The organism is Pseudomonas sp. B19(2017), assembly GCF_002113165.1.
Lineage (GTDB): Bacteria > Pseudomonadota > Gammaproteobacteria > Pseudomonadales > Pseudomonadaceae > Aquipseudomonas.
The window spans coordinates 225,579-334,144 of sequence record NZ_NEJR01000004.1 but is presented as its reverse complement, the minus strand read 5'-3'; the positions used below and the strand labels follow the sequence as shown (position 1 = coordinate 334,144).

At 63.3% G+C, this 108,566-nt stretch carries 99 protein-coding genes and 1 pseudogene (1 of these 100 only partly in view); 43 read left to right on the top strand and 57 right to left on the bottom strand.

Features of this window, described 5'->3' with window-relative positions; all coding sequences use genetic code 11:
- The first annotated feature begins 668 nt into the window (after nucleotides 1-668).
- The 4 genes from CAF70_RS09220 (at nucleotide 669) to CAF70_RS09205 (ending at nucleotide 3,254) form a co-directional block, all read left to right on the top strand.
- The gene (locus CAF70_RS09220; RefSeq protein WP_085624212.1) at nucleotides 669-932 is read left to right on the top strand and encodes a DUF3077 domain-containing protein; all 264 of its coding nucleotides are present in this window, start codon (nucleotides 669-671) and stop codon (nucleotides 930-932) included.
- Between the two features lie 281 nt (nucleotides 933-1,213).
- A complete protein-coding gene (locus CAF70_RS09215) occupies nucleotides 1,214-1,807 on the top strand; it encodes a 2OG-Fe(II) oxygenase (RefSeq protein ID WP_085624210.1) in 594 nt (197 codons plus the stop codon).
- Nucleotides 1,804-2,667, top strand: a complete 864-nt coding sequence (locus CAF70_RS09210) for a hypothetical protein (protein WP_085624208.1) — start codon at nucleotides 1,804-1,806, stop codon at nucleotides 2,665-2,667. Before CAF70_RS09215 ends, CAF70_RS09210 begins: the two co-directional genes overlap by 4 nt.
- Before the next feature lie 29 nt (nucleotides 2,668-2,696).
- Nucleotides 2,697-3,254, top strand: coding sequence for a hypothetical protein (locus CAF70_RS09205; RefSeq protein WP_085624206.1), 558 nt, complete (start codon nucleotides 2,697-2,699; stop codon nucleotides 3,252-3,254).
- Between the two features lie 326 nt (nucleotides 3,255-3,580).
- On the opposite strand, the gene recJ is transcribed toward CAF70_RS09205, so the two are convergent.
- Both recJ and CAF70_RS09195 read right to left on the bottom strand, forming a co-directional pair.
- Nucleotides 3,581-5,290 (bottom strand): single-stranded-DNA-specific exonuclease RecJ, encoded by a 1,710-nt coding sequence (recJ, locus tag CAF70_RS09200; protein ID WP_085624204.1) that lies wholly within the window; start codon nucleotides 5,288-5,290, stop codon nucleotides 3,581-3,583.
- Between the two features lie 8 nt (nucleotides 5,291-5,298).
- Entirely contained in the window at nucleotides 5,299-5,841 is a 543-nt protein-coding gene (locus CAF70_RS09195; RefSeq protein ID WP_013971198.1) for a YaeQ family protein, read from the bottom strand.
- A 132-nt stretch (nucleotides 5,842-5,973) separates the two neighbouring features.
- Between CAF70_RS09195 and CAF70_RS09190 the strand changes: the two genes are divergently transcribed.
- Both CAF70_RS09190 and CAF70_RS09185 read left to right on the top strand, forming a co-directional pair.
- A complete protein-coding gene (locus tag CAF70_RS09190; protein WP_085624201.1) occupies nucleotides 5,974-7,173 on the top strand; it encodes a CaiB/BaiF CoA-transferase family protein in 1,200 nt (399 codons plus the stop codon).
- Between the two features lie 20 nt (nucleotides 7,174-7,193).
- Complete coding sequence (locus CAF70_RS09185) at nucleotides 7,194-8,069, top strand: TIGR02285 family protein (RefSeq protein WP_085624199.1); 876 nt, start codon at nucleotides 7,194-7,196, stop codon at nucleotides 8,067-8,069.
- Between the two features lie 280 nt (nucleotides 8,070-8,349).
- Here the strand turns inward: CAF70_RS09185 and CAF70_RS09180 are convergent, their stop codons facing one another.
- The 12 genes from CAF70_RS09180 to ffh form a co-directional block, all read right to left on the bottom strand.
- The gene (locus CAF70_RS09180; RefSeq protein WP_085624197.1) at nucleotides 8,350-8,631 is read right to left on the bottom strand and encodes a DUF3509 domain-containing protein; all 282 of its coding nucleotides are present in this window, start codon (nucleotides 8,629-8,631) and stop codon (nucleotides 8,350-8,352) included.
- 79 nt (nucleotides 8,632-8,710) lie between these two features.
- Entirely contained in the window at nucleotides 8,711-9,127 is a 417-nt protein-coding gene (locus tag CAF70_RS09175; protein ID WP_085624195.1) for a response regulator, read from the bottom strand.
- A 157-nt stretch (nucleotides 9,128-9,284) separates the two neighbouring features.
- A complete protein-coding gene (gene thrC / locus CAF70_RS09170) occupies nucleotides 9,285-10,694 on the bottom strand; it encodes a threonine synthase (protein ID WP_010952565.1) in 1,410 nt (469 codons plus the stop codon).
- Between the two features lie 58 nt (nucleotides 10,695-10,752).
- Entirely contained in the window at nucleotides 10,753-12,057 is a 1,305-nt protein-coding gene (locus CAF70_RS09165; RefSeq protein ID WP_085624193.1) for a homoserine dehydrogenase, read from the bottom strand.
- A gap of 83 nt (nucleotides 12,058-12,140) precedes the next feature.
- The gene (locus CAF70_RS09160) at nucleotides 12,141-12,884 is read right to left on the bottom strand and encodes a thioredoxin fold domain-containing protein (RefSeq protein WP_085624191.1); all 744 of its coding nucleotides are present in this window, start codon (nucleotides 12,882-12,884) and stop codon (nucleotides 12,141-12,143) included.
- A gap of 153 nt (nucleotides 12,885-13,037) precedes the next feature.
- Nucleotides 13,038-13,934 (bottom strand): site-specific tyrosine recombinase XerD, encoded by an 897-nt coding sequence (gene xerD / locus CAF70_RS09155; RefSeq protein WP_085624189.1) that lies wholly within the window; start codon nucleotides 13,932-13,934, stop codon nucleotides 13,038-13,040.
- 171 nt (nucleotides 13,935-14,105) lie between these two features.
- Nucleotides 14,106-14,513: an acyl-CoA thioesterase gene (locus CAF70_RS09150; RefSeq protein ID WP_085624187.1), complete on the bottom strand. Its 408-nt coding sequence runs from the start codon at nucleotides 14,511-14,513 to the stop codon at nucleotides 14,106-14,108.
- Between the two features lie 93 nt (nucleotides 14,514-14,606).
- A complete protein-coding gene (rplS, locus tag CAF70_RS09145) occupies nucleotides 14,607-14,957 on the bottom strand; it encodes a 50S ribosomal protein L19 (RefSeq protein ID WP_003252148.1) in 351 nt (116 codons plus the stop codon).
- A 42-nt stretch (nucleotides 14,958-14,999) separates the two neighbouring features.
- Nucleotides 15,000-15,752 carry a tRNA (guanosine(37)-N1)-methyltransferase TrmD gene (gene trmD, locus CAF70_RS09140; RefSeq protein WP_003252146.1) on the bottom strand — a complete coding sequence of 251 codons (753 nt, stop codon included), beginning with the start codon at nucleotides 15,750-15,752 and terminating at the stop codon, nucleotides 15,000-15,002.
- Nucleotides 15,753-15,755: 3 nt separating this feature from the next.
- Complete coding sequence (gene rimM / locus CAF70_RS09135; RefSeq protein ID WP_085624185.1) at nucleotides 15,756-16,292, bottom strand: ribosome maturation factor RimM; 537 nt, start codon at nucleotides 16,290-16,292, stop codon at nucleotides 15,756-15,758.
- A 5-nt stretch (nucleotides 16,293-16,297) separates the two neighbouring features.
- Complete coding sequence (gene rpsP, locus CAF70_RS09130) at nucleotides 16,298-16,549, bottom strand: 30S ribosomal protein S16 (protein WP_003259424.1); 252 nt, start codon at nucleotides 16,547-16,549, stop codon at nucleotides 16,298-16,300.
- Nucleotides 16,550-16,808: 259 nt separating this feature from the next.
- Nucleotides 16,809-18,185, bottom strand: coding sequence for a signal recognition particle protein (gene ffh / locus CAF70_RS09125; RefSeq protein ID WP_085624183.1), 1,377 nt, complete (start codon nucleotides 18,183-18,185; stop codon nucleotides 16,809-16,811).
- A 287-nt stretch (nucleotides 18,186-18,472) separates the two neighbouring features.
- On the opposite strand from ffh, the gene CAF70_RS09120 reads away from it, so the two are divergent.
- From CAF70_RS09120 to CAF70_RS09110, 3 genes are all read left to right on the top strand, one after another.
- Nucleotides 18,473-19,282, top strand: coding sequence for an inner membrane protein YpjD (locus CAF70_RS09120; RefSeq protein WP_085624181.1), 810 nt, complete (start codon nucleotides 18,473-18,475; stop codon nucleotides 19,280-19,282).
- A gap of 9 nt (nucleotides 19,283-19,291) precedes the next feature.
- Nucleotides 19,292-20,497: a transporter associated domain-containing protein gene (locus tag CAF70_RS09115; protein ID WP_085624179.1), complete on the top strand. Its 1,206-nt coding sequence runs from the start codon at nucleotides 19,292-19,294 to the stop codon at nucleotides 20,495-20,497.
- 260 nt (nucleotides 20,498-20,757) lie between these two features.
- Nucleotides 20,758-22,059, top strand: coding sequence for an MFS transporter (locus CAF70_RS09110; RefSeq protein WP_085624177.1), 1,302 nt, complete (start codon nucleotides 20,758-20,760; stop codon nucleotides 22,057-22,059).
- A 115-nt stretch (nucleotides 22,060-22,174) separates the two neighbouring features.
- On the opposite strand, the gene purT is transcribed toward CAF70_RS09110, so the two are convergent.
- The 5 genes from purT to CAF70_RS09085 all read right to left on the bottom strand — a co-directional run bounded on the left by purT (nucleotide 22,175) and on the right by CAF70_RS09085 (nucleotide 25,437).
- Nucleotides 22,175-23,356 carry a formate-dependent phosphoribosylglycinamide formyltransferase gene (gene purT / locus CAF70_RS09105; RefSeq protein WP_085624175.1) on the bottom strand — a complete coding sequence of 394 codons (1,182 nt, stop codon included), beginning with the start codon at nucleotides 23,354-23,356 and terminating at the stop codon, nucleotides 22,175-22,177.
- 76 nt (nucleotides 23,357-23,432) lie between these two features.
- Nucleotides 23,433-23,900, bottom strand: coding sequence for a VUT family protein (locus CAF70_RS09100; protein WP_085624172.1), 468 nt, complete (start codon nucleotides 23,898-23,900; stop codon nucleotides 23,433-23,435).
- Nucleotides 23,901-24,082: 182 nt separating this feature from the next.
- Nucleotides 24,083-24,277 (bottom strand): DUF1289 domain-containing protein, encoded by a 195-nt coding sequence (locus tag CAF70_RS09095; RefSeq protein WP_085624170.1) that lies wholly within the window; start codon nucleotides 24,275-24,277, stop codon nucleotides 24,083-24,085.
- Entirely contained in the window at nucleotides 24,270-24,794 is a 525-nt protein-coding gene (locus tag CAF70_RS09090; protein ID WP_085624168.1) for a gamma carbonic anhydrase family protein, read from the bottom strand. Before CAF70_RS09090 ends, CAF70_RS09095 begins: the two co-directional genes overlap by 8 nt.
- 43 nt (nucleotides 24,795-24,837) lie before the next feature.
- Nucleotides 24,838-25,437, bottom strand: coding sequence for a CoA pyrophosphatase (locus tag CAF70_RS09085; protein ID WP_085624166.1), 600 nt, complete (start codon nucleotides 25,435-25,437; stop codon nucleotides 24,838-24,840).
- Nucleotides 25,438-25,561: 124 nt separating this feature from the next.
- Here CAF70_RS09085 and CAF70_RS09080 point away from each other — a divergent pair, with 124 nt between their 5' ends.
- Both CAF70_RS09080 and CAF70_RS09075 read left to right on the top strand, forming a co-directional pair.
- Nucleotides 25,562-26,113, top strand: coding sequence for an NUDIX hydrolase (locus CAF70_RS09080; protein ID WP_085624164.1), 552 nt, complete (start codon nucleotides 25,562-25,564; stop codon nucleotides 26,111-26,113).
- A gap of 22 nt (nucleotides 26,114-26,135) precedes the next feature.
- Nucleotides 26,136-26,690 carry a murein L,D-transpeptidase family protein gene (locus CAF70_RS09075; RefSeq protein WP_085624162.1) on the top strand — a complete coding sequence of 185 codons (555 nt, stop codon included), beginning with the start codon at nucleotides 26,136-26,138 and terminating at the stop codon, nucleotides 26,688-26,690.
- Between the two features lie 53 nt (nucleotides 26,691-26,743).
- On the opposite strand, the gene CAF70_RS27680 is transcribed toward CAF70_RS09075, so the two are convergent.
- Nucleotides 26,744-26,944, bottom strand: a complete 201-nt coding sequence (locus tag CAF70_RS27680) for a hypothetical protein (protein WP_085624160.1) — start codon at nucleotides 26,942-26,944, stop codon at nucleotides 26,744-26,746.
- On the opposite strand from CAF70_RS27680, the gene CAF70_RS28105 reads away from it, so the two are divergent.
- Entirely contained in the window at nucleotides 26,864-27,085 is a 222-nt protein-coding gene (locus tag CAF70_RS28105; protein ID WP_158090311.1) for a hypothetical protein, read from the top strand. The genes CAF70_RS27680 and CAF70_RS28105 overlap by 81 nt on opposite strands.
- A gap of 389 nt (nucleotides 27,086-27,474) precedes the next feature.
- On the opposite strand, the gene CAF70_RS09065 is transcribed toward CAF70_RS28105, so the two are convergent.
- The 12 genes from CAF70_RS09065 to CAF70_RS09000 all read right to left on the bottom strand — a co-directional run bounded on the left by CAF70_RS09065 (nucleotide 27,475) and on the right by CAF70_RS09000 (nucleotide 38,639).
- The gene (locus CAF70_RS09065) at nucleotides 27,475-28,134 is read right to left on the bottom strand and encodes a general secretion pathway protein GspN (protein WP_085624158.1); all 660 of its coding nucleotides are present in this window, start codon (nucleotides 28,132-28,134) and stop codon (nucleotides 27,475-27,477) included.
- Nucleotides 28,131-28,517 (bottom strand): type II secretion system protein GspM, encoded by a 387-nt coding sequence (gspM, locus tag CAF70_RS09060; protein ID WP_085624156.1) that lies wholly within the window; start codon nucleotides 28,515-28,517, stop codon nucleotides 28,131-28,133. Before gspM ends, CAF70_RS09065 begins: the two co-directional genes overlap by 4 nt.
- Nucleotides 28,514-29,590, bottom strand: a complete 1,077-nt coding sequence (locus tag CAF70_RS09055; protein ID WP_085624234.1) for a GspL/Epsl periplasmic domain-containing protein — start codon at nucleotides 29,588-29,590, stop codon at nucleotides 28,514-28,516. Before CAF70_RS09055 ends, gspM begins: the two co-directional genes overlap by 4 nt.
- Complete coding sequence (locus tag CAF70_RS09050) at nucleotides 29,587-30,258, bottom strand: type II secretion system protein (RefSeq protein WP_085624154.1); 672 nt, start codon at nucleotides 30,256-30,258, stop codon at nucleotides 29,587-29,589. Before CAF70_RS09050 ends, CAF70_RS09055 begins: the two co-directional genes overlap by 4 nt.
- Before the next feature lie 645 nt (nucleotides 30,259-30,903).
- Nucleotides 30,904-31,272 (bottom strand): type II secretion system protein GspI, encoded by a 369-nt coding sequence (locus tag CAF70_RS09035; RefSeq protein ID WP_085624150.1) that lies wholly within the window; start codon nucleotides 31,270-31,272, stop codon nucleotides 30,904-30,906.
- Nucleotides 31,269-31,700, bottom strand: coding sequence for a type II secretion system minor pseudopilin GspH (gene gspH / locus CAF70_RS09030; protein WP_085624148.1), 432 nt, complete (start codon nucleotides 31,698-31,700; stop codon nucleotides 31,269-31,271). Before gspH ends, CAF70_RS09035 begins: the two co-directional genes overlap by 4 nt.
- Before the next feature lie 3 nt (nucleotides 31,701-31,703).
- Nucleotides 31,704-32,138, bottom strand: a complete 435-nt coding sequence (gspG, locus tag CAF70_RS09025) for a type II secretion system major pseudopilin GspG (protein ID WP_063911442.1) — start codon at nucleotides 32,136-32,138, stop codon at nucleotides 31,704-31,706.
- 17 nt (nucleotides 32,139-32,155) lie between these two features.
- Nucleotides 32,156-33,358, bottom strand: coding sequence for a type II secretion system inner membrane protein GspF (gene gspF / locus CAF70_RS09020; protein ID WP_085624146.1), 1,203 nt, complete (start codon nucleotides 33,356-33,358; stop codon nucleotides 32,156-32,158).
- Between the two features lie 3 nt (nucleotides 33,359-33,361).
- Entirely contained in the window at nucleotides 33,362-34,810 is a 1,449-nt protein-coding gene (locus tag CAF70_RS09015; protein WP_085624144.1) for a GspE/PulE family protein, read from the bottom strand.
- On the bottom strand, nucleotides 34,810-36,573 hold the full coding sequence (gene gspD / locus CAF70_RS09010) for a type II secretion system secretin GspD (RefSeq protein WP_085624142.1): 1,764 nt from the start codon (nucleotides 36,571-36,573) through the stop codon (nucleotides 34,810-34,812). The genes CAF70_RS09015 and gspD overlap by 1 nt, the downstream gene beginning before the upstream one ends.
- A gap of 3 nt (nucleotides 36,574-36,576) precedes the next feature.
- The gene (locus CAF70_RS09005) at nucleotides 36,577-37,002 is read right to left on the bottom strand and encodes a pilus assembly protein PilZ (protein WP_178076367.1); all 426 of its coding nucleotides are present in this window, start codon (nucleotides 37,000-37,002) and stop codon (nucleotides 36,577-36,579) included.
- Complete coding sequence (locus CAF70_RS09000; protein ID WP_085624138.1) at nucleotides 36,999-38,639, bottom strand: lipoprotein UxpA; 1,641 nt, start codon at nucleotides 38,637-38,639, stop codon at nucleotides 36,999-37,001. The genes CAF70_RS09005 and CAF70_RS09000 overlap by 4 nt, the downstream gene beginning before the upstream one ends.
- 224 nt (nucleotides 38,640-38,863) lie before the next feature.
- Here CAF70_RS09000 and CAF70_RS08995 point away from each other — a divergent pair, with 224 nt between their 5' ends.
- Nucleotides 38,864-40,939, top strand: coding sequence for a PhoX family phosphatase (locus tag CAF70_RS08995; RefSeq protein ID WP_085624136.1), 2,076 nt, complete (start codon nucleotides 38,864-38,866; stop codon nucleotides 40,937-40,939).
- 139 nt (nucleotides 40,940-41,078) lie between these two features.
- Here CAF70_RS08995 and gspK read toward each other — a convergent pair whose 3' ends face one another.
- On the bottom strand, nucleotides 41,079-42,044 hold the full coding sequence (gspK, locus tag CAF70_RS08990) for a type II secretion system minor pseudopilin GspK (RefSeq protein ID WP_085624134.1): 966 nt from the start codon (nucleotides 42,042-42,044) through the stop codon (nucleotides 41,079-41,081).
- Between the two features lie 144 nt (nucleotides 42,045-42,188).
- Here gspK and tatA point away from each other — a divergent pair, with 144 nt between their 5' ends.
- From tatA to tatC, 3 genes are read left to right on the top strand one after another with little or no spacing between them, the layout of a single operon-like run.
- The gene (tatA, locus tag CAF70_RS08985) at nucleotides 42,189-42,422 is read left to right on the top strand and encodes a twin-arginine translocase TatA/TatE family subunit (protein ID WP_085624132.1); all 234 of its coding nucleotides are present in this window, start codon (nucleotides 42,189-42,191) and stop codon (nucleotides 42,420-42,422) included.
- The gene (gene tatB, locus CAF70_RS08980) at nucleotides 42,422-42,712 is read left to right on the top strand and encodes a Sec-independent protein translocase protein TatB (RefSeq protein ID WP_085624130.1); all 291 of its coding nucleotides are present in this window, start codon (nucleotides 42,422-42,424) and stop codon (nucleotides 42,710-42,712) included. Before tatA ends, tatB begins: the two co-directional genes overlap by 1 nt.
- Complete coding sequence (tatC, locus tag CAF70_RS08975; protein ID WP_085624128.1) at nucleotides 42,709-43,467, top strand: twin-arginine translocase subunit TatC; 759 nt, start codon at nucleotides 42,709-42,711, stop codon at nucleotides 43,465-43,467. The genes tatB and tatC overlap by 4 nt, the downstream gene beginning before the upstream one ends.
- A 106-nt stretch (nucleotides 43,468-43,573) precedes the next feature.
- Here tatC and CAF70_RS08970 read toward each other — a convergent pair whose 3' ends face one another.
- Both CAF70_RS08970 and purL read right to left on the bottom strand, forming a co-directional pair.
- Nucleotides 43,574-43,885 (bottom strand): NGG1p interacting factor NIF3, encoded by a 312-nt coding sequence (locus tag CAF70_RS08970; protein WP_085624126.1) that lies wholly within the window; start codon nucleotides 43,883-43,885, stop codon nucleotides 43,574-43,576.
- A gap of 3 nt (nucleotides 43,886-43,888) precedes the next feature.
- On the bottom strand, nucleotides 43,889-47,788 hold the full coding sequence (gene purL, locus CAF70_RS08965; RefSeq protein WP_085624124.1) for a phosphoribosylformylglycinamidine synthase: 3,900 nt from the start codon (nucleotides 47,786-47,788) through the stop codon (nucleotides 43,889-43,891).
- Nucleotides 47,789-48,032: 244 nt separating this feature from the next.
- Here purL and mltF point away from each other — a divergent pair, with 244 nt between their 5' ends.
- Nucleotides 48,033-49,490: a membrane-bound lytic murein transglycosylase MltF gene (gene mltF, locus CAF70_RS08960; protein ID WP_085624121.1), complete on the top strand. Its 1,458-nt coding sequence runs from the start codon at nucleotides 48,033-48,035 to the stop codon at nucleotides 49,488-49,490.
- A 110-nt stretch (nucleotides 49,491-49,600) separates the two neighbouring features.
- On the opposite strand, the gene tadA is transcribed toward mltF, so the two are convergent.
- Nucleotides 49,601-50,080, bottom strand: a complete 480-nt coding sequence (gene tadA / locus CAF70_RS08955) for a tRNA adenosine(34) deaminase TadA (protein ID WP_085624119.1) — start codon at nucleotides 50,078-50,080, stop codon at nucleotides 49,601-49,603.
- Nucleotides 50,080-51,462, bottom strand: coding sequence for a multicopper oxidase family protein (locus tag CAF70_RS08950; RefSeq protein WP_085624117.1), 1,383 nt, complete (start codon nucleotides 51,460-51,462; stop codon nucleotides 50,080-50,082). The genes tadA and CAF70_RS08950 overlap by 1 nt, the downstream gene beginning before the upstream one ends.
- Nucleotides 51,463-51,504: 42 nt before the next feature.
- Here CAF70_RS08950 and CAF70_RS08945 point away from each other — a divergent pair, with 42 nt between their 5' ends.
- Entirely contained in the window at nucleotides 51,505-54,600 is a 3,096-nt protein-coding gene (locus CAF70_RS08945; RefSeq protein WP_256573278.1) for a membrane-targeted effector domain-containing toxin, read from the top strand.
- 47 nt (nucleotides 54,601-54,647) lie between these two features.
- Here the strand turns inward: CAF70_RS08945 and guaA are convergent, their stop codons facing one another.
- The 4 genes from guaA to CAF70_RS08925 form a co-directional block, all read right to left on the bottom strand.
- Nucleotides 54,648-56,225: a glutamine-hydrolyzing GMP synthase gene (gene guaA / locus CAF70_RS08940; protein ID WP_013971139.1), complete on the bottom strand. Its 1,578-nt coding sequence runs from the start codon at nucleotides 56,223-56,225 to the stop codon at nucleotides 54,648-54,650.
- A gap of 78 nt (nucleotides 56,226-56,303) precedes the next feature.
- Nucleotides 56,304-57,773 (bottom strand): IMP dehydrogenase, encoded by a 1,470-nt coding sequence (guaB, locus tag CAF70_RS08935; protein ID WP_085624113.1) that lies wholly within the window; start codon nucleotides 57,771-57,773, stop codon nucleotides 56,304-56,306.
- A gap of 86 nt (nucleotides 57,774-57,859) precedes the next feature.
- The gene (locus CAF70_RS08930) at nucleotides 57,860-58,417 is read right to left on the bottom strand and encodes a sugar ABC transporter ATPase (protein WP_085624111.1); all 558 of its coding nucleotides are present in this window, start codon (nucleotides 58,415-58,417) and stop codon (nucleotides 57,860-57,862) included.
- A 51-nt stretch (nucleotides 58,418-58,468) separates the two neighbouring features.
- Nucleotides 58,469-59,224, bottom strand: coding sequence for a sulfite exporter TauE/SafE family protein (locus CAF70_RS08925; RefSeq protein ID WP_085624109.1), 756 nt, complete (start codon nucleotides 59,222-59,224; stop codon nucleotides 58,469-58,471).
- Nucleotides 59,225-59,321: 97 nt separating this feature from the next.
- On the opposite strand from CAF70_RS08925, the gene CAF70_RS08920 reads away from it, so the two are divergent.
- The 4 genes from CAF70_RS08920 (at nucleotide 59,322) to leuA (ending at nucleotide 64,719) form a co-directional block, all read left to right on the top strand.
- The gene (locus CAF70_RS08920; RefSeq protein ID WP_085624107.1) at nucleotides 59,322-60,200 is read left to right on the top strand and encodes a LysR family transcriptional regulator; all 879 of its coding nucleotides are present in this window, start codon (nucleotides 59,322-59,324) and stop codon (nucleotides 60,198-60,200) included.
- Nucleotides 60,201-60,402: 202 nt separating this feature from the next.
- Nucleotides 60,403-61,782, top strand: a complete 1,380-nt coding sequence (xseA, locus tag CAF70_RS08915) for an exodeoxyribonuclease VII large subunit (RefSeq protein WP_085624232.1) — start codon at nucleotides 60,403-60,405, stop codon at nucleotides 61,780-61,782.
- A gap of 3 nt (nucleotides 61,783-61,785) precedes the next feature.
- Entirely contained in the window at nucleotides 61,786-62,613 is an 828-nt protein-coding gene (locus CAF70_RS08910) for a M23 family metallopeptidase (RefSeq protein ID WP_085624106.1), read from the top strand.
- Between the two features lie 432 nt (nucleotides 62,614-63,045).
- Complete coding sequence (gene leuA, locus CAF70_RS08905; protein ID WP_085624105.1) at nucleotides 63,046-64,719, top strand: 2-isopropylmalate synthase; 1,674 nt, start codon at nucleotides 63,046-63,048, stop codon at nucleotides 64,717-64,719.
- 237 nt (nucleotides 64,720-64,956) lie between these two features.
- On the opposite strand, the gene CAF70_RS08895 is transcribed toward leuA, so the two are convergent.
- The 3 genes from CAF70_RS08895 to zwf are packed head-to-tail and all read right to left on the bottom strand — an operon-like array spanning nucleotide 64,957 to nucleotide 67,824.
- Nucleotides 64,957-65,637 (bottom strand): bifunctional 4-hydroxy-2-oxoglutarate aldolase/2-dehydro-3-deoxy-phosphogluconate aldolase, encoded by a 681-nt coding sequence (locus tag CAF70_RS08895; protein ID WP_085624101.1) that lies wholly within the window; start codon nucleotides 65,635-65,637, stop codon nucleotides 64,957-64,959.
- A gap of 17 nt (nucleotides 65,638-65,654) precedes the next feature.
- Nucleotides 65,655-66,368, bottom strand: a complete 714-nt coding sequence (gene pgl / locus CAF70_RS08890; RefSeq protein WP_085624099.1) for a 6-phosphogluconolactonase — start codon at nucleotides 66,366-66,368, stop codon at nucleotides 65,655-65,657.
- Complete coding sequence (gene zwf / locus CAF70_RS08885) at nucleotides 66,355-67,824, bottom strand: glucose-6-phosphate dehydrogenase (RefSeq protein WP_085624098.1); 1,470 nt, start codon at nucleotides 67,822-67,824, stop codon at nucleotides 66,355-66,357. The genes pgl and zwf overlap by 14 nt, the downstream gene beginning before the upstream one ends.
- Nucleotides 67,825-68,035: 211 nt before the next feature.
- On the opposite strand from zwf, the gene hexR reads away from it, so the two are divergent.
- Nucleotides 68,036-68,899, top strand: coding sequence for a DNA-binding transcriptional regulator HexR (gene hexR / locus CAF70_RS08880; RefSeq protein ID WP_169725179.1), 864 nt, complete (start codon nucleotides 68,036-68,038; stop codon nucleotides 68,897-68,899).
- Here hexR and CAF70_RS08875 read toward each other — a convergent pair.
- The 11 genes from CAF70_RS08875 to edd all read right to left on the bottom strand — a co-directional run bounded on the left by CAF70_RS08875 (nucleotide 68,892) and on the right by edd (nucleotide 82,194).
- Nucleotides 68,892-69,746: a D-hexose-6-phosphate mutarotase gene (locus CAF70_RS08875; protein WP_085624096.1), complete on the bottom strand. Its 855-nt coding sequence runs from the start codon at nucleotides 69,744-69,746 to the stop codon at nucleotides 68,892-68,894. The two genes, hexR and CAF70_RS08875, sit on opposite strands and share 8 nt — an antisense overlap.
- A 127-nt stretch (nucleotides 69,747-69,873) precedes the next feature.
- Nucleotides 69,874-71,166 (bottom strand): carbohydrate porin, encoded by a 1,293-nt coding sequence (locus tag CAF70_RS08870; protein WP_256573279.1) that lies wholly within the window; start codon nucleotides 71,164-71,166, stop codon nucleotides 69,874-69,876.
- A gap of 101 nt (nucleotides 71,167-71,267) precedes the next feature.
- Nucleotides 71,268-72,422 carry an ABC transporter ATP-binding protein gene (locus tag CAF70_RS08865; protein ID WP_085624092.1) on the bottom strand — a complete coding sequence of 385 codons (1,155 nt, stop codon included), beginning with the start codon at nucleotides 72,420-72,422 and terminating at the stop codon, nucleotides 71,268-71,270.
- A gap of 3 nt (nucleotides 72,423-72,425) precedes the next feature.
- The gene (locus CAF70_RS08860; RefSeq protein ID WP_085624090.1) at nucleotides 72,426-73,271 is read right to left on the bottom strand and encodes a carbohydrate ABC transporter permease; all 846 of its coding nucleotides are present in this window, start codon (nucleotides 73,269-73,271) and stop codon (nucleotides 72,426-72,428) included.
- Entirely contained in the window at nucleotides 73,264-74,172 is a 909-nt protein-coding gene (locus CAF70_RS08855; RefSeq protein ID WP_085624088.1) for a carbohydrate ABC transporter permease, read from the bottom strand. Before CAF70_RS08855 ends, CAF70_RS08860 begins: the two co-directional genes overlap by 8 nt.
- 131 nt (nucleotides 74,173-74,303) lie before the next feature.
- Complete coding sequence (locus CAF70_RS08850) at nucleotides 74,304-75,590, bottom strand: ABC transporter substrate-binding protein (RefSeq protein ID WP_085624086.1); 1,287 nt, start codon at nucleotides 75,588-75,590, stop codon at nucleotides 74,304-74,306.
- Between the two features lie 104 nt (nucleotides 75,591-75,694).
- Nucleotides 75,695-76,945 (bottom strand): AGE family epimerase/isomerase, encoded by a 1,251-nt coding sequence (locus CAF70_RS08845; RefSeq protein ID WP_085624084.1) that lies wholly within the window; start codon nucleotides 76,943-76,945, stop codon nucleotides 75,695-75,697.
- A gap of 229 nt (nucleotides 76,946-77,174) precedes the next feature.
- Nucleotides 77,175-78,629: an ATP-binding protein gene (locus tag CAF70_RS08840; RefSeq protein WP_085624082.1), complete on the bottom strand. Its 1,455-nt coding sequence runs from the start codon at nucleotides 78,627-78,629 to the stop codon at nucleotides 77,175-77,177.
- Nucleotides 78,610-79,335: a two-component system response regulator GltR gene (gltR, locus tag CAF70_RS08835; RefSeq protein ID WP_085624080.1), complete on the bottom strand. Its 726-nt coding sequence runs from the start codon at nucleotides 79,333-79,335 to the stop codon at nucleotides 78,610-78,612. The genes CAF70_RS08840 and gltR overlap by 20 nt, the downstream gene beginning before the upstream one ends.
- Nucleotides 79,336-79,408: 73 nt before the next feature.
- A complete protein-coding gene (locus CAF70_RS08830; RefSeq protein WP_085624078.1) occupies nucleotides 79,409-80,371 on the bottom strand; it encodes a glucokinase in 963 nt (320 codons plus the stop codon).
- Nucleotides 80,368-82,194: a phosphogluconate dehydratase gene (edd, locus tag CAF70_RS08825; RefSeq protein ID WP_085624076.1), complete on the bottom strand. Its 1,827-nt coding sequence runs from the start codon at nucleotides 82,192-82,194 to the stop codon at nucleotides 80,368-80,370. Before edd ends, CAF70_RS08830 begins: the two co-directional genes overlap by 4 nt.
- 265 nt (nucleotides 82,195-82,459) lie before the next feature.
- On the opposite strand from edd, the gene gap reads away from it, so the two are divergent.
- The 6 genes from gap to CAF70_RS08795 all read left to right on the top strand — a co-directional run bounded on the left by gap (nucleotide 82,460) and on the right by CAF70_RS08795 (nucleotide 89,390).
- Nucleotides 82,460-83,461: a type I glyceraldehyde-3-phosphate dehydrogenase gene (gene gap, locus CAF70_RS08820; protein ID WP_085624074.1), complete on the top strand. Its 1,002-nt coding sequence runs from the start codon at nucleotides 82,460-82,462 to the stop codon at nucleotides 83,459-83,461.
- Nucleotides 83,462-83,707: 246 nt separating this feature from the next.
- Nucleotides 83,708-84,220 carry an RNA polymerase sigma factor gene (locus tag CAF70_RS08815; RefSeq protein WP_085624072.1) on the top strand — a complete coding sequence of 171 codons (513 nt, stop codon included), beginning with the start codon at nucleotides 83,708-83,710 and terminating at the stop codon, nucleotides 84,218-84,220.
- A 70-nt stretch (nucleotides 84,221-84,290) separates the two neighbouring features.
- Nucleotides 84,291-85,253: a FecR domain-containing protein gene (locus CAF70_RS08810; protein ID WP_085624070.1), complete on the top strand. Its 963-nt coding sequence runs from the start codon at nucleotides 84,291-84,293 to the stop codon at nucleotides 85,251-85,253.
- Between the two features lie 268 nt (nucleotides 85,254-85,521).
- Complete coding sequence (locus tag CAF70_RS08805) at nucleotides 85,522-88,125, top strand: TonB-dependent receptor (protein WP_085624068.1); 2,604 nt, start codon at nucleotides 85,522-85,524, stop codon at nucleotides 88,123-88,125.
- A gap of 200 nt (nucleotides 88,126-88,325) precedes the next feature.
- On the top strand, nucleotides 88,326-88,919 hold the full coding sequence (locus CAF70_RS08800) for a biliverdin-producing heme oxygenase (protein ID WP_085624066.1): 594 nt from the start codon (nucleotides 88,326-88,328) through the stop codon (nucleotides 88,917-88,919).
- Between the two features lie 54 nt (nucleotides 88,920-88,973).
- Entirely contained in the window at nucleotides 88,974-89,390 is a 417-nt protein-coding gene (locus CAF70_RS08795) for a YbaN family protein (RefSeq protein ID WP_085624064.1), read from the top strand.
- On the opposite strand, the gene arcD (CAF70_RS08790) is transcribed toward CAF70_RS08795, so the two are convergent.
- Nucleotides 89,370-90,797, bottom strand: coding sequence for an arginine-ornithine antiporter (arcD, locus tag CAF70_RS08790; RefSeq protein WP_085624062.1), 1,428 nt, complete (start codon nucleotides 90,795-90,797; stop codon nucleotides 89,370-89,372). The two genes, CAF70_RS08795 and arcD (CAF70_RS08790), sit on opposite strands and share 21 nt — an antisense overlap.
- 437 nt (nucleotides 90,798-91,234) lie before the next feature.
- Between arcD (CAF70_RS08790) and arcD (CAF70_RS08785) the strand changes: the two genes are divergently transcribed.
- The 7 genes from arcD (CAF70_RS08785) (at nucleotide 91,235) to gltS (ending at nucleotide 99,926) form a co-directional block, all read left to right on the top strand.
- Nucleotides 91,235-92,662, top strand: coding sequence for an arginine-ornithine antiporter (gene arcD / locus CAF70_RS08785; RefSeq protein ID WP_085624060.1), 1,428 nt, complete (start codon nucleotides 91,235-91,237; stop codon nucleotides 92,660-92,662).
- Nucleotides 92,663-92,694: 32 nt separating this feature from the next.
- Nucleotides 92,695-93,948 carry an arginine deiminase gene (gene arcA / locus CAF70_RS08780; protein ID WP_085624058.1) on the top strand — a complete coding sequence of 418 codons (1,254 nt, stop codon included), beginning with the start codon at nucleotides 92,695-92,697 and terminating at the stop codon, nucleotides 93,946-93,948.
- A gap of 69 nt (nucleotides 93,949-94,017) precedes the next feature.
- Nucleotides 94,018-95,028 (top strand): ornithine carbamoyltransferase, encoded by a 1,011-nt coding sequence (locus CAF70_RS08775; protein ID WP_085624056.1) that lies wholly within the window; start codon nucleotides 94,018-94,020, stop codon nucleotides 95,026-95,028.
- Between the two features lie 175 nt (nucleotides 95,029-95,203).
- Nucleotides 95,204-96,133, top strand: coding sequence for a carbamate kinase (gene arcC / locus CAF70_RS08770; protein ID WP_085624055.1), 930 nt, complete (start codon nucleotides 95,204-95,206; stop codon nucleotides 96,131-96,133).
- A 54-nt stretch (nucleotides 96,134-96,187) separates the two neighbouring features.
- A complete protein-coding gene (locus tag CAF70_RS08765) occupies nucleotides 96,188-96,556 on the top strand; it encodes a DUF5064 family protein (RefSeq protein ID WP_063911394.1) in 369 nt (122 codons plus the stop codon).
- 356 nt (nucleotides 96,557-96,912) lie between these two features.
- On the top strand, nucleotides 96,913-98,421 hold the full coding sequence (locus tag CAF70_RS08760) for a sigma-54-dependent transcriptional regulator (protein WP_085624230.1): 1,509 nt from the start codon (nucleotides 96,913-96,915) through the stop codon (nucleotides 98,419-98,421).
- Between the two features lie 308 nt (nucleotides 98,422-98,729).
- Complete coding sequence (gene gltS / locus CAF70_RS08755) at nucleotides 98,730-99,926, top strand: sodium/glutamate symporter (protein ID WP_085624053.1); 1,197 nt, start codon at nucleotides 98,730-98,732, stop codon at nucleotides 99,924-99,926.
- A 16-nt stretch (nucleotides 99,927-99,942) separates the two neighbouring features.
- Here gltS and CAF70_RS08750 read toward each other — a convergent pair whose 3' ends face one another.
- Complete coding sequence (locus CAF70_RS08750) at nucleotides 99,943-100,845, bottom strand: LysR family transcriptional regulator (RefSeq protein ID WP_085624051.1); 903 nt, start codon at nucleotides 100,843-100,845, stop codon at nucleotides 99,943-99,945.
- A 118-nt stretch (nucleotides 100,846-100,963) separates the two neighbouring features.
- On the opposite strand from CAF70_RS08750, the gene CAF70_RS08745 reads away from it, so the two are divergent.
- From CAF70_RS08745 to CAF70_RS08715, 7 genes and pseudogenes are all read left to right on the top strand, one after another.
- Nucleotides 100,964-101,386 (top strand): ester cyclase, encoded by a 423-nt coding sequence (locus tag CAF70_RS08745; RefSeq protein ID WP_085624049.1) that lies wholly within the window; start codon nucleotides 100,964-100,966, stop codon nucleotides 101,384-101,386.
- 3 nt (nucleotides 101,387-101,389) lie between these two features.
- Nucleotides 101,390-102,436: an SDR family oxidoreductase gene (locus CAF70_RS08740; protein WP_085624047.1), complete on the top strand. Its 1,047-nt coding sequence runs from the start codon at nucleotides 101,390-101,392 to the stop codon at nucleotides 102,434-102,436.
- 4 nt (nucleotides 102,437-102,440) lie between these two features.
- On the top strand, nucleotides 102,441-103,013 hold the full coding sequence (locus tag CAF70_RS08735; protein ID WP_085624045.1) for a histidine phosphatase family protein: 573 nt from the start codon (nucleotides 102,441-102,443) through the stop codon (nucleotides 103,011-103,013).
- 153 nt (nucleotides 103,014-103,166) lie between these two features.
- Nucleotides 103,167-104,232, top strand: a pseudogene (locus tag CAF70_RS08730) (TrkH family potassium uptake protein).
- Nucleotides 104,233-104,572: 340 nt separating this feature from the next.
- Nucleotides 104,573-104,956, top strand: coding sequence for a glycine cleavage system protein GcvH (gene gcvH / locus CAF70_RS08725; protein ID WP_085624043.1), 384 nt, complete (start codon nucleotides 104,573-104,575; stop codon nucleotides 104,954-104,956).
- An 11-nt stretch (nucleotides 104,957-104,967) separates the two neighbouring features.
- The gene (gene gcvP / locus CAF70_RS08720) at nucleotides 104,968-107,823 is read left to right on the top strand and encodes an aminomethyl-transferring glycine dehydrogenase (RefSeq protein WP_085624041.1); all 2,856 of its coding nucleotides are present in this window, start codon (nucleotides 104,968-104,970) and stop codon (nucleotides 107,821-107,823) included.
- Between the two features lie 153 nt (nucleotides 107,824-107,976).
- Nucleotides 107,977-108,566: the beginning of an L-serine ammonia-lyase gene (locus CAF70_RS08715; protein WP_085624038.1), read on the top strand. The gene runs 787 nt beyond the window's last position; only the first 590 of its 1,377 coding nucleotides appear in the window; its start codon is at nucleotides 107,977-107,979; its stop codon lies off the right edge, out of view.

Genomic DNA, 108,566 nt, shown 5'->3' with positions numbered 1-108,566 from the left:
GTTGCTTGGGGGGTGCGGGGGGGGCGTGGGTGCGAGGTGTTTGGCGACATCACACTAAAGTCAGGCACCTGGCAGCCCTGACCGCCGCTAAAGGCAAGCACTCTGGCAGGTATTTCAGACATCCCCTACGACCCAGATGTGGTGATTCCCAGCCTAAGGAAATACCCTACAACTCCTGTCGACTCGCGTCTGATTGTGAGTGGAATCCTGACTCTCTAGCCTTTGCTGGTCGCTGGCACTCAGCGGCCGGGGGTGGAATCCCGATCAATTAACGAGTAGCTGTCGTCATGGCAGTTGTGCGCGGAAGGCCGCAAAGCCTACCGGGTTTACTCGTAGCCTGGATTCCACACCGCGTACAACTGCCACCCTTCGTGTGGAATCGGAGAGGGCGGTCAATCAGTAGCCATACGAGTGATTGATATGAAAAAGACAGTCCCTGATCCACCCCCTCATTTCGATTTTTCTTCCGACAAGAACCTAAATCCGTTGTCCCTGGCTTTGGAGATCAAGATCAGCCGGCACTGAGGTTGGATTTACCGGCCTCTTCGCGGGTAAACCCGCTCCCACACGTAAAGCGCAAGCCTTGATGCCTGTGATGACCTTGTGGGAGCGGGTTCACCCGCGAAGAAGCCAGGACAGGCACTCGAAAGACTTCAGGAGAGGGATCAATGAGCACAGACGACACACAGTTCACCGTCGGCAAAACCACTTTCTTCCAAGGTGAAAACCAAACCCACCCCCTGTTTCGCATCGAAGCGGGCATTCCGTGCCGAGACGCCCGTGATCAGGCTTCGGAATTGATGGGGTATGTACAGGAGCTGACTATAGTCGGCCTGATGGATGAGAAACCCATGATGATCTGGGCTGCCCATTACCTTAGCGCGATGGCCAAGGCGTTGATGGATGATGCCGAGTTAGGTATGTCGCGTTGAGGTTGGTGTCACTGTTACTCGGCTAAGGACCAGTAATTACTCCATACATGAATGGGTCACCTCCCCCATGTACACCTTCTTGCCCCGGCACACCGGGGCAACGGAATGTTTCCCACAGCCAATTGCCTCACGAGCCACATCAGCTTCGGAAAATCTTCTCAATCAGTAACTCTCATATCCTATCGAATCCAGAACACCAATTGACTAATGTCTCCTTGCACCAGCCACCATTACCCGGCTAACAGCCTTTAAGGCACTGTACAAGACTTGAGAGATAGCCAATGCAAAGACAATTCGCTTCAAGTGACATAAGCATTCTAGATAATGCCATTACACTTGATGAACAAGCCAAACTTAACAACGCGTTCTCACACACCCTTTGGCGATATGACTGGCCAGTAAATTCTACGCCCTTCGCTCGCCCCTGCTGGCATTTCTTCATTGCAGGGAGCAAGCGTGAATCACTGGAATGTTGTGAGCAAGAACTGGCTGCAAACGAGCGTTGGGGATTTCTCATCAACATCTGGCAACGTCTATGCGCTGGACACATGAAAAACTCCAAACTCATCGGCGTGTATGCAAACGGTCAGACCGTTGGGCAGGACAGCCCGATTCACCGAGACAACCTGCCAAGCGAGCCTGGGCATACCGCAGTCCTTTTCTGTAACGACTACTGGGCAACGACATGGGGAGGTGAGCTTTTATTCTGCAATGATGCCAAGACGGACGTTATCGCTGCGGCGCTACCCAAACCAAGGCGCATCGCAATCTTCGACGGTGAAATACCGCACCGAGCTAACTCACCAACCACAGACTGCGACCGTCTGCGCACCACCATTGCATTCAAGACAATAAACAAGGATTTCAAAATATGACTAAACGGGTCGAGATATTTGTGGCCATGGTTGACAAAGTTGGAAACCCTGGATTCCAAGCAGGCGCAGCTGCTGCGGTGCATGACCAGTTCACCACCGACAATCAAGGCTTTTCGCTAGTTGTGCAGACCGCGCAGACCGCTAGTGCCATTGCCTCCGTGCTGTCCGTAACGCAAATGACTGCAGGAGCAGTACCATTTCTGAATATCGTTACTAATACTCTCGCGGGTACAGTGACTTTTTTGAAGATCGTTGCTGAGTCCAAGGAAGGAAAAGAGCCAAAAGATGGCGACTACGTCAATTTGGTAGGCAACGTAGCTGGTGTGGTAGCGGGATTCGCATTACTGGCGACGGCCCCTTATACCGCTGGTGTATTCACCGCTGTCGCGTTGGGCGCCAGCTTACTAGGCACATATAATTCAGAGCTAGCTAAAAACATCGCAACGACCATAGTGCCGATCATGAATAACTTAAAAACACACGACATATCCAGCGAATCACCAAAACCTATATTAGCCCCAAACTTAGCCATTACTGACCCAGAGACCATAAAAAATCATTTCGGCGGATTAATCCAAGTAGTCACATGGCACCCCGATACGCTGGAAATCCAGCTAGGCACAAGAAGATTAGAGCTTTTTCAAGTCAACAATTGGGGACACCCCGTTATTTATGGCGGTGTGAACCCACCCATTCAGCCGCCGCCATCTACTAGTGGCGGCGCTACGATCACTGTGGGAATTGACAGCATTAATGGACAACCGCCTGCAGGTCCTCGCCCATCAATCACCACCATCATAGGTGGAGGCCAAGACAAGTACGCTTGTTGCTCTGCCCCGCAGCAAGACAAGTATCGTTAGAAGGCTTCACCCTTAGGAGAAATTTACTGATGTTGACTTGGCGTGCGTGGATCGAGATCATGCAGGCTTTGGAACCCCATAAGCGAATGACATGCATGTTACTCATCGGCTTTATTTTCTTATGCTTTATCCCAATATTCCTAACGAGTTGGAAAAGCAGTACACAGCCGGTAACAGCCCCTTGGGTACGCGTCCCAGCCACTCTTACATCAAAACCACAACTTTGGGAGCATGACAAGTCGTTCTACGGTTTTGGTATTTCTTACACTGAACCAGGCGGTAAGCTGATCAAAACATGGGTTTACGCAGAAAAAGCCCGCCTCGATGCCGTCAACCTGACTAAGACAACGCCCCTATTTGTAGATGTCGAAGATGCTTTATCCGGTTCAATCGTTAGACGATTATCGACCAGCGATGAGATTTTGTACGATCAGGTAATCAAGCAGTATGTGATAGAGACTTACAACCGGGAAGCAGTCGAGGGAATTGTGTTCTTCTCACTGCTAAGCCTGGCTTCGTTCGTCGCAGCAGGCGTTATGCACTGGCAAAACCGGAAGCGCAAAAGGCAATCCGAATTCAGCCAGTAACAGTTGTATCTGTGGGTTTACCCGCGGAGCAGGCGACTCGGTGGATGGCACCGGCTTCGCCGGTGTTCGCGGGCTTGCCCGCTCCCACAGGGATAGCGCTAAGCCTTGAGGGCAATGTGGTCGAGGTGGGAGTTCCCACAGGTACAGCGCAAGCCGCAAGCCCGGTGCAGGCCCTGTGGGAGCGGGCATGCCCGCGAAGCAGCGACTCGGTGGATGGCACCGGCTTTGCCGGTGTTCGCGGGCATGCCCGCTCCCACAGGGATCTTCACCTGGCATCAAGGCCTTGTGCCATACCTACAGAGTTGCGGGAGCCGCAGTACTTGCCCTCAGCGCGGCTCCATGTGCGCAATCATCAACTGCACACTTTCATTGCCACGAAACTCGTTCACATCCAGCTTGTACGCCAACTCCACCCAGCGCACCGTCGGGTTCGGCCACACTTCGCGGTCGATACCGAAGGCAATGCCATCCAGCCGCACCGAGCCACATTCGCTCTTGAGCACCACCTTCAAGTGCCGCTCACCGACCACACGCTGCTCCACCAGCTGGAACACGCCATGGAACAGCGGCTCGGGGAAGTGCTGCCCCCAGGGCCCGGCATGGCGCAGGGCCTTGGCCAGGTCGAGGTGGAACTCCTCCACCGCCAGGCTGCCATCGGACAACAAGCGGCCGGTCAGGTCCTCTTCACGCAACTGGCGCCGTACTTCTTCGTCGAACGCCTCGGCAAATGCCGGGAAATTGGCCTCGGGCAATGACAACCCTGCCGCCATCGCATGGCCACCGAACTTGCTGATCAGTTGCGGATGACGCGCTGCCACGGCATCCAGCGCATCACGAATATGGAACCCCGGCACCGAACGCGCCGACCCTTTGAGCATACCCTCGCCAGCGTCGGCGAAAGCAATGGTAGGCCGGTGGTAACGCTCCTTCAGGCGCGATGCCAGAATTCCGATAACACCTTGGTGCCAGTCGGCATCGAACAGACACAGGCCATAGGGCATGGACTCGACCGGCAGGTCCTTGAGCTGCGCCAGGGCCTCGCGCTGCATGCCTTGTTCGATGGACTTGCGGTCCTGGTTCAGGTCGTCCAGCTGCTGGGCCATGTCCTGGGCCTGGGCCGCGTCTTCACAGAGCAGGCATTCGATACCCAGGCTCATGTCGTCCAGGCGCCCGGCAGCGTTCAGCCGTGGGCCGAGGATGAAGCCGAGGTCGGTCGAGGTGATGCGCCGGTGATCGCGACGGGCCACCTCCAGAATGGCCTTGAGCCCTGGCCGGGCGCGGCCGGCGCGAATGCGTTCGAGGCCCTGGTGCACCAGGATGCGGTTGTTGGCATCCAATGGCACCACATCGGCGACGCTGCCCAGGGCAACCAGGTCAAGCAGTTCGCCGATGTTCGGCTGTGGCTGCGTTTCGTAGCGCCCCAGGCTGCGCAGGCGCGCACGCAGCGCCATTAGCACGTAGAAGATCACCCCTACCCCGGCCAGCGCCTTGCTCGGAAAGCTACAGCCCGGCTGGTTGGGGTTGATGATCGCGTCGGCATCGGGCAACTCTGCGCCCGGCAGGTGGTGGTCGGTGACCAGCACCTTGAGCCCGGCGGCCTTGGCGGCCGCCACACCGTCCACGCTGGAAATACCGTTGTCCACGGTGATCAACAACTGCGGCTGACGTTGCAGTGCCACCTCGACGATTTCCGGGGTCAGGCCGTAACCGTATTCGAAGCGGTTGGGCACAAGGTAATCGACATGGGCCGCCCCCAGCAGGCGCAGGCCCAGCACGCCGACAGTGCTGGCAGTGGCACCGTCGGCATCGAAGTCACCAACGATGAGGATGCGCTGGCGCTGGTCGATAGCCTCGACCAGCAGGTCCACGCCGGCCTCGATGCCCTTGAGCTGCTGGTACGGCAGCAGGCGCGCGAGGCTTTTGTCCAGCTCGGCCTCGCTCTGCACGCCGCGCGCGGCGTACAGGCGGGTCAGCAAGGGTGGCAGGTTACCCAGGAATGGCAGGGTCGGCGGCAGCGGGCGAGGTTCGATACGCATGGGGTAGTTCAGCCGCGCTCACCCAGGAGCCACTCCAGCTGCACTTCGTGCTGGCCACGGTCGTCGGTGACGAACAAGGTGCCTTCGCTGATCATCACGTCCCACTTGATGGTACGGGGCATGTCGGTGGCGAGGGTTTCCAGCACCTCCTGCGGCACGGCAGCGATGCTCAGGTTCTTCAGGCCCTTGACGGCATCTACCACCTTGTTCTGCCATACCCGCAGGCTGCCGTAGGCCAGCAGGCTTGTGCGCTCGGTACGGCGCGAGCACCAGGTCAGGCGGTCGGCGTCCGGCTGGCCCACTTCGATCCAGTGCAGGATGCGATCGTCCAGGCTCTTTTCCCACAGCGCCGCTTCGTCCACATCGGACAAACCACGGCCGAACGACAGGTTTTCGTTGTACCAAAGGGCGTAGGCCAGCAGGCGCACGGCCATGCGTTCTTCGGTTTCCGAAGGGTGGCGGGCGATAGTCTGCCGGACGTTTTCGTACACGCCGCGGTCGAGGTCGGTCAGGTTCAGTTCGAATTTGTAGGTAGTGGACGGCTGGGCCATGGTCGACGGGCTTCTTGCGCAAAGAAAAGTGGCACAGTCTAACCGATACTGTCCTTCGTTGCCCCGCAGCAGTATCTGCCGCTTCGGACCTATGATAAAACCACGCCTCTGCCCAGCTGCCACGGATGCCCCATGACTACGCCCAGCAAACCCCTCGCCGGCCTCAAAGTTGTCGAACTCGGCACCCTCATTGCTGGCCCGTTCGCCTCGCGCATCTGTGCCGAATTCGGCGCCGAGGTGGTCAAGGTCGAATCGCCCGACGGCGGCGACCCGTTGCGCAAATGGCGCAAGCTGTACGAGGGCACCTCGCTGTGGTGGTTCGTGCAGGCCCGCAACAAGCAGTCGCTTACCCTAAACCTCAAGCACCCCGAAGGTCGCGAGATTCTCAAGCGCCTGCTGGCCGATGCCGACATCCTGATCGAGAACTTCCGCCCGGGCGTGCTGGAAAAACTCGGCCTGGGTTGGGACGTGCTGCATGCACTCAATCCGCGCCTGGTAATGGTGCGCCTGTCGGGCTTCGGCCAGACCGGGCCGATGAAGGACCAGCCGGGCTTCGGCGCCGTGGGCGAGTCGATGGGTGGCCTGCGCTACATCACCGGTTTCGACGACCGCCCACCCGTGCGCACCGGCATTTCGATCGGTGACTCGATTGCCGCCCTGTGGGGGGTGATCGGCGCACTGATGGCACTGCGGCACCGGGAAGTCAACGGCGGCCAGGGCCAGGTGGTGGATGTGGCCCTGTACGAGGCGATCTTTGCCATGATGGAAAGCATGGTCCCGGAGTTCGATGTGTTCGGCTTTATCCGCGAACGCACCGGCAACATCATGCCGGGCATCACGCCCTCCTCCATCCACACCAGCGCCGACGGCAAGCATGTGCAGATTGGCGCCAACGGCGATGCGATCTTCAAGCGCTTCATGCAGGCCATTGGCCGCACCGACCTGGCCGACGACCCGAGCCTGGCCACCAACGATGGCCGCGACCTGCGCCGTGACGAGCTGTACGGGGTGATCGACCGCTGGGCCAACAGCCTGCCGCTGGAGCAACTGATGCAGGTGCTGAACACCGCCGAAGTACCGGCCAGCCGCATCTATTCGGCCGAGGACATGTTCAGTGACCCGCAGTACCTGGCACGCGAAATGTTCCTGCAGGGCAAACTGCCGGACGGCAAGCCGTTCCGCATGCCGGGCATCGTGCCCAAGCTCTCGGACACCCCCGGTTCCACCGAGTGGGTCGGCCCGGCGCTGGGCGAACACACCGAGGCGCTGCTCGGCAGCCTGGGCTACGACACCGCGGCCATCGCCAGCCTGCGCGCAGCAGGCACGGTCTGACCCTGGCGCGGCCCTGGTCCATGCGCGCGGCCCGTTGCGTACGTTACCTGGCCCTGCTGTGCGGGCTGCTGCCGGCGTTGCTGCTGCAGCCTGCCAGCGCCAAGGAGCGCATCTTCTGGCTGGTGCGTGACCTGCCGCCGTTCACCATTTTCGAAGGGCCGGGAACCGGCCAAGGGGTTATCGACCAGCTGTTGCCGCTGCTGATCGGGCAGATGCCCGAGTACGACCACAGCATCGTGCGGGTCAACCGCGCCCGCGGTATCCAGATGCTGCAGGATCCGAAAAGTTTCACCTGTGACCCGACCCTGCTGTGGACACCGGAGCGCGCCGAGTATGTGCGCTTTTCCACACCCTCTTTGGGCGTGCTCAGTGGCGGCCTGGTGCTGCGCAAGGACAGCGAGGCGCTGGTGGCGCCTTACCTCGATGACCAGCAGGTGGACCTGCATGGCCTGCTGAGCAAGACCCCGCTGAAGCTGGGGGTTGTCGCCGAGCGCAGCTATGGCACGCAGATCGACGCCATCCTGCGCCAGTTGCCCGATACCGCGCTCAGCCGCCACTATGGCAACGACGCCACCGCCAACCTGTTGCAGATGCAACAGCTGGGGCGCCTGCGTATGGTGCTCGGCTACTGGCCCGAAGTGCGCTACCTGGTCGAGCAGCAGGGTGGAACACTGGCCGATTACCGGTTTCATCCTGTACAGGGTGTGAACCGCTACCAGTTCCTGCATGTAGGCTGTTCGAACAGCGAGCTGGGGCGTGAAGCGATTGCGCACATCGACCAGCTGCTGCCTGCCCTGCGCCGCAATGTGCTGCCGGCGTTGTATGCACGCTGGCTGGACCCGGCGTTGCAGGAAAGCTACCTGGAAGAGAGCAAGCGCTTCTTCGAAGACCACTAGCCTGCCCGGCACCTGTAGGAGCGGCCTTGTGTCGCGACGGGGCGCGTAGCGGCCCCACATTTTCAGCTTCGCAGCGAAGATTGCCGGGGCCGCTTTGCGGCCCATCGCGACACAAGGCCGCTCCTACAAGGATATGTGCCAGCCAGCAAAAAAAAGAAACCCCGGACGCTGGGGAAACACGCCCGGGGCCAAGCGAAAGCCCTTGGGGCTTCCCGTGACAGCCTTGCCAGCGCCGGAGCAAAGCACTGGCTGGCTGCCCTTACTGTCTCTGATAAGCCACTCAGGCAAAGGTTCCGTGGGGTTGCTGGCGCTGCTGCAGGGCTGCGATCACACAGGGCTGCAAACGCCCTTCGGCAATCTGCAGATCACGGTGCAGGCCATCCACCAGGTCGATCAACAGGCGTTGTTCCTGCAACTGGCGCTCGCTGACCGTGCGCCGCAGGGTGATGCCGGCGAGGCTGTCGTGAACGGTCAGTTGGCGATTACCCTGGGCATCGGCGATGCCGAGGTGGGCCTGATAGGGTGTCAGGGCTTCGTTGAGCAGTCTGCAGATTCTTTCCATCCGGATCACTCGCTGCGTGGTGGGGTGTAGAGGAACTGACCAACAGACGCAGCGGAAAGTTCGTTACACCGCGGCTGCTTCAGTGAGCATGCTGGGCAGACGTGACAGTTTGAATACGCCGCCCGGGGCGCACCTGCATGGTTTGCAGGGCACGCTGCAGGCGTGGCATCGACAGCGGCCAGGGCAGCTCGGCGAGCACCCACAGCCCGCGGCTTCTGGCCTCTTGGGCCAGGTTGCGGCGCCTGGGGGTGGCCTGGCCCACGAACAGCAAAGCGCGTGTTCGCTGCTGCTTGAGCACGGCAAGTCCGGCCCGGGTTGGCATGGCATGATCAAGGATCAGCAGATCGGGGCTGTGATCGGCATTCAGGCAGGCATCGAGGTCCGCGCTGGTTTCGCTGATGCGCACATGGAAGATGCCCTGGGCGTTGAGGGCCTGGTGCAGGAGGATCTGATGGGATGGGCGAGCCTGGTGAATCAACACGTAGGGCTGGTGCATGAGCCGCTCCTGGTGGGAGGACCGGCTAATTTAGTCTTGGCGCTGGGCTATCTGAATAGGACTTTTCTGATGCAGCACTGGGAAGAGTCGGGGAAGCAGGGCTGCTTTGCGGCCCATCGCCGCGGTTCGGCGATGGGCCGCAGAGCGGCCCCGATATTTACAGCGGCTTGCCGCGATTACCATGCTGGCTGACAAAGCCCTGCACAGCCTTCAGGTCATTGGCCAGCACCGTGCAACGCTCTTCACGGCTGAACAGGTCGCTGAGGTGCGCCGGCAGCTCCAGCGCCTTGCCTACACCGGCCTTCTCCACCGCTTCCGGGAACTTGACCGGGTGCGCGGTACCCAGCACCACCATCGGCGTGTCCAGGCTGCGGCGGCACTCGCGGGCGGCCTTGACGCCGATTGCAGTGTGCGGGTCCAGCACCTCACCGGTAGCGGCGAACACTTCGGCGATCGTCTCGCAGGTTTGCTCATCGCTCACTGCCAGCGAGTCGAACAGCTTGCGCGCTTCGGTCCAGCGGTCTTGCTCGACGCTGAAGCCGCCACCTTGCTTGAAGTTGGCCATCAGCTCGGCAATGGCGCCGCCGTTGCGACCGTGCAGGTCGAACAGCAGGCGCTCGAAGTTGGACGAGACCATGATGTCCATCGACGGCGACAGGGTCGCGTGCAGGGTTTCCTTGACGTACTGGTTGCCGCTCATGAAGCGGTGCAGGATGTCATTGCGGTTGGTGGCGACGATCAGCTGGCTGACCGGCAGGCCCATGTTACGTGCCAGGTAGCCGGCAAAGATGTCGCCGAAATTGCCGGTCGGCACCGAAAACGCCACGGAACGCGCCGGGCCACCCAGCTGCAGGGCCGCGTGGAAGTAATAGACGATCTGGGCCATGATCCGCGCCCAGTTGATCGAATTGACGGCAACCAGGCGGGTGCCCTTGAGGAACGACTGGTCGGCGAAGCTGGCCTTGACCATTTCCTGGCAGTCGTCGAAGTTGCCTTCGATGGCGATGTTGTGGATGTTGTCACCGAAGATGGTAGTCATCTGCCGGCGCTGCACTTCCGACACGCGCTGATGCGGGTGCAGGATGAAGATGTCGACGTTGTCGCAACGGCGGCAGCCTTCGATGGCGGCAGAACCGGTATCACCGCTGGTGGCGCCGATGATCACCACGCGCTCGTTGCGCTTGGCCAGTACGTGATCGAGCAGGCGACCGAGCAGTTGCAGGGCGAAGTCCTTGAACGCCAGGGTCGGGCCGTGGAACAGCTCCAGTACCCACTCGTTGCTGTTCAGCTGACGCAGCGGGGCAACTGCGGCGTGGGCGAACTCGCCGTAGGTTTCTTCGAGGATCTTCTTGAAGTCGGCGTCGGCGATACTGCCTTCGACGAACGGGCGCATCACCCGGAAGGCCAGTTCGTGGTACGGCAGGCCGGCCCACGAGGCGATTTCTTCCTGGGTGAAGCGTGGCAGGTTTTCCGGGACGTACAGGCCGCCGTCGCTGGCCAGGCCAGCCAGCAGGACGTCTTCGAAATTCAGGGCCGGTGCCTGGCCGCGGGTACTGATATAGCGCATGGGTGCAAACCTTCGATGCTGGGGCCGGGGCCACGCTGGCGGCCTGCCGGCACTATTGTTAGTTGAGCTGTTCGACGCGAATGCGCACGACCTTGCCGACTACGTCCTGCAAGGCTTCCAGGGCGACGATAGCGTCGTTGATGCGCTGCTCGACCACGCGGTGGGTCAGCAGGATCATCGGCACCAGGCCGTCCTGCTCCTCGACTTCCTTCTGCATGATCGACTCGATGTTGATGCCACGCTCCGAGAGGATGCTGGCCACCTGGGCCAATACGCCCGGGTGATCCTTGGCCTGGATGCGCAGGTAGTAGGCGCTTTCGCAGGCTTCGATCGGCAGGATCGGGTGGGCCGACAGCGAATCCGGCTGGAAGGCCAGGTGCGGCACGCGGTTTTCCGGATCGGAGGTCATGGCGCGGACCACATCGACCAGGTCGCCGACCACCGACGAAGCGGTAGGCTCCATGCCGGCACCCGCGCCGTAGTACAGGGTGGAACCGGCAGCATCGCCGTTGACCATGACGGCGTTCATCACGCCATTGACGTTGGCGATCAGGCGGTCGGCCGGGATCAGCGTAGGGTGAACGCGCAGCTCGATACCTTCGGCAGTACGGCGGGCCACGCCCAGGTGCTTGATGCGGTAGCCCAGGGCTTCGGCGTAATTCACGTCAGCAGTGGTCAGCTGAGTGATGCCTTCGGTGTAGGCCTTGTCGAATTGCAGCGGGATGCCGAAAGCGATAGAGGCGAGAATGGTCAGCTTGTGCGCGGCATCGATGCCTTCAACGTCAAACGTCGGGTCGGCTTCGGCGTAACCCAGCGCCTGGGCTTCGGCCAGCACGTCCGGGAAGGCACGGCCCTTCTCACGCATTTCGGTGAGGATGAAGTTGCCGGTGCCGTTGATGATACCGGCCAGCCAGTTGATGTGGTTGGCCGACAGGCCTTCGCGGATGGCCTTGATCACCGGGATGCCACCGGCCACAGCCGCTTCGAAGGCAACGATCACGCCCTTCTCGCGGGCCTTGGCGAAGATTTCATTGCCGTGCACGGCAATCAGCGCCTTGTTGGCGGTGACCACGTGCTTGCCGTTTTCGATGGCCTTGAGCACCAGGTCGCGGGCCACGGTGTAGCCACCGATCAGTTCGATGACAATGTCGATCTCCGGGTTGCTCGCAACTTCGAACACGTCAGCGGTAATGGGGGTACCGGTAATCTGGCAGTTCGGGTTCTGCGAGCGCATGGCAATCTGTGCCACTTCAATACCGCGCCCGGCACGGCGGGCGATCTCCTCGGCGTTGCGCTGAAGTACATTGAAGGTTCCGCCACCGACGGTCCCCAACCCACAGATGCCTACTTTGACCGGTTTCACTGTGAACTCCCCATTGTACGGCCGGCACCTATGCCGACCGTGAAACATGCCGTCACCCCATGACGACGGCGTACTGAATTGGATTACTTGGCCAGTGCCAGCTTGGCGACCTGTGGCGCCGGCTGGTAGCCCGGAATGACCTGGCCGCTTTCAAGGACGATCGCCGGCGTGCCGTTGACGCCGATCGACTGGCCCAGCTGGAACTGCTTGCTGACCGGGTTGGCGCACTTGGCGGCCTTGATTTCCTCACCCTCGACCATCTTGTCCATCGCCGCACGGCGGTCGCTGGAACACCAGACGGCCTGCAACTGCTGGTCACCCGGCGAACCGAGGCCCTGGCGCGGGAAGGCGACATAGCGCACTTCGATACCGCGGCGGTTGAGTTCGGGCACTTCGGCGTGCAGCTTGTGGCAGTACGGGCAGGTGGTGTCGGTAAACACGGTAATGTGCGATTTGGTCTCGCCCTTGGCAGGATAAACCACCATCTCGGCAGCTGGAATGCCGTTGATGAGCTTGGCAATGCCCAGGCGCTCGGTCTTCTCGGTGAGGTTGACCGGCTTGCCGTCCTGGATCTGGAACAGGTAGCCCTGCATCACGAACTGGCCGTCGCCGCTGGCATACAGCACACGGCCGCCCTGCAGCTTGACTTCATACAGGCCGCTGACCGGGCTGCTGGCCACGCTTTCGACGGGCACTTCAAGCTCGAGGTTCTGCAACGACTTACGGATAGCCTGCTCGGCAGCGGTATTGCTGTCGGTTGCCGCGGCAACGGCAAAGGTACTGGCCAGCGCCAACGCGGCGGCGGCGAAAAACTGGGTCACGCGCATGGGAACTCCTGAAGGCGGACAGGGGCCGGAGGGCGTCACTTGCGGAAAATACGCGGTGACCGTGCGGCCCTTGGTGCAAACCGCCCAAGCCTATCACATCACACCGCCGGTGAAGGGCCTTGCAAGGACCAGTCGGCGGAACATGAAAAACATTCATCCACGCGGGTGGTGCTGGGCATGCAGTTGCTGCAGGCGGGCCTTGGCGACATGGGTGTAGATCTGTGTGGTTGACAAGTCACTGTGACCCAGCAGCATCTGCACCACACGCAGGTCGGCACCATGGTTTAGCAGATGAGTGGCGAAGGCATGGCGCAGGGTATGCGGCGACAGCGGTTTGTCGATGCCGGCGACCCGGGCATGGTGCTTGATGCGATGCCAGAAGGTCTGGCGGGTCATCTGCTCACCGCGCAGGCTGGGAAACAAGACGTCGCTGGGGCGGCCATTGAGCAGTTCGGCGCGGCCATCGCGCAGGTAGCGCTGCAACCACAGCACCGCCTCTTCCCCCATGGGCACCAGGCGCTCCTTGCTGCCCTTGCCCATCACTCGCAGCACACCCTGGCGCAAGTTGACCTGGTCAAGGGCCAGGCTGACCAGTTCGGTGACTCGCAGGCCGCAGGCGTAGAGCACTTCGAGCATGGCGCGATCACGCTGGCCGATGGCTTCGCCCAGGTCCGGGGCCTGCAACAACGCTTCGACGTCAGCTTCGGACAACGACTTGGGCAGTGGCTTGCCCAGCTGCGGCATCTCGACCTGCAGGGTCGGGTCGATGGCTACCAGTTTTTCCCGCAGCAAGTAGCGGAAGAATCCGCGCAGGCCGGACAGGAAGCGTGCCGTGGAACGTGGCTTGTAACCCTGGTCGAGGCGCCAGGCCAGGTGGTCGAGAATCAGCTCGCGGCCGGCGTCGGGAAGGCTGACGGAACGTTCCTGCAGCCAGCCGTTGAACAGGGCCAGGTCGCTGCGGTAGGACACGCGGGTGTTGTCGGACAGGCCCTTTTCGAGCCACAGGGCGTCGAGGAACTGGTCGATCAGGGGGTGGTCTAGGGCGGGCATTCGGGGGCTGCTGGTGTTGAAGGTGGGGCTAGTGTTTCACAGCAGCTTGGGGGTTGTCTGTACTGGCCCTATCGCCGGCAAGCCAGCTCCCACAGGAACCCCACAGGCATTGAATACTGTGCAGTACCTGTGGGAGCTGGCTTGCCGGCGATAGGGCCAGTACAGGAGTAATCAGATCTGCGGCAAAACAGGCACCGGGCGCTTGTCCTCGTCGATGGCAACGAAGCTGAACACCCCGTGGATCGCCCGCTCGCGCCCATCCAGGTACATGTTCTCGACGAACACATCCACCTGCACCTGCAAGCTGGTGTTACCTACCTTGATGACCGAACCCACCAGTTCGACGATCGAACCCGCCGGGATCGGGTGCTTGAAGTCGATGCGGTCGGTGGACACGGTCACCAGCGGCAGGCGGCAGAAACGTGTGGCGGCGATGAACGACACCTCGTCCATCCACGCCAGGGCGGTGCCGCCGAACAAGGTGTTGTGGTGGTTGGTGGTGTTGGGGAACACCGCCTTGGTCACGCGGGTCACCGACAGCTCGGTGCGGCGCTGGATTTCCTGGTCTCGGGTAGTCATGGCAATCACATTTTCGGAGGGCAAAAAGCAAAAAAGCAGCCCGAAGGCTGCTTTTTTCTCGCTAGGCGGCCTTGGCCACCGGGCAAACTGCACTCAGGACAGTTTTTCCTTGATGCGAGCGGCTTTGCCGGACAGATCGCGCAGGTAGTACAGCTTGGCTTTACGCACGTCACCACGACGTTTCACGGCCAGGCTGTCGATTTGCGGGCTGTAGGTCTGGAAGGTACGCTCTACGCCAACGCCGCTGGAGATCTTGCGCACGGTGAAGGCGCTGTTCAGACCGCGGTTACGCTTGGCGATAACGACGCCTTCGAACGCCTGCAGACGGGAACGCTCACCTTCCTTCACTTTAACCTGAACGACAACGGTGTCGCCTGGTGCGAAGGTCGGGATTTCCTTGCTCATCTGCTCGGCTTCGAGCTGCTGGATGATCTTGTTGGTCATGCTGTGCTCCTAAGATGGATACGTGATCCACCATCGATACGTTTAACTATCGTCCCGCTCGCGGAGATATTCCTCGAGCAGCTTCTTCTCTTCTCCAGAAAGCGAGCGACTTTCCAGAAGATCGGCGCGTCGTTCGAAGGTCCTACCAAGGGACTGCTTCATTCTCCAACGCCGGATGTGTGCATGGTTGCCACTTAGCAACACGTCGGGAACACGCTGATCCGCATACACCTCAGGCCGGGTATAGTGCGGGCAGTCGAGCAGACCGTCGGTGAAGGAATCTTCTTCCGCCGAGTCCACATGCCCTAAAGCTCCGGGCAGCAGCCGTGTAACCGCATCGATCAGTACCATGGCCGGCAGCTCGCCACCGGAAAGCACATAGTCGCCAATCGACCACTCCTCATCGACATGAGCCTCGATAAAGCGCTCGTCGATGCCTTCATAACGACCGGCGATCAGGATCAACGATTCCTGTTCGGCCAGGCCTTTGACCGCCTGCTGAGTCAGCTTGCGGCCTTGTGGCGAAAGGTAGATCACCTTCGCCGCTGCTCCGGTCGCTTGCCTGGCGCTAACCAGGGCGTCTTCCAGAGGCTTGATTTTCATCACCATGCCCGGACCACCGCCAAACGGCCGATCATCCACCGTATGGTGACGATCTGTGGTGTAGTCCCGCGGGTTCCAGCAAGTCACCTGAAGCAACCCCTGTTTCACCGCGCGGCTGGTAATGCCGTACTCCGTGATGGCCGAGAACATCTCGGGGAACAACGTGATGACGTCTACGCGAAGGTTACCCATCGTTTAGAAGTCCGCGTCCCATTCAACCCGCATCACGCCTGCTTCCAGGTCGATGTCGAGCACGCATTGCGCCGTATAGGGCAACAGACGCTCGCGATCATCCAGGCTGCCTGCGCAGGGCTTGACCACCAATACATCGTTCGCACCGGTCTCCAACAGGTGATCGACCTTGCCGAACAGCTGTTCGTCCTGGTTGATGACCTTCAGGCCCACCAACTGGTACCAGTAGTACTCGTCAGCAGCCAGGTTGGGCAAAAGGCTCCGCGCAATGCAGATTTCGTAACCGCTCAGAAGACGGGCTTCATCGCGATCATCGAGGCCTTTCAGCTTCACGACCAGGCCCTTCTGGGAGCCACGACCGTTGACCAGCTCGACCTGCTTTACCTTGCCTTCGTGCCGAAGCGTCCAGCGCGGATAATCCAACAGGTTTTCAATCGGATCGGTAAAGGAATACACCTTCACCTCGCCGCGAACGCCGTGAACCGAAAAAATCTTGCCAACGACGATGAGGTCGTCAGCCTTTTCTGGCGTCGCGTTCATACTACTCAGGCAGCAGCCTTGGCAGCGTCCTTCAGCAGCTGAGCAACGCGCTCAGACGGCTGTGCACCCTGGCTCAGCCAGTAGTTGACGCGCTCTTGGTTGACCGACAGCTTGACTTCGGCGCCAGCAGCGATCGGGTTGAAGAAACCTACGCGCTCAACGAAACGGCCGTCACGGGCGTTACGCGAGTTGGTCACGGTCAGGTGGTAGAATGGGCGCTTTTTCGAGCCGCCACGGGCCAGACGAATGGTTACCATGTGAACATCGTTCCTATAGTCGGTGCTGCAGTTGATACAGCAGCTGGTACTGCAAATCTGAATGCCAAATAGGCACACGGGTGCCCAAAAGGCCGCATATTCTCGGGGAATACACGGACATTTGCAAATGACTTTTTCGGCAAGGCCCTGCCCCGCCGTCCAGATCTGCCGGTTGAGCCGCGAAATCCGCGGCCATTGCCCCGCCACAGCGGGGGTTCTGGGTGCCTGCCGGACAAACGGCAGGCACCCGGAATAGAGGTTACAGCTTCGGCATGCCGCCGCCCGGCAGCATCCCGCCCAGGCCGCGCATCATCTTGGCCATGCCGCCCTTGGCGGAGAATTTCTTCATCATCTTCTGCATTTGCTTGTGCTGCTTGATCAGGCGGCCGACGTCCTGCACCTGGGTGCCGGAGCCGATGGCGATACGGCGCTTGCGCGAGCCGCTGATCAACTCTGGATCACGGCGCTCGGCCGGGGTCATGGAGTTGATGATCGCTTCCATCTGCTTGAACTGCTTTTCGGCGGCGCCCTGGGCATTGCCCATCTGCGACAGGTTGACCCCGCCGATACTCGGCAGCTTGTCCATCAGGCCGCCGAGGCCGCCCATGTTCTTCATCTGCTGCAGCTGGTCGCGGAAGTCTTCGAGATCGAAGCCCTTGCCCTTCTTCAGCTTCTTGGCCAGCTTGTCGGCCTTGGCCTTGTCGATGTTCTGCTCGGCCTGTTCGATCAGGCTGAGCACATCACCCATACCGAGGATGCGCGAGGCGACGCGGTCAGGGTGGAACGGTTCGAGGGCTTCAGTCTTCTCGCCCATACCGATGAACTTGATCGGCTTGCCGGTGATGGCACGCACCGACAGCGCGGCACCGCCACGGGCGTCGCCGTCGACCTTGGTCAGCACCACGCCGGTCAGCGGCAGCGCCTCGCCAAACGCCTTGGCGGTGTTGGCGGCGTCCTGGCCGGTCATGGCGTCGACCACGAACAGGGTCTCGATCGGCTTGACCGCGGCATGCAACGCCTTGATCTCGTCCATCATGTCGGCGTCGATGTGCAGGCGGCCGGCGGTATCGACGATGACCACGTCGATGAACTTCAGCCTGGCTTCACGAATGGCCGCTTCGGCGATGGCCACGGGCTTCTGGCTGATATCGGAGGGGAAGAAGGTGACACCGATGTCGTTGGCCAGGGTTTCCAGCTGCTTGATCGCCGCCGGGCGGTAGACGTCGGCGGACACCACCATCACGCTCTTTTTCTTGCGCTCCTTGAGGAAGCGCGCCAGCTTGCCGGCGGTGGTGGTCTTGCCGGCGCCCTGCAGGCCGGCCATCAGCACCACGGCGGGCGGGGCGGCGTTCAGCGCGAGGTCTTCGTTGGCCGCGCCCATCAGGCTTTCCAGCTCGGCCTGGACGATCTTCACGAACGCCTGGCCCGGAGTCAGGCTGCGCGACACTTCAGTGCCGACTGCACGGTCCTTGACGCTGTTGACGAAATCCTTGACCACCGGCAGGGCAACGTCGGCCTCGAGCAGGGCCATGCGCACTTCGCGCAGCGTGTCCTTGATGTTGTCTTCGGTCAGCTTGGCCTTGCCGGTGACATGGCGCAGCGTCTGTGACAGGCGGTCGGTCAGGTTTTCGAACATGGTGATCCTTTCAGGCCCAGTAAAAGCCGAGGTTTGTCAGGCGCCCAGCGGGAATGCATACCCGCCAGGCACAGCAAGGCGGCGATTATAGCGAAGTGCGGCGGCGGCGCACACCTTGCTGGCGGCCTGGTAGATATTCGGTGGCTGTGCCGGCCTCTTCGCGGGTGAACCCGCTCCCACAGGGTCTGCACCACCTTTCGCGAATGCCGCCCGCGGTCTGCCAGTCTTCCTAGACCAGCGCGATCTATGCCAAACTCCGTCTCTTTAAGGCTCGCCAACCAGGACTTATGTTCTCCTCACCCAGCCTCATCCCCAACCTGATCGCCGCCGGCCTATATATAGCCGCGGCCATCTACCAGGGCTCTTATCTTGCCCAGAACCGCAAGGCCGACAAGCGCCTGCTTGCCCTGCTGGGTGCCTTCGCGGTGCTCGCCCAGGCCGGTGCGCTGTTCTTCCAGCTGATCACCCCGCTGGGCCTGAGCCTGGACTTCTTCAGTGCCGCCAGCCTGATCGCCGTCGCCGTCATCGCCCTGACCCTGCTGGCCTGCTTGCGCATACCCGTGGAAAACCTGCTGGTGCTGCTGTTCCCGCTGGGCGCGGTGACCGCGCTGCTGGCCCAGTTCGCGCCCCCCGGCACAGTGCCGCTGGTAAACGAAGAGCCGGGCATCCTCGCGCATATCCTGCTGTCGATCCTGGCCTACGGGCTGTTCACCATCGCGGTGTTCCAGGCACTGCTGTTGCTGCTGCAGGACCGCCAGCTGAAGAACAAGCACCCGTCCGGGCTGATTCGCAACTTCCCGCCGCTGCAAACCATGGAAAGCCTGTTGTTCGGCTTCCTCTGGGCCGGCTGGTGCCTGCTGTCGCTGTCGCTGATCTCCGGCTGGCTGTTCCTCGACAACCTGTTTGCCCAGCATCTGGTACACAAAACCCTGCTGGCCTGTGTCGCCTGGGTGGTGTTCAGCGTGCTGCTGTGGGGCCGCAGCCGCCTGGGCTGGCGTGGCCACAAGGCCATCCGCTGGACGCTGGCCGGTTTCTGCCTGCTGATGCTGGCCTATTTCGGCAGCAAGCTGGTTCGCGAATTCATCCTGCATATCTGACGGCCACCCATGGATACCCTGCCGTACGCACCGCTATTCGGCACCCTGGCATTGGCGCTGTTGTGGTCAGCGCTGTTCACCGCCGTGGATGCCGCCCGCCTGCAACTCAATGGCGCGTTGCGCGCCGGCGAGGACGGCCAGCCTGTATTGCCGGCCCAGGCCCTGGTGCTGTGCGCCAGCCTGGGCAAGTTGCTGGTGCTGGGCCTGGCATGCCTGGTCGGCCAGCGCCATAGTGGCGAGCACGGCTTCTGGCTGGCCGGCTTGGCCGCCACCCTGGTCCTGCTGGTGTTTGCCGAATACCTGCCGCGGCGCCTGGCCCGGCGCAATCCGCAGGCGTTCGCCAGCCTCGGCGCCAGCCTGCTGAAAGCCCCCCTCGCCCTGCTGCAACCGCTGGCCTGCTTGCTGGATGGCATCGCCAAGCTGATCCTGCGGCCGTTCCGCGTGCAACCCACGGCCGTGGCCCTGCACCCGCAGGAAGCCGACGAGTTCGACGAGGACGAGGAGCACGAAGCACCGCGCCACGGCTTGCTGGACGGCCTGCAGTCACTGAACAGGATGACCGTCAACGACATCCTGGTACCGCGCAACGAAGTGGACGGCATCAGCCTCGACGAGCCTGTCGAGCGCATCATCGAGCAACTGATCGTCAGCCGCCACACCCGTCTGCCGGTGTACCACAGCGACATCAACCAGGTTGAAGCGATCCTCAACACCAAGCTGATCAGCCACCTGCTGCCCAAGGCCGAACTCACCCTGGAAACGCTGCTTGGCGCCTGCTACGAGCCTTATTTCGTGCCTGAGAGCACACCCCTGCAAATGCAGCTGCTGAACTTCCACAAGCAGCAGCGCCGCCTGGGCGTGGTGGTGGACGAGTACGGCGAAGTACTGGGCATCGTAACCCTGGAAGACATCCTCGAAGAGATCGTTGGCGAGTTCGAGGATGAACAGAGCCTGGACAACCCCCACGTGCACCCGCAGCCCGATGGCACCTTCGTCATCGACGGCACCGCTTCGCTGCGCGAAATCAACCGCACCCTGGGCTGGCACCTGCCCTGCGACGGCGGGCCGAAAACCCTCAACGGGCTGGTCACCGAAGCGCTGGAAAGCATCCCGGAAAGCGCTGTTTGCCTGAAGATCGGCCGCTATCGCCTGGAAATCCTCGAAACAGAGGACAATTGTGCCAGCAAGGTACTGGTGTGGACCGTGACCCGATAGCTATACTCGGGTCACGCTTACCCAGCCCCGCCGTCCCGCCTGCTACCCGCACCCGGCGCTCCACGGCCAGTCCGCTCCACTGACACGCCCTGCGGTCCTGCTTCAACACCCCGAACAGTGCCCGCCCCGCCCCTATCCCCCTTGGGCTATCGTCAGTCGGGCGCACACAACAACAAAACGCTCCCGCGTCCACGCAGCGGTGCTTGCCTTATTGCCTCGCACGCCCATGGAGCCGGACCAGACTGTTAGGGACCTACTTAATGACAACCAGCAGCACCTATGCCGAAGCGCCTGCCGCGCCGGTCAACTCGCCCGCGCGGGTAGCCACCGCCAGCTTCATCGGCACCGCCATCGAGTTCTACGATTTCTACGTCTATGCCACCGCCGCTGCCCTGGTGATCGGCCCGGTGTTCTTCCCGTCCGGGTCGGGCACCGCGCAGATGCTGGCGGCCTTCCTCACCTTCGGCATCGCCTTTCTTGCCCGCCCGCTGGGCTCGGCGCTGTTCGGCCACTTTGGCGACCGTATCGGCCGCAAGTCGACCCTGGTCGCCTCGCTGCTGCTGATGGGCGTGTCCACCACCGCCATCGGCGTGCTGCCGGGCTACGACAGCATTGGCGTATGGGCGCCGATCATCCTCTGCCTGTTGCGCTTTGGCCAAGGCCTGGGCCTGGGTGGCGAATGGGGTGGCGCGGCTTTGCTGGCCACCGAGAACGCGCCGGAAGGCAAGCGCGCCTGGTTCGGCATGTTCCCGCAGCTGGGCCCGTCGATCGGCTTCCTGGCCGCCAACGGCCTGTTCCTGACCCTTGCCCTGGTGCTCAGCGACGAGCAGTTCCGCGAGTGGGGCTGGCGTATACCGTTCCTGCTCAGCGCCGCGCTGGTACTGGTGGGCCTGTATGTACGCCTGAAGCTGGAAGAAAGCCCGGTATTCGCCAAGGCCGTCGCCCGCCACGAGCGGGTGAAAATGCCGGTGGTCGACCTGTTTTCCAGATACTGGCTGCCTACCCTGCTGGGCGCAGCGGCGATGGTGGTGTGCTACGCGCTGTTCTACATCTCCACAGTGTTCTCGCTGAGCTACGGCGTGACCACGCTGGGCTATAGCCGCGAAACGTTCCTGGGCCTGCTGTGCTTCGCGGTGGTGTTCATGGCCCTGGCCACCCCCCTGTCGGCCTGGCTCAGCGACCGCTACGGGCGCAAACCGGTGCTGATCGTCGGCGGCCTGCTGGCGGTGGCATCAGGCTTTACCATGGAGCCGCTGCTGACTTCGGGGTCGACTGCAGGGGTGGCGTTGTTCCTGGCCATCGAGCTGTTCCTGATGGGCGTGACCTTTGCGCCGATGGGGGCCTTGCTGCCTGAACTGTTCCCGACCCACGTGCGTTACACCGGCGCTTCGGCGGCGTATAACCTGGGCGGCATCGTCGGCGCCTCGGCGGCACCGTTCTTTGCCCAGAAGCTGGTGAGCATGGGTGGGTTGAGCTGGGTAGGGGGTTATGTGTCGGCGGCGGCGGTGATCAGCCTGATTGCCGTGCTGTGCCTGAAAGAGACCCGCAATACGCAGCTGTAAAGTAATGGGGGCCGCGTTGCGGCCCTTCGCGGGCACGCCCGCTCCCACAGGGGTAGCGCCGAAACCTGTGGGAGCGGGCGTGCCCGCGAAGGGCTGCAACGCAGCCCCGATCGGATCAGAACTCGACCTTGACCGCCTGCGATGCACGGGTCGCCTTGGCCCGCGCCGCTTCGACCGACTCGTCACGTGCCAGGCACACGCCCATGCGGCGGGTACCGTTGATTTCCGGCTTGCCGAACAGGCGAATGGCGGTATCCGGCTCGCTCAGCGCCGCGCCCAGGTTGGCAAAGCTGGTCTGCTGCGACTGCCCCTCTGGCAAGATCACCGCCGAAGCCGATGGCCCGAACTGGCGCACCACCGGAATTGGCAGGCCGAGAATGGCGCGGGCATGCAGGGCAAACTGCGACAGGTCCTGGGAAATCAGGGTCACCAGGCCGGTGTCATGCGGGCGTGGCGAGACTTCGCTGAACCACACCTGGTCGCCCTTCACGAACAGCTCAACGCCAAACAGGCCGCGACCGCCCAGGGCATCGGTGACTGCCTTGGCCACGCGCTGCGATTCGGCCAGGGCCTTCGGGCTCATGGCCTGCGGCTGCCAGGATTCCTGGTAATCGCCTTTCTCCTGGCGGTGGCCGACCGGCTCAAGGAAGGTAGTGCCGCCAACGTGGCGCACGGTCAGCAGGGTAATTTCGTATTCGAAGTCGATAAAGCCCTCGACGATCACCCGGCCCTTGCCGGCGCGGCCGCCTTCCTGGGCGTAGTCCCATGCCTTCTGCAGGTCGGCATCGCTGCGCAGCAGGCTCTGGCCTTTGCCCGACGAGCTCATTACTGGCTTGACCACGCACGGGTAACCGACATCGGCCACGCCCTTGGCGAAGTCCTCAAAGGTGTCGGCAAAGTGGTACGGCGAGGTTGGCAGCTCCAGCTCTTCGGCGGCCAGGCGGCGGATGCCTTCACGGTTCATGGTCAGCTGGGTGGCGCGGGCGGTCGGCACCACGTTGAAACCTTCGTTTTCCAGCTCGACCAGGGTGGCGGTGGCGATGGCTTCGATTTCAGGGACGATATAGTGCGGCTTCTCGGCCTCGATCACGGCGCGCAGGGCTACGCCATCGAGCATGTTGACCACGTGGCTGCGGTGCGCCACCTGCATTGCCGGGGCATTGGCGTAACGGTCGACGGCGATCACTTCGACGCCCAGGCGCTGCAGCTCGATCACCACTTCCTTGCCCAGCTCGCCACAGCCGCAGAGCAGTACACGGGTCGCGGTGGGCGACAAGGGGGTTCCGATACGGGTCATTTCAGGTCCTCGAAGGCGTCCGGGGCCGCACCAGGCTTGGCGCCGCCCGCTGAAAAAGGACCGCTATTCTACACCATCAACCCGCTACGGCGGCCCGCCGGGCGCGAAATGCCATGGCCAGCCACACGGCGGTGACACCGGCGAATTTCGAAGCCATGGCGGTGCCGATCACGACCGGGGTCAGGGCACCGATCATGCCGAAGAAGATGAAGGTGTCTACCGGGATGCTAAGCGCCGAACTCAGCCACAGCCGGTCGCGCAGCGGTCGACGGGTGATGCTGAACACCAGCCAGTCGATCAGCTCGGAAATGAAGAACGCAGTGGCACTCGCCAGGGCGATAGCCGGTTCCGAGGTGACATAGGACAGCACCAGCGCCACCAGCATGGCGACCAGGGCGCCATGGCCGAAGCGGGTCTGCACCATGTCGCGCAGGATGAACACCAGGCCGCCCCAGGCGGACCAGATGATGTCCAGGTGTGGCGCGCTGGAGAAGGCGTAGTTGATCAGCACTACGCTGCTGATGTAGGCAATCAGATAGAACATGGCGGGTAGTCTGTGGGCAAGCGGCACAGATTACCGCTGGGCCGTTCGCGGGTAAACCCGCTTCGGGGGCTGTCGCTGTACCTGTGGGAGCGGGCGTGCCCGCGAACACCGGCAAAGCCGGTGCCATGGAGCGCAGTGGCTGCTTCGCGGGCACGCCCGCTCCCACAGGGTTCTGCATCAGCCTAGAGGATGAGGCCAGCCTCTAGTGCCCTTTCGTGGCAAAGCTTGAGCACCGCCCGGCGCTCGTCATTGTCCATCCGCCCCCAGCGGCCGATCTCGGCCACGGTTCGCTGGCAGCCGGTGCAGATATCCTGCTCGTCCAGCGCACAAATGCTCACGCACGGCGAGGCCACCGGACGCTCTACCACATCACTCATCGTCAACCACCAGCTCCTGGGCATATCGCTGGGCATTATGCACATAGTGCGCGGCGCTGGCTTCAAGCATGCGTTTCTGCTGCTCGGTCAGCTCGCGCACCACCTTGCCCGGCGAGCCCATTACCAGCGAACCGTCGGGGATCTCCTTGCCTTCTGCAATCAGCGCATTGGCGCCGATGATGCAGTGCTTGCCGATGCACGCGCCATTGAGGATGACCGCGTTGATACCAACCAGGCTGTAGTCGCCCACCGTGCAGCCATGCAGCATGGCGTTGTGGCCAACGGTCACGCCCTTGCCCAAGGTCAGCGGCGACCCCATGTCGGTGTGCATTACCGTGCCATCCTGCACGTTGCTGCCCTCGCCAATGTCGATCAGCTCGTTGTCCCCGCGCAGCACCGCGCCAAACCACACGCTGGCATTGGCCTGCAGGCGCACATTGCCGATCAGCGTGGCGTTGGGTGCGGCCCAACTGGTGGGGTGGCTCTCGACCCGCAGGTCACCCAGGCGGTATTTCATGCTTGCTCCTCAGGCTGCAATGCAGACGACGGGGTGGCCCCGCTCAGTTTTCGATGTAACGCTCCGGGGGCTGGTGCAGGCTGATGCCGGCATCGAACAACAGATTGACCAGTTCGACGATCATGATCGCCGACAACCCCCAGATCTTGTATTCGCCATACCGATAGCTAGGGACGTACCAGCTGCGCCCCTGGTAATCGATACGGTGGGTATGGTCGCGCGGGTCCTGGCGGAAGAACTCCAGCGGCACGGTGAATACTGCCGCGATCTCGGCATCATTGGCGCGGTATTCGACAAAATCGGGGATAAGCCCGACGAATGGCGTCACTTTCAGGCCATGCAGCGAAATCAACGGGCTGAGCGGGCCGATCACTTCCACCAGGCCTGGCGGCAGGCCGATTTCTTCTTCAGCTTCGCGCAGCGCGGTGAACACCAGGTCCGGGTCTTCCGGGTCGCGGCGGCCACCGGGAAAGGCCACTTCGCCGCCATGGGTGGACAGGCCCTTGGCGCGCAAGGTCAGGACCAGTTCGGGCGCTTCGCTGCGGGTAATGGGCAAAAGTACCGCCGCTTCGGGGAACCGTCGGTCGGTTTCCAGTGATGCGGGTTGGTGTTTGCTCATTCGGCGAAGTAGCTCGTCCAGCATTGCGCACGCTCGTATCCAAGGCCTGCCTTGCATGATGCACCAAAGGTGCGAAGCACCCAAGCCCTGTGCGCTTGCGGCAAACCGACTGTCGCGCCAAGATAAACCTGAGCAAAGGGAACCCTACATGAAATACTGCAGCGCCTGCGGCCAGCCGGTCACTCAGCAGATCCCCGAGGGCGACAGCCGCTTGCGGTATGTCTGCGGCTCTTGCCGGATCGTCCATTACCAGAACCCCAACATCGTCGCCGGCGTATTGCCGACCTGGGGCAGCCAGGTGCTGCTGTGCCGGCGCGCCATCGAGCCACGCCGCGGTTTCTGGACCTTGCCTGCCGGCTTCATGGAAAACGGCGAAACCCTCGACCAGGCCGCCCGTCGCGAAACCGTCGAGGAAGCCTGCGCCCGGGTTGGCAGCATGAGCCTGTACCAGCTATTCGACCTGCCGCACATCAACCAGGTGCATGTGTTCTTCCGCGCCGAGCTGGCAGACCTTGATTTCGCTGTCGGCGTCGAAAGCCTGGAGGTGCGGCTGTTCGAAGAACATGAGATACCGTGGGGCGAGCTGGCTTTCCGCACCGTCACTCGCACACTAGAATGCTACTATCACGACCGCATCGGGCAGCACTACCCCATAGGCCATGAGTACCTGCCGCCGATGAACGTCACTACCACCACCTAGAAGCTTTCAGGGATACCGTTACATGCGCTGGTTGTTTGCCCTTTTCTGCCTTTGCGTTACCTCGGTGTCCCAGGCGGCCTTCACCGAGACCATCATCCGCAAGCCCCAGCCGGCAGTGCAAACACCCTCGCCTTCGCAGCAGGCCATGCAGCCGCTGATCGACAAGGTGCTGGTCATCAAGTCCGAACGCCGCCTGCAGCTGATCAGCCGCGGCGAACCACTGAAAACCTACCGCATCTCGCTGGGCAAACAGCCAAAGGGCGCCAAGGAGCGCGAAGGCGACAAGAAAACCCCCGAGGGCCTGTACTGGCTGGACTGGCGCAAGCAGAGCGACCGTTTCAACCTGGCCATGCACATCAACTACCCGAACATCAACGATGCTGCCCGTGCCACCCGTGAAGGGGTGAGTGCCGGCAGCATGATCATGATCCATGGCACGCCGATCAACGACGAGTACCCGGAGTGGTACTTCCATACCCTGGACTGGACGGATGGCTGTATTGCCATGCGTAACCGCGACATGCAGGAAGTGTGGGACCTGGTGCGGGATGGGACGTTGATCGAGATTCGGCCTTGAGGGCGTAACAGAAAGCTATTGCAGGCCCGGCAGCGCGTAGGCGTTGAGGGCAATTAGCTCAGGCGTGGCAAGAGGGTGACCAAAGCAAACACCATCAGCGCCAACCCAGCCCCAAGGGTGAACGGCAACCAAAGTTTTATCGGGTTGGCAGGCACCGTCTGGCGCATTTCTGCATGGAAAGCTGCTACGTCGGCGTGCAACTGCGCCAACTCGGTAGCGGGGTCGAAGGGAGGGACAGGACGGCGCGTCGGCATGGATCATCCTCAATTGCAAATATCAGGGCACATGGACAGCTGCCCGTAGGGTCAAACTCTGAGTGGACCAGAGCAATAATTCAAGTCTACCGCGACGGACCAGGGTTGGACCTGGCCATGGCTAACGACCCAGAAAGGTAAACAACGCGACGAGTGCAGTGACCAGTCCTGCACTAACCGCGAATGGATAGAGCATCGACTCACGCCGCATTTTTTCCTCTTCGGTTTTCAGCTTGCGGGTCTCCGCCATAAATTTGCGTATTTCCACCGAGAGCCTTTCTAGCTCTATATATATTTGCGCTCATCTCTTTTCATGAGTTGTCCTGTTACGTGGCAGGCAGTACAGGCTTGCTTTGCATAGGCTAGCCACCTGGTCGGGTCGATGAAAATACACTCAACTGAAGTGAATTCATTCACCCGAGACCAAAAACAGAAGGTTCTGTAGGAAAAGGTCGGCAGCAGCAATATTGCTGCTGCCCAATAGGCAAACGCAGTACCTGTTACAACAAGCTTGTTGTTGGTAGACGGATCTACCAGCGCAGCTCCCGTCGCCCTGTTAAAGCCTGCGGCCCAAGCCACTGTGCGCCGCGCAGCAAAGGCGTCAACTCCGCCTCAGGCTGCAACTCAAACACTACCTGCGCCCGTCGTGCGAGCAAATCAGCATCCACTGCCACCTGATGCTGCCGCTGCTGTGCCAACTGCCCTCGCAAGCGCCAGCCGCCGCGGCAGTCCAACTCCAGCCAGCCATGCCCCAACCCCAGTGACCATGGTTCGCTCAGGGCAAGGTCGGTCACCGTGACGCGGCCTTCGCTGGCGTGGCATTGGCGCCCAGCCCCCTGAAGCCGCAATGTCCCCTGCCACTGACCCGCAAGACGGTAATCGCTCAGCGCTGTCGTCTGGGCGCCTACCGCTGATGCCTCAGCCCGCCAGCGCCAAGGCCAGCCTTCAGCGCGCAACTGCCAGGCCTGGCCCTGGAAGCCCAGCTGGGCGTTCGCCTGCAAACGCCAAGGTTGCACCGTCCAGTGCAAAGGCCCGACCGGGCCCAACTGTCGGGCCTGGCCTTGCCACAGGCTGCCACTGGCGTCACGCATTGGCAGGCCGAACGCACGCACCACCCAATTGGCCGGAAGCTCTACCAATACCGACACCACGAACACCAACACAACCCACGCCATGCCCTTGCGGCTCATGGCTGCATCACCAGGTTGAAGCGCAGGCCCTTGCCATCCTGCTCCAGCCCCCATTGCAATAGCTGTGCACCTTCTGCACGCAGGCTTTGCAACCAGCCTTGCAGCACTCGCTCGTCGGCCACCTGCCCATGCAACTGCCAGACCTTGCCCTGCGCATCGACCTCGGCCAGTTCAATCTGTCGCGCCTGGGCCGACTGGCGTAGCCGCTCCAGGTTCAACCCCGGGCCGCCTTGCAGGCTGGCGGCCTGTTCGGCCAGCCCGCGCCACTGGCTTAGCTCACGCCACTGAGCAATGCCTGTACGCAGGGCCAGGAAGCCCAGCAACAGGGCAATCAGTGCCCAAGCGAACATCAGGCGATGACGCTGTAGCCAATCGAGGTTCATGAGGCGGCCCCCAGGTCGAAGATCACTTGGGCAGCATGAACCTGCACAGTGGCGCCTGCTGCAGCCGCCATGTCCTGCCATGGCGGCGTACTGCCCTCCCCCTCCAGGCGCAAGTGCCACCGCTGGCCATCGAAGCGCACCGCTTGCAGGCGCCAGCCGGAATTGTTACGCAGCCAAGCCTGCAAGCGGGTTTGCAGGTCCTCCAGCTGACGCGTGCGCAGTTGCTGTTGCAGTTCGTTTTCGCGCAGGCGCTTGAGGGCCTGCGCGGCATGCCGGGGGCTGCTCTGTTCGCCGGTCACGGCGATGACCTGGCTGCGCCAGAGTTGCGCCTGGCGCCATTGCTGGGTCAACCATAGGCCACCCCAAACTGCAGCCAGTAGCAGGCAAGCGGCAAACAGACGCTGATGCTGGCGGGACAATACCGGCATCGAGCGCATTTTGCGGGTGCGCTCGAACAGGCCAGGCACTGAGTCGAGTGGTGCCAAGGTACTTGGCCAGTCGCCGCTAGACGGCAGCTTTTGCAGTGATGCCCAGGGTTGCTGCGGCACACTACCCAGCGCAACCGGCCAAGCCAACCAGTGCTCCTGGCCGTCCTCGGTTACCCCCTTGTACAAAGACAGGTCGGTAGCACGCTGCCAGTTCCAGGTGCTGCCTACCTCCGGCGTTGGCAGTAACTGCAACTCTGCCCAGCAACGCTCCACCTGCAAACCCCATGCAACACATTGCTCACGCCACGCGTCCAGCTGCTCACGGGCCACCACCAACAGGCGAAGGTGCCCGGGTTCACGGGCCAGGCAAGCGCAAGCCACTTCGCCAGTGGCCTGCAACAAGCGGTCTTCGAGCAGCAGCGGCCACTCCTCGCGCTTGAGCCCGGGCGGAGCCGGCACATGGAAATGGCTGCAGGCTTCGCCAGGCAGGATCAGCGCAACACGGGCCTGCAGGTTGCCCGGTGGCTCGCCCTGCCCTGCACTTTGCACAGAACCGCCCTCAACCAGCGCCCAGTGCCAGACCGGCCCCGGGCGCAGCAACAGCCACGATCGGGCCGGGGTGCGCCGCTTCCATTCAAGCTTCATGAGCGCCCCCACGGGAGGGCGAAGGTGCAGACATAGGGTGCTCCGTCACGCTGCAGTTCCAGACGCACGCCACGGCCGGGGTGCGCCGGTTGGTCGGAAGGCCAGGCCAGCCAGCGGCCGCCCTGGTAATACAGAACATTAATGGCACTGACCCGGTCGAGCCGCTCGCGCTGGACCCAGCGTGGAGCGGCGGCGGCGTACAGGTCGGCCGAGCTTTCCAGCAGCAGGCGCTGCTCGCGGGCCTCGAAGCGCAGGCGCTGGCGTTGCAGGCGCGAACCGCCTTCGGCTTCCGGCAGGCCGGTAATGGCGACCCAGAGCAGCTGGTTGCTTGCCGGCTGCCAGTCCAGCCAGCGGCTGGCCAGGGGCAGGCGCTGGTCGTACAGACGGCGCATTACCGGGCTGTCGAAACGACGCTCCAGGGCCAGGCAGAAGTCCAGCACCGAGGTTTCCTGTTGGGTGGTCTGCAGGCGTTCGCGGACCTTGAGCCAACCGTTGACCAGGGCGGCAAGCATGATGCCGAGCACAGCGGTCAGGGCCAGCGCAACCATCAGTTCGATCAGGGTCAGGCCGGCCTGGCGCTGTTTCGTGGGCAGGGCGCTGGGCTGATGGGTGTACACCTTCCCTGTGGGAGCGGGCGCGCCCGCGAACACCGGCGAAGCCGGTGCCATCCACCGAGTCGCCTGCTTCGCGGGCATGCCCGCTCCCACAGAGACCGCGCAAGCATCACGATCTCTGTAACTCATGACCGCTCCAGGGGCAGGCCGGCCTGGCGCTGTTTCGTGGGCAGGACGCTGGGCTGATGGGTGTACACCTTCCCTGTGGGAGCGGGCGCGCCCGCGAACACCGGCGAAGCCGGTGCCATCCACCGAGTCGCCTGCTTCGCGGGCATGCCCGCTCCCACAGAGACCGCGCAAGCATCACGATCTCTGTAACTCATGACCGCTCCAGGGGCAGGCCGGCCTGGCGCTGTTTCGTGGGCAGGACGCTGGGCTGATGGGTGTACACCTTCCCTGTGGGAGCGGGCGCGCCCGCGAACACCGGCGAAGCCGGTGCCATCCACCGAGTCGCCTGCTTCGCGGGCATGCCCGCTCCCACAGGGATCGCGCAGGCTGATGGGTATCTGGCACCTGCAGGGTATGCGCCGTGCTCACCACCCTTGTAAATCGTGGGCAGGACGCTGGGCTGATGGGTGTACGCCTTCCCTGTGGGAGCGGGTTCACCCGCGAACACCGGCAAAGCCGGTGCCATGCACTGCGGTGCCTGCTTCGCGGGTAAACCCGCTCCCACAGAAACCTCACAGGGCCTAAGGAGTGTCATGGGCGCTCCAGGAACACGGTGTACTGGCCCAGCGGCAGTCGCTGGTCGCGGTCGGCGAACAGCAGCAGTTCGCCGCGGCGCAGGTCCCGTACGCCGGTGCGGCGCAGCTGCAGTTGCCAGTGGCAGCGCTGGCCGCCCTGGCTCAGCTCCCCGCCAACCTGGTTTTCCGCCGGCCAATACTGCTCGACGGCAAAACGGGTTTGCAGTTCGCGCGCGCACAGCAGGCCAAGGCGGTGCTGTTGCAGGTTGTGCTGCACCGCCAAGCGCTGGCGCAGGACCTGGCTGGTGATAACCGCCAGAACAGCGGCAATCGCCAGTGCCACGGTCACTTCCAGCAAGGTGAAACCCCGCTGCCCCTGCTTCATGGCGCCACCTGCAAGCGGCCATCACGGTCCCACGCCCATTGCTGGCTGCCATCGCCCCAGCGCCAGCGCACATTGCCCGGCTGTGCCCAGCCATGCGGCGTGAACAACAGGCGCGGCTGCGGGCTGGCTGGCCAGTCCGGGTGCAAGCCCTTGGGCCAGTCGCCAAGCGCGACCGCTTCGGTTACCCAGCCATCGCCCTCGCGGCGCACAAACTCCGGGCGCTGGCCATTCCAGCGCAGCCCGCGCAATTGCCCGGCATGCCGGGCCAGTGCGGCCTGGCCACGGGTCTCTGCCGCCAGCCGCAGCAGGGCCTGGTCGACGCCGGCCTGGCCGTTGCCCAACCCGGCCACCGCCAGCCCGGTCATCAGCCCGGCAATGGCCAGCACCACCAGCAGCTCGATCAGGCTGAAGCCCCGCTGACAGCGCACCCGTTACAGCTCCCAGTTACCAAGGTCGGCATCCTGGCCTTCACCGCCCGGCTGCCCGTCGGCGCCCAGCGAGTACACATCTACCCGGCCATGTTCGCCGGGCATGCGGTACTGATACGGGGTGCCCCAGGGGTCTTCCGGCAGGCGGCGCACGTAGCCGTCGCTGCGCCAGGCCCGTGGCAGCGGTTCCTGTGCCGGCTTTTTCACCAGCGCGGCCAGGCCCTGCTCGCTGCTGGGGAAGCGCAGGTTGTCCAGGCGGTACATGTCCAGCGCCTGCTCCAGGGTGGCCAGGTCGGCCATCACCTTTTGCTTCATGGCCTTGTCCTGGTTGCCCAGCACGCTGGGCGCGACCACGGCGATCAGCAGCCCGATGATGAAGATCACCACCATGATTTCCATGAGGGTGAAGCCGCGCTGGCGGTTACGTCGATGCTGCATGGCAGTACTCCTTGTCGTCACAGTTGCAGGCCCTGGTTGAGTTGCATGATCGGCAGTAGCACCGCCAGCACGATGAACAGCACCACGGCGCCCATCACCAGGATCATCAGGGGTTCGAACAGCGCCATGGCGGTATCGACCTGGCGGGCGAAGCCGCGCTCCTGGTCGTCGGCCACGCGCTCGAGCATGTCGGCCAGTGTCCCGCTGGCCTCGCCGCTGCCGACCATGTTCACCAGCAGCGGCGGGAATTGCTGGCTGGCATCCAGCGCGCGGTGCAGGCTGGTGCCGCCCTGCACCTGCTGGCGCACCTGCTCCATGGCCAGGCGGATGCGCCGGTTGCCGACGGTTTCGGTGGCCACTTGCAGGGCTTCGAGCAGGGCCACGCCGCTGCCGCTGAGGATCGCCAGGCTGCGTGCCAGGCGTGCGCTTTCCAGCACCTGCAGCAAACTGCCGATGCGCGGCAGGCGTAGCAGCACCTGGTCACGGCGCAGGCACCAGTGCGGTTTGCGCAGTAACCAGCCACCGACCACACCAAGTAACAGCGCCAGCCCCAACAGCCAGGGGCCGGCGTGCACCAGCCCCTGGCTGAGACCGATCAGCAACGAAGTAATCAGCGGCAGGCTTTGCCCGGCGTGGGCAAATTGTTCGGTGAGCTTGGGCACGACGAAGGTCATCAGGCCGACCACCACGGCAAGTGACACCGCCATCAACACAGTGGGGTAGATCAGCGCGGTACGTGCCTTGTGCTGCTGTCGTTGCACCTGTTCCAGGTGGTCGGCAAGGCGGGTCAGCACCTGGGCCAGGCGCCCGGACCGCTCGCCGGCCTCGACCAGCGCGCAGTACAGGCCGGTAAACGGTGCTCCCTGACGCGCCAGGCTGCGCGCCAGGCCCAGGCCTTCGGCCAGCGAACCGCGCAAGGCCACCAGCACACCGTGCAAGGCGGGCTGGCGCAGTTGCCGTTCCAGGGTAGCCAGGGCGTCGACCAGCGGGATACCGGCACCGGTCAGGGTGGCCAGCTGGCGGGTCAGTTCGCACAACTGGGGGCGGCTCAGACGTTGGCACCGGGGTTGCCGGGTGCCGGCTTCGTGACGCTGCAAGCAGCGGGCGAACAGGCCCTGCTCACGCAACAACTGACGGGCATGACGTTCACTGTCGGCCTGCAAGCTGGCCTTGTGGGGCTTGCCGGCGAGGTCGACGGCCTGGTAGCGATAGGTCGGCATGGCTCAGCCCTGCACCACGCGCAGTACTTCGGCCAGGCTGGTCTCGCCACGAGCCAGGCAGTCGCTGGCCATCGCCACCAGGCTCTGCCGACGTGCGCCCAGGTAGTCCTGCATGGCCAGTTCACTGGCACCGTCATACAAAAGGCCGATCAGCCCGGCGTCCAGTTCGATAAATTCATACAGGCCCAGGCGCCCGACATAACCGCTGCCCTGGCACTGCTCGCAGCCCACCGCGTGGTAGCTGCTGCCCAGCGCCGCCAGTTCGGGCCACAGGTCGCGTTCCGCCTGCTGCAGCGGGTGCGCCACGGCACAACTGCACAAGCGCCGCACCAGGCGCTGGGCCAACACGCCGCGCAGGCACGAGGCGATCAGGAACGGTTCGATGCCCATATCGCGCAGGCGGGTCACCGCGCCCACCGCACTGTTGGTGTGCAGGGTGGACAACACCAGGTGGCCGGTGAGGCTGGCCTGTACGGCGATCTGAGCGGTCTCCTGATCGCGGATTTCGCCGAGCATGATCACGTCCGGGTCCTGGCGCAGGATGGCGCGCAGGCCGCTGGCGAAGGTCAGCCCGGCGCGCGGGTTGATGGCGGTCTGGCCGATGCCGGCGATAGCGTATTCCACCGGGTCCTCGACAGTGAGGATGTTGCGGCTGCCGTCGTTGAGGCTGTTGAGGCTGGCATACAAGGTCGTAGTCTTGCCCGAACCGGTCGGCCCCGTGGACAGCACGATGCCGTTGGGCCGCGCCAGGCAACTGCGCAGGCCGTGCAGCACCGCCGCCGGCATGCCCAGGTTACCCAGCGCCAGCAGGCTGGCCTGCTTGTCGAGCACGCGCATCACCACCCGTTCGCCGTGGATGCCGGGCAGGGTCGAGACCCGCACATCCACTTCGCGCCCCGCCGCGCGCAGGGTGATACGGCCATCCTGGGGCTGGCGCTTTTCGGCGATGTCCAGACGGGCCATGACCTTGATCCGCGACACCAGCATGGCAGACAGCGCACGCGGAGGGCGCAACACTTCGCGCAGGTGGCCATCGACCCGCAGGCGCACCACCAGGCTCTGCTCGAAGGTTTCGATATGGATGTCCGAAGCACGCAGGCGCAGAGCCTGGCCGAACAGGCCGTTGATCAGGCGGATCACCGGGGCTTCGTCGTCGCTTTCCAGCAGGTCCTCGATGCGCGGCATTTCGCTCATCAGGCTGTCCAGGTCGACCTGGTCGCCGATGCCTTCGATCAGCGCCTCGGTGGCAGCATCGCCGGCTTGGTACAGCTGGCCGAGGCGTTCGTCGAACAGCGCAGGCTCCAGGTATTCGACCAGGCTGGGCTGACCGTGCACACGCAGCAGTTCCTGCAACTGGGCGCTGTCGGCGTCGGGCCGCAGCCACAGCTGCCAGCCGTGCTCCGCCGGTGCCATGGCCACCCCGCTCTGGCGTGCCTGGCGATAAGGCAGCATCACCAGTTACCGCCTTCCAGCCGTGCACGGCTGGAGGGGAACACCTGCAGCAGTGGCGTAGCGCCTTGCGCCTCAGCCAGGTCAGGCAACTGCAGTGGCGTGGTTTGCTGCAAGGTGCGGTACTTGGCTTCGCTGAGCCCGGCCAGGCTCGGCCCGTCACGCAGGATGCGCGGGCGAATGAACACCATCAGGTTCTGCTTGGTATTCTTCGTGGCGTCGGAGCGGAACAGCCGGCCCAGGTAAGGGATATCGCCTAGCAGCGGTACGCGCTGGTCGCTGGTGCTCAGTTCGTCGCTGATCAAGCCGCCGAGGATCACCAGGCCGTTGTCCTCGACCATGACCTTGGTCTTGATCTCACGCTTGTTGGTGATCACGTCGCTGGCAGCCGTGGTGTCGGCAATCGACGACACTTCCTGGACGATGTCCAGGCGCACGCTGTTGTCGATGTTGATCTGCGGCTTGATGCGCAGCTTCACCCCGACTTCCTTGCGCTCGATGGTCTGGTACGGGTTGGCGTTGTTCTGCGTCACCGATCCGGTGACGAAGGGCACTTCCTGGCCAACCAGGATCGACGCCTCGGCGTTGTCCAGGGTCAGCAGGGTGGGTGTGGACAGCAGGTTGAAGCCGCTCTTGCCCTTCAGCGCGTTGACCAGCATGGCGAAGTTGAAGCCGCCGCCGAAATGGCCGATCCCCGCCATGGCGCCGGTGGTGCTGGACAACAGGTCGCTGAGGGCATCGTTGTCGCCACTGGCAGCGGCCCCGGCGATGCTGGCGATGTTCACCCCGTTGCTGCCGAAATTGACGATGCCGGCACCGAACTTCTCGTCGGCGAACAGCCACTGCACGCCCAGTTCCTGGGCGCTGCTGTCGGAGACCTCGGCGATGATCGCTTCGACCACAACCTGGGCACGGCGGATGTCCAGTTGCTCGACGATGGCGCGGTAGGCGGCCAGCTCGCTGTCGGGGCCGACCATGACCACGGCATTGGTGCCTTCTTCATATTCCAGGCGGATGCCCGAGCCTCCGGCAACAGCCACCACGGGCCGGTCCTTGCCCTCCCCTTCGCCCGCGCCTTCGGAGGGCGCCATGCCTTCCTGGCTGAGCCCGCGCAACACCTTGACCACTTCGCCGGCATTGGCATGGCGCAGGTAGATGACCTGGGTACTGCCACTGCCTGGCGCCTCCTGGGGGCGGTCGAGCTGACGCAGCAGGCTGTCGATACGTTCCAGGTTGCTGCGCCAGTCGGTAACCACCAACTGGTGCGCCGCCGGATAAGGTGTGATCACACCGACCCGTGGGTCGATCAGGGGCTTGAGAATGCCCAGCACCTGCTCGCTGGCGGCGTTGCGCACGTTGAATACCCGAGTAGCCACGCTGTCGCTGCCCTCCCCCTGCTGCCCTCCCGCTTCCACTGGCACAGGCTCCAGACGAGCGGCCTGGTCGGGAACGATCTTCACGCTGCCATTGGGCAGGTCGACCGTGGCATAGCCCTGGGCGCGCAGCTGGGCCAGGAAAATGTCGTAGATGGCGTCGGCGTCATGCAGGTCGACGGTGCGCACGGTGACCTTGCCCTTGACCCGGGGGTCGACGATGAAGGTGGTGCCGGTGATGCGCGACACGCTGTCGATGAACTCGCCCAGTTCGGTGTCGACGAAGTTCACCTCGTACATCGGCGTGCCGTTGTCGTCGAACACCGGCTCTTCAGCACAGGCCATGGACAGCGCCAGGCTCAGCGCGGCCGCTACGCAATATCTGACAGGCATCGTTCATCCTTGCCGCTTGAAGCCGGTCACGGCGGGGCGTGGCGGCCAGGGCAGGCGTTCACGCCGCCCCTGGTTGTTGAAAATCAGGCCATCGCTGTCGATGTCCTGCAGCACTATCCCTGGCGCCAGGCGCTGGCCGCGGGCCAGGGTGCGCACCTGCTCGCCAAAGCGCAGCACCACCACGCTGGAGGCCAGCGGCCGGGCCTTGAGGCCGCCGAGGTAATGCAGCGGCAGGCGGGTGATGGTGATGGCACCGTCGTCGACGGGCACCTGCCAGTGGCCGACCATCAAGCCCGGCAGCGGTTTGTCGGCAGCTGCAGGCGCAATGGCCGGTTGCGGCTGGCGGCCCAGTTGCAGCACGCACTGCGCGGCTAGCCAACCGGCCAGGGTCAGGCCAGCACCCGTGAGCAGGCGCGAGGCGAGCATCACGAGGCCAGCTGCCTTGGGTGCCAGCCCGGGTGCCCCTGCACGTAGCGCACTTCGGGCAGTTGCAGCGGCGCCAGTTGCCAGTCGCTCGGCTGGCGCGCGAGCCAGGCTTCAACCCGTTGCCACAGTGGCTCGCCGGCCTGGGTCTCGAATTGCAGGCCAAAGGTGCGGCACAGGCCCTGCACCGGCTCCAGGCCACTGATGCGCTTGCCTTGCGGGCTGTAGCTGACACGCCAGGCCTGGCCCTGCCAGCGCGGCAGGTCCTGGCTGTTGTCCAGCAGCAGTGGGTCGCCGAACAGTTGCTCCGCTGCGTTTTCCAGAACCTGCTCGACCTGCCGGGCCGGCGCTTCGACCACCGGTGCCGGATAGCCACCGGAAAGGCTGATCAAGTGTTCGCGGGTAATGGCCGCCCCGGCGGGCAGCGGGTAGTCGTAACGCAGGCCCGGCAGCAGCACCGGCATGCTGCTGTCCGCAGCCAAGGCCTGATGCAGCAGGCGGTCCCAGCTGCCGCCTCGGGTGTCTCGGCGCCACAGCGCCTGGGGCGCGCGGGCCAGCGGTTGATCGAGCCAGGCCGCGTGGCCGGCACGCTGCTGGCGCAGTTCTGCCTGCAATGCCCCGACACGCTGCTGCGCGGCGGGTGCCAGCTGTTGCTCGAAGGCCGGATAGAAACGCCCATCGAACTGCCACCGCCCGGCCACGCGCTGGCAGCGCAGGCGGAAGGCGCCGCTGCCCCGACAACCGGCGAACAGCACCGGTACGCGGCGGCCGCTGGCCTGGCTCACCTCGACCGGCGCCGGCCACAGGTCCTGGCCACGAGCGCACAGCAGCACGTCGATCTGCGGCACCCGCTCGGCCAGCCACAGGCCCGGCCCGGTACCGACATCGGCCATGGCCACCACCAGGTCGGCCTCGCGCCGGGCCTGTTCGAATACCGGCTGCAACGACTGATACCACTGTTTAAGCGAGGCTTTCTGGTCCTGGGCATAGGGGTCGGTCACGCCGACCACGGCAATACGTGCGCCGCCACGTTCGAAGAAGTGCAAGGCATCCAGGCCCAAAGCCTGACGTTGCGTGTCCGCCAGCCCGGCGCCCAGGGTAACGGCGGTAGCCTGGCGATAGAGCGCCGGGCTGCGCTGTGGCCACAGCACGCGCTCATCGCTGCTGACCCGCGCTTCGATGCCCAGCAGCTGGCTGCCTTGCAAGCCGCTTTCGCCCTGAGTCAGGTAGGCCAGGCCGCTGCCATTCCAGCCTTGGCCGTTTTCCAGGGTCAGGCTGTTGCCCGCCCCAGCCTCGCCGCGCAATTGCTCCAGCAACGCCGCCAGCACCGCATAGCCGCCCAGTTGGGCAGATGCAGCCTGGCTGGCATCGAGCAGTGGCGCCAGCCGTGGGTCGGCGGTACTGGCGCTGCTGCCGGTCATCCATGGGGCACGGCCCAGGTGGCTGACCGGCCCCAGGCGGGTGGCCGGCACCACGGCCTGGCCAGGCTGGCGGGCATCAAGGGTATCGGCCACGTACAGCAGGTCGAGGTGGGCGCTGCCGCCCTGCTGCCCAGGAAAGGCGGAGCAGGCGCCGAGCAACGGTGCCAAGGCACCGACACCCATCCAGCCAATCACTTCGCGCCTGTGCACACTGCTTGCCATCGAACCTGCCATCCTTATCCATGTTCACTCAGGGATCCGGATGTTGCGGCGTTGGCATTACAGTTTGATGGCAGAAATCCGACAGCCATTCCAAATTGTTCTGTAGGGCACACTTCTAAGAGCGAGTTGTTTTAAACCCTCCTTAACATTTCTGCCAAGGAATCATCATATTTGCGCACTAAAGTCGCGGTTTCCTCCAACTCAGCCAACATAAGGACACCCTGATGAGTCGAGATACCGGCGACAACCTGGACCGGAACCAAAGCGGCAACCTGCCGATGGCCAACGTCATGGACGCCTACCTGAGCCGCCGCAGCGTGATACGCGGCAGCCTGGGCGCCGCCATCGCCATGATTGCCGGTACCGGCCTGACAGGCTGCTTCGACGGTGGTGATTCCGATCACGATGATCCGGTCACCGAGCCTCCCGTGACTGAGCCGCCCGTGACTGAACCGGAAGTGCCGAAACTGGCACTGGGCTTCCAGTCCATCCCCGGCTCGCGCACCGACGCCTGCGTAGTTGCCGCCGGCTACAGCGCCTATGTGCTGGCCCCTTGGGGCACGCCGATCAACAGCAACGGCAACCCGTGGAAGTCCGACGGCAGCAACACCTCGACCGACCAGGCCAACGCCATGGGCATGCACCATGACGGCATGCACTTCTTCCCCATCAACGGCAGCTCCGAAGACGGCCTGCTGGCGATCAACTTCGAGTACATCGACACCGCCGCCCTGCACCCGGCCGGCCCGACCACCGATGTCAACGGCAAGCGCCCGGTCGAGGAAGTGCGCAAGGAAATCAACGCCCACGGCGCCGGCGTGGTGCGCCTGCAGAAAATCGGTGGCCGCTGGCAGGTGGTCGACAACGACCCGCTCAACCGCCGCTTCACTACCGCCTCGCGCATGGAAATCACCGGCCCGCTGCGGGGTACCGACCACGTCAAGACCAAGTACTCCACCGCCGGCACCCACTGCCGTGGCACCAACAACAACTGCGGCAACGGCTACACCCCGTGGGGCACCTACCTGACCTGTGAAGAGAACTGGCCAGGCATCTTCGTCAACAAGGGCACCCGCCCCGAAGACCAGCGCCGTATCGGCGTGGGCACCTCCAGCGGCCAGTACAAGTGGGAAACCGCAGCCGGTGACAGCAGCGAAGTGGCCGACGAGTTCGCCCGTTTCGACGTCACCGTCAAAGGCGCCAGCGCCACCGACGACTACCGCAACGAAGCCAGCACCTACGGCTACATCGTCGAAATCGACCCGTACAACAGCAACACCCTGGCCACCAAGCGCACCGCGCTGGGCCGTTTCCGCCACGAAGGCTGCGCCCCAGGCCTGCCCGTCGCCGGCAAGCCGCTGGTGTGGTACATGGGTGACGACTCGAATAACGAGTACCTGTACAAGTGGGTGTCCACCGCCGTGTGGGACGCCGCCGACGCCAACCCGGCCGACCGCCTGGCCACCGGTGCCAAGTACCTCGACCAGGGCAAGCTGTACGTGGCCCGCTTCAATGCCGACGGCACTGGTGTATGGCTACTGCTGGACGTGGCCACCGCCACCACTGGCGGCAGCACCCTGGGCGCATTGTATGGCGACCTGCCGGGCATCATCCTCAACACCCGTGGTGCTGCCGATGCCGTGGGCGCGACGCCGATGGACCGCCCGGAATGGACCACGGTCAACCCGCTCAACGGCGACGTCTACCTGACCCTGACCAACAACAGCGCGCGCACCCCGGAAAAGGTCGACGCAGCCAACCCGCGCGGCCCGAACCGTCACGGCCACATCATCCGCTGGCACGACAGCGACGACCAGTTGAGCTTCACCTGGGACATCTTCGTGTTCGGCGCCAATGCGGCCGGCACCGCCGAAATCAACCGCTCCGGCCTGACCGAACTGAACCAGTTCGCAAGCCCCGACGGCATGAGCTTCGATAGCCGTGGCGTGCTGTGGTTCGAGACTGACAACGGCGAGAGCAGCGTGACCGACTACACCAACGACCAGCTGCTGGCAGTGATCCCCACCAATCTGGTGGATGCCAGCGGCAAGCAGGTGCCGGTGAATGCCCAGAACCAGGTGGACCTGCGGCGCTTCTTCGTCGGGCCGAATGGCTGCGAGGTGACCGGGATTACCTTCACCCCCGACAACAAGACACTGTTCGTCAACATCCAGCACCCGGACAACTGGCCGTATACCGACAAAGCTACCGATGCCACTCCGGCAGGCACCACGGTAAGACCGCGGGCTGCGACGGTAGTGATCCAGCGGATTGATGGCGGGGAGATCGGGACCGTCTGACAGGGCGCCGGTCAGTCAGCCTTGTGCTGGCTGTACCGGCCTCTTCGCGGGTAAACCCGCTCCCACAGGAACCGCACTGTTCTTGAACCCTGTGCAGCACCTGTGGGAGCGGGTTTACCCGCGAAGAGGCCGATGAATATTACCGAACCATCGGCTCCCGACTCCGCACCCGCACCTGCTGAGCCGGCACCCGGGCATGCCATTGCACCACCCCCAGCGCTTCCACCTGGAACTCGCTGCGTATCACCCGCCCCTCCTCCGCGAACGACAACTGCAACAGGAAATACCCGCTGTTCAGTAGCAGCCCTTCGCTCAGCCGTTCGAAGGTTTCGTCATCCACCGCTCCCAGCGCCTGGCGCAGAGCGGCCGCATCCACATACCCCGACGCCGGCCGGCCGCTGATGATACGGCTGAGCAACGAGCGTGGGTAACGCCCTTCGTACAGCGCCTCCAGCAGCGGCAGGTGCTCCAGCCCCAGAGCATTTGCATTCAGCCGCCAGCCAGTGGTCTGCGGCAACGCACACAGCATCGGGTAGCGTGCCTGGCGGCTGGCATCCTGCTCCAGCAACAGGTTTAGTTCGCTGGTATCGAGCATCGGCTGGTTGGCCGCCAACCGTGGTGGCTGCTGGCGCAAGTACTGGGCACTTTCGGCACCTTGCAGGCGGGCATCGCTGTCGGCGTCGAGCCAGTCGGCCAAGGCATCGACCAGCCGCTCGGCAGCCATGTCGTCACCCAGCAGGTAACGCAACTGGCGCTCAGCACGCTCGCCGTCAGCGCCGAGCAGCGCATTGACGTTGAAACAGGTGTGCTGGTCGCGCACCCGCAACTGCGCCTGACCAGCGCCAAAATCGTAGCTCAGAGGCTGCCCGCGCAAGGCCTGCCAGAACAGCGGGCTAAGCCGCCAGCTGGGGTCACGCAGGGCCTGTTCGGCATAGGCCAGGCCTGCCTGCTCCATCGCTCGCGCCTGAACCCGCTGGTGCAACAGGCGCACATCATCGACCTGGCGCCGGCCGTCTTCCACCAGCCAGGCCATGCCCGCCGCCAGCATCGCCAGCACCACCATCACCATCAGCAGGGCCGCGCCCTGCTGTTGCCTGCCACCCATCCGTGCGTGCCTCCATCGCTGAACAAAACGCCAGTCAACACGTCCGGTGTTGCAGGTAGATGGCAGTGACCGTTCGTCATGTGCACGTCATCTACGCGAGGCAGGATTGCCTTTCCTTTTCATGACCTTACAGGAGTGGTCGCAATGGGTGGCATTGGAATCTGGCAACTGGTGATCGTACTGCTGATCGTATTCCTGCTGTTTGGTACCAAGCGCCTCAAGGGCCTGGGCAGCGATGTGGGCGAGGCAATCCAGGGTTTTCGCAAGTCGATGGGCGGTGACACGGACACCAACGCCCCAGGCCAGGCACAGGTGCAACAACAGGCCCCGCTGACCGGCCAGGCCACGCAACAGCCACAAGCGGACCGGCAGGCCTGATGTTCGAGGTAGGTTTCAGCGAGTTGCTGCTGGTCGGCATCGTCGCCTTGCTGGTGCTGGGCCCGGAGCGCTTGCCGGTGGCGGCACGCACCCTCGGGCGCGGCCTGGGTCAGGCACGCCGGGCCATGCACGCCCTGCGCACGCAGGTGGAGCGCGAGATCGAGTTGCCTAACCTCGACAGCGCGCCGTTGCAGCGCCTGGAACAGGAGATCCGCCAGGGCATCAGCCTGACTGCGGAGCCGGCCAATGATGCGGCCACGGTCGCGCTGCCCAAGGAAAACGCCTCATGAGTATTGCCATGGACCCGGCGGCGAGCATGCCGCTGACCGAACACCTGCGCGACCTGCGCAAGCGTCTGGTGCGCTGTCTGGCTGTGCTGGCGCTGGTGTTCGCCGGCCTGTTCCCCTTCGCCCAGACGCTGTACACGCTTGTTTCCGAACCGCTGCGGCGCTTTTTGCCGGAAGGCGCGAGCATGATCGCCACCAGCGTCACCTCGCCGTTTCTGACCCCGTTCAAGCTGACCGCGATGTGCGCGTTGTTCATCGCCATGCCGCTGTTGCTGCACCAGGCCTGGGGCTTTCTGGCGCCGGGGCTGTACCGCCGTGAACGGCGCATTGCCCTGCCGCTACTAGTCTCGAGCATTGTGCTGTTCTATGCCGGCATGGCCTTCGCGTTCTACCTGGTGTTCCCGATGATGTTCGGCTTCTTTGCCAGCGTGACACCAGAGGGTGTGGCGATGATGACTGATATCAGCCAGTACCTGGACTTTATCCTGGCGCTGTTTCTGGCATTCGGGCTGGCGTTCGAGATCCCGGTGGCAACGTTTATCGTGGTCTGGGTGGGGTTGGCCGATGTGGCTACGTTGCGGCGCAGCAGGCCCTACGTGATCGTCGGCTGCTTTGTGGTGGGGATGATCCTGACGCCGCCGGATGTGTTTTCGCAGACGATGCTGGCGGTGCCGATGTGGGTGCTGTTCGAGGTGGGGCTGCTGGCTTGTGGGATGTTGAAGCGGCCCGGGCAAACCAAAGAGATTGTGGTTGGGTGATCCGGCCTCTTCGCGGGCAAGCCCGCTCCCACAGGTACTGCACAATGCTTGAGAGCTGTGCAGTACCTGTGGGAGCGGGCTTGCCCGCGAATTGCCTTGATGCGGTCTAGAACTCGGCGAGCCGCCAGACTTCGTAGGCCGGCGTTTCATACGGGTGGCTCTGTTTGAGCGCAGCGACGACCTGGGCAATCAGGTCGTCAGCCACCACCAGCTCCACCTTCCACTCCTCCACCACCTCGACCTGGCCGGTGTGCCCGAGGTACGGCTGGCTGCCGTCCAGCGGGCGAAACTGGCCCTGGCCCAGCGTCTGCCAGGCGCAGTGGTCATAGCCGCCGATGCGCCCGCCACCTGCGGCGAACACAGCGGCCTTGACCACTTCGACATGGCTGGCGGGGACGAAGAAGGCGAGCTTGTACACGCCTTAGTTCACCCACACCCGTGCATTACGGAACATACGCATCAGCGCGGCGTCTTCCTGCCACTCGTCCGGGCGCCAGGAGTTCTGCACGGCGCGGAACATACGCTCCGGGTGCGGCATCATGATGGTCACGCGGCCATCGCGGCTGGTGAGGCCGGTGATACCACGCGGCGAACCGTTCGGGTTGGCCGGATAGGCTTCGGTGACCTTGCCGTGGTTGTCGACGTAGCGCAGGGCCACGCAGCCGGACATGTCCGCAGCCAGCAGTGCCTCTTCGCTGGCGAATTCGGCATGGCCTTCACCGTGAGCGATGGCGATCGGCATGCGCGAACCGGCCATGCCCTGCAGGAAGATCGAGTTGGACTTCTGCACCTCGACCATGGCCACGCGCGCCTCGAACTGCTCCGAACGGTTGCGCACGAAGTGCGGCCAGTGCTCGGTGCCCGGAATCAGCTCGTGCAGGTTGGACATCATCTGGCAACCGTTGCACACGCCCAGGGCGAAGCTGTCGGTACGCTCGAAGAAAGCCTGGAAGGCGTCGCGGGCGCGGCTGTTGAACAGCGCCGACTTGGCCCAGCCCTCACCGGCACCCAGCACGTCACCGTAGGAGAAACCACCGCAGGCGACCAGGCCCTTGAAGGCTTCGAAGTCGACACGGCCGGCGAGGATGTCGCTCATGTGCACGTCGATGGCGGCGAAGCCGGCGCGGTCGAAGGCGGCTGCCATCTCGACCTGGCCGTTGACGCCCTGCTCGCGCAGGATGGCCACTTGCGGGCGCACACCCTTCTTGATGTACGGCGCGGCGATGTCGTCGTTGACGTCGAAGCCCAGCTTTACCGACAGGCCCGGGTTGTCTTCCTCGAGCAGCAGGTCGAACTCCTGGTCAGCGCAGTCAGCGTTGTCACGCAGGCGCTGGATCTGGTAGCTGGTTTCGGCCCACTGGCGCTGCAGCATGCGGCGGTCGTCGTCGAACAGCACTTCGCCGTTCAGGCTGATGGACACTTCACCGTTGTTGACCGGCTTGCCGATCACCGCAACGCAGCCTTCACCCAGGCCAGCGGCGCTGAACTGTGCCAGCACGTCCGGGGTGGCATCCTGACGAACCTGGATGACCGCGCCCAGCTCTTCATTGAAGAGGATGGCCGGCACGTCACCCTTGCTGTCGGTCAGCGGATCGAGGTGCAGGTCGAGGCCGCAGTGGCCGGCAAAGGCCATTTCCAGCACAGTGGTGACCAGGCCGCCGTCGGAGCGGTCGTGGTAGGCCAGCAGGTGACCGTCGGCGTTCAGGCCCTGGATCACGGCGAAGAAAGCCTTCAGGTCTTCGGCGTCGTCGACGTCCGGTGCCTGGGCAGCGATCTTGCCGTAGGTCTGGGCCAGGATCGAGGCGCCCATGCGGTTCTTGCCACGGCCCAGGTCGATCAGGATCAGGTCGGTCTCGCCCTTGTCCATGCGCAGTTGCGGGGTCAGGGTCTTGCGGATGTCGGTGACCGGAGCGAAGCCGGTGATGATCAGCGACATTGGCGAGGTGACGCTCTTCTCGACGCCCTCGTCGCTCCACTTGGTCTTCATCGACATCGAGTCTTTGCCGACCGGAATGGTAATACCCAGCTCCGGGCACAGCTCCATGCCGACAGCCTTGACGGTGTCGTACAGGCGCGCGTCTTCACCCGGGTGGCCAGCGGCGGACATCCAGTTGGCCGACAGTTTGATGTCGGACAGCTTTTCGATGCGCGCAGCGGCCAGGTTGGTGATGGTCTCGCCGATTGCCATGCGGCCGGACGCCGGGGCATCCAGCAGGGCCAGCGGGGTACGCTCACCCATGGCCATGGCTTCACCGGTATAGACGTCGAAGCTGGTGGCGGTGACGGCGCAGTCGGCCACCGGTACCTGCCACGGGCCAACCATTTGGTCACGAGCTACCAGGCCGGTGATGGTGCGGTCGCCGATAGTGATCAGGAAGCTTTTGCTGGCCACTGCCGGGTGGCTGAGGACGCGCTGAACGGCGTTATCCAGGTCCAGCTTGCTCGGGTCGAAGTCATCGCCCAGCTCGGCTTCGCGGGTTACCGAACGGTGCATGCGCGGCGGCTTGCCCAGCAGCACGTCCAGTGGCATGTCCACCGGGGTGTTGCCGAAGTGGCTGTCGCTTACGGTCAGGTGCTGCTCTTCAGTCGCTTCACCGACCACGGCGAACGGGCAACGCTCACGTTCACAGATAGCCTTGAAACGCTCGAAGTCGACGGCGCTGACGGCCAGCACGTAACGCTCTTGCGATTCGTTACTCCAGATTTCGTGCGGGGCCATGCCCGGCTCGTCGTTGGGCACGTTGCGCAGCTCGAAGCGGCCGCCACGGCCACCGTCGTTGACCAGTTCAGGGAAGGCGTTGGAGATACCGCCCGCGCCAACGTCGTGGATGAAGGCGATCGGGTTGGCGTCGCCCAGCTGCCAGCAACGGTCGATGACCTCTTGGCAACGGCGCTCCATTTCCGGGTTTTCACGCTGTACCGAGGCGAAGTCGAGGTCTGCCGAGCTGGCACCGGTGGCCACCGACGAAGCGGCGCCGCCACCCAGGCCGATCAGCATGGCCGGGCCGCCGAGTACGATCAGCTTGGCGCCGACGGTGATTTCGCCCTTCTGCACGTGGTCTTCACGGATGTTGCCCATGCCGCCGGCCAGCATGATCGGCTTGTGGTAGCCGCGCACTTCTTCACCGTGCGGGGTGTTGATGGCCTGCTCGAAGGTACGGAAGTAACCGGTCAGGGCCGGGCGACCGAATTCGTTGTTGAACGCGGCGCCGCCCAGCGGGCCTTCGATCATGATGTCGAGGGCGTCGACGATGCGTTCAGGCTTGCCGTAGGCCTGCTCCCATGGCTGTTCGAAGCCCGGGATACGCAGGTTGGATACGGTGAAGCCGGTCAGGCCAGCCTTGGGCTTGGCGCCACGTCCGGTCGCGCCTTCGTCGCGGATTTCGCCGCCGGATCCGGTGGAGGCACCGGAGAACGGGGCAATGGCGGTCGGGTGGTTGTGCGTCTCGACCTTCATCAGGATGTGCACCGGCTCCTGCACCGCGCCGTACTGGCGGGTTTCAGGGTTCGGGAAGAAACGGCCGGCAACGTTGCCGACGATCACCGAGGCGTTGTCCTTGTACGCCGACAGCACACCTTCGTTGTGCATCTGGTAGGTGTTCTTGATCATGCCGAACAGGCTCTTTTCCTGAGCCTGGCCGTCGATGTCCCAACTGGCGTTGAAGATCTTGTGGCGGCAGTGCTCGGAGTTGGCCTGGGCGAACATCATCAGTTCGATGTCGTTCGGGTTGCGCTTGAGACCCTGGAAGGCGTTGACCAGGTAGTCGATCTCGTCTTCGGCCAGGGCCAGGCCCAGGTCGACGTTGGCCTTGGCCAGGGCGTCACGGCCACCGGCGAGGATGTCCACCGAAGTCATCGGCTTGGGCTGGGCATGGCTGAACAGGTCAGCGGCCTGCTCCAGCTGGCCGAGCACGCGCTGGGTCATGCGGTCGTGCAACTCGGCGGCGATCAGTTCGGCGTCGGCTTCGCTCAGGCTGCCGGCCACGTAGTAGGCGATACCGCGCTCCAGGCGCTGGATCGACTGCAGGCCGCAGTTGTGGGCGATGTCGCTGGCCTTGCTGGCCCAGGGCGAAATGGTGCCCAGGCGCGGCACGACCAGGAACAGGCGGCCGCTCGGCTCCTGTACCGGCACGCTCGGGCCGTACTTGAGCAGACGGCCCAGCACCTGCTGCTGGTCGGCGGTCAGCTCGCCGTCGACATCGGCGAAGTGGGCGAATTCGGCATACAAACCAGTAACAGCGGGGACTTTCTGGCTCAGTTGCTCGAGTAATTTACCGTGGCGAAAGGCAGAAAGGGCAGGAGCGCCGCGCAGGATCAACATCGTCGGGACAGCCTCAGGAAGGGGTGTGCTTAGAGGCCGTGCATTCTAGCCTAATTCGAAGGGTTTCGGCACCCGCTCTAAGCCACGGCTGCCGGGCGGCGGAACCGGACTTTCGGGTCAAAAAAATACACCTGCTTCGCTCGCCCTGTAGCGGCCTAGGCCGCCATTGCACATAAAGCGCTACCAGACAAGCTAACAGTTGTCGAGATATGGCTGGGCCAGTCCTTTGCGTATACTGCAACCTATGTTCGCCCACACTGCTTTGCGCCAGCGTTGCGCCAGATGGCTTTTCGCAACCGGACTCTTTCTGCTGCTCGGTGCCTGCGTTGAAAAACCCAGCACCCTCGAGCGCGTGAAGGAGGATGGCGTGCTGCGCGTGATCACCCGCAACAGCCCGGCCACCTACTTCCAGGACCGCAACGGCGAAACCGGCTTCGAGTACGAGCTGGTCCAGCATTTCGCCGAAGATCTCGGCGTGAAGCTGCAGATCGAGACCGCCGACAACCTCGACGAGTTGTACGATAGTCTCGGCAAGCCCTCCGGCCCGGTGCTGGCAGCGGCCGGCCTGGTCACCAGCGAACGGCGCAAGGCCCAGGTCAGGTACTCCCACCCGTACCTGGAAGTCACCCCACAGGTCATCTACCGCAACGGCCGCACGCGCCCCACTGATGCCAAGGGCCTGGTCGGCAAGAAGATCATGGTACTCAAGGGCAGCAGCCACGCCGACCAGCTGGCCGAGCTGAAAAAGCAGTACCCGGGCCTGGAATACGAAGAATCCGACGCCGTCGAGGTGGTCGACCTGTTGCGCATGGTCGACGAAGGGCAGATCGACCTGACCCTGGTCGATTCCAACGAGCTGGCAATGAACCAGGTGTACTTCCCCAATGTGCGGGTGGCCTTCGACCTGGGCGACACCCGCGACCAGCGCTGGGCGGTGGCGGCCGGTGAAGACAACAGCCTGCTCAACGAGGTCAACGAGTTCCTCGACAAGGCGCAGAAGAACGGCACCCTGCAACGCCTGAAGGACCGCTACTACGGCCATGTCGACGTACTGGGCTATGTGGGTGCCTACACCTTTGCCCAGCACCTGCAGCAGCGCCTGCCCAAGTACGAGAAACACTTCAAGAGCTACGCCAAGGTCGAGCAGGTGGATTGGCGCCTGCTGGCTGCCATCGGCTACCAGGAATCGATGTGGCAGCCCGAGGTTACCTCCAAGACCGGCGTGCGCGGCCTGATGATGTTGACCCAGCGCACCGCCCAGGCCATGGGCGTGTCCAACCGCCTGGACCCGAAGCAGAGCATCCAGGGCGGCGCCAAGTACTTCATGAAAATCAAGGAAGAGCTCGACGACAGCATCCAGGAGCCGGACCGCACCTGGTTCGCCCTGGCCGCCTACAACGTAGGCACTGGCCACCTGGAAGACGCCCGCACCCTGGCCAGGCGCGAGAAGCTCAACCCGAACAAGTGGCTAGACGTGAAGAAGATGCTGCCACGCCTGTCGCAGAAGCAGTGGTATCGCCAGACCCGGTACGGCTATGCCCGGGGCGGCGAGCCGGTGCATTTCGTGGCCAACATCCGTCGCTACTACGACATCCTCACCTGGGTGACCCAGCCGCAGCTCGAAGGCCAGGTGGCCGAAGGCAGCCTGCATGTGCCTGGGGTGAACAAGGACAAGCCGGCGGAGCAGTCGCCGCCTATGTAGGCCTGCACCGGCCCCTTCGCGGGCACGCCCGCTCCCACAGCTACACCACAGGCCCGAGGGGAGTGATATTCCTGTGGGAGCGGGCATGCCCGCGAAGAGGCCGGTACAGGTTAAGACTTGGCCCTGCGAGCCTTGAAGAAGTCACTGAGGATCTGCCCGCACTCCTCCGCCAGCACCCCGCCCTCCACCAGCACGCGGTGGTTCAGGAAGCCCTGCCCGAAGAACTGCCCCTGGCTCTGCACGATACCCGCCTTGGGCTCGAGCGCGCCGAACACTACCCGCATCACCCGCGAATGCACGATCAACCCCGCACACATGCTGCACGGCTCCAGGGTCACGTACAGGGTGCTGCCGGGTAGCCGGTAGTTACTGGCGGATTTCGCCGCCGCGCGGATGGCTACCATTTCGGCGTGTGCGCTAGGGTCACTGTCGATGATCGGCCGGTTGAAGCCCTGCCCGATCACCTGCCCATGCTGCACCAGCACCGCGCCCACCGGCACCTCGCCCATGGCCGCACCTTCGGCGGCCAGGGCCAGGGCCAGGCGCATGAATTCCTGATCGCGGCTGCGATCGATGATCTGCGGTCGCATCAGACCACCGCGATCGCGGCCATCAGGCCGGTTTCCATGTGGTCGATGACGTGGCAGTGGAACATCCAGGTGCCCGGGTTATCCGCCACCAGTGCCACCTGGGCGCGCTCGTTCCTGCCCAGCAGGTAGGTATCGGTGAACCAGGGCTCCTTGATGTCATGGCGGTTGGAGCCGATCACCTTGAAGCTCATGCCGTGCAGGTGAATCGGGTGCTGGTACTGGGTCATGTTCTTCAGCTCGAAGATGTAGCTCTTACCCTTCTTCAGCGTGGCGATCGGCCGCTCGGCGCAGGTCTTGTCGGTGATATCCCAAGCCTGGCCGTTGATCTGCCACATGCTCGACGGCCTGTCCTGATCCGTAGTGACCGAAACTTTCGCCGCCCACTCGAAATTGAAGTTGAGCTTTTCGGCATTCTCCAGGTCCGGCTCGGCGATCGGGTTGGGCGGCAAAGCCGGCGGCCAGTCGCTCGGCGCGTCGTTGCTGGCCACCGAACGCAGGGTGCCCAGGCGCACGAAACCGTCGCGCAGGGAGATCTCCTCCCCCGCCTCGGGAATACGGATAGCCAGGCAGATACGCATGCCTGGGCCGAGCCAGTAGTCATCGTCCAATGGGCGCGGGGTTACCGGGTTGCCGTCCAGAGCATAGATTCTGGCCTCGCAGTTGCCCTTGAGATTGATGCGGTAGGTCCAGGTGTTATCGAGGTTCAGCAGGCGCACCCGCACTACCTGGCCGGCTGGCAGCTCGGTGACCGAATCGGCCTGGCCATTGATGGTGATCAGGCGCCCGGCGGTGCCATTGCGCGCCGCCTCACGCGGAATGCTGAACGGCAGCCATGCCCCCTGCTCGTCGACGTGCCAGTTCTTCAGGCTCAGCGTGCGCTCATGCTGGAAGCCGGTCGGTTCGCGCTCCTCGACGATCAGCGGGCCGACCAGGCCACGGCCCAGCTCCTCGGAACTGCTGACATGCGGGTGGTACCAGTAGCTGCCCGCGTCTGGCACGCGGAACTTGTAGTCGAAGTACTCGCCCGGCTTGACCGGTAGCTGCGACACATAAGGCACGCCGTCCATTTCCAGCGGCAGGCGAATGCCGTGCCAGTGGATGGTGGTTTCGACCGGCAGGTGGTTGATGAAGCGCACCCGCAGCCAGGTACCCTGGCGCACGCGCAACTCGGTACCCGGTGCCGATGGGCCGAAGGCCCAGGCCTCGGTCTTGAAGCCCGGCACCAGCTCGACGTCCAGGGGCGCTGCGATCAGCTCGTAGTCATGGCCGGCGTTGTTGTCTTCGACCTTGCCCAGCCAGTAACGCGCCGCGCCACCGGCGCCCAGGCCAACCACAACCAGGCCAGTCAGGCCCTTGAGCATTTGTCGACGGGTGAAGGACATCGGTGCGGGTACCTCGTGTTCTGCGCAATCAAGCTGCCAGCAGTGGCTGGCGATGAAGGGCGAATACGATACACCTGCAAATGGGAAAGTTTAAGTGAAGTGTTATTACGGCACGTGCCGGATAAATGCGTAGATAACTACCGCACCCTGCGGACGCGGTTCGACCAGGCTCGAACGCTCAATCACAACGAGGTAGCGTTCATGGGGCTGCAAATACTGGTGCCTAAGGCCGAACAACAACTGCGCGACCTGGCGCGACCACTGGTCAGCGCTTGTCCGGATCTTCGGCAGATGGCCCGTGAAACCGCGATCACCGTTCTGAAGAAGCATGGCCATGCCGCGCTAGACCCGGACCACGTTCACCTCAATCGCTTCATGGCCGCGCAAAGCAGCCCGCGAACGTTCAGCGGATGGCAACATCACGACGCGCCGTTCCAGTCTTACACGCTGCCACAGTTGGTGATGCACCGTTTCGACGTCAATGATCAGGACAACAGCGACCTGCTCAGCTACCTCAGTGGCTTCTACACCGACGGCCCAGACGCCGAAGTGTATGACGAGCACAATGAAATCCCCATAGCGCCCAAGGACGTGCTGGATGATTTCTGGGATATCGACTTCAGCAGCGCTTATCACGAGCATCTGGATGCTTTCTGGCATCAGCACGCCGATGGCTATCGCACGCTGGCCAAGATCAACTTCCTTGCCAAGGTTGTCGAAACCTGCGCGGCCGACCCTACCAGTGACCTGTCCAGCTGCGCCCGCCAAGTGGCTCAGGCACTCACCGGTCACGGCATCGGTCAACCATCACTGAAGCAGTTGAACGAGGAACATCGACCCGATGCAGGTTTTCGCGTGTGCACCTTCGATATCGGCGGCCATGTGGCCAGTGACTTCCTGCGCATCGAACTGCCCGATGGCCGACAATTGCTCTACACACCGGGTGAAGTCGATGCCCTGCACCTCTTCGCAGACCGCAAGGCGCTTTACTGGTGGGTGCTGAACAATACCAACGAAGCGGACAACCGGGCACGCTTCGTGAGCCACTTTGCGCTGTCGTCCCGTTCCGAACGCGAGGACAGCACCGGGCTGAATCACATGATTGACCTGTTGTTCTTCAATTGGGGAGGTGACGATCATCACTGCCTCAACCAGCTGGACAAGACCTTGCCCGGGGATGCCTTCAGCCACCTGCGTGACGCCGCGCGCCAGCGCATGACCGATGACGCCAACTTCGCCTTGCGTTCCAATGATGACCTGCGCAAGCAGTTATGGATCGGTTATCTCAAGGCCTTCGGCAAGGTCTTCAGCCCACTCGCGGCGCTGGACTGGCCCGTAGCCCTGGCAGCAGTGGGCGCAGGGCTGGTGGATATCGGCCTGAACATCGACCAGGCCGTCAACGGCCATACCACCGGTGAACGTCACGCCGGCGTGATTGGCGCCATCTTCGCTGCGATAGACACACTGTTCAACGCTGCAATGCTGGCCAGTGCAGCGGGAAGCAGTGTCAAGAATGAGCTAGTCGAGGTTGCTGAAGCGCCCCCCGAAGAGAGCCCCCCGTTCGAGGTAGAGACGGCGCCTGCATCGCCCGAGCAGATCGAAACCTGGGTGCCAGGGCCATTCAGGCCTGCGCAACAGGCCGAGCTGCTGGCGCCTTTCGAATCCAACGTCGTGCTGCATGGCAACCCAGGCGACGGCCAATTGGCAGGCATCCATGTTCAAGATGGCAATTTCTATGCGCTGATCAGTGACACCCCTTATCAGGTACGTTTTATAAGTGAGTTGAAGTCTTGGGTGGTGATCGACCCTGAGAATCCTTACTCCTTCTATCGCAACGTGCCCATTAGCAGGGACGCAGCAGGTCACTGGCAACCGCAGGCGCGGCCACGCCTATCGGGTGGTGGTGGCCTGCCGCGCAAGCTGCTCGGACTGTGGGGCAGGAGCACGCATACGGCATCCGAGCCACTGCCGCCGACGCCCTATGAAGTACCTGACAGCTTACGCTCCACTCTCAGAGACTCGGCAATCGCTCCCGGCCAAGAGCGCTTGCTCAGTGGCATCATGGCCTTCCCGGAACCAGCACAAAATACCGCCTTTGCCGAATTCAGGAAGCTGCGTGACACCCTGGCCAAGGATGCGCAACAGTACCTGGCCTCCGCTGAATTGCCTGCAAGACCACAGATTCCCCGACTGCCCCGCGAGGCAAGCGCAAAGCAGATCATCCGCAGCGTCTATGAAAACAGCGATGGTCTGGTAATCGGTGAAAGCCATTCTCAAGTTGGCAGCAAGGCCTTTTTGATCGACAACATGACACTGCTGAAGAAAGCCAAGGTCAGGGTGCTGTACCTGGAGCATTTCATGACCGAATTCCAGCAGGCCGACCTCGACTTGTTCCATGTCAGCGGTGAGATGCCACCCGCGCTGAAGCGCTATGCGCAAGCGCTGGATAAAGGTTTTGGCATCGATGCCTCCAGCCGTTACACCTTCTTGAACCTCCTGCAAGCCGCACAAAAAGAAGGCATCCGCATCCAGTCGATCGATTGCATGGCCAGCTACCGACAAGCCTGGGAAAGAGCGCCTTCGCAGGTGATCCGCCAGCAGATGATGAACTTCTTTGCCCACGAGATCATCGAGGCCGACCAGGCAACACGCGGCCTGAGCAAATGGGTTGCCTTGATGGGCAACTCCCACTCCAATACTTTCGAAGGTGTTACCGGCCTCAGCGAGTTGCAAGGGGCAATCGGGCTGCGCGTCGAAGATATCGCCCTGAGCGAGATCGGGGGCGTGGAAGTGGACCCAGGGTATACCGGGGTCGCGCAAGGCGACCTGTCCGTATTCAACCTCAAGGGCGACCTGCGCCTGCAAGTACCGACCGCGATTCAGATCCCGTCCGGCGCGCCCTTGGAAAACCTGCTTCGCAACACGGGCACATTCACGTTCGATTCCATCGATGGCCAACTAAATCTGATAAATCGCGGCCGTAATGGGCTGCTGAAGTACACGCCAGTCCTTCAGGAAGGCGACAGGTTATACCTCGACAGGGCGGACTGGCCATGGATCAGCGGGCGTCGCTTGGCCAGCCTGCAGGAAATGCGCTCCACACTGGTACGCCAGGGCATGCGCTACATCATGCGATAACCTGGCAGAAACGACGAGGGCGCCTTGCGGCGCCCTCGTGGCTCAACTTATTCCCACTCGATAGTGGCTGGCGGCTTGCTCGACACGTCGTAGGTAACGCGCGAGATACCGTCGATTTCGTTGATGATACGGCCGCTGACGGTTTCCAGCAGTTCGTACGGCAGGTGCGCCCAGCGCGCGGTCATGAAATCCACGGTCTCGACGGCACGCAGGGCAACGACCCAGGCGTAGCGACGGCCGTCGCCAACGACGCCGACCGACTTGACCGGCTGGAATACCACGAATGCCTGGCTGGTCTTGTGGTACCAGTCGGCCTTGCGCAGTTCTTCGATGAAGATGTGGTCGGCACGACGCAGGATGTCGGCGTATTCCTTCTTCACTTCACCGAGGATGCGCACGCCCAGGCCCGGGCCCGGGAACGGGTGGCGGTAGACCATGTCGTACGGCAGGCCCAGCTCCAGGCCGATCTTGCGCACTTCGTCCTTGAACAGTTCACGCAGCGGCTCGACCAGCTTGAGGTTCATTTCCTCCGGCAGGCCACCGACGTTGTGGTGCGACTTGATCACGTGGGCCTTGCCGCTCTTGGCGCCAGCCGACTCGATCACGTCCGGGTAGATGGTACCCTGGGCGAGGAACTGGATGTTTTCCAGCTTGCTGGCTTCGGCATCGAACACGTCGATGAAAGTGCGGCCGATGATCTTGCGCTTCTTCTCCGGGTCGGCTTCGCCGGCCAGGTTGTCGAGGAACTGCTTTTCAGCGTCGGCGCGGATCACCTTGACGCCCATGTTCTCCTTGAACATGGCCATCACCTGGTCGCCTTCGTGCAGGCGCAGCAGGCCGTTGTCGACGAATACGCAGGTCAACTGGTCGCCGATGGCGCGGTGCAGCAGTGCGGCAACGACAGAGCTGTCGACGCCGCCGGACAGGCCCAGCAGGACGTTGGCCGAACCGACCTGCTCACGCACCTGGGCGATGGCGTCTTCGACGATGTTGGACGGAGTCCACAGGGCTTCACAGCCGCAGATGTCCTGCACGAAGCGGGACAGGATACGACCGCCCTGCTTGGTGTGGGTCACTTCCGGGTGGAACTGCACGCCGTAGTAGCCGCGTGCGTCGTCGAACATGCCGGCGATCGGGCAGCTCGGGGTGCTGGCCAGCACGTGGAAATTGCCCGGCATCTGGGTGACCTTGTCGCCGTGGCTCATCCACACGTCCAGGCCCAGCACGCCGTCGGCGTCGATGTGGTCTTCGATGCCGTCGAGCAGGCGGCTCTTGCCGACCACGTCCACGCGGGCATAACCGAATTCACGCAGGTCGGAACCTTCGACCTTGCCGCCCATCTGCTCGGCCATGGTCTGCATGCCGTAGCAGATGCCCAGCACCGGTACGTTCAGGTCGAACACGGCCTGCGGGGCGCGTGGGCTGTTGGCTTCGTGGACCGACTCGGGGCCGCCGGCGAGGATGATGCCGCGCGGGTTGAATTCGCGGATCGCTTCATCGTCCATGTCGAACGGATGCAGCTCGCAGTACACGCCGATTTCGCGCACGCGGCGGGCGATCAGCTGGGTGTACTGGGAACCGAAATCGAGGATCAGGATGCGGTGAGCGTGAATGTCGAGGGCCATGACTCAATCTCGTCAGTGGAAATCGGAAACGACGCGGGGCTGTCACGACAGCCCCGCATGCTTGTATTGCTTGAAGCCTCAGCCTACGCGGTAGTTAGGGGCTTCTTTGGTGATCTGCACGTCATGCACGTGGGACTCGGCCATGCCGGCACCGGTGATGCGCACGAATTCCGGCTTGGTGCGCATCTCTTCGATGGTTGCGCTGCCGGTGTAGCCCATGGACGAACGCAGGCCGCCCATCAGCTGGTGGATGATCGCGGCCAGGGCGCCCTTGTAGGGAACGCGGCCTTCGATGCCTTCCGGTACCAGCTTCTCGGCACCGGCCGAGGAGTCCTGGAAGTAGCGGTCGGACGAGCCTTGCGCCTGTGCCATGGCACCCAGCGAGCCCATGCCGCGGTAGGCCTTGTAGGAGCGACCCTGGAACAGTTCGACTTCACCCGGAGCTTCTTCGGTACCGGCGAACATCGAACCCATCATCACGCAGGAAGCACCGGCGACGATGGCCTTGGACAGGTCACCCGAGAAGCGGATGCCGCCGTCGGCGATCAGCGGCACGCCAGTGCCTTCCAGCGCAGCGGCCACGTTGGCGATGGCGCTGATTTGCGGCACGCCGACACCGGCAACGATACGGGTGGTGCAGATCGAACCTGGGCCGATACCGACCTTGACGGCGTCAGCGCCAGCTTCGGCCAGCGCCTTGGCGGCAGCGCCGGTGGCGATGTTGCCACCGATCACCTGCACTTGCGGGTAGTTCTCTTTCACCCAGCGAACGCGGTCGATCACGCCTTTGGAGTGACCGTGGGCTGTGTCGACCACCACCACGTCAACGCCAGCAGCCACCAGAGCGGCAACGCGCTCGCCGGTGTCCTTGCCGGTGCCGACTGCGGCGCCGACGCGCAGGCGACCCTGGTCGTCCTTGCTGGCCAGCGGGTAGGCCTTGGCCTTTTCGATGTCCTTGACGGTCATCATGCCCTTGAGGTTGAACTTGTCGTCGACGATCAGGACTTTTTCCAGGCGGTGCTTGTGCAGCAGCTCGCGGACTTCGTTCTTGTCGGCGCCTTCGCGGACGGTGACCAGACGCTCTTTGGGGGTCATCACGTCGCGGACCTTGGCGTCCAGGCGGCTTTCGAAGCGCACGTCACGGGAAGTGACGATGCCGACCAGGTCGCCGTTCGCCAGCACCGGTACGCCGGAGATGTTGTTCAGGCGGGTCAGGTCGAACAGGTCGCGCACGGTGGCGTCGGCGTCGATGGTGATCGGGTCCTTGACCACGCCAGCCTCGAACTTCTTGACCTTGCGCACTTCGCTGGCCTGCTGTTCGATGGTCATGTTCTTGTGGATGATGCCGATGCCGCCTTCCTGGGCCATGGCAATGGCCAGGCGCGCTTCGGTCACGGTATCCATGGCGGCGGAAACCAGCGGAATGTTCAGCTCGATGCCACGGGTCAAACGGGTCTTGAGACTGACTTCATTGGGCAGTACCTCGGAATAGCCAGGTACAAGGAGGATATCGTCGAAGGTCAGGGCTTCTTGGCTGATACGCAGCATCGCGGGGGCTCCCGGGCGGGAAAAATGGAAGCGCGCCATTATACTCATGCACGGCGCGCCGCTCAATGCAAAATAAGGGCCTTCGGTCAGCCTTGTGGCAGTTTTACCTGGACCACGGCCACCGGCTGGTCGAGCCAGTCGGCGAAGCTGTCGAGAAAGGCCTGGGTGAACCCGGCCTCGCCCCAGTTGTTGAAGATGAACCCCAGGTTGGAAAAGGCACATGGCTGCAGGTAAATGAAGCCATTGATGTCATCTTCGAAGCCGCACAGCGGGCAGGTGAAGTTGTCGCTCACCGCCGGCATCCATTCTTCCAGGCTTTCGAAAAGCGGCTCGCCCACCTCACGCCGGCACTCGGGGCAACCTGCCTCTTCGAGGAAACCTTCGGTAGGGGTATAGATGCAGCGCTTGAGCATCACCTCAAGGCCATTCACCTGCTCGCCAAAGGGCAGCTTCTGCGGATGCAGCGCCACTTTGCGGGCACCTTCAGCCAAGGCATGGGCCATGCGGTTACCGGTGCGGCCACAGGTGGTCAGCTGTTCCTCGACGATTTTCTCGCGCACCAGCCAGCGCAGGATGGCACGGGCACGGGCTTCGTGCACCGGGACGGTAGACAGCTTGGGAACGATGATGCTCTGGGTGTTCATGAACGGGACAAGCCTGAAAAACTGCGGTAATGGCGCAATTCTACCGCCTGCTCAGGCGCTCAGGTAGCGACCGATCAACGCCAGGCCGCTGGCCAGCACCAGCCAGGTGACCAGGCGCACGAAGGCTTCGCGGGACAGCCGGTGGGTAAGCCTGCGTCCGGCCCAGAGGCCGACAAACATGACCGGCAACAGGCAGGCGGCGAGCAGCAGCAGGCTTGGGTCGGCATAGACGCCAGCGATCAGGAACAGCGTCAGGCGCACCATGGTACTGCAACTGATCAGCGCGCTCTGGGTGGCACGCACTTGTTCTTTTGCTTCCAGCCGTGCGCTCAGGTACAGGGCATAAAGGAAGCCGCCACTGCCGAACAAGGCACCGAACAGCCCGCCTGCCGTACCCATTGGTACTGCCCAGAGACCGGACAGACTGGCCGGCCGCACTTTCACCGCCAGCCCGTACACGGCATATGCCGTGACGAACAGGCCCATCAGCAGCAGCAACAAGTCGGACTTCAGCTGTAGCAGGAATACCACGCCCAGCGTGCAGCCTATGGCCATGAACGGCAGCAGCCGCAGCAGCTCGCCGCGCACGACATCACGACGCGAGGGCAGCAGGTTGCCGAAGGCGGCGACGAAGTCCAGCAGCACCAGCAGCGGAATGATCCGCGACAGCGGCATGAAGTGGACAAGCACCGGGCCGGCCACCAGTGCGGTGCCGAAACCGGCGATACCGAAGACGATGTAGGCCACGCCGACACCCAGCAGGATGGGTAGCCAGTCAAGGCCGGAAAACGACAGTTGAGCAAGCATGGCAGCAGTTCCTTTGAAGACAGGCAAAGGTTAGCCAGCCATGAGCCATGCCGACTAATATGCCTTTTTCGCCACAACCATCTCGAAAAGGCATGACATGACGTCGATCCGCCAGTTGCGTTACTTCGTGGAAATCGCCGAATGCGGCAGCTTCAGCGGTGCCGCCGAGCGGCTGTACATCGCCCAGTCGGCGCTGAGCCGGCAGATCAAGGAGCTGGAACAGCAACTGGGCACGCCGCTGTTCGAACGCACCGCGCGCCTTCCGCACCTGACACTGGCGGGCCAGGCCTTTCTGGAACGGGCGCGGCGCTTGCTGGCCGACCTGGCGCAGGCGGAGCGGCTGACCCGCGATATTGGTGAGGGGTTGCAGGGCAGCCTGCGCCTGAACCACTCCAGTACCGTGCCGCTGACCGGCCCGCTGCAGGCTCGCCTGGGCTGCTACTTGCGCGACAACCCAAAGGTTTCACTGGAAATTGCCCAACAGTCGTCAGAGGCGCAACTGGAGGATATTGCTGACGGACGCCTGGATATCGGCCTGCTGCGTTTGCCGGTGCTACGCCAGCATGAGGGCGTGGTGCTGCATGAGCTGTTCAGCGAGCCACTGCTGCTGGCGGTTGCTGCTGGGCATCCATTGGCTAGTGCGGCACAGGTGAAGCTTGAGCAGTTGCGCGAGGAGCGCTTTATTTCCATTCCGCACCGGGATCGTGGCGGGCTGAGTTACCTGTCGGCCTCGTTGTGCATGGAGGCAGGCTTTTTTCCGCGGGCGGCGCAGGTGCTGTCGCGCAAGACCACGCAGTTGCAACTGATTCAGGCAGGGTTCGGGGTGGCGTTGTTGCCGGCGTGCATGGGTGAGATTGCGCCGGCTTCGGTCAGCTTCGTGGCGCTGGAGGGGGGCTGTGAGAGTACCGTGGCGCTGGCTTGCAGGCGGGATGCGGGGCAGATGGTCAGGCAATTCGTGGCAGCGATGCAGGGTTGATGGCACCGACGATGCGGATGTTCGTGGGTACAGCGTCAACTCGAAGCCAGCGCAGCCTCTGTGGGAGCGGGCGTGCCCGCGAAACAGGCAGCGCCGTGGATGGCACCGGCTTCGCCGGTGTTCGCGGGCTCGCCCGCTCCCACAGAGATCGCGACAGGGCCAGGACAGACAACCGGGGCCGATGTCCTTTATGATGCCCGCCATGATCAGAGACCCCTTCGAACGACTCGGCCTGGACCGCGAGGTCCTTACCGTCAGCCAACTCAACGGCCGCGCCCGGGTGCTGCTGGAAGACGTGTTCCGCAGCGTGTGGGTGGAAGGCGAGATTTCCAACCTCGCCCGCCCTGCGTCGGGCCATATGTATTTCACCCTCAAGGACAGCGGCTCCCAGGTGCGCTGCGCGCTGTTCCGGCAGAACGCCACGCGGGTGCGCCAGGCCCTGCGCGACGGCCTGGCAGTACGGGTACGGGGCAAGGTTTCGCTGTTCGAGGGGCGTGGCGATTACCAGCTGATTCTCGACACCGTCGAGCCGGCCGGCGATGGTGCCCTGCGCCTGGCTTTCGAAGCCCTGAAGGAAAAGCTCGGTGCCGAGGGGCTGTTCAGCGCCGAACGCAAGCAGCCGCTGCCGGCCCACCCGCAGCGCATCGGCATCATCACCTCGCCTACCGGCGCGGTGATCCGCGACATCATCAGTGTGTTCGGTCGCCGTGCCCCGCAGGTGGAACTGAACCTGATCCCCACCGCAGTGCAGGGCCGCGAAGCCATTGCCCAGATCGTACGCGCCATCCGCCTGGCCGACAGCCTCGGGTTCGATGCACTGATCCTGGCCCGTGGCGGCGGCTCGCTGGAAGACCTGTGGTGCTTCAACGAAGAAGCCGTGGCGCGGGCCGTGGCCGCCTGTGTCACGCCGATTGTCAGTGCCGTGGGCCATGAGACCGATGTCTCGATCAGCGACTTCGTCGCCGATGTGCGGGCGCCCACGCCCTCTGCCGCGGCAGAGCTGCTGGCCCCCGACAACAGTGGCCTGCAGCAACGCCTGGATGGCCTGCAGCGGCGCCTGCTGCTGCGCATGCAGAACCGCCTGACCCACGACCGCCTGCGCCTGGAGTCGCTGACCCGGCGCCTGCGCCACCCGGGCGAGCGCCTGCGCCAGCAGGCCCAGCGCCTGGACGACCTGGACATGCGCCTGCGCCGTGCCTTCATGCTCAACCTCAACCAACGCCATCAGCTGCTGGCACGCCTGGACACCCGCCTCGCCGCGCAGCACCCGGGGCGCACCCTGAAACTGCTGGGCCAACGCCTGGACAGCCTCGCCGAGCGCCTGCCACGGGCCATGCGCGAAGTGCTCAAGGACCGCCGCCAGCGCTTCCAGGCCCAGTTGCAAACGCTGCAGGTGGTCAGCCCGCTGGCCACCCTCGCCCGCGGCTACAGCATCCTGCTGGACGAACAGGGCCAGGCCATCCGCAGCGCCGAACAGACCCGCAATGGCCAACGCCTGACCGCCCGCCTGAACGAAGGCGAGCTGTTGGTGCGGGTCGAAGACAACCACCTGACCCCGGTCACCCTCTCACTTCTGGACTGACACATGCCCCGCCTGCTCGCGCCCCTGCTTGCCCTTTCGCTCCTGCTGCTGGCTGGCGGCGCCCAGGCCAGCTACATCACCCGCACGCTGAACAAGCCGGTACCTGGCGGCGTGGCGGTGGTCGACCTCGGCCCCGCCGCCAGTGCGCCCAGCGCCCGCTTCGACGGCAAACCGGTACTGGTGGTGAAGGAACAGGACAACTGGCTGGCCATCGTCGGCATTCCGCTGACCCAGAAGCCCGGCACCGCCGTGCTGAACCAGGGCGGCCGCACCCTGCCCTTCACGATCGGCAGCAAGAAGTACCCCGAGCAGCACATCACCCTGAAGAACACCCGCCAGGTCAACCCGAACCCTGCCGACCTCAAGCGCATCGACCGCGAGCTGGCCGAGCAGATAAAGGCTTACCGCAGCTTCAGCCCGACCCTGCCGAGCAACCTGATCCTCGACAAGCCGGTCAACGGCCCGCTGTCGAGCAAGTTCGGCGTGCGCCGCTTCTTCAATGGTGAAGAGCGCAACCCGCATGCCGGGCTGGACTTCGCGGTGCCGGCCGGTACACCGATCAAAACCCCGGCCAATGGCAAGGTGATGCTGGTGGGGGATTACTTCTTCAATGGCCGCACGGTGTTCGTCGACCATGGGCAAGGCTTTATCAGCATGTTCTGCCATATGTCGAAGATCGATGTGCAGGTCGGGCAGCAGCTGCGCCGGGGCGAGGTGGTCGGGCGTGTGGGCTCGACCGGGCGGGCTACCGGGCCGCACATGCACTGGAACGTCAGCCTGAACGATGCGCGGGTGGATCCGGCGATTTTCATTGGCGCGTTCCAGCCCTGAGACCGCGGTGCCTGCTTCGCGGGCATGCCCGCTCCCACAGGTATTGCGCTGCGTCTTGAGGCTGCATCGTACCTGTGGGAGCGGGCGCGCCCGCGAAGAGGCCAACACAGTCGACATCAGTTCAACCGTGTTGCGCCATCGAAAAATACCACGCAAAAATAAATAAGCACTCAGCTCAATCAAGCTATAAAATCTCGCCTAATAGCTTTTTTTAAGCATTTCTCTCAATTTTTCCCGAACGCTTGCCATCCCCCACCCCACTGGTTAGGGTTGAAGGCATGAAAACCTTCAGCACCCTCATCCTGCTCCGACAACATCGCAGCCTCTGCCTGGTCAGCGCCCGACTACCAGGCTGAATCGCGTCGCCTCGCCTTTCCATCTCGTTATCGCTCGGCAGGCCCGATCTCGGCCGCACACAAAAGGATTGCTTCCATGACCATGCTCAAAGACCCTTCGAAAAAGTACCGCGCTTTCCCGACCATCGACCTGCCTGACCGTACCTGGCCGTCGAAGACCATCACCGCCGCGCCAATCTGGTGCAGCTCCGACCTGCGTGATGGCAACCAGTCGCTGATCGAGCCAATGGATTCGGAGAAGAAGCTGCGTTTCTGGAAGACCCTGGTGCAGGTTGGCGTGAAAGAAATCGAAGCCTCGTTCCCGTCCGCTTCGCAGACCGATTTCGACTTCGTGCGCATGCTGATCGAAGACGGCCACATCCCGGACGATACCACCATCCAGGTGCTCACCCAGGCCCGTGAAGACCTCATCGCCCGCACCTTCGAGTCGCTGCGCGGGGCGAAGAAGGCCATCGTCCACCTGTACAATGCCACCAGCCCGTCGTTCCGCCGCATCGTCTTCAACCAGGACAAGCAAGGCGTGAAGGACATCGCGGTGAACGCGGCCAAACTGTTCGTCAAGTACGCCGCCCAGCAGCCGGAAACCCAGTGGACCTTCCAGTACTCGCCAGAAACCTTCAGTGCCACCGAGATGGAGTTCGCCAAGGAAGTCTGCGACGCGGTCATCGAGGTGTGGAACCCGACGCCTGAGCACAAGATCATTCTCAACCTGCCGGCTACCGTGGAAGTTTCCACGCCGAACATCTACGCCGACCAGATCGAGTGGTTCTGCCGCAACGTCAGCCGTCGCGACAGCGTGATCATCAGCCTGCACTGCCACAACGACCGTGGCACCGGCATCGCCGCTACCGAGCTGGGCCTGATGGCCGGTGCCGACCGCGCCGAAGGCTGCCTGTTCGGCAACGGCGAGCGTACCGGTAACGTCGACCTGGTGACCCTGGCATTGAACCTCTACACCCAGGGCATCGACCCGCTGCTGGACTTCTCCGACATCGACGGCGTGCGCAAGGTGGTCGAGGAGTGCAACCAGTTGCCGGTGCACCCACGTCATCCTTATGTGGGCGACCTGGTCCACACCGCGTTCTCCGGCTCGCACCAGGACGCCATCCGCAAGGGCTTCGCCAAGCAGCAGGAAGGCGAGCTGTGGGAAGTGCCTTACTTGCCGATCGACCCGGCCGACATCGGCCGCAGCTACGAGGCGGTGATCCGCGTCAACAGCCAGTCGGGCAAAGGCGGCATCACCTACCTGCTCGAGCAGGAATACGGTATCAGCCTGCCGCGCCGCATGCAGATCGAATTCAGCCAGGTGGTGCAGGGTGAAACCGACCGTCTGGGCCTGGAAATGACCGCCCAGCAGATCTACAGCCTGCTGCACAAGGAGTACCTCCAGGCCAACGCTCCGTACGCGCTGGTCAGCCACCGCCTGCAGGAAGAGAACGGCCACAGCGCCGTGGAAGTGGAAGTTGCCGGTGAAGGCGAAACCACCCTGTACTGGCGCGGCAAGGGCAACGGCGCACTGGAAGCGCTGGTGGCCGGCCTGCCGATTGCCGTGGAGATCATGGACTACAACGAGCATGCGATTGGCGCCGGTACCAATGCCAAGGCTGCGGCTTACATCGAACTGCGCGTGGCCGGTGGCCGCCCGGTACACGGCGTGGGCATCGATGAAAACATCACCACGGCCAGCTTCAAGGCACTGTTCAGCGCACTGAACCGCTCGCTGAGCCAGCAGGAAGCCAAGGCGGCCTGAGCCCTGGTGTGATTAATGAAGAAGCCCGCATCGTTTGATGCGGGCTTTTTTGTGTGCCTGTGCCGGCCTCTTCGCGGGCTTGCCCGCTCCCACAGGTACTGCACAACTCCCGAGAGCGGCGCAATCCTGTGGGAGCGGGCGAGCCCGCGAAAGGGCCCGCACAGGCAATGCAAAAACTGCAGGCAAAAAAAGGGGCGCCGACCAAGCGCCCCATAAGCCGTAAAGCACACAACAAATTCAGTTGGCGTCCAGCAGCGCCATCGCCTCCGCACTGCACGCTTCGATCCGCGCCCAGTCGCCATTCTTGATCCAGCTGCTGTCGAGCATCCAGGTGCCCCCCACGCACATCACATTAGGCAGCGCCATGTAATTGCGCACGTTGGCCGGGTTCACGCCGCCCGTAGGGCAGAAACGAATATCGCCGAACGGGCCGCCAAAAGCCTTGATCGCCGCCACGCCGCCGCTGATTTCCGCCGGGAACAGCTTGAAGCGACGGTACCCAAGGGCGTAGCCCATCATGATTTCAGACGGCGTGCTGATGCCTGGCAGCAGCGGGATTTCGCTGTCCACACCGGCTTCGAGAATGTCCTGGGTAATGCCTGGGGTAACGACGAATTGCGCACCCGCCGCTTCAACGGCCGCGAACATGTCGCGATCGAGTACGGTGCCAGCACCGACGCAAAGTTCCGGGCGCTGCTCGCGCAACACCTGGATGGCCTTCAGGCCGTGCTGCGAGCGCAAGGTCACTTCCAGGGTACGGATACCGCCGGCGGCCAGGGCGTCAGCCAGCGGCAGGATGTCTTCCTCACGGGCGATGGTGATCACCGGCAGGATGCGCGCCTCTTTGCAAATGGCGTCGATCCGTGCGGCTTTGTCGGCCATCGAGAGCTTGGGCTGTGGGCGTTCAAGGGTGGTCATGACTGTGGATCCTTGGCTCATGGGCACCAGTAGATGTCCAGGGGGGCGTGAAGAAAAGCGCGAATCGGCATTTCGGAAAAGTCGGTGCCAGCCAGCGCGGCGCGCAGGGTAGCGAGTTTGCCCTGCCCTTGTACGGACAGCGCGGTGAAAGCGGCACTGGCCAGCAGCGAGCGAGTCATCGACAGGCGCTGGTGCGGTACGCTCGGTGCCAGCAAGGGCAGGCAACGGCGTGGGTTGGCCAGGTCGAGGGCGGCGTCCAGGTTGGGGCTGGCGGGGAACAGCGAGGCGGTATGGCCATCGTCACCCATGCCCAGCACCAGCACATCGATCGGCGGCAGCTCGGCCAGCGCCTGGTCGGCTTTTACGGCAGCGGCGTCGAGGTTCTCCGCCTGCTGGTACAAGCCAACGAAACGGGCCTTGGCCGCGGCGCCCTTGAACAGGTGGCGGGCCAGCAGGCCGGCATTGCTGTCGGCGTGCTCCACCGGCACCCAACGCTCATCGGCCAGGCTGACGGTGACCTTGGCCCAGTCGAGGTCTTCGCTGGCCAGCTGTTCGAGGAACGGTACCGGGCTGCGACCGCCCGACAGCACCACGCAGGCCTGGCCCTTGCTGGCGATCGCCTCACGCAGGTGTGTAGCCACGTCATGCGCCTGGCGCACGGCCAGGGCCTTGGCGCTGGCCAGCTCGAGCACGTTCACCGAGCCGGGCAGTTTCAGTTCAGATATCCCCATACCACGCCCTCCCATCGCGTGTGATCAGTGCAATAGAGCTCATCGGCCCCCAGGAACCTGCCGCATATGGCTTGGGCGCATCACCCGCGTTACGCCAGCCGGCAATCAGCTGGTCGCACCATTTCCAGGCATATTCGATTTCGTCCTTGCGCACGAACAGGTTCTGGTTACCGCGCATCACTTCAAGCAACAGCCGCTCGTAGGCATCCGGAATCCTTGCGCTGCGCCAGGTGTCGGAAAAATTCAGCTGCAAGGGGCCGCTACGCAGTTGCATGCCTTTGTCCAGGCCCTGCTCCTTGGTCATCACCCGTAAAGAAATGCCTTCGTCCGGTTGCAGGCGGATGATCAGCTTGTTACCGATCTGCAAACGCTGTTCCGGGGCGAAGATGTAGTGCGGCGTTTCCTTGAAATGGATGACGATCTGCGACAGCTTCTGCGGCATGCGCTTGCCGGTACGCAGGTAGAACGGCACCCCCGACCAGCGCCAGTTGCGAATGTCGGCACGCAGTGCGACGAAGGTTTCGGTATCGCTCTGGGCGTTGGCGTTGTCTTCTTCGAGATAACCGGGCACCGGTTTGCCATCGCTGTAGCCGGCGATGTACTGGCCGCGCACCACGCGGGTGCTCAGCCCTTCACCGGTGATCGGTGCCAGCGCCTTGAGGACCTTGACCTTCTCGTCACGGATGGCATCCGCGGACAGTTCGCTGGGCGGATCCATGGCGATCAGGCACAGCAGCTGGAGCAGGTGGTTCTGGATCATGTCGCGCAGCTGGCCGGCCTTGTCGAAGTAGCCCCAGCGGCCTTCGATACCGACCTTCTCGGCGACGGTGATCTCCACATGGGAGATGGAATTCTGGTTCCACTGGGTTTCGAACAGGCTGTTGGCGAAACGCAGGGCGATCAGGTTTTGCACCGTTTCCTTGCCCAGGTAGTGGTCGATGCGGTAAACCCGGCTCTCGGGGAAGAACCGCGCCACAGCATCGTTGACCCGACGCGACGACTCCAGGTCGTGGCCAATGGGCTTTTCCAGCACCACTCGGGTGCGTGCGGCCAGCCCGGCCTTGTCGAGGTTTTCGCAGATGGCCCCGTACACCGCCGCAGCGGTGGCGAAGTAGGCGATCAGCGGCAGCTCGCCCGGCAACTGCTCGGCCAGGGCCTGGTAGCCCTCGGGCTGGAGGAAGTCCAGGTGCTGGTAGCTCAGCCTGGCAAGGAAACGGCCCAGTGCGGCTGGCTCGATATCGGCCTCGGGCACATGCCGACGCAGGTGCGCTTCGATGCTGTCCAGGTGGCCCTGCGCGCTACCGGCCTCACGGGCCAGCGCCAGCAGGCGGGTGTCCGGGTGCAACAGGTTGGCCCGGTCCAACTGGTAAAGCGCAGGAAACAGCTTGCGCAATGCCAGGTCGCCGAGGGCGCCAAACAGGGCAAAGGTGCAAGGTTCGACACTGATCGCAGCCATGATGTTGGTTCTTTCCTAAAGTTGGTCTAGGAATACCGCTTTCACATACGGTTTTCAAGGGATAATGTAGTAAAAACCACAACATTACACGTAGGTGTTACAGACAAGTGGTACGTCAACCGCGCCGACAGTACGATAGACGACCGTGCAAAAAGCCTGCTGCTCCCACAGCCGGCTGTCTTCCCGACCCAAGGACACACCCATGGACCGCGTGCGAAACCTCCTGGAACAGATCCAGGGCCGCCTCGACGAGCTGAACAAGGCCGAACGCAAAGTCGCCGAAGTCATCCTGCTCAACCCGCAACAAGCCACCCGTTTCAGCATCGCTGCGCTGGCCCAGGCGGCCAAGGTCAGCGAACCGACCGTCAACCGCTTCTGCCGCTCGTTCGGCGTCAGCGGTTACCCCGAGCTCAAGCTGCAACTGGCGCAGAGCCTGGCCAGCGGCGCCGCCTACGTCAGCCGCGCGGTGGAAGCCGACGATGACCCGGCAGCCTATACCCAGAAGATCTTTGCCAGCGCCATTGCATCGCTCGACGGCGCCTGCCAGCAGCTCGACCCGCAGCAGGTCAGCCGTGCCGTGGACATGATGATCCAGGCCCGGCAGATCCACTTCTTCGGCCTGGGCGCCTCGGCGCCGGTGGCGCTGGACGCCCAGCACAAGTTCTTCCGCTTCAACCTGGCAGTATCGGCCCACGCCGACGTGCTGATGCAGCGCATGCTGGCTTCGGTGGCGCACACCGGCGACCTGTTCGTGATCATCTCCTACACCGGTCGCACCCGCGAACTGGTCGAGGTGGCCCGCCTGGCCCGGGAAAACGGCGCCTCGGTGCTGGGCCTGACCGCCGCCGGTTCGCCGCTGGCCAATGCCTGCAGCCTGAGCCTGCACATTCCGCTGCCGGAAGACACCGACATCTACATGCCGATGACCTCGCGGATCATCCAGCTGACCGTGCTCGATGTACTGGCCACCGGCATGACCCTGCGCCGCGGCGTGGACTTTCAGCCGCACCTGCGCAAGATCAAGGAAAGCCTCAACGCCAGCCGCTACCCGATCGAGGACGACGAGCTCAACTGAGCCGGTGTGCCTGCAGGCGCAGGTGGGCACGCTGCCCCGGCGCCAGGCTCAGGCCCTCGCCACTGCCGCTGGCGGCCTCGACGCAGACGAAACGCTGGCATTCGCGGCCGCTCACGCCCATCAGCGGACGGTTGCCCGGGTGCCAGACCACGGTGTCGTCACTATCGCCGGTATCGATGCACAGCTCGCGCTGCCAGGCCGGGTCCTGCAGTTGCACCCGCGGCGTGCCGGGGTAGACCTTCTGGCAGCCGCCCTTTAGCTTCAGCGCGCCATCCTCTCGGCAGGCCTGGCGGTTCAGGCGGTCGTAGCCTTCGATATCCTCGAGCCCGGACAGCGCTATCTCGGAAACGTCACTAATACGCCAGTAGGCCAGCAGAGCATGGCTCAGCTGGCAGGGTTCGCTGTCCTGGTGCTCGGTGCTCAGGCTCAGTTCCATGCGGCTGCCCAACCGGGCATGCAGGTCGACCTGCCAGTCGCACAGGTCCAGTCGCCACTTCAGGGTTACGCCGTCTTCATCCTCGCGGCTATCCACCAGCTTCCAGTCCAGCAAGCGGGCCCAGCCATGGGCCGGCCACAGGTCTTCGCTGGGGTGGCGGCCATACCACGGCCAGCACACCGGCACACCACCACGGATCGCCCCGACCTGCGGCCACTGCTCGGCACACCACAGCCAGGGCCGTTCGCCGGCCGGCTGGAAATGCAAAAGCTGCGCGCCCTGGCGGCTGAACACCGCCTGGCAACGTGGGTGGTCGATGATCAACACATCGCGCTGCTGGTAACGCTCCCACTCGAATGTCGGCCGGGGCCGTTGCGAGGCAAAGAAGCGATGGAGCGGATGTTCAGGCATGGTTCAGAGCTCTTGTTGTTTGAGATAGCGCTGTCTCGGCCTATTCCCGACACCCACTGCAGGGCAGTGGGTGCCGAATATCGAGATAGGGTCGAAAATGATTGGCGTAAATTTACAACAATTGCCCTCAGAATGACGACTGAATCTTCAAACCCGCGACCAGCGCGTTGTCCACCTCATCCACCCCGCCGGGGCTCTTGATGTACTGCAGGTTGGGCCGCACGGTCAGCCAGTTGGTCACATGGAAGCCGTAGTAGAGCTCGGCGTTGTACTCGGTGCGTTGCAGCGGCACGAAGCCGGGGTTGTCGTAATCGCTGATGCCGCTCTGGGCGTTGAGCAGTTCGGCGCGTTTCTTCACGTCGTCATTCACATGAATGCGCGCCACGCCGAAGCCGATATCGTCCTTGGGCCGGGCGTCGAAAGCGCCTTTGTAGACCAGGCCAACCTGCTGGTAGTTGTCGACCACGTTGGTGGCCTTGTCGTGTACGGTGAAGTTGGCGAACAGGCTCAGCCCACGGTTGACGTCGCCGCCATGAGCGGTGACCTGCTGCTGCGCCACTACCCACCAGCCATGCTTGCTGGAATGCGACTTGAAGGCCTCGCCGGTCAGGGCCTGCGGGTTGCCGTTGACATCATCGAAGACATCGTCGGCCTTGGCCGTGCTGTAGTAGTAACCCAGGCGGTACTCGCCCGGCAGGCCGTTGACCTTGGGTGACCACACTGCTTCCACTGGCAGGATCGCGCCTTTGGTGCCGCTGCCACTGAGTTTGAAGCCGTTGCCGGTTTCCAGGTTGGAAGGGTTCTGCTCGAAGGCACCGACCTGGACGAAGAACTCCGGAGTGATGTTGTATTTCACCCGCAGCGCCCACTGGCTGACTGGCCAGTTGTACCAGATACCGCCGACCCAGTTGCCCACCTGCGAGCCGCAGAAGGCCAGGTTCTGGAAGTCGCAGGGGAAGCTGTTGAAGTCCTCGCCCTCGCCGAAGCGGCCGAATTTAACGTCCAGCGCACCGTCGAAGTACTTCTGCTTGACCCACATCTGGGTCAGGCGCCAGGTCTGGCCGCGGCCCCACACTTCCTGCACCGAGCTGAACTGCCCGGCGCGCGGGTCGCTGATGCGGTCGTTGGACAGGTTGCGGCCGCTGCGCTCGGTGATTGCCAGCTTGAACTCGGCATCGTGCCAGCCGAAGATTTTCTGCAAATCCAGGTGCGCGCCAAGGGCGAACTGGTCGCTGTAGCGCGCGGTCTTGTCGTCGTTGTAACCACCGTGCAGGTTGCCGGCAACCTCACCGACATAATCGAGGGTGAAGTCATAGCCCTTTTCCAGCAGCTCGGTGCGGGTACCGCCCCAGTCGCCGGTCATCCACTTCGATTCGCTGGAAAAGGCCTCGGCAGCCTGCGCGCTGCTGCCGGCGGCCATCGCCAGCGGAGCGAGCAAGGCCAGCGAGCCCAATGTCCTGATGCGTTTGCGCTGTTCCATCCCTTTGCGTCCTCTTTTTTCTTATTGATGGTGTAGACGAGTTATCGGCCTTTGAATTGCGCCACGTTGTCCTTCATGGTTGCGGCAGTGGTGGCCAGGTGCAGGCGCTCGCCGCTGGCGGCGTCGAATAGCAGTACCCGGGCCGGGTCGAATTGCAGGGGCAGGCTGTCGCCGACCCGGCACGCCACATCCGGCGCCAGGCGGCAGCAGACCTTGGTCTGGTTGAGGGTGACGAATATCAGCAGGTCCGGCCCGGTTGGCTCGGTCACCTGCACCTCGGCGCGGATGCCCGGCAAGCCGTTGCCCTCCCCGGTGCCCAGCGCGATCTGCTCGGGGCGGATGCCCAGAATGATCTCGCGCCCCTCGAGTTCGTCGGCAGCCAGCCCCAGGGGCAGTTCGCAGCGCGCCTGGCCGCTGTCGAGCAGCGCCAGCAGGCGGCCATCCTGTTTGGTCAGGCGTACCGGGATGAAGTTCATCGGCGGCGAACCGATGAAGCTGGCGACAAACTGGTTGGCCGGGTCGTTGTAGATCTGTTGCGGGGTGCCGAACTGCTGGATGATGCCGTCCTTCATCACCGCCACCTTGTCGCCCAGGGTCATGGCCTCGATCTGGTCGTGGGTGACGTACACGGTGGTGGTCTTCAGGCGCTGGTGCATCAGTTTCATTTCGGTACGCATCTCGACGCGCAACTTGGCATCGAGGTTGGACAGCGGTTCATCGAACAGGTAGATCTTCGGCCGCCGTGCCAGCGCCCGGCCCATGGCCACACGCTGCTGCTGGCCACCGGACAGCTGCGCCGGCTTGCGCGTCAGCAGGTGCTCGATCTGCAACAGCTTGGCCACCCGCGCCACCTCCTCGTCGATGGCGGCCTGGGGCAGCTTGCGGATCTTCAGGCCGAACTCGATGTTCTCGCGCACGCTCATGGTCGGGTACAGCGCGTAGGACTGGAACACCATGGCGATGTCACGATCCTTGGGGCTCATGCCACTGACATCCTGCTGGTCGATGAGGATCGCCCCGCCGGTGATCTGCTCCAGGCCGGCAATGCAGTTCATCAAGGTCGACTTGCCGCAGCCCGACGGGCCGACCAGGATCAGGAACTCGCCATCCTGGATCGACAGCTGGATGTCCTTGAGGGTGTCCGGCAAGCCGCTGCCGTAGGTCTTGTTCACATTGCGAAGTTCGAGCGTTGCCATGACTTACCCCTTTACCGCGCCAGCCGTCAGCCCGCGGACGAAATATTTGCCTGCCACCACGTAGACCAGCAGGGTTGGCAGGCCGGCGATCATCGCCGCTGCCATGTCGACGTTGTATTCCTTGGCACCGGTGCTGGTATTGACCAGGTTGTTCAGGGCCACGGTAATCGGTTGCGAGTCGCCGCTGGAGAACACCACGCCGAACAGGAAGTCGTTCCAGATCTGGGTGAACTGCCAGATCAGGCAGACCATGATGATCGGCGTGGACATCGGCAGGATGATGCGGCGGAAGATGGTGAAGAACCCGGCACCGTCCAGGCGCGCAGCCTTGACCAGCGCATCGGGAATGCTCACGTAGAAGTTGCGGAAGAACAGCGTGGTGAAGGCCAGGCCGTAGACCACGTGCACCAGTACCAGGCCGGTGGTGGTGCTGGCCAGGCCGAGCTTGCCGAGGGTGAACGAGGCCGGCAGCAGCACGGTCTGGAACGGCAGGAAGCAGCCGAACAGCAGCAGGCCGAAGAACAACTGCGAGCCACGGAAGCGCCACATCGACAGCACATAGCCGTTCAGCGCGCCGATGGCGGTGGAGATCAGCACCGCTGGCACGGTAATCATGATCGAGTTCCAGAAGTAACCGCTGACCGTGCTCCAGGCCTTTACCCAGCCGATGCCGGTAATGACCGCCGGCCAGCTCAGCAGGTTGCCGGTGCTGATGTCTTCAGGGGTCTTGAAGCTGGTCAGCAGCATCACCACCAGCGGCACCAGGTACAGCACCACCGCCAGCAACAGCACCGCATGGATGGCAATGCGGCTCGGGCTCGGCAGCGCTTTTTCAAGGGGGCTATGCATGGCGTTTGCTCCGAAGCTCCGAGTACAGGTAAGGCACGAGGATCGCCAGGATCGCCCCGAGCATCAGGATGGCGCTGGCCGAGCCCATGCCCATCTGGCCGCGGCTGAAGGTGAACGAATACATGAACATTGCCGGCAGGTCGGACGAGTAGCCTGGGCCGCCGGCTGTCATGGCCGCCACCAGGTCGAAGCTCTTGATGGCAATGTGCGAGAGAATCATCAGCGAGCTGAAGAACACCGGGCGCAGGCTGGGCAGCACCACACGCCAGTAGATGCGCGGCAGGCTGGCGCCGTCGATCTGCGCGGCACGGATGATCGACGGGTCGACACCGCGCAGGCCGGCGAGGAACATCGCCATGATGAAACCCGAGGCCTGCCACACGGCAGCGATCACCAGGCAATACACCACCCGGTCGGGATCGATCAGCCAGTCCAGGCGAAAGCCCTCCCAGCCCCAGTCTCGCAGCAGCTTGTCCAGGCCCATGCCCGGGTTGAGCAGCCACTTCCAGGCAGTGCCGGTGACGATCATCGACAGCGCCATGGGGTACAGGTAGATGGTGCGGATGAAGCCTTCGCGGCGGATCCGCTGGTCCAGCAGGACCGCCAGCAACACGCCAATGACCAGGCTGATGGCGATGAACAGGCCGCCGAACAGCAGCAGGTTCTTGCTCGCAACCCACCAGCGGTCGTTGTCGAACAGCCGGGCGTACTGGGCCAGGCCGGCCCACTTGTAGGTCGGCAGGAAGGTCGACGTGGTGAAGGACAGGACAAAGGTCCAGAGGATGTAGCCGTAGAAGCCCACCAGGACGATGAACATGCTTGGGGCCAGCACCAGCTTGGGCAGCCAGCGCTGTAGCGCGTCCAGGGGTGAGGCCCGCAATTGGGCGGTTGTTGTGGTCATGTTGTGGATCTCGAGGTAAAGGCGATGCTTTGCACCGCTTCGCGGGCACGCCCGCTCCCACAGGGGCCTGCTCACCACAGGTCCTGGGCAAGACGCCGAACCTGTGGGAGCGGGCTTGCCCGCGAATGGCTTTACTGGGCTGCCTTGACCGCCGCCGCCAGCTTCTTCGCCGCATCGGCCGGGTCGGCCTTGGGGTCGTTGATGTAGTTGGTCACCACATCGAAGAACGCGCCCTGCACGGCCAGCGTGGTGGCCATGTTGTGCGCCATGCTTGGCTGCAGGCCGCCATTTTTGGCATCAGCCAGGAAGTCCTTGGCGGAGGTCTGCGCACAGGCGTCAAAGCCATGCTTGCCCATGTCGGCCAGCATGTCGTTGCGCACCGGGATCGAGCCCTTGTTGCTGCTGAAGACCTTCTGGAAGTCCTCGCCCAGCACCTTGCGGGCAATATCCTGCTGGCCGGCAGAGGTGCCGGCGTCGTTCTGCTTGAACACCACCAGTGAGTCGATGTTGTACAGGAAGGCCTTGTCGGTGCCGGGGAATGGCACGCACTGGTAGTCCTTGCCGGCGGTTTTCTTCGCCAGGGTCCATTCGCTCTTGGCCCAGTCGCCCATGATCTGCATGCCGGCCTTGCCGTTGATGACCTTGGCCGCTTCCAGGTTCCAGTCCTGGCCTTTGCCATCCGGGTCCATGTAGGTGGCAACCTTTTTCAGTTCGGTCAGCGCCTTGACCATCTGCGGGCCGGTCAGGGCCGTGCTGTCGAGGTCGACCAGCGCCTTCTTGTAGCCATCGGCCCCCATCACCGCCAGCACCACGCTTTCGAACACGGTGCTGTCCTGCCACGGCTGGCCGCCATGGGCGAGCGGAATGAAACCGGCGGCCTTGAGCTTGTCGGCAGCGGCGTAAAATTCGTCGAGGGTGGCTGGCGCCTTGTCGATGCCGGCCTTCCTGAAGACGTCGGGGTTGATCCACAGCCAGTTGATGCGGTGGATATTCACCGGCACGGCGACATAGTCACCGTCGTACTTCACGGTGTCTGCCACTTTCTTGTCGAGCAGGGAGTCCCACTTTTCTTCCTTGGCCACATTCTTGAGCACCTCGGTGTCGAGCAGTCCGGTGGCCGCCCAGTCCTGGATGTCCGGGCCCTTGATCTGTGCAACACCCGGCGGGTTACCGGCCACGGCGCGGCTCTTGAGCACGGTCATGGCGGTGGCACCGCCACCACCGGCGACAGCGCCGTCCTTCCAGGTGAAACCATCCTTTTCGACCTGGGCCTTGAGCACATCGACCGCCGCTTTTTCACCACCGGAGGTCCACCAGTGCACCACCTCGACACTGCCTTTGGCATCGGCAGCCAAGGCACTCAGCGGGAACAAGGAGGCCAGTGAGATTGCGGCAGCGAGACGGAGCGTGGAATTCATCGAAGCACCTTTCTTGTTGTTATGCCGTGCAAGTCGATCGCTTGCGTTGCATGAAGTCTAAACAGCGTGCTCGCCTCGACAGGTAACGAAGCGATGCGTGAATGTCATCGTTTGGTTACATTGCCGGCCAGGCTGCTGGCCAGGCTGGGTGCCAGTGGCAAGCCCGGCAGCAGCAGCGCCTGGTAGGCATGGTAAAGGTCTGGCTTGCCTGGCCAGATGGTCGCGGCCGGCTGGTTGTGCGCATCGAGTTCGTGGTGCCAGCTGCCAGCGGCGTGGTCAATGAAATGGCTGGCGATGAAGTCCCAGCAACGGCGATACCAGTGCTCGTAGTGCGCCTCGCCGGTGCGCTGCAACAGTGCCGCGGCGGCGGCGCAGGCTTCGGCATGCACCCAGTGCAGGCGTGCGCGCACCACCGGGCGATCGGCCCAGTCCAGGGTGTAGACGAAACCGGGCGCGCCATCGACGTGCCAGGCCTGCTGGCAGGCAGCGTCGAACAATGCGCGGGCGCCACCTGGCAGCCAGCCGGGTGCGTGCAGCCCCGCCCGTTCCAGGCTGGCCTCCAGGTGCAGCAGCAACCGCGCCCACTCCAGGGCATGCCCGGGCGTGGAGCCATAAGGCCGGAAGTGGTCTGCCGGGTGCGCCTGGTTGTAGTGCGGCAATGGCTGCCAGAGGGCGTCGAAATGCTCGATGACCCGGTAGCCGTTGGCGGCGGCATGGGTACGGATGATGCGCTCGGCGATACGCAAGGCGCGTTGCAGCCACAGGCTGTCGCCCGTGACGTCTGCCAGGGCCAGGAAGGCCTCGACCGCATGCATGTTGCTGTTGGCGCCACGGTATTGCTCGGGCAACTGCCAGGTGCGGGAGAAAGCTTCCCGCAAAGCGCCCTCCTCTTCGCTCCAGAACTGCGCTTCGAGCACCTGCACCGCATCTGCCAGCAGGGCGGGTGCCTCTTCAGCGCCGGCCATCACCGCCGAGCTGGCAGCCAGGGCGACGAAAGCGTGCAAGTAAGCGGCCTTGCCACTGTCCTCATGGCCACCAGGGTGAGCGAACCAGCCGCCGTAGGTGGCATCCTGCAGCGCACCGCGCAAGGCGGCCACACCGTGTTCGGCATAGGCCAGATAGCCAGGCACGCCCTGCAGGTGGGCCAGGGCGAAGCAATGGGTCATGCGGGCGGTATTCAGGGTTTCGGCGCGGGCACCGGGGGCAAGCTGCCCCTTGGCATCCAGATTGCCAAAACCCTCGGGCAGTTTCGCGGCCTTGGCGAAGGTCAGCAGGCGCTGCCCTTCGGCCATGCGCCAGGCGGTGTGAGCCGGGGCATCGAGCCAACGGGTGGAAGGCAGGTTGGAAGGGTTCATGGGCCAGCTTGATCCTTGCCAGTCGTGTGCGAATTCTAGTGAGCGGGGTTGGGTGAGTTGTCACGAAGGACAGTGGGTTTGTCACCGGGCAGTGACATTTCGCTTACCTGTACCGGCCTCTTCGCGGGCAAGCCCGCTCCCACAGGTACAGCGCAAGCATTGAGATTTGTGTGGTCCCTGTAGGAGCAGCCTTGTGCTGCGAAGAGGCCGGTACAGGCAACACAGCCTTTCAGTCCATGCCTCGCGGCAGATACAAGGTCACCCGCAACCCGCCCTCACGCAGGTTCAGCAAGCTCACTTCCCCGCCATGGCTATGGGCAATGTTGCGCGCAATCCCCAACCCCAGCCCGTACCCCTGCTGCTGCCCGGCCAGACGGAAGTGCGGCTCGAACACCTGTTCCAGTTGCTGCTGCGGTACCCCCGGCCCCTGATCGTCTACCTGCAGGACGAACCCCTCGGCAGTGTCGATGATGCGCAACCGCGCCCGCTCGCCGTACTTGATAGCGTTGTCGATCAGGTTACCGATGCAGCGCCGCAGCGCCAGCGGCTTGCCCGGGTAGGGCGCCAGTGCGCGGCCTTCGAGCGTGATGCGGCCATCGCCCAGGTAAGGCTCGGCAAGGATCTCCAGCACCTGGTTGAGGTCGACCGGCTCGATGTTCTCGTGGATGTCGGTGTCCTTGACGCACTGCAAGGCGCCTTTGACCAGCAGCTCCAGTTCGTCCAGGTCCTGGCTGAACTTGGCCTGCAGACGCTCGTCCTCGAGCAGCTCGACGCGCAGGCGCAAGCGGGTGATCGGCGTGCGCAGGTCGTGGGAAATGGCACTGAACAGCTGGCTGCGCTCGGTCAGGTAGCGGCTGATACGCTCGCGCATGCTGTTGAACGCGCGCCCCACCTCGACCACCTCGCTGCCCCCGCCTTCGGCCACCGGCGCCACATCGGCGCCCAGCGACATCTCCCGCGCAGCCCGCGCCAGGCGCTTGAGTGGCCAGCTCTGCCAGTGCACCAGCAAGCCGATGAACAACAGCAGCAAGGCCGTGGTCAGCACGATGAAGCCGATCTGCTGGCGCGGCAGGCGTTCGGCTTCCAGGCTGGTGTAGGGCTCGGGCAGTAGCGAGGCGATGTACAGCCACTCGTCCTCGCCCAAGCGGATCTGGGTTACCAGCACCGGCGGGTTGAGCGGTTCCAGGGTCAGCGAGTAATGCGCCCAGGAACGTGGCAGTTCGTCGAGCTTGAGGCCGCTGTTGAAGATGCGCAGGTCGTCGGGCGCAACGAACTCCACGGAAATGTCCATCTGCGAGCCCAGACGCTCATGCAGCACCTGCTTGAACACATCGATCACCGCCTGCTTGCGCGGGGTCACGGGCAGCACCGGCATGTCCAGCGGCTTGGCGTTGAGCGACACGAAGAAGCGCGTGCCGCCCATGCTGCGCAGCTGGTCGAGGACCATGGGCCGGTAGGCCACCGGCAGCGAGCGGAAGTAGCTGACGCTGGCGCTCATTGAATGGGCCAGGCTGCTGGCGCTGGCACGCAGGCCCTGCAGCTGGCTGGCGCGTAACTGGGCAACCCAGATGATGCTCGACAGGCCCTGGGCCAGCAGCACTACCAGCAGGGTCAGCAGCAGCATGCGCCCCAGCAGCGAGCGCGGCAGCAGGCGCCAGCGCCGCTCAGGGCGCATTGCAGACATGGGCAGCCAACAAGTAGCCGCTGCCGCGTACGGTGCGAATCAGCCGGGGTGGTTTGTCGGTATCGCGCAGTCGCTGGCGCAGGCGGCTGACGGCCATGTCGACGATGCGGTCCAGCGGCATCGGCTCGCGGCCACGGGTGGCGTTGCCGATGGTGTCGCGGTCGAGGATCTGCTGTGGGTGGTCGAGGAACAGCTTGAGCAGGGCGAAGTCGGCGCCGGAGAGAATCACCTCCTCACCGTCGCGATGGAACAGGCGGTGGCTGACCGTGTCCAGCCGCCATTCGTCAAAAGCCAGCACCGCACTGCCCGGCGCCGCCTGGCCGAACTCGGCGCGACGCAGCAGGGCCTTGATCCGCGCTTGCAGTTCACGGGGGCTGAACGGCTTGCCCAGGTAGTCGTCGGCACCCAGCTCCAGGCCGATGACCCGGTCGGTTTCGTCGGAGCTGGCGGTGAGCATGATGATCGGTACCCGTGCCTGGCGCGGGTGCTGGCGTACCCAGCGGCACAGGCTGAAGCCGTCTTCGTCGGGCAGCATGACATCGAGAATGACCAGGTCGCAGGGCGTGGACTCCAGGGCGCGGCGAAAGCCCTTGCCATCGGCTTCGGCGTGCACCTGGAAGCCGGAGCGGCTGAGGTAGGTTTGCAGCAGTTCGCGGATTTCCTGGTCGTCGTCGACCATCAGGATCGATTTGCCGGCAGTGCTCAAGGTGGTCCTTCCTTTTGTCAGTTACAGGTCTTTGTTGCCTGCTATTGGGGCTGCTTCGCGGCCCCCACTTCACCTATCCATGATCCAACGCCTGCTGCAAGGCCACCCCGGCCCCCAGCAACCCGGAAAACTCCGCCGTCACAAGCCAGACCGGCACGCCAGCGAAATAGCCACTCATGCAACCCTTGTCGGCAAAACTCGCGGCAAACCCGCTGCGCAGGAACAGCTCGGCAAAGCGCGGGATCACGCCGCCGACAATATAGACCCCGCCGCGTGCGCCCAAGGTCAGAACATTGTTACCGGCAACACGACCAAGAAACCGGCAGAACTGCTCGATCACCGCCAATGCCCGTGGCTCGCCGCCCAGCGCGGCATCGGTGATCTGCGCCGGGGTGGTGTGTCGGGGGATGTCGCCGTCCAGCGCGCAGATTGCCTGGTACAGGCGCAGCAGGCCACCGCCACTGAGCACGGTTTCGGCGCTGACATGGCCGATCTGGCTATGGATCTGTTGGTGAATAGCCGCTTCACGGGCATTGCCCACCGGCAAGTCGACGTGCCCGCCCTCGCCCGGCAAGGCGCACCAGCGCTGGTCGCCCAGACGCAACAGGGAGCCAACGCCCAGGCCGGTGCCGGGGCCGATGACCAACGCAGGACGTGAAAGGTCGGCCTGGCCCGGGCATACCTCACGGAATTCGCCTTCGCGCAGGCGGGTCATGCCCAGCGCCATGGCGGTGAAATCATTGATCAGCAGCAACTGCTCAATCTGCAGCCTCTGGCAAAACGCGAGGCGGCTCAGGCGCCAATGGTTGTTGGTGAAGCGGAACTCGTCACCGTTGACCGGCCCGGCCACTGCAAGGCAGGCCGCAATCAGCCCACCGCGAGCAATGCCAAGCCCGTCGAGGTACGCCTCGATGGCCTGTTCCGGGCTGGTGTAGTCCTCGGTCGCAAAGACCTTCACTTCATGCAGCTGGTTGTCTCGCCACAACGCAAAACGGGCATTGGTGCCGCCGATGTCGCCAACCAGCAGGTCCTTCATTTGAGGTTCTCCAGGGCCGAGGTGAACGCACTGGCGCCCTGCTCTGCCGGGCTGAACGCCATGCGCATGAAGCCGAACAGCTCGCGCCCGCAGCCCAGGTCGTTACCCTGGGGCGCTGGCGGCAGGTCGCGGCTGGCCAGTTCTTCGGCCGACACCATGACCCGCAGCGTGCCTTCGACACCATCGACCCGCACGATATCACCGTCACGCACCCGCGCCAGCGGGCCGCCGTCATAAGCCTCGGGGCAAACGTGAATGGCCGCCGGGATCTTGCCCGAGGCACCGGACATACGCCCGTCGGTAACCAGCGCCACCTTGAAGCCACGGTCCTGCAGCACACCGAGGAAGGGCGTGAGCTTGTGCAGCTCCGGCATGCCGTTGCAGCGCGGGCCCTGGAAGCGCACCACGGCGACGAAGTCGCGCTCCAGCTCGCCGGCCTTGAACGCATCGGCCAGCGACTGCTGGTCATGGAACACCCGCGCCGGGGCTTCGACCACCTGGTGCTCGGGGGCGACCGCAGACACCTTCATCACGCCGCGACCAAGGTTGCCCTCCATCACCCGCAGGCCGCCTTCGGCCGAGAACGGCCGCGCCACCGGGCGCAGGATGCTTTCGTCCAGGCTGTGCAGCGGCCCTTCGCGCCATACCAGCTTGCCGTTGTCGAGGAACGGCTCCTGGGTGTAGCGGCGCAGGCCATGGCCGGCCACGGTGTTGACGTCTTCGTGCAGCAGCCCGGCATCGAGCAGCTCGCGGATCAGGAAGGCCATGCCGCCCGCAGCCTGGAAGTGGTTGATGTCGGCCTTGCCGTTGGGGTAGACGTGGGACAGGGTCGGCACGACCTCGGACAGGTCGGCCATGTCCTGCCAGGTCAGCTGGATACCTGCAGCCTGGGCAATCGCAGGGATGTGCAAGGTATGGTTGGTCGAGCCGCCGGTGGCATGCAGGGCAACGATGGAGTTGACCAGTGCCTTCTCGTCGACGATTTCACCCAGCGGCATGAAGCTGCCGCTGGCCTTGGTCATGCGCGTGACCTGCTGCGCGGCCTCGGCGGTGAGCGCATCACGCAACGGTGTGTACGGATTGACGAACGAGGCGCCCGGCAGATGCAGGCCCATCACCTCCATCACCAGCTGGTTGGTGTTGGCGGTGCCGTAGAAGGTGCAGGTGCCCGGGCTGTGGTAGGACTTCATCTCCGACTCCAGCAGCTCTTCGCGGCTGGCCTTGCCCTCGGCGTAGCGCTGGCGCACATCGGCCTTCTGCTTGTTGGAAATGCCGGAGACCATCGGCCCGCCCGGGACAAAGATGGTCGGCAGGTGGCCGAAGCGCAGCGCCCCCATCATCAGGCCGGGCACGATCTTGTCGCAGATGCCCAGCATCAGCGCGGCGTCGAACATGTTGTGCGACAGGGCGACGGCGGTGGACATGGCGATCACTTCACGGCTGGCAATCGCCAGCTCCATGCCCGGCTCGCCCTGGGTCACGCCGTCGCACATGGCCGGCACGCCACCGGCGAACTGGCCGACCGAGCCGACCTCGCGCAGGGCCTGCTTGATCTGCTCGGGGAAGTGCTGGTACGGCTGGTGCGCCGAAAGCATGTCGTTGTAGGCCGAGACGATGGCCACGTTGGCCGCGTTCATCAGGCGCAGGGTCTGCTTGTCGTCGCTGCCGCAACCGGCCACGCCATGAGCGAAGTTGGCGCACTGCAGGCTGGCACGCATGGGGCCGTCACTGGCCGCGCCGCGAATCAGTTGCAGGTAGCGTTCGCGGGTGGCACGGCTACGTTCGACCAGCCGCTGGGTGACCTCAAGGATGCGCGGATGCATGTACTGGACTCCAGGCTAATTGTAAGGGCGGTTTGCCGGGCATTTCCCCTCCAAACGATTGCGGCCTAGGCTCAATGTAAAGCAGCCCGCTGCATCGCTGGGGGTACGTCGCCCAACCACTCGTTGTATGTTTAACCAAAATACTGCCACTAAAAAGGCTTGTTTTCTATCGCCAGGTGAATAATCTTGTAATTCCAACAACAAAACCGTTTCAGTGAAGCTCCTTTGTCCCACAGGTTTCACTCGGACTGCCAGAGGTACTGCCATGACCCTACGCATCGCCATCAATGGATTCGGCCGCATCGGGCGCAACGTCTTGCGCGCACTGTATACCCAAGGCTACCGCCAGGACCTGCAGGTCGTCGCCATCAACGACCTGGGCGACAGCGCCATGAATGCCCACCTGCTCAAGTACGACAGCGTGCACGGCACCTTCGATGCCAGCGTCGAAGCCGACCACGAGAGCCTCACGGTCAATGGTGACCGTATCGCGGTCAGTGCCATCCGCAACCCGGCCGAACTGCCCTGGAAGGCCGAAGCGATCGATGTGGTGTTCGAATGCACCGGGCTGTTCACCGAGCGCGCCAAGGCCGCGGCACACCTGGCTGCAGGGGCTGGCAAGGTGATTGTCTCGGCACCGGCCAAAGGCGCCGACGCTACCGTGGTGTACGGGGTCAACCATGACATTCTGCGGGCCTCGCACCAGATCATTTCCAATGCCTCCTGCACCACCAACTGCCTGGCACCGATTGCCCAGGTGCTGCACCGCGAGTTCGGCATCGAACAGGGCCTGATGACTACCATTCATGCCTACACCAACGACCAGGTGCTGACCGATGTGTACCACAGCGACCCGTACCGCGCGCGCTCGGCGACCCAGTCGATGATCCCGAGCAAGACCGGCGCTGCCGAGGCCGTGGGCCTGGTATTGCCGGAGCTGGCCGGCAAGCTGACCGGCATGGCGGTGCGGGTGCCGGTGATCAACGTGTCGCTGGTCGATCTCACCGTCAACCTCAAGCGCGAAGCCACGGCCGAGCAGGTCAACCAGCTGTTCCTCGAGGCCAGCAAGCATTCCAGGGTATTGGGCTACAACGCTTTGCCGCTGGTTTCCTGCGATTTCAACCACAACCCGCTGTCGTCGATCTTCGATGCCAACCATACCCGGGCCAACGGGCGCATGCTCAAGGTGCTGGCGTGGTATGACAATGAGTGGGGGTTCTCTAACCGCATGCTGGATAACTGCCTGGCGTTGTGCAACGCCCGCTGAGCTTCGGCATGTTCTCTGTAGGAGCGGCCTTGTGTCGCGATGGGCTGCGCAGCAGCCCCTGCAATCTGTGCCAAGGCCGAAATCCCGGGGCTGCTGCGCAGCCCATCGCGACACAAGGCCGCTCCTACACCGGGACCGCGCAAGACTGGGGACTCACAATCTTTACCTTTTCCTAACATTTCCAAACTTGACCTTCGATACTGATGATAAGCATTATCATTAACCTTTCGTCGGCCAGGTCCCCCTGTGAGTCAGTCCCGGTTCAACTCTGTCTTCCTCGTCCAGCGCCTTCCCCTGCTGCGCACCCTGCAGCGCATGGTGGGCAACCCCACCACGGCCGAAGACCTGTTACAGGAAACCTACCTGCGGGTGTCCCGCGCCCTCGCTGAGCGGCCTGTCGAACACCTCGAACCGTTCGTGTTCCAGACCGCACGCAACCTGGCCCTCGACCACCTGCGCGCGCGCCGGGTGCAATCGCGCATGCTGGTCGACGACGTGCCAGATGACGTCCTGCACAGCGTGGCCGCACCGGCCACCAGCAGCGAGGATGCCGCCCATGCCGAACGGTTGCTCAAGCAGCTGAGCCTCAGCCTCGACCAGCTGAGCAAACGCCAGCAGCGCATCTTCATCCTCAGTCGCCTGCATGGCGCCACCTACCAGGAAATCGGCGAACAACTCGATGTTTCGCCCAGCACGGTACAGAAGGAACTGAAACTGATCATGGCGATCTGCATGGGTGTCGCCGACCGCCTCAAGTAAGGGCACCAAAGCCCTTGCCACGCCCCGCGTCAGGCTTGATCATTCGCAAAAAATCATTCAGGGACTCACCGTGACCGATAGCCCCGCCCCCCGCCCGTCACCCGCCGGGCCCAGCGCCCGTGCTCGTGCCATGGACGAGGCGCTGGACTGGCTGGTGCGCCTGCAATGCGCCAACGCCGAGGACACCCAGGCCTTCGAAGCCTGGCTGAGCGCAGCGCCGGAAAATGCCGAGGCCTATGTCGAGGCAGAAGCCCTGTGGAACGGTGCGCCGCTGCACCAGCTGGCGGCGCAGATGCACCAGCGGCAGCGCCGCTCGTGGCACGGGCGCCTGCGCAGCCACTGGAAACCCCTGGCAACGGCGGCGCTGCTGCTGATCGGGCTGTTCACCCTCGGCAACCTGCCCATGCGCCTGCAAGCCGATCACTTTACGGTGGTAGGCGAGCGCCAGCGTCTGCAGCTGGAAGACGGGGCGAAAGTGCTGCTGAACACCAATTCGGCATTTGCCAGCGAGCAGCGTGACGACCACCAGGTCGCCCGCCTGCTGCAGGGCGAGGCCTATTTCCAGGTACCCGAAGGCGCGCCGCGGCCCCTGGAAGTGCAGGCCGGACCGTTGCGCGCGCAGGTGCGCGACACCGATTTCGCCGTGCGCTACCTCGACGGCGAGGCACAGGTGCGGGTGCAGCGCGGCGATGTCGATCTGCAGGGGGCCCGCGACCAGCGCATCCGCTTGAGTGCCGGCGACAGCATCAGCGTCGGCCCCCAGGGCTTCGGCCAGCGCCAGCGCCCCGACATGCACAAGGACCTGGCCTGGGTCGACGGCCGCCTGGTATTCGAGAACTGCCCGTTGAGCCAGGTGCTGGCGGAGGTGCAACGCTACTACCCGGGCTGGATCATCAACCGCAATGCGCAGCTGGAAGACGTTGCGGTCACCGGCAACTACCGCCTCGACCAACCGCTGGAAACCCTGCGCGCGCTGGCCCACATCACCTCGGCACGGCTGCAGGAATACCCTGCGCTGGTCATCCTGAACTGATCCGCAAATCTGAAACCCGACACGGTCCCTGTGGGAGCGGGCGTGCCCGCGAACACGGGCAACGCCCGTGCCATCCACCGCGGTGCCTGTTTCGCGGGCTTGCCCGCTCCCACAGAAGTCGCGATACGGATCGCCAGACCGCAATCCAACTTTTTTTTACGCAGTCACGCTACCCCGCCCGTCTCGTTATAGCCAATGCAACTGATTCTCGTTTGAAAACGAGGACAGCCATCACCTATAACAGTCTGCGCGTCAGGGAGCGCTTCCGATGTCCACAGGTCCTACCCGCCCCTCCACCCGTCCTCGCCATGGAGGGCAACCGTCCCTCCTGAGCCTTTCCCTACTGAACCTGGCCCTGCTCGCCAGCGGTGCCGGCAGCCTGCCGGCGCTGGCCGCCGAGCCGGCACACGCCAGCAGCCCGCGCATGGGCGACTACCGCTTCAGCATCGGCCAGCAGCCGCTGGTTTCGGCCATCAATGCCTTCAGCCAGGTCACTGGCTGGCAGGTCGGTTTCAGCGCTGAGCTGGCCGACGGCGTGGCCTCGCCAGGGGTGCAGGGTTCGCTACCGCCGGAAGCCGCCCTCAAGCGCCTGCTGCTCGGTACCGGCCTGGGCATTCGCCAGATCAGCCACGGCAATGTGGTGCTCGAACGCCAGGCCAGCGCCAATGTGATCGCCCTGCAACAGGTCACCGTCAGCGCCACGCGCAACGCCCAGGACGTCAGCCAGGTACCGAGCACCGTCAGTGTGCAGACCCGCGAGGAACTGGACCGGCAGAACGTCAACAATATCCAGGACCTGGTACGCTACGAGCCGGGTGTGTCGGTGGCCGGCACCGGCCAGCGCAGCGGCCTGAACGGCTACAACATCCGGGGCATCGACGGCGAGCGCATCCTCACCCAGGTCGATGGCGTGTCGATCCCCGACAGCTTCTTCTACGGCCCCTACGCCCAGACCCAGCGCAACTACGTGGACCCGGAAATCGTCAAGCGGGTGGAAATTCTCCGCGGCCCGGCCTCGGTGCTGTATGGCAGCAACGCCATCGGCGGGGCAGTGAGCTACTTCACCCTCGACCCGGACGACATCATCAAGCCCGGCAAGGACGCCGGTGCACGCCTTAAGACCGGCTACAGCTCCGCCGACGAAAGCTGGCTGACCTCCGCCACCGTCGCCGGTCGCCAGGGCGACTTCGACGGCCTGTTGCACCTGAGCCAGCGCAACGGCCACGAAACCGAGACCCACGGCGGGCACAGCGGTGACGGCCTGTCGCGTACCGAAGCCAACCCGATGGACGTGCGCACCACCAACGTGCTGGCCAAGCTGGGCTGGAACTACGCCGACGACGCGCGTCTGGGCTTCACCTACGAACGCTACAAGGATGACCGCGATCAGAACATCCTCAGTGCGGTGGGCGGGCCGTTCATTCCTGGCCGTGGTGCCTCGGGTTACTACAAGGCGCGTAACGGTAACGACACCATCACCCGTGAGCGCTTTGGCATCAACCATGAGTTCGACCTGGATTCGCTGGTCGCCGACCATGTGAAGTGGAGCCTGAACTACCAGATCGCCAAAACCGACCAGTACACCGAGGAGGTCTACGCACCACCTGGTCGTCAGGTGCTGCGTACCCGCGACACCACTTACAAGGACCGCCAGTGGGTATTCGACGCCCAGCTGGACAAGGCCTTCAGCCTCGGCGCCACCGAGCACCTGCTGACCTATGGCACCACCCTCAAGCAAGAGAAGGTCACCGGTTCGCGCAGCGGCACCGGCACCTGCCTGGCCGTTGGCTCAGGTTGTTCCGCCGCTGGCGCCGAGCGCCCGGCAGACGGCCAGGCACTGGTCAGCGACTTCCCGGACCCGACCGTGAACACCTACAGCCTGTTTGTGCAGGATGAAATCCGCTGGAACAACTGGACCTTCATGCCGGGTGCTCGTTACGACTACACGCGCATGGAGCCCAGGTTCACCGAGGAATTCCTGCGTGGCCTGGAGTCCTCCGGTATCGCGCCCACCTCCCAGGACGACTCGGACAAGAAGTGGCACCGTGTCTCGCCCAAGTTCGGCCTGACCTACGCCTTCAACGACAACTACACCTGGTACGGCCAGTACGCCGAAGGCTTCCGCACTCCGACTGCCAAGTCCATGTACGGGAAATTTGAGAACATCGAGCAAGGCTACCGCGTGGAAGGCAACCCGGGCCTGGAACCGGAAAAGAGCAAAAGCTATGAAACCGGCCTGCGTGGCAACTTCGACGCCGGCAACTTCGATGTGGCGGTGTTCTACAACAAGTACCGCGACTTCATCGACGAGGACGCCGTACAAAGCGCCAACCTGGAGCAGACCTTCCAGGCCAACAACATCAAGCACGCCACCATCAAGGGTGCCGAGGTCAAGGGCCGCCTGAATCTCGACCACTTCGGTGCACCGCAGGGCCTGTATACCCAGGGCTCGATCGCCTACACCCATGGCCGCAACGATGACAGCGGCGAGCCACTGAACAGCGTCAACCCGCTCAAGGGCGTGTTCGGCCTGGGTTACGAACAACAGCAATACGGCGGCCTGCTGAGCTGGACCCTGGTCAAGCGCAAGACCCGCGTCGACGACAGCACCTTCTATTCGCCCGACGGCTCGAGCGCCAAGTTCCGCACCCCGGGCTACGGGGTACTGGACCTGACCGGTTACTACAAGGTCAGCGACGACGTGACCATCAACGCCGGCCTGTACAACCTCACCGACAAAAAGTACTGGCAGTGGGACTCGGTGCGCAGCTACGACGGCCAGGGTGAAGCGGCCGTGACCCAGCCGGCCAACATCGACCGCCTGACCATGCCGGGGCGCAACTTCGGCATCAATGTGGTCTGGGATATCTGACCCTTTGCATCTGTAACGGCATCCGCGGGCTCGCCCGCTCCCACAGGTACTGCGCAAGCCTTGGGCCTGCGCTGGACCTGTGGGAGCGGGCATGCCCGCGAAGAGGCCAGTACAGGCAACACGAAAACCCGATTTTTTTACTGTTCCGTCCCCGCTGTTTCGTCTTGTCTCTAGATGCCCCCCTTTCCAAGGACTGCCCCATGACTGACCGCCCAGCCCTGCGCTCCCAACGCCTCAACCAGATCACCCACGCCCCCCATGCCGAACTGGATGCCCTGGTCAAAGCCCACGCACCCTTCGACAGCCGCGAAAGCTTCGCCCGCTTCGTGGTCGCCCAGTACCTGTTCCAGGCCGAGCTGCAGGCCCTGTACAACGACCCACAACTGATCACCATCGTCCCCGACCTGGCCGAGCGCTGCCGTGCCGAACAGGCCCGCCTGGACCTCGCCGATCTCGATACCGAAGTACCGCCAGCCGTGCCGGGTGGCCTGCGCAACCCGAGCCTGGGCGAGGCAATGGGCTGGATCTTCGTCTCCGAAGGCTCCAAACTGGGCGCTGCGTTTCTGATCAAGCGTGCCGTGGCCCTGGGCTTGTCCGACAGTTTCGGTGCCCGCCACCTGGGCGAACCGGCTGGTGGCCGTGCCGAAGGCTGGAAGCAGTTCACCCGCATTCTGGATGGCCTGGCCCTGTCGGCCGAAGAGGAAGCCGCTGCCGAACGCGGCGCAGTTGCTGCCTTCGAGCGCTTCACCGAGCTGCTCAAGCACGCCTACGCCGCAGATGCCGCGCTGGTTTGACACGCCATACCCGGCCACCCTACCGGTGGCCGAACCGTTTTATGCAGTGAGACCATGACCCGACCCGCCCGCTCGAAACTCGCCCGCCTGCTGTATGCGATCCTGGCTTACGTAAGCCTGGGCGTGGGCCTGGTCGCGATCGTCATTCCCGGCCTGCCGACCACCGAATTCATCCTGCTGGCCGCCTGGGCGGCCACACGCAGTTCACCGCGCCTTTCTGCCTGGCTGGAAAACCACCGGTTGTTCGGGCCGATCCTGCATAACTGGCGCAATGGCAAGGTAATCCAGCGGCGGGCCAAGGTCAGCGCGACCCTCAGCATGCTGCTGTGCGCGGGCCTGATGCTGACGCTCCTGGAACACCGCTGGCCGGTATTCCTGGCCATTGCCGGCATGACCCTGGGCAACCTGTGGATCTGGTCGCGCCCGGAGCACGCCCCCTGCCCTGCCCCGTCACAAGCTCAGCAGCCCTGAATACAGGGCGTAGGCCGCCAGTGCGGCACCTGCCAGCACGGCGGCGAAAATCAGCTTTTCCCAAGTGGTGAACAAGGCTTTGCCCTGCTCATGCTTGGCCCTGGCGAACAGGACCACGCCCGGCGCATACAGCAGCGCCGACAGCAACAGGTACTTGAGACCGCCGGCGTACAACAGCCACACGGCATAGGCCAAGGCAACCAGCGCCACCAGCAAATCCTTGCGACGCAGGGCCGGCTGCCCGGCATAGGTTTCTGCGCGCACCGCCAACAGCACGGCGTAGGCCGCCGACCACAGGTAGGGCACCAGGATCATCGACGAGGCCAGGTAGATCAGGCTGGTGTAAGTACCGGCGGAAAACAGCGTGATCAGCAGGAAACCCTGGATCATGCAGTTGGTCAGCCACAGGGCGTTGGCCGGCACATGGTTGGCGTTTTCCTTGGCCAGAAAGCGCGGCATGGTCTTGTCCCGCGCCGTGGCGAAGAGGATCTCGGCGCACAGCAGCGCCCACGACAGCAGCGCGCCAAGCAGCGAAACTGCCAGGCCGATACTGATCAGCAAGGCTCCCCAGGGCCCGACGATATGCTCCAGCACCGAGGCCAGCGAGGGGTTTTGCAGCCCGGCCAGTTCTGGCTGGGTCATTACCCCCAGTGACAGCACATTCACCAGCACCAGCAGCGCCAGCACGCCCAGGAAACCGATCACCGTGGCCTTGCCCACATCCGAACGGCGCTGGGCGCGCCCGGAATACACGCTTGCGCCCTCGATACCGATGAACACGAACACGGTCACCAGCATCATGTTGCGCACCTGCTCCAGCACGCTGCCGAACTGCGGGTTGCTCAGGCCCCAGATGTCACGCGTGAAGATATCGGCGCGGAAGGCGAACGCCGCGATCACCACGAAAATCAGCAGCGGCACCACCTTGGCCACGGTAGTCACCTGGTTGATGAACGCCGCTTCCTTGATGCCGCGCAGCACCAGGAAATGCACCGCCCACAGCAGCAGCGAGGCGCAGCCGATGGCGATTGGCGTGTTGCCTTCACCGAACACCGGGAAATAGAAGCCCAGGGTACTGAACAACAGCACGAAATAGCCGACGTTGCCCAGCCAGGCACTGATCCAGTAGCCCCAGGCCGAGGAAAACCCCATGTACTCGCCAAAGCCGGCCTTGGCGTAGGCGTATACCCCCGAGTCCAGCTCCGGCTTGCGGTTGGCCAGGGTCTGGAACACGAAGGCCAGAGCCAGCATGCCGACCGCGGTAATACCCCAGCCGATCAGCACCGCCCCCACATCGGCACGCGCCGCCATGTTCTGCGGCAACGAGAAGATCCCGCCACCAATCATCGAGCCTACCACCAACGCGATCAACGCGCCCAGGCGCAGCTTCTGTCCCGGTTCGCTCATGAGCCTTCCTTTTTTTTGCGCGCTGTCATGGGTTTGAAACGCCCGTGCGGGTCATATAAACGTTGTTACTTATAATGATCTTAGTGCATGAAGCTATAGCACTCATAACCGCTTTGTCTATGCCGCCCGGTGTGTAAAAACTAGCAGCTCCCGGGCAACTAGAGAAGAAACTGATAAAACTCGAAATTCTTGTGAAAAATTTGCGAAAGCGGCAAAAGCGGCTAGCTTCAAGCATCGCAGGCCGAACAGAGCGATTGCTCTAGATGGACATGGAGGTGCCAGCGCGCGCGGCCTGTAGCAGAAGCTGTCGGCACACTCCAGGAGTACCCGTGAAGGAATTTTCCTACTTCACGTGGCCATGAACTGACCTATGTCAGCGAATGGTAGCGGCGTCGGATTTACGCTGTTGTCAACTTTCTCCTGGCAGGAGTTGTTAAATGTCTGATTCATCCGGAAAACTAAAGCTCGGCGCGTTAGTTGCACTTGTGGTCGGTTCGATGATTGGTGGCGGGATCTTCTCGTTGCCGCAAAACATGGCGGCCAGCGCAGGGGTTGGCGCGGTTCTGATCGGTTGGGCGATTACCGCAGTCGGCATGCTGACCCTGGCCTTCGTGTTCCAGACCCTGGCCAACCGCAAGCCTGACCTGGATGGCGGGGTGTACGCCTACGCCAAGGCCGGTTTCGGCGATTACATGGGCTTCTCTTCGGCCTGGGGCTACTGGATCAGTGCCTGGCTGGGCAACGTCGGCTATTTCGTGCTGCTGTTCAGCACATTGGGCTATTTCTTCCCGATCTTTGGCGAAGGCAACACCCCGGCCGCCATCATAGGCGCCTCGGTGCTGCTGTGGGCGGTGCACTTCCTGGTACTGCGCGGCATCAAGGAAGCGGCATTCATCAACCTGGTCACCACCATCGCGAAAGTGGTGCCGCTGGTGCTGTTCGCCCTGATCTGCCTGTTCGCCTTCAAACTCGACATCTTTACCGCCGACATCTGGGGCCTGGGCACGCCAGAGCTGGGCAGCGTGATGAACCAGGTGCGCAACATGATGCTGGTCACCGTATGGGTGTTCATCGGCATCGAAGGCGCGAGCATCTTCTCGGCGCGGGCGGAAAAACGCAGCGACGTGGGCAAGGCCACGGTGATCGGCTTCGTGACCGTGCTGCTGTTCCTGGTACTGGTCAACGTGCTGTCGCTGGGCATCATGACCCAACCGGAACTGGCCAAGCTGCAGAACCCGTCGATGGCGGCCGTGCTGGAACATGTAGTCGGCCACTGGGGCGCGGTGCTGATCAGCGTCGGCCTGGTCATCTCGCTGCTCGGGGCCCTGCTGTCGTGGGTGCTGCTGTGCGCCGAGATCATGTTCGCCGCCGCCAAGGACCACACCATGCCCGAGTTCCTGCGCCGCGAGAACGCCAACCAGGTACCGGCCAACGCCCTGTGGCTGACCAACGCCATGGTGCAGATTTTCCTGGTGATCACACTGTTCTCCAACAGCACCTACCTGTCGCTGATCTACCTGGCCACATCGATGATTCTGGTGCCCTACCTGTGGTCGGCGGCCTATGCCGTGCTGCTGGCATGGCGCAGCGAAACCTACGAACAGGCCCTGGCCGAACGGCAGAAGGACCTGATCATCGGTGGCATCGCCCTGGTGTACGCGATCTGGCTGCTGTACGCCGGCGGCGTGAAATACCTGCTGCTCTCGGCCCTGCTCTACGCACCTGGCGCGATCCTGTTCGCCAAGGCCAAGCGTGAGGTTGGCCAGCCTGTCTTCACCAACGTGGAAAAACTGATCTTCGCAGCCGTGGTCATCGGTGCCCTGGTGGCAGCCTTCGGCCTGTACGACGGCTTCCTGACCCTGTGATCCACGTCTTCGTTCAATTGGAGGAATGAACCATGTCCGCTGAAAAACAGAAGTACGGTGTCCACTCCGAAGCCGGCAAACTGCGCAAAGTGATGGTTTGCTCGCCGGGGCTGGCGCACAAGCGCCTGACGCCGAGCAACTGTGACGAGCTGCTGTTCGACGATGTGATCTGGGTCGACCAGGCCAAGCGTGACCATTTCGACTTCGTCACCAAGATGCGCGAACGTGGCGTGGATGTGCTGGAGATGCACAACCTGCTGACCGACATCGTCCAGCAACCCGAAGCGCTGAAGTGGATTCTCGATCGCAAGATCACCCCTGACACTGTCGGTGTCGGCCTGACCAACGAAGTGCGCAGCTGGCTCGAAGGCCTCGAACCGCGCCATCTGGCCGAGTTTCTGATTGGCGGCGTCGCTGGCCAGGACCTGCCGCAGAGCGAAGGTGCCGAAGTGGTCAAGATGTACAACGACTACCTGGGCCACTCCAGCTTCATCCTGCCACCGCTGCCCAATACCCAGTTCACCCGTGACACCACCTGCTGGATCTACGGCGGAGTGACATTGAACCCGATGTACTGGCCGGCGCGACGTCAGGAAACCCTGCTGACCACCGCCATCTACAAGTTCCACCCGCAGTTCACCAACGCCGACTTCCAGATCTGGTACGGCGACCCGGACAAGGAACACGGCCAGTCCACCCTCGAAGGCGGCGATGTCATGCCGATCGGCAAGGGCATCGTGCTGATCGGCATGGGCGAGCGCACCTCGCGCCAGGCCATCGGCCAGCTGGCACAGAACCTGTTCGCCAAGGGTGCGGTGGAAAAGGTCATTGTTGCCGGCCTGCCCAAATCGCGTGCCGCCATGCATCTGGATACCGTGTTCAGCTTCTGCGACCGCGACCTGGTCACGGTCTTCCCGGAAGTGGTCAAGGAGATCGTGCCGTTCATCATTCGCCCGGACGAGAGCAAGCCATACGGCATGGATGTGCGCCGCGAACACAAGTCGTTCATCGAGGTGGTGGGCGAGCAACTTGGGGTCAAGCTGCGCGTGGTCGAAACCGGCGGCAACAGCTTCGCTGCCGAACGCGAACAGTGGGATGACGGCAACAACGTGGTGGCCATCGAGCCGGGCGTGGTGATTGGCTACGACCGCAACACCTACACCAACACCCTGCTGCGCAAGGCCGGCATCGAGGTCATCACCATCAGCGCCGGCGAACTGGGCCGGGGCCGTGGCGGCGGCCACTGCATGACCTGCCCGATCGTGCGTGACCCGATCGACTACTAACGACCATTACCCCCGGCCGCCCTTACCCAGCGGCGGCCGGTGCGTTCACCAAACTCAAGGAGAAAAGTCATGGCGTTCAACATTCACAACCGCAACCTGCTCAGCCTGGAACACCACACCACACGCGAGCTGCGCTACCTGCTGGACCTGTCCCGCGACCTCAAGCGCGCCAAGTACACCGGTACCGAGCAGCAGCACCTGAAGGGTAACAACATCGCACTGATCTTCGAAAAAACCTCCACCCGTACCCGCTGCGCCTTCGAAGTGGCCGCCTATGACCAGGGCGCCAACGTTACCTACATCGACCCCAACTCTTCGCAGATCGGCCACAAGGAAAGCATGAAGGACACCGCCCGCGTGCTCGGGCGCATGTACGACGCCATCGAGTACCGTGGCTTCAAGCAGGAAATCGTCGAAGAACTGGCCAAGTTTGCCGGCGTACCGGTGTTCAACGGCCTGACCGACGAATACCACCCCACCCAGATGATCGCCGACGTGCTGACCATGCGTGAGCACAGCGACAAACCGCTGCACGACATCAGCTACGCCTACCTGGGCGACGCCCGCAACAACATGGGTAACTCGCTGCTGCTGATCGGCGCCAAGCTCGGCATGGATGTGCGCATCGCCGCGCCCAAGGCACTGTGGCCGCATGACGACCTGGTCGAGCGTTGCCGCAAGTACGCCGAGGAAAGCGGCGCGCGCATCACCCTCACCGAAGACCCGGTTGCCGCGGTCAAGGGTGTGGACTTCGTACACACCGACGTGTGGGTATCGATGGGTGAGCCGATCGAAGCCTGGGGTGAGCGCATCAAGCTGCTCAAGCCGTATCAGGTGAATGCACAGCTGATGAAGTCCACCGGCAACCCGCGGACCAAGTTCATGCACTGCCTGCCGGCGTTCCACAACTCCGAAACCAAGGTAGGCAAGCAGATCGCCGAACAGTACCCGGACCTGGCCAACGGTATCGAAGTGACCGACGACGTGTTCGAGTCGCCGGCCTGCATCGCCTTCGAGCAGGCGGAAAACCGCATGCACACGATCAAGGCGATCCTGGTGTCGACCCTGGCTGACCTGTAAGCCTTGTCCGCCTACCGGGGGGCTGCGCTGTACTTGTGGGAGCGGGCATGCCCGCGAATGCGTCAACCGCACCAGTGATGGTGCCTGGCCTCTTCGCGGGCACGCCCGCTCCCACAGGGAACCCTGCAACCTCCGTGTAGCGGCAGCTCATTCTTTTCGTTAAAGGACATTCCCCATGCGTATCGTTGTTGCATTGGGCGGCAACGCCCTGCTGCGTCGCGGCGAGCCGATGACCGCTGACAACCAGCGCGCCAATATCCGCACTGCCGCCGAACAGATCGCCAAGATCCACCCAGACAACGAGCTGGTCATCGCCCACGGCAACGGCCCGCAAGTAGGCCTGCTGTCGTTGCAGGGCCTGTCCTACAAGCCCGACGAGGCCTATCCGCTGGATGTGCTGGGTGCCGAGACCGAGGGCATGATCGGCTACATGATCGAACAGGAACTGGGCAACCTGCTGGCCTTCGAAGTGCCGTTCGCTACCCTGCTGACCCAGGTCGAAGTGGACGCCAACGACCCCGCCTTCAAGGACCCGACCAAGTTCATCGGCCCGGTCTACGGCAAGGAAGAGGCCGAGCGCCTGGCCAAGGAAAAGGGGTGGGTGGTCAAGGCCGACGGCGACAAGTACCGCCGCGTGGTGGCCAGCCCGAAACCCAAGCGCATCTTCGAGATCCGCCCGATCAAGTGGCTGCTGGAAAAGAGCAGCATCGTGATCTGCGCCGGTGGCGGCGGCATCCCTACCATGTACGATGAGAACCGCAAGCTCAAGGGCATCGAGGCGGTGATCGACAAGGACCTTTGCTCGGCCCTGCTGGCAGAACAGCTGGACGCCGACCTTCTGATAATCGCCACGGACGTCGATGCGGCCTACATTGACTGGGGCAAACCCACGCAGAAAGCCATCGCCCAGGCGCACCCCGACGAACTCGAACGCCTCGGCTTCGCCGCCGGCTCCATGGGGCCGAAGGTGCAGGCAGCCTGCGACTTTGCCCGTAATACCGGCAAGGTGGCGGTGATCAGTTCGCTGGAAAACATCGAAGACATCGTCAAAGGCACTGCCGGTACGCGGGTGTCCACCGCCAAGCCGGGGATCAGCTACCGTTGAATGCAGTGGGCGGGCCGATTGGCCCGCCATTTTCACCTTGCAGAGGAGTTCGCCATGGCCCAGTACCAGCCCGGTCATGTACACATCGAGCGCACCGCGCTGAACAAGAACGACCACAGCTATGACCTGAACATCGAATACGAAGCCGCGTCGGATCCCAAGGAAGGCAGAGGTATCCAGTTCAAGATGCACGGCAGCATCGAAGGCAAGCCAGTCGAAGAAAAGTTCTTTCTGGCCAAGGATCAGGTGTTGCCCAGCTTCCTCATGCTGCTGACCCGCAAGGCACAGTCGTACCTGACCCCACCGAAGAAATTCGAGAACCTGAGTTCGCCGCACAAGCTTTATGACCATATGTTCGCGGACATTCGCGAAAAGCTGGATGTGAAGTCGGGCGACCCGATCAAGCCTGAGCATCTGGAGTGATTTCACGATTCAGGGGCTGCTTTGCAGCCCATCGCCGGCAAGCCAGCTCCCACCCCGACCGCGCTGACCTCAAGCCATGCGCAGTACCTGTGGGAGCGGGCAAGCCCGCGAAACAGGCGACGCGGTGGATGGCACGATGGCACGGGCTTCGCCCGTGTTCGCGGGCCCGCCCGCTCCCACAGGGATCGCGCCAACTTTTAGAAACTGAGCAAGACAGTTCCTCCCACCTTGATCGCATCGGCCTCAAGGCCTGTGCAGTGCCTGTGGGAGCTGGCTTGCCGGCGATGGGCCGCAAAGCGGCCCCGGCGATGTTGAGGCATACTACCGCCCTCCCCGGCCACCACTTCATCCTCCCCATGCGCATCCACGTCAGCTTCATCGACCGCGTCGGCATCACCCAGGAAGTCCTCGCCCTGCTCGGTGCCCGCAACCTCAACCTGGACGCCGTGGAGATGGTCCCGCCGAACGTCTATATCGACGCCCCCACACTCAGCCCCGCCGTGCTCGAAGAACTGCACGACGCGCTGTTCGAGGTGCATGGCGTGCAATCGGTGGACGTGGTCGACATCCTCCCCGGCCAACGTCGGCACCTGCAGCTCGATGCCCTGCTGGCGGCAATGAGCGACCCGGTGCTGGCCGTGGACAGTGCCGGCAAGGTGCTGCTGGCCAACCCGGCGCTGATCGAGCTGTGCGGCCGCGAATCGGCCGGGCGCTCGGTGGGTGAACTGTTCGGCGACCCGGGGCTGTTGCAGGCCCTGCTGGACAACAACTTCCACCTGCCCATGCGCGAAATGCAGCTCAACGGCCAGAGCCTGCTGCTGGACGCCACCCCCATCACCAACGCCGGCGGCCTGCTGACGCTGTACCCGCCGACGCGCATGGGCGAACGCTTGTCGGCCCTGCACCACGACCACGCCGAAGGCTTCGATGCCTTGCTCGGCGAGTCACCGGCCATCCGCACCCTCAAGGCCCGCGCCTTGCGCGTGGCGGCGCTCGATGCACCGCTGCTGGTGCATGGCGAAACCGGCACCGGCAAAGAGCTGGTAGCCCGCGCCTGCCACGCCGTCAGCAGCCGCCACGCAGCGCCATTCCTGGCCCTGAACTGCGCCGCGCTGCCCGAAAGCCTGGCCGAGAGCGAACTGTTCGGCTACGCCCCCGGCGCCTTCACCGGTGCGCAGCGGGGCGGCAAGCCCGGGCTGATGGAGCTGGCCAACCAGGGCACGGTGTTCCTCGATGAAATAGGCGAAATGTCGCCGTACCTGCAAGCCAAGCTGCTGCGCTTTCTCAGCGATGGCAGCTTCCGCCGGGTGGGTGGCGACCGCGAAGTGAAGGTGGATGTACGCATCATCAGTGCCACCCACCGCGACCTGGAGCGCATGGTCGCCGAAGGCAGCTTCCGTGAAGACCTGTTCTACCGCCTGAATGTGCTCAACCTGCAAGTGCCGCCGCTACGCGATCGTGGCCAGGACATCCTGATGCTGGCGCATTTCTTCATGCAGCAGGCTTGCACGCAGATCCAGCGCCCGCCCTGCCGGCTGACCCCCGCCACCCATTCGGCACTGCTGGCCAACCCTTGGCCGGGCAATGTGCGCCAGCTGCAGAACGTGATATTCCGCGCCGCAGCCATTTGCGAGGGCAACCTGGTGGATATCGGTGACCTGGATATCGCCGGCACCTCGGTGGCCCGTGGCCAGGACGGCGACGTGGCAAGCCTGGAACAGGCCGTGGGCGATTTCGAGCGCGAGCTGCTGCAACGCCTGTACGCCAGCTACCCCTCGACGCGGCAACTGGCCGGGCGCTTGCAGACCTCGCATACCGCCATTGCCCAACGCCTGCGCAAATATGGAATACCGGGTAAAACCTGATACCTGTCAGATCGCGTCAACGGGGCTGCTACGCAGCCCATCGCAGGCAAGCCAGCTCCCACAGGTATCGCACACGTCCTGAATTCTGCGCGATACCTGTGGGAGCTGGCTTGCCTGCGATGGGCCGCAAAGCGGACCCTGATAGTTATTGCAATAATCCGGTTGTTATTCAGGCTTTTCCTACGCCAGTGAAAGATACTCTCCCACGCATGCCTCGTAGAATGGTGACAGTGCAATCCTGCCTGTCACCCCGCTTACCCGCCCCAGAGCGGGAAGTGGTTCGCTACTGGATATAACGAGAGTACCTGATGTTTGAACTCGATTTTTACGGGACGCTTGTAGCCGCCTCTTTAGTATTGTTATTGGGGCGCGGCCTTGTTGCACGCATTGGCTTCTTGCGCACTTACAACATTCCGGAACCTGTCGCCGGCGGCCTTGTAGTAGCCTTGGCACTCTTGGCGTTGCGTAGTTTCGATGTCCATGTGAAATTCGATACCTCACTGCAAGCCCCTCTGATGCTGGCCTTCTTCGCCACCATCGGTTTGAGTGCAGACTTCGCCAGCCTGAAAAAAGGTGGCCGCGCGGTTACCGTATTCCTGCTGGTGGTAACCGGCTTGCTGCTGGTTCAGAACGCCATGGGCATCGGCCTGGCAACGGCACTGGGACTCGACCCGCTGATGGGCCTGCTGGCCGGGTCCATCACCTTGTCGGGAGGCCACGGCACAGGCGCTGCGTGGGGGGCCACGTTCACCGAGAAGTTTGGCCTGGCCTCGGCCTCCGAACTGGCAATGGCGTCCGCTACCTTCGGCCTGGTGCTGGGTGGCCTGATTGGCGGACCGGTCGCCCGGCTACTGATCAAACGGGTAAAAGCACCGGGCATCGAAGAAGCTGCACCGCAACTGCCCAAGGGTTTCGAACAACCGGAAAAAGAGCGCCTGATTACATCGTTTTCATTTATCGAAACACTGGCGCTGATCGCTGTCAGTTTGCTCGCGGGTTCGTTACTTGACGGTTTGTTGAAAGGCACTGCCTTTGAACTGCCAACCTTCGTTTGCGTGCTGTTCGTGGGTGTGGTTTTGCGAAACGGCCTTTCGGCATTCGGCTTTTATCATGTCTTCGAGCGGGAAGTCTCGGTATTGGGCAATGTGAGTTTGTCGTTATTCCTGGCCATTGCCTTGATGTCGCTCAAGTTGTGGGACCTTGCGGCGTTAGCGTTACCGTTCTTTGTGTTACTCGCCGCACAGACACTGGTCATGGCACTGTTTGCGATCTTTGTCACGTTCCGGGTCATGGGCCGCAACTATGATGCAGCGGTACTGGCTGCCGGACATTGTGGTTTCGGCCTGGGTGCAACGCCGACGGCAATCGCCAACATGCAAGCGGTGACCCAGCGCTACGGAGCCTCGCACATTGCCTTTCTGGTGGTACCGATGGTGGGAGCGTTCTTCATCGACATCATCAATGTCATCGTCATCAAGCTGTATCTGGCCTTGCCGTTCTTCTGAGTCAGACGCGGAACAGTCAGCCGGTAAGGTGCTCCGCCAGGTGCTGCCCGGGATCCGTTGACAGGGCCTGGTGCAGCAGTTTCTCCAGGATCGAGAAAAAGCACTTTATGTGGGGCTGCTTCAACGCCTGAGGCCGGGTCACCATGTAGACGTCCATATCTGGAAGGGGCAGGTCGACAAACAACTCGATCAAATCCTTGGCCAGGATCCGGGGAAGTACCGCGACCCCCATCCCGCGCCTCACTGATTCGAGCTGTGCGCTGAACGAGTTCACGCGGATCGGCGCACGTTCCAGCCCCCCTGCTTTTGCCGCACGTACTTGCGGCAACACGTCCAGCGGCGGAAGCAGGCCGATATTGACCGCCGTCGCAGGGGTAACCCCCGGAAACCGCTGCAGGTAACCAGCAGCGGCGAACACACCGTAGCCAAGCCGGCCTATCGGCCGATAAATCAGTGAAGGTTCCCCCAGGTGGGCCGTGCGTACGGCAATGTCCGCCACCCCCCGGACGATCTTGTGGAAGTCGGCGGTCACGGTCAGCTCCACCGAGCAACCCGGATGCAGTCCGGTGAAGCGATTGGCCGCCTCCAATATACAAGCCGAGAAGCCTTCCCCTGCGCTCACCTGAACCGTGCCCGAGAGTTCGCAGGGCAGCTCGGCTGCGCCGGCACGCGCCTGGCGCCGCAGGCCAGCTTCTGCGGCCAGGGCCACTTCGACCAGCGATTGGCCGCGCGAGGTCAGCCTGCATCCCTCTACGCCTCGCTCGACGAGCGGCTCGCCCAACGCGGCCTCAAGCTGGGTCAGGCGACGCGACACGGTCGAGGGTGCAATACCCAGCAACTCGCCAGCGCGAAGAAAGCTGCCACGCCGCGATACGGCCAGTAGAAGCCGAAGATCATCCCAGTTTTCCTGCAATGCCATATGTGCTGGCCTCTCCCTGGTTTGCAAATACGCAAAGCCATTATGCAGTAGGCGCTGTTTTTCGACAGCAAGCGCGGGCGTATACCTTGGGCCCCTCTGAACGAATGGAATGGATTGCATGATGACTAGCCCCAAGGACTATGCCCAACGAGCTGCCAACGCCTTTAACCAGCGTGATGTGCAAGGGCTACTGGCATTGGTCGACGAAGACTTCGTGTACCTGGATGGCATGACGACCCAAACCGGGCGCGAAGCCATGCGCGCGCGGGAGATGGCGCTGTTCAGCGCATTCCCTGACGCCCAGGTGGCCCTGACCCCATTCATGGTGTCGGACGATCGGCTGGCAATGACCGCCATCCTGACCGGCACCTTCACTGCGCCGCTGCTGCTGCCAGCAGGCGTGATCGTTCCGGCCCATGGGCGCCGGGTCTGCGTGCACTATGCGGCCCACTTCACCTTCAGGAACGGCCTGGCCATTCGCGAGGCGGTGTTTTTCGACAGTGCCATGTTGCGGCCATCTGCCGAACAACCCGAGGGTTGAGCCATGCGTAATGTATTCGTTACCGGAGCAACCGGCTTGCTGGGCAACAACCTGGTCCGTGAACTGGTCGCTCGTGGCTACACGGTCAAAGGGCTGGTGCGGTCAAGAGCAAAGGGGGAACAGCAGTTCGCTGATCTGCCCGAAGTGGAGCTGGTCGAAGGCGACATGGCCGATATCGACGCTTTCGCGGCATCGCTGCGCGGCTGCGACACGGTGTTCCATACTGCAGCGTTCTTTCGTGACAATTACAAAGGCGGCAGCCATTGGCAAGCACTCGAACAGATCAATGTGACCGGTACCCGCCACCTGTTGGAGCAGGCCTACAGGGCCGGCATCCGGCGGTTTATCCATACCTCCTCTATTGCAGTGCTCGACGGGGCACCCGGCACGTCGATCGATGAGACATGCCTGCGGGCCGAAGCAGATGCAGACGACTACTACCGCAGCAAGATCCTCGCCGACCGCGTCGTGGCTGAGTTTCTCGACGCCTGCCCCGACATGCACGCCTGCATGGTGCTCCCAGGCTGGATGTGGGGCCCTGGCGACACCGGCCCTACGTCGGCCGGGCAACTGGTAAACGATGTCGTGCGCGGCAAACTGCCCGGCTTGATCCCGGGTAGTTTCTCGGTGGTCGACGCCCGCGATGTAGCTTTGGCGCAGATTGCCGCAGCCACGCAAGGACGAAGCGGCGAACGCTATCTGGCTGCCGGTAGGCATATGACCATGGCTGAACTGGTACCGATAGTAGGCCGTCTGGCAGGCGTACAGACGCCTACACGGCATTTACCGTTACCGTTGTTATTCTGCCTGGCCGCAGTACAGGAAATGTATGCACGACTCACCGGAAAACCCATTCTGTTGAGCTTGGCCACGCTGCGCCTGCTGGTACGGGAAAAGGACCGCACGCGTTTCAACCATAGCAAAAGCGAACACGCGCTTGGCCTTAGCTTTCGGGCACTGGAGCTGACAATCGCCGACACAGTGGCGTGGTATCGTGACCACGGCTGGTTTGAACAACAGGGTGCGGCCACCAGGGCAAGGAAGTCGTGACACCATGACCACGGAAATAATCTTGATGCGCCACGGCCAGCCAGCACTGGCTACAAGCAACAAAGTATCAGCGCTGGGTATGAAGGACTGGATCGATGGCTACAACCGCGCCGAAATTACCGACCAGCCCGTCCCGGCCGCCAGCCTGCAGCTTGCCACAACGGCGAGGGTGATTGTGTCGAGCACAGCGCCACGTGCATTGAGCTCGCTGCAAGCGCTCGGTCTTGAGCCCAGCCACGTCGATGTGCTTTTTTGTGAAGCGCAGCTGCCGTATGGCCAATGGAAGTTGCCTCGGCTTTCACCGTTTACCTGGGCATTCATCCTTCGCGTCCTGTGGTTGTGTGGTTACTCGCGCAATGTCGAAACAGTCAGCGGTGCCAGGCTTCGCGCCAGCATGGCAGCACAACGGCTGTTATCACTCGCTAGTGAGGGGCCGGTACTGCTGCTAGGTCATGGGTTGATGAACCGGATGATTGCCAAGGAACTTATGGCAAAGGGCTGGACTCGCCGAAGCCGCAACGGCAGCCACTATTGGAACGCGGTTGTTCTTGCCAAGCGCATAGAGGACCCGGACTGAGTCGGGAAAGGTACAGGACGCAAAGGCACCACTGATAAACTGTCATACCGGCCTTACGATGCAACAGCCGGCTCATGACCTTTACGGCTTCTTTACTGGACAATGCCGTGGCGTTGTAAATACTGCCCGGCATAACCCACGTGAGCTTGTTCGATGCCTATCCCCGCGCGGCATTTCATTGCCTTCATCATCGGTGTCTTCCTGATTACATTGTCCCTCAGCATGGTCGTACCCATGGCCACGTTGATCCTGCACGACCGTAGCGACGATCTCGGGGCATTTCTCTGGTCGAGCCTGATCGCGCTGTGCGCGGGCCTGGCATTGGTAGCCCGTGGCGTACCTGAAGCGCCGCACGCTCGCGCTATGGATCGCCGGGATAACCCCGTTCGAAGCCATCAATCATTCGATGTCGCTGATCTCGACCGGTGGCTTCTCCACTTCCGATGCATCGCTCGGGCACTGGACACAGCCAGCAGTGCATTGGGTGGCAGTCGTCATCATGATTCTCGGCGGCCTGCCCTTCACCTTGTATGTGGCAACATTGCGCGGCCATCGCCGGGCGTTGATCAAGGATCAGCAGGTTCGCGGGTTCCTCGGCTTTCTGGCCTTCGTATCGATCACGGTAGGTAGCTGGCTCTGCTGGCACAGCGACTTGCCTTGGTGGGATGCTTTAAGGATCGTGGCGGTCAATGTCACCTCGGTGGTCACTACGACGGGGATTGCAGTCGGTGACTACACGCTGTGGGGCAGCTTTGCCGTTCTGTTGTTCTTCTATTTGACGTTTGTCGGGGGATGCTCAGGGTCAACATCCGGTGGCCTGAAGATCTTCCGCTTTCAGGTGGCCGCATCGTTGCTCGTCAGCAGCTTGAAGCAGTTGATCCACCCACGTGCAACGATCTCGAAAAAGTACAATGGCCATCCCATCGACGAAGACATCGTGCGTTCGCTGCTGACGTTCTCGTTCTTCTTCTTCATCACCATCGCGGTAATTGCCCTGCTGCTGTCCCTGATTGGGCTCGACTGGACCACTGCTTTGAGTGGTGCAGCCACTGCCGTATGCAACGTTGGACCCGGCTTGGGCAACCTGATCGGACCGGCCGGCAATTTTGCCTCGCTGCCCGATGCAGCGAAGTGGTTGCTTACGATCGGGATGTTACTGGGCCGGCTCGAAATCCTTACCGTGCTGGTACTCGTTGCCCCCGCTTTCTGGCGCTTCTAGGCAGAACGTTCACGCACCTGCAAGGCACATTATGGGCGACAGTTTCTGCCCCCGGCCAAAGGGCAGCCCGTCACCGTATCCATTTCATTACACTGTAATGAATTCGCTACAAACCACTTTGGCGAGGGCTGTACAAGGGTTTGATCGCCAAACTCTTTTCCCGTCGCCATAGCCTGTAGCGTTTTCATTCCGCAGTGATCATGGCAGGCAGGCACTAAAACACCTAACTGATTGATTTAAAACATTTTTATCCAATTGGCCGCATTTTTGCTAAGGGAATCCCAACCCCAAGAGCGCGGAGCCACCGCGCCCAACGCCCCTGCTTTTCCGAGGATTCCCCATGAGCGAGTTGCGTTTCACTGAAGATCACGAATGGCTGCGCGTCGAAGCCGATGGCAGCGTCACCGTGGGCATCACCGCCTACGCCCAGAACGCCCTTGGCGATGTGGTTTTCGTGCAACTGCCAGAGTTGCAGCAGTATGAGAAAGGCAGCGAAGCCTCCACCGTCGAGTCGGTCAAGGCCGCCAGCGGTGTGTACATGCCCCTGACTGGCGAAGTGGTGCAGATCAACGACCAGCTCGAAGACAGCCCGGAACTGGTCAACGAAGACCCGATGGGCGAAGGCTGGTTCTTCCGCTTCATGCCCGCCGATGCCAGCGCAGTGGCCGCCCTGCTCGACCAGGACGCCTACGACCGCCTGATCAAAGCCAACGACGACGCCTGAGGAACTCCACCATGACCATCAACCTCGGCACCGCCAACGAATTCATCGCCCGCCACATCGGCCCGCGCGCCGCCGACGAGCAGGCCATGCTGGCCGCTCTCGGCTTCGACTCGCTGGAAGCCATGACCGCCGCGGTCATTCCCGACAGCATCAAGGGCACCAGCGTACTCGGTTCGCACGACGGCCAGAGCGAAGCCGACGCGCTCGCCGCACTCAAGGCCATCGCCGGCAAGAACCAGCTGTTCAAGAGCTACATCGGCCAGGGCTACTACAACACCCACACGCCGGCGCCGATCCTGCGCAACCTGCTGGAAAACCCCGCCTGGTACACCGCCTATACCCCGTACCAGCCAGAAATTTCCCAAGGCCGCCTGGAAGCGCTGCTGAACTTCCAGACCCTGATCAGCGACCTGACCGGCCTGCCGATCGCCAACGCCTCGCTGCTCGACGAAGCCACCGCTGCCGCCGAGGCCATGACCTTCTGCAAACGCCTGTCGAAGAACAAGGCCAGTCATGCCTTCTTCGCCTCCGTGCATTGCCACCCGCAAACCCTCGACGTGCTGCGCACCCGTGCCGAGCCGCTGGGTATCGAGATCGTGGTCGGCGACGAGCGCGAGCTTGGCGATGTCAGCGCCTTCTTCGGCGCCCTGCTGCAGTACCCGGCCAGCAACGGTGAAGTGTTCGACTACCGCGAAGTGATCGAGCGCTTCCACGCCGCCAATGCCCTGGTCGCCGTTGCCGCCGACCTGCTGGCCCTGACCCTGCTGACCCCGCCGGGCGAGTTCGGCGCCGACGTGGCCATCGGCAGCGCCCAGCGCTTCGGCGTGCCACTGGGCTTCGGTGGCCCGCACGCGGCCTACTTCGCCACCCGTGACGCGTTCAAGCGCGACATGCCAGGCCGCCTGGTCGGCGTGTCGATCGACCGCTTCGGCAAGACCGCCCTGCGCCTGGCCATGCAGACCCGCGAGCAGCACATCCGCCGCGAAAAGGCCACCAGCAACATCTGCACCGCCCAGGTGCTGCTGGCCAATATCGCCAGCATGTTCGCCGTGTACCACGGCCCGGCCGGCCTCAAGCGCATCGCCGAACGTACCCATGCCCTGACCACGATCCTGGCCGCCGGCCTGAAGGCGCTGGGCGTGCAGGTAGTGGGCGCCAGCGCCTTCGACACCCTGACCCTGGCCACCGGCGGTGCCACCGCCAGCCTGCATGACAAGGCGCGCGCCCAAGGCATCAACCTGCGCCAGATCGACGCCGCCCACGTGGGCCTGTCGCTGGACGAAACCAGCAGCCAGGCCGACGTCGAGGCCCTGTGGCAACTGATCGGTGGCGACCAGGCCCAGCCAGACTTCAATGCCCTGGCCGCCAGCACCGGCTCACTGCTGCCTGCCGCCCTGCTGCGCCAGTCGGCCATCCTGCAGCACCCGGTGTTCAACCGCTACCACAGCGAAACCGAGCTGATGCGCTACCTGCGCCGCCTGGCCGACAAGGACCTGGCGCTGGACCGCAGCATGATCCCGCTGGGCTCTTGCACCATGAAGCTGAACGCCGCCAGCGAAATGATCCCGGTCACCTGGGCCGAGTTCGGCAACCTGCACCCGTTCGCCCCGGCCGAGCAGAGCCAGGGCTACTTGCAGATGACCACCGAGCTGGAAGCCATGCTCTGCGCCGCCACCGGCTACGACGCCGTATCGCTGCAGCCCAACGCTGGCTCCCAGGGCGAGTACGCAGGCCTCTTGGCCATCCGCGCCTACCACCGCAGCCGCGGCGAAGGCCACCGCGACATCTGCCTGATCCCGTCGTCGGCCCACGGCACCAACCCGGCCACCGCGCACATGGCCGGCATGCGTGTGGTGGTCACCGCCTGTGATGCCCGCGGCAACGTCGATGTCGAGGACCTGCGCGCCAAGGCCATCGAGCACCGCGAGCGCCTGGCCGCGATCATGATCACCTACCCGTCGACCCACGGCGTGTTCGAGGAAGCGATCGGCGAAATCTGCGCGATCATCCACGACAACGGTGGCCAGGTGTACATCGACGGCGCCAACATGAACGCCATGGTCGGCCTGTGCGCCCCGGGCAAGTTCGGCGGCGACGTTTCCCACCTGAACCTGCACAAGACCTTCTGCATCCCGCACGGCGGTGGCGGCCCGGGCGTCGGCCCGATCGGCGTCAAGTCGCACCTGGCACCGTTCCTGCCCGGCCACGCACAGCTGGAAAACACCGAGGGCGCGGTATGCGCCGCGCCGTTCGGCAGCGCCAGCATCCTGCCTATCACCTGGATGTACATCCGCATGATGGGCGGTGCCGGCCTCAAGCGTGCTTCGCAAATGGCGATCCTCAACGCCAACTACATCGCCCGTCGCCTGGAAGAGCACTATCCTGTTCTGTATACCGGCGGCAATGGCCTGGTGGCCCATGAGTGCATCCTCGACCTGCGCCCGCTGAAGGACACCAGCGGCATCAGCGTCGACGACGTGGCCAAGCGCCTGATCGACTTCGGCTTCCACGCCCCGACCATGTCCTTCCCGGTGGCTGGCACGCTGATGATCGAACCGACCGAAAGCGAGTCCAAGGAAGAACTGGACCGTTTCTGCGACGCGATGATCCAGATCCGCGAAGAAATCCGCGCGGTCGAGAACGGTAGCCTGGACAAGGACGACAACCCGCTGAAGAACGCCCCGCACACCGCGGCCGAGCTGGTTGGCGAATGGGCCCATGGCTACAGCCGCGAGCAGGCGGTATACCCGCTGCCGAGCCTGGTGGAAGGCAAGTACTGGCCACCGGTCGGCCGGGTCGACAACGTGTTCGGCGACCGCAACCTGGTGTGCGCCTGCCCGTCGATCGAGAGCTATCAGGACGCCTGATAGCCCTCGGGCCCGCTACCTGACTTGAGGTGTGGACCTCTGTGAGAGCGGGCGTGCCCGCGAATGCGCTGGTGGCTTCACCGACGCATTCGCGGGCACGCCCGCTCCCACAGGGTTCACCGTCCGCCCAACATTCCTGGCTGGAGGTTTCCCATGTCATTGAGCGTCTTCGACCTGTTCAAGATCGGCATCGGCCCCTCCAGTTCCCACACGGTCGGCCCGATGCGCGCCGCTGCGCGTTTCGCCGAAGGGTTGCGCCGTGATGGCCTGCTTGCCCGCACCGCCAGCGTCAAGGCTGAGCTGTATGGCTCGCTCGGCGCCACCGGCAAAGGCCACGGCAGCGACAAGGCCGTGCTGCTGGGCCTCGAAGGTGAACACCCCGATATCATCGATACCGACACCATCCCTGCCCGCCTGCAGGCCATCCGCGACAGCAGTCGGCTGAACCTGCTCGGCGAGCACAGCATCGCCTTCATCGAAAAGCAGCACCTGGCGATGATCCGCAAGCCGCTGGATTACCACCCCAACGGCATGATCTTCCGCGCCTTCGACGAGGCCGGCCTGCAAATCCGCAGCCGCGAGTACTACTCGGTGGGCGGCGGTTTCGTGGTCGACCAGGACGCCGCCGGCCACGACCGCATCGTCGAGGACAGCACACCACTGACCTACCCGTTCAAGACCGCCAAGGAACTGCTCGGCCACTGCACGACACAGAACCTGTCGGTGAGCCAGGTGATGCTGGC

Coding starts and splice junctions, on each gene's coding strand:
- CAF70_RS09220 (WP_085624212.1), top strand. CDS start 669: ATGAGCACAGACGACACACAGTTCACCGTCGGCAAAACCACTTTCTTC.
- CAF70_RS09215 (WP_085624210.1), top strand. CDS start 1,214: ATGCAAAGACAATTCGCTTCAAGTGACATAAGCATTCTAGATAATGCC.
- CAF70_RS09210 (WP_085624208.1), top strand. CDS start 1,804: ATGACTAAACGGGTCGAGATATTTGTGGCCATGGTTGACAAAGTTGGA.
- CAF70_RS09205 (WP_085624206.1), top strand. CDS start 2,697: ATGTTGACTTGGCGTGCGTGGATCGAGATCATGCAGGCTTTGGAACCC.
- recJ (WP_085624204.1), bottom strand. CDS start 5,290: ATGCGTATCGAACCTCGCCCGCTGCCGCCGACCCTGCCATTCCTGGGT.
- CAF70_RS09195 (WP_013971198.1), bottom strand. CDS start 5,841: ATGGCCCAGCCGTCCACTACCTACAAATTCGAACTGAACCTGACCGAC.
- CAF70_RS09190 (WP_085624201.1), top strand. CDS start 5,974: ATGACTACGCCCAGCAAACCCCTCGCCGGCCTCAAAGTTGTCGAACTC.
- CAF70_RS09185 (WP_085624199.1), top strand. CDS start 7,194: ATGCGCGCGGCCCGTTGCGTACGTTACCTGGCCCTGCTGTGCGGGCTG.
- CAF70_RS09180 (WP_085624197.1), bottom strand. CDS start 8,631: ATGGAAAGAATCTGCAGACTGCTCAACGAAGCCCTGACACCCTATCAG.
- CAF70_RS09175 (WP_085624195.1), bottom strand. CDS start 9,127: ATGCACCAGCCCTACGTGTTGATTCACCAGGCTCGCCCATCCCATCAG.
- thrC (WP_010952565.1), bottom strand. CDS start 10,694: ATGCGCTATATCAGTACCCGCGGCCAGGCACCGGCCCTGAATTTCGAA.
- CAF70_RS09160 (WP_085624191.1), bottom strand. CDS start 12,884: ATGCGCGTGACCCAGTTTTTCGCCGCCGCCGCGTTGGCGCTGGCCAGT.
- xerD (WP_085624189.1), bottom strand. CDS start 13,934: ATGCCCGCCCTAGACCACCCCCTGATCGACCAGTTCCTCGACGCCCTG.
- CAF70_RS09150 (WP_085624187.1), bottom strand. CDS start 14,513: ATGACTACCCGAGACCAGGAAATCCAGCGCCGCACCGAGCTGTCGGTG.
- rplS (WP_003252148.1), bottom strand. CDS start 14,957: ATGACCAACAAGATCATCCAGCAGCTCGAAGCCGAGCAGATGAGCAAG.
- trmD (WP_003252146.1), bottom strand. CDS start 15,752: ATGGGTAACCTTCGCGTAGACGTCATCACGTTGTTCCCCGAGATGTTC.
- rimM (WP_085624185.1), bottom strand. CDS start 16,292: ATGAACGCGACGCCAGAAAAGGCTGACGACCTCATCGTCGTTGGCAAG.
- rpsP (WP_003259424.1), bottom strand. CDS start 16,549: ATGGTAACCATTCGTCTGGCCCGTGGCGGCTCGAAAAAGCGCCCATTC.
- ffh (WP_085624183.1), bottom strand. CDS start 18,185: ATGTTCGAAAACCTGACCGACCGCCTGTCACAGACGCTGCGCCATGTC.
- CAF70_RS09120 (WP_085624181.1), top strand. CDS start 18,473: ATGTTCTCCTCACCCAGCCTCATCCCCAACCTGATCGCCGCCGGCCTA.
- CAF70_RS09115 (WP_085624179.1), top strand. CDS start 19,292: ATGGATACCCTGCCGTACGCACCGCTATTCGGCACCCTGGCATTGGCG.
- CAF70_RS09110 (WP_085624177.1), top strand. CDS start 20,758: ATGACAACCAGCAGCACCTATGCCGAAGCGCCTGCCGCGCCGGTCAAC.
- purT (WP_085624175.1), bottom strand. CDS start 23,356: ATGACCCGTATCGGAACCCCCTTGTCGCCCACCGCGACCCGTGTACTG.
- CAF70_RS09100 (WP_085624172.1), bottom strand. CDS start 23,900: ATGTTCTATCTGATTGCCTACATCAGCAGCGTAGTGCTGATCAACTAC.
- CAF70_RS09095 (WP_085624170.1), bottom strand. CDS start 24,277: ATGAGTGATGTGGTAGAGCGTCCGGTGGCCTCGCCGTGCGTGAGCATT.
- CAF70_RS09090 (WP_085624168.1), bottom strand. CDS start 24,794: ATGAAATACCGCCTGGGTGACCTGCGGGTCGAGAGCCACCCCACCAGT.
- CAF70_RS09085 (WP_085624166.1), bottom strand. CDS start 25,437: ATGCTGGACGAGCTACTTCGCCGAATGAGCAAACACCAACCCGCATCA.
- CAF70_RS09080 (WP_085624164.1), top strand. CDS start 25,562: ATGAAATACTGCAGCGCCTGCGGCCAGCCGGTCACTCAGCAGATCCCC.
- CAF70_RS09075 (WP_085624162.1), top strand. CDS start 26,136: ATGCGCTGGTTGTTTGCCCTTTTCTGCCTTTGCGTTACCTCGGTGTCC.
- CAF70_RS28105 (WP_158090311.1), top strand. CDS start 26,864: ATGGAAAGCTGCTACGTCGGCGTGCAACTGCGCCAACTCGGTAGCGGG.
- CAF70_RS27680 (WP_085624160.1), bottom strand. CDS start 26,944: ATGCCGACGCGCCGTCCTGTCCCTCCCTTCGACCCCGCTACCGAGTTG.
- CAF70_RS09065 (WP_085624158.1), bottom strand. CDS start 28,134: ATGAGCCGCAAGGGCATGGCGTGGGTTGTGTTGGTGTTCGTGGTGTCG.
- gspM (WP_085624156.1), bottom strand. CDS start 28,517: ATGAACCTCGATTGGCTACAGCGTCATCGCCTGATGTTCGCTTGGGCA.
- CAF70_RS09055 (WP_085624234.1), bottom strand. CDS start 29,590: ATGAAGCTTGAATGGAAGCGGCGCACCCCGGCCCGATCGTGGCTGTTG.
- CAF70_RS09050 (WP_085624154.1), bottom strand. CDS start 30,258: ATGGCACCGGCTTCGCCGGTGTTCGCGGGCGCGCCCGCTCCCACAGGG.
- CAF70_RS09035 (WP_085624150.1), bottom strand. CDS start 31,272: ATGAAGCAGGGGCAGCGGGGTTTCACCTTGCTGGAAGTGACCGTGGCA.
- gspG (WP_063911442.1), bottom strand. CDS start 32,138: ATGCAGCATCGACGTAACCGCCAGCGCGGCTTCACCCTCATGGAAATC.
- gspF (WP_085624146.1), bottom strand. CDS start 33,358: ATGCCGACCTATCGCTACCAGGCCGTCGACCTCGCCGGCAAGCCCCAC.
- CAF70_RS09015 (WP_085624144.1), bottom strand. CDS start 34,810: ATGCTGCCTTATCGCCAGGCACGCCAGAGCGGGGTGGCCATGGCACCG.
- gspD (WP_085624142.1), bottom strand. CDS start 36,573: ATGCCTGTCAGATATTGCGTAGCGGCCGCGCTGAGCCTGGCGCTGTCC.
- CAF70_RS09000 (WP_085624138.1), bottom strand. CDS start 38,639: ATGGCAAGCAGTGTGCACAGGCGCGAAGTGATTGGCTGGATGGGTGTC.
- CAF70_RS08995 (WP_085624136.1), top strand. CDS start 38,864: ATGAGTCGAGATACCGGCGACAACCTGGACCGGAACCAAAGCGGCAAC.
- gspK (WP_085624134.1), bottom strand. CDS start 42,044: ATGGGTGGCAGGCAACAGCAGGGCGCGGCCCTGCTGATGGTGATGGTG.
- tatA (WP_085624132.1), top strand. CDS start 42,189: ATGGGTGGCATTGGAATCTGGCAACTGGTGATCGTACTGCTGATCGTA.
- tatB (WP_085624130.1), top strand. CDS start 42,422: ATGTTCGAGGTAGGTTTCAGCGAGTTGCTGCTGGTCGGCATCGTCGCC.
- tatC (WP_085624128.1), top strand. CDS start 42,709: ATGAGTATTGCCATGGACCCGGCGGCGAGCATGCCGCTGACCGAACAC.
- purL (WP_085624124.1), bottom strand. CDS start 47,788: ATGTTGATCCTGCGCGGCGCTCCTGCCCTTTCTGCCTTTCGCCACGGT.
- mltF (WP_085624121.1), top strand. CDS start 48,033: ATGTTCGCCCACACTGCTTTGCGCCAGCGTTGCGCCAGATGGCTTTTC.
- tadA (WP_085624119.1), bottom strand. CDS start 50,080: ATGCGACCGCAGATCATCGATCGCAGCCGCGATCAGGAATTCATGCGC.
- CAF70_RS08950 (WP_085624117.1), bottom strand. CDS start 51,462: ATGTCCTTCACCCGTCGACAAATGCTCAAGGGCCTGACTGGCCTGGTT.
- guaA (WP_013971139.1), bottom strand. CDS start 56,225: ATGGCCCTCGACATTCACGCTCACCGCATCCTGATCCTCGATTTCGGT.
- guaB (WP_085624113.1), bottom strand. CDS start 57,773: ATGCTGCGTATCAGCCAAGAAGCCCTGACCTTCGACGATATCCTCCTT.
- CAF70_RS08930 (WP_085624111.1), bottom strand. CDS start 58,417: ATGAACACCCAGAGCATCATCGTTCCCAAGCTGTCTACCGTCCCGGTG.
- CAF70_RS08925 (WP_085624109.1), bottom strand. CDS start 59,224: ATGCTTGCTCAACTGTCGTTTTCCGGCCTTGACTGGCTACCCATCCTG.
- CAF70_RS08920 (WP_085624107.1), top strand. CDS start 59,322: ATGACGTCGATCCGCCAGTTGCGTTACTTCGTGGAAATCGCCGAATGC.
- xseA (WP_085624232.1), top strand. CDS start 60,403: ATGATCAGAGACCCCTTCGAACGACTCGGCCTGGACCGCGAGGTCCTT.
- CAF70_RS08910 (WP_085624106.1), top strand. CDS start 61,786: ATGCCCCGCCTGCTCGCGCCCCTGCTTGCCCTTTCGCTCCTGCTGCTG.
- leuA (WP_085624105.1), top strand. CDS start 63,046: ATGACCATGCTCAAAGACCCTTCGAAAAAGTACCGCGCTTTCCCGACC.
- CAF70_RS08895 (WP_085624101.1), bottom strand. CDS start 65,637: ATGACCACCCTTGAACGCCCACAGCCCAAGCTCTCGATGGCCGACAAA.
- pgl (WP_085624099.1), bottom strand. CDS start 66,368: ATGGGGATATCTGAACTGAAACTGCCCGGCTCGGTGAACGTGCTCGAG.
- zwf (WP_085624098.1), bottom strand. CDS start 67,824: ATGGCTGCGATCAGTGTCGAACCTTGCACCTTTGCCCTGTTTGGCGCC.
- CAF70_RS08875 (WP_085624096.1), bottom strand. CDS start 69,746: ATGCCTGAACATCCGCTCCATCGCTTCTTTGCCTCGCAACGGCCCCGG.
- CAF70_RS08870 (WP_256573279.1), bottom strand. CDS start 71,166: ATGGCCGCCGGCAGCAGCGCGCAGGCTGCCGAGGCCTTTTCCAGCGAA.
- CAF70_RS08865 (WP_085624092.1), bottom strand. CDS start 72,422: ATGGCAACGCTCGAACTTCGCAATGTGAACAAGACCTACGGCAGCGGC.
- CAF70_RS08860 (WP_085624090.1), bottom strand. CDS start 73,271: ATGCATAGCCCCCTTGAAAAAGCGCTGCCGAGCCCGAGCCGCATTGCC.
- CAF70_RS08855 (WP_085624088.1), bottom strand. CDS start 74,172: ATGACCACAACAACCGCCCAATTGCGGGCCTCACCCCTGGACGCGCTA.
- CAF70_RS08850 (WP_085624086.1), bottom strand. CDS start 75,590: ATGAATTCCACGCTCCGTCTCGCTGCCGCAATCTCACTGGCCTCCTTG.
- CAF70_RS08845 (WP_085624084.1), bottom strand. CDS start 76,945: ATGAACCCTTCCAACCTGCCTTCCACCCGTTGGCTCGATGCCCCGGCT.
- CAF70_RS08840 (WP_085624082.1), bottom strand. CDS start 78,629: ATGTCTGCAATGCGCCCTGAGCGGCGCTGGCGCCTGCTGCCGCGCTCG.
- CAF70_RS08830 (WP_085624078.1), bottom strand. CDS start 80,371: ATGAAGGACCTGCTGGTTGGCGACATCGGCGGCACCAATGCCCGTTTT.
- edd (WP_085624076.1), bottom strand. CDS start 82,194: ATGCATCCGCGCATCCTTGAGGTCACCCAGCGGCTGGTCGAACGTAGC.
- gap (WP_085624074.1), top strand. CDS start 82,460: ATGACCCTACGCATCGCCATCAATGGATTCGGCCGCATCGGGCGCAAC.
- CAF70_RS08805 (WP_085624068.1), top strand. CDS start 85,522: ATGTCCACAGGTCCTACCCGCCCCTCCACCCGTCCTCGCCATGGAGGG.
- CAF70_RS08800 (WP_085624066.1), top strand. CDS start 88,326: ATGACTGACCGCCCAGCCCTGCGCTCCCAACGCCTCAACCAGATCACC.
- CAF70_RS08795 (WP_085624064.1), top strand. CDS start 88,974: ATGACCCGACCCGCCCGCTCGAAACTCGCCCGCCTGCTGTATGCGATC.
- arcD (WP_085624062.1), bottom strand. CDS start 90,797: ATGAGCGAACCGGGACAGAAGCTGCGCCTGGGCGCGTTGATCGCGTTG.
- arcD (WP_085624060.1), top strand. CDS start 91,235: ATGTCTGATTCATCCGGAAAACTAAAGCTCGGCGCGTTAGTTGCACTT.
- arcA (WP_085624058.1), top strand. CDS start 92,695: ATGTCCGCTGAAAAACAGAAGTACGGTGTCCACTCCGAAGCCGGCAAA.
- CAF70_RS08775 (WP_085624056.1), top strand. CDS start 94,018: ATGGCGTTCAACATTCACAACCGCAACCTGCTCAGCCTGGAACACCAC.
- arcC (WP_085624055.1), top strand. CDS start 95,204: ATGCGTATCGTTGTTGCATTGGGCGGCAACGCCCTGCTGCGTCGCGGC.
- CAF70_RS08765 (WP_063911394.1), top strand. CDS start 96,188: ATGGCCCAGTACCAGCCCGGTCATGTACACATCGAGCGCACCGCGCTG.
- CAF70_RS08760 (WP_085624230.1), top strand. CDS start 96,913: ATGCGCATCCACGTCAGCTTCATCGACCGCGTCGGCATCACCCAGGAA.
- gltS (WP_085624053.1), top strand. CDS start 98,730: ATGTTTGAACTCGATTTTTACGGGACGCTTGTAGCCGCCTCTTTAGTA.
- CAF70_RS08750 (WP_085624051.1), bottom strand. CDS start 100,845: ATGGCATTGCAGGAAAACTGGGATGATCTTCGGCTTCTACTGGCCGTA.
- CAF70_RS08745 (WP_085624049.1), top strand. CDS start 100,964: ATGATGACTAGCCCCAAGGACTATGCCCAACGAGCTGCCAACGCCTTT.
- CAF70_RS08740 (WP_085624047.1), top strand. CDS start 101,390: ATGCGTAATGTATTCGTTACCGGAGCAACCGGCTTGCTGGGCAACAAC.
- CAF70_RS08735 (WP_085624045.1), top strand. CDS start 102,441: ATGACCACGGAAATAATCTTGATGCGCCACGGCCAGCCAGCACTGGCT.
- gcvH (WP_085624043.1), top strand. CDS start 104,573: ATGAGCGAGTTGCGTTTCACTGAAGATCACGAATGGCTGCGCGTCGAA.
- gcvP (WP_085624041.1), top strand. CDS start 104,968: ATGACCATCAACCTCGGCACCGCCAACGAATTCATCGCCCGCCACATC.